The sequence below is a fragment of the uncultured Porphyromonas sp. genome (assembly GCF_905372525.1).
GTDB lineage: Bacteria > Bacteroidota > Bacteroidia > Bacteroidales > Porphyromonadaceae > Porphyromonas.
Window position 1 is genome coordinate 1 of sequence record NZ_CAJPPN010000003.1, and the last position, 106,676, is coordinate 106,676.

The following is a 106,676-nucleotide window of genomic DNA, read 5'->3' on the forward strand; positions in this document are numbered from 1 at the left end:
TACACGCGTGTACACAAGTGCGCTCTAAGTATCTTCTCTGTAGGGCTCGCTTGTATGTCTATTCCTTAGGGATAACGCCTAAGATCTTTAGTAATGGGCTAAGGCTCCCTGGGACATGAAATGATATCCCCGAAGATCTAAGGGCAGGAGTGTGCGAGCGAGATCATGCGTCGGCTCTGAGCATCCCCTTGGCGTTCACCCCTTTTCTTCGCTCTTAGCTCACCCACTGTCCCTCTCCCCAATACCCTCCCCTCTTATCCCTCGTAGTATTCTCTACCTCATAGTCTACCTATATAATTATGGTATATACTCCCTCCCACGACTAGGCTACGACTATGCTAGATCAGGGAAGATCTACCGAAGAAATCTCTCCTCGTAATATCCTCTGTATCGGTCTCTTCGGAGGGGCTAAAACGAACATACTGAGAGCGTGTGTGCGCTCACGGTATGCACGTCCTCATCACCTTACATAGGTGACGGATGCGCTCTTACCTAGAGCGCACACACGCTCACGGTATGAACGTTCCCATCACCTTACATAGGTGATAAGTATGCTCTCACAGAGGCTGCTCCAGAGCAAGCATTGCACCCGCAGAGGAGTACTCAGGAGGGGAGGCCTGCCTCTCTCGCTATTCACTCTATGGTAGACCTCCTTAGGAGCCAGACTTCAGCCCGATGTGTATACACTTTTTTGTTTATTAAGTTGCTGTGGTTTAGTTCGTTGTTTCTTCTTTTTGTGGCTGGTAGAGCTTGATGGGTATGGTTTCAATTTTTATTTGTAGGTTTGTGGTAGTATTGTCAAACTCACGTTAGCGATGCGGTACCGAAGCACCCACCTAAGCCCATCTAGTAGCTCATGGCCCCTATGGAGTCTGCTAGCCTCCCTCTGCAGAGGGGGAGCGGGGTTGTTTGGTCTTGTCTATCTTAGCCTTAACCTCGGGGCACAGAGCCCCACCAAGCTCCGAGGGGTCGTCCACTCAGGCAAGGAGCCACTCCCCAGAGTCTCTATCACCCTCCTGTCCGTGACAGATAGTACCATCCTCAGCTACGCCCATACGGATGCTGGAGGACGGTTTGAGCTCACGGCAAGCGGCCAGCTCACTCAGGCTATTGTGTCGGCTCGCTGCCTCGGCTACAAGACCTATACCCAGCGTCTCACACTCCCCACAGCGCACGAGCTAGATATTGATCTCAAGGAGGATACCTACCTCCTCAAGGAAGTCTCCGTGCAAGCTCCACGGGTCTGGGGAAACCAAGATACGATCAACTATAATGTCGCTCGTCTAGCGAAGGCCACTGACCGCAGTATCGGGGATGTCATCCGCCGTATCCCAGGGATGCGTATGGAGGGAGGCCTGCTCAAGTACCAAGGCAAGCCCCTAAAGCAAATCAATATCGAGGGGATCGATCTGACCCAGGGGGACTATGGGCAGATCACGAGCAATATAGACGCGAGCGACATCTCCACCATACAGGTGCTGGATAACTACCAGGGCATCAAGGCGCTGGTAGGCAAACGCTCCTCGGATGATGTCATCCTCAACCTCAAGCTCTCGCCCAAGAAGCGTGGGATCTGGGGTGTTTCGCTTGACTTGGGTCTTGGCTATGGTGATGGGCTTGAGACCAATAGCCGTATTAGGAGTAACTACCTTGCCCGGAGAGCTCAGTTCCTCGGCGTGGCGTATGTCGATAACTCAGGCAGGCAGTACTACGAGAGCTCCTTTGGCATACAGAGGGGTGGCGCGAGGGAGGAGCGCATCTTTGCCCGCATAGATAAGCCTGCTACTCCCAACCTTCCCCCATCATACTATACAGACAATGTGTCGCTGATGGCCAGTGGCAATAGTGCCTTTGTCCTCTCGGATAGTAGCCAGCTCAAGCTGCAGGGGAGCTATCGGTATGATAAGATTCGCTCCGAGGGCTCTTCGCAGGCTCGGTATGGACGCTCCTCCTCCCCGCTCCTCCTAGATGAGCGCATCGAGCATCTACTACGGCAGGGGAGCGCCTCGACCAGCCTTAGCTATGAGAAGAACTTGCAGAGCTACTACCTCAAGGATCAGCTTCGTGCAAGCGCCTCGCAGAGTAGGGCCTCGGGGACAATCGCCCTCAATGGACTAGCGACCCCTCAGCGTCAAGGGCTAGATGCTCTGCACCTGAACAATCAGATGCACTTCATCAATGGCCGTACACGTCTCCCGATAGAGCTTATCCTCACCCAGCGGCTGACGACCTCAGACGAAGACTTTGAGACAGCCAATAACCAGCAACTGCAGCAGGTACTCCCCACACTACACAGTATGATCGGGCAGCGGGGATGGTTCACGAGTCTCTATACGGACAATCGCCTTCGGATCCTCAATCTCCCCCTTGTGCGTTACTGGACGTATAGCCCTCAGGTCTTCGCCTCGTACCAGTGGCAGAGCCTATCGAGTAGCCTACTGGAGCGCACAGGCAGTAGCTATGATCGTATCCTGCGTGTAGGTGTGGAGCAGACCCTAAGCTATCTACGTCAGAAGTATTCCATAGATCTAGCTCTCCCCGTCATCTACCAGCTCCGACGGACAAGCTCGGATCGTCTAGCAGGCCTCCTCATCGAGCCTCATCTCAAGGTCAAGCTAAGCTTAGGACAGCACTGGGGTCTCCAGTTGGCAGGTAGCTATGCACATACGGAGCCGAGGATCCGTGATTGGTATCCCTACCCCGTCCTAGAGAGCTATCGCAGTCTGACGGTCGGGACACCTAGGCTATTCAGGGAGCAAACAGCTACTCTAGAGGGGCGGGTAGACTACCGAGACATCTTTTCGTTCCTGTCGTCCTCTCTGAGGGCGAGGCAGAGCATGCACTACAAGCCCTTTATCCAGATGCTGCTCCTCGGTGAGGACGGAGGACGCTATGAGCTCCTCGAGCACAAGCACCATACACAGACCTTCTCGGGGGTGTGGTCGCTGAGCAAGGGATTTACCTGGGCAGGCCTAGGGATCGACCTCGACCTAGGCTATACACACCATCTAGGGCAGGTAGCCTATCAGGGGACGATCACGCCCTATAAAGTACATACCCAGAGCGTGCGACTAGCCCTGAAGGCCAATCCCATCAAGGAAATCCTCCTGGACTACAATGTCTACTATGGACGTAACTATACCTCCCGATTCGCCTCTCGCACCGAGATCGATAACCTCCTCTCCGAGACCGCACAGATAGGAGTAGCCTTTGGGAAAAACATATTCTGGGATATCATCCTAGAGCATAATCATGTCAGCTCCTCCAGCGAAAAGACCGATGTCCTACTCCTGGACAGCCAGCTCAAGTGGAGCGGCTCTCGAGTAGAGGTGGGCTGCGAACTGAATAATCTGCTGGGCATGCAGGCCTATCACAGCATCCAGCGCCTATCCTATGCTACCATCCAGCACAGCTATCGTCTACGTCCTCGTGCGGTGCTCGTGAAGGTCTCATTCAAGCTCTAACTACTAACTATAGATATAATATGAAAGCCATTAAACTCATACTCCTAGGAGTATCCCTATTCAGCATCCTCCCCCTCGGGGCACAGGTCTTCGACACACCACGCTCGCTCGCTGAGGCTGATAGTCTAGATCGGGTGCAGTATCGTATACTCTACCAGCTAGACTTCATCTCTGATCCTACTGATCGGGAGTATGTCACTCAGGATCAGGTGCGCCTAGACATAGGGACACAGATCAGTAAGGTGTATAGTCTGAAACACTACCAAGCAGACTCTGCCGCCACACCCTTGCTCGAGGCTGGGCAGCTTCCTCGGAAGATCGTGACAGATGTTGTCCCGCCGATGATCCTCTACCGGGGCTACCCAAAGGCTCAGGATATTACCACAGATTATCGTCTGCCCAGCGCTCATGTGGTGAGCTATGTAGAGCCTAAGCCTACCCTACAATGGCAGGTGAAGCCCGAGAAGCGGGAAATCCTCGGACATAGCTGTCAGAGGGCAGAGGTCGCCTTTGGGGGGAGGCAGTGGATCGCTTGGTTCACACCAGAGATCCCACTCTCTGAGGGGCCGTACAAGTTCGAGGGACTACCCGGGCTGATCCTAGAGGTCGCTGACAGCGAGGGTGACTATCGGTATACCTGCATAGGGATCACCAACCTCTCCGCTGGGGAGAATATCGTCCGCTGGAAGTGGAACCAGCGCCCCACAACGAGGAAGGAACTGGAGAAGATCATCGTCCAGCTCTATGCCAATCCCGAACAAGCTATCAAGGCGCTCGGAGGACGAACATCCTTCAAGGGTGATCCTATGCTCAACCTCCCATACAACCCCATAGAGAAGTAGAGCCATGAGCGCTCGGCAGGTCTTGTGTATCGCACTCCTCGGTCTAGGCCTCTGGGGCTGCAGGACGTCCCGAGGGATGCTTCAGGCGAAGGAAGGGCAAGCCCCGATCACTCCTCGCCCGCTGTCTGAGATCCAAGTGATAGATCATATCGCAGTTAGGGATCGAGATGGGAGGACTAGTTGGGAAGAGAATGGGCATACCTATGAAGCTGATATGGGGTGGGTAACACGACTCAGCATCACCGATCACCTTCCAACACTATCGGGAGTAGAGACCCTTCGGTATCTGGATGGAGCATGGGCTAGTTACCTCAATGAGCGACTAAGCCGAATAGGCATACGGATCGAGAAGGTTATCCTCAGCGTCTCGAATCACCTCATCGTCTTTCGTAGCTATGAGGCTCCGAGCCGTAGACGTATCGTGGACTGTCTGATAGCCCCTCATTCCAGAATCAGTCGTATAGGAGTCCAATATACGCAGCCAGGCATCTTTACCTCTGAGAATATGGCGGTCAGGGAGTTCTATGAGTTTCCCGCAGAGGATCAGATCTTGATCGTGGATCATCTACGAGACCGCAATGATGTAGGTGACCTCTGTATCGCCTATATCCTGCAGGATACCTCCCAATTCTCGGAGGACGAACTAGAGCGCTACAGCTTCCTAGGCTATACATGGTATCGTCGCCTCTTCACCAATCGGAGTACGACCTACCAGCATATAGCTGAGTTCATCAGTCCGATCACAGTGAGCCTCCTGCCCTCGTGTCGCTACAAGGAGTTTGTCCCACGGAACTCCTCCGAGGTGATCCCTAAGACCTACCTTACCGAAGAGGTAGGAGTGAAATAGCCAGCAGACTCCACACCCGGGGCACAGGGCGAGGAGTCCGCAGAGTTCTGCCCACACGATACTCATACTCCATAGAGAGCAGTAAAGGCTTATGAATACTAAATACCTCCTACCCCTACTCCTCATCCTGAGCCTCTGGGGCTGTAGGACGACTCAGTGGACCCTGAAGGGCAAGGAAGGACAACCCCCGATCACCCCCCGTCCTCTATCTGAGATCCGAGCTGTAGATCATCTGGTCGTCAGTGAGCCGGGCAAGTTCACCAGTTGGGACGAAGAGGGGCATACCTATATGGCAGTGCTAGGGTTCCTCACACGACGCTATCCCTCTCGCAGGATCTCCCTCCTATCTGGGACAGAGACGCTTCGCTATAAGAGAGGGACATGGGCACGGTACCTCAATGAGCTACTGGGTCGGGTCGGTATACGGACAGAGGGGATTATCCTCAGCATCCCCAATCATCTCGTTATCTTCCGTAGCTATGAGCCCCTCAGTCGCAAGCGAGGCATAGATTGTCTGATGAGCCCTTTCAGCTATGAGAGTCGTATAAGGGTGAGCTATGCTGAAGTACCCCTTTTTATCAGTGAAAATATGGCTATCAGGGAGCTCTATGAGAGCCCTGCGGATAATCAGATCTTGATCGTAGATCATCTGAGGGATCGCAATGGTGTGGGAGACCTCTGCGTCGCCTATATCCTACAGGATACCTCTGGCTTCTCGTACTGTGATCGGAGGCGATATAGCTTCCTCGGAGACCCGATACTTCAGCGTCTCATGAGTAGCCGGACGATGACCTACCAGTATATCGAGCAGACGATCAGTCCCATCACAGTGAGCCTATTACCCTCGTGTCGCTACAAGGAGTTTGTCCCAAGGGATTCCACGGAGATTATCCCAACGAACTTCCTCCACGAAGAGGAGCCTATAGATACGTCTCGCCCCCTGAGAGAACTATTTGAGGGTAATCAGAGCAAGTAGAGCCCAAGGAGACTCCCTCGCCACAGAGAGGTGCCCCGCTGGCTGAGGGGTAGGGTGGGGGAGGTAGACCGAGGGACTATGTGTCGTTATATCCATGTCCGAGATCGTGTCTTTTTAGGCTTTTTGTATTCGATTAGGTAGATTTCGTACCTTTAGTCACCAAATAGCTCGTCATAAGAAACCAAAGAGTATGTTTAGCGAAGACGAAAAGAGACAGATCTACCAGTGTAGTCGCTACCTCATCCGGACACTACAGCCCGTAGCGGGAGAGGCGAAGGTACGCTCTGCCTACACTTGGCTGACGAGGGCTGTGGTGGCAGGATGCTTCGAGACCAGTGATGAGGGGCTACACCGTATCCATGGTCTCATCCTACACCTGGAGGTCGCCTGTCTCGTAGCTCGGGAGCTCGGACTAGATGCCCCCTCTATCCTCGCCGTCCTACTCTATCGTCCCTTCGCCAAGGGTAGCCTCAGCAGTGAGGAGATAGTGGCTGAGTATGGGACAGAGGTACTGCGTCTGCTACAGCTACTCGTCCGTACCTCGGAGCTCTACATGCGTCGGGAGGCCATCAGCTCGGAGAACTTCCACAACCTCCTGATCTCTATGGCCGAGGATATGCGTGTCGTGCTGATCATCATCGCCGACCGCCTCTATCTGCTCCGCCATGCCAAGAGCTTCTATACCGAGGAGGCTCGTACACAGCTAGCCTCAGAGGTCTCCTTCCTCTATGCCCCGATCGCCCATCGTCTCGGGCTCTACACCATCAAGGGGGAGATGGAGGATCTCTGCCTACGCTACCTCCAGCCCAAGACCTACGGCTTCATCACCCGCAAGCTCGGCGAGACCAAGGCTGCCCGAGACGCCTATATCGCCGCCTTCATCGCCCCGGTGCGTGACCGGCTACGAGCGGAGCTCTCGGTACCCTTTGAGATGAAGGGGCGGGTCAAGAGCATTAGCTCCATCAGCAACAAGCTCAAGAAGCTCCCCTTCGAGGACATCTACGACCTATTCGCCATCCGAGTGATCCTAGATGTCCCCCTAGAGCGAGAGCGACAGGTCTGCTGGCAGGTCTACTCCATCATCACCGATATGTATCGCCCGAACCCCGAGCGACTCAAGGACTGGATCTCTATCCCTAAGAGCAACGGCTACGAGAGCCTCCACACGACGGTCCTCGGGCCTGAGAACCGCTGGGTAGAGGTGCAGATACGTACCAAGCGTATGGATGTCGTAGCCGAGCGTGGTGTGGCTGCCCACTGGCGCTACAAGGGGATCCGTAGCGAGCATGGGCTGGATGATTTCCTAGCCTCGGTTCGAGAGGCTCTGGAGGCTGTGCGTGACACCTCGCAGGAGGATGAGAAGCGACAGACGCTGGAGTCCTCGCTCCTGACCCTCAAGGCTCGGGAGATCTATGTCTTCACCCCCAAGGGGGAGATACTCAAGCTCCCTCAGGGGGCGACCCTACTGGACTTCGCCTTCATGATCCATAGCCGTGTCGGTGCCAAGGCTATATCAGGTAAGGTCAATGGGAAGAACGTCTCCCTGAGGCATCAGCTCTGCAACGGGGACAGCGTGGAGGTCATCACCTCGCCCCAGCAGAGCCCGAAGCCCGGGTGGCTCTCCATCGTCGTCAGTCCTAAGGCTAAGGCTAAGATCCGCCAGCTCCTCCGAGCAGAGGAGGAGGCTGGGATCAGTGTGGCCAAGGAACTCATCCGCCGAAGGATGAAGAATAGGAAGCTCCCCTTCGAGGAGGCGGCCTTTATCCGAGTGACCCAACGCAAGGGCTACAAGACCCTCTCCGACTTCTATCGAGACCTCACCCGAGATCGGCTGGATGTCCACGACTTCCTCAACCTCTATGAGCAGGAGCTCCATGCCAGCTCTGCCCAAGAGGTACAGCCGGCCGTAGGGGCCTCACGCTCGGCAGAGAGCCTTGTCTACAACGAGCCCGAGGGGGAGAGCCCCGTGGTCTCCTCCTCGACCTCCGAGGTCTTGATCCTAGATCGTGGCCTCTCAGGGGTGGCCTATAGCCTTGCCCAGTGCTGTCAGCCCGTCTATGGGGATGAGGTCTTCGGTCTCGTGACCTCCCGAGGCATCAAGGTACATCGCACGAATTGTCCTAATGCCCCCGATATGTTCGCCCACTCTCCGCACAAGATCATCGGCACACGATGGAATGGTGATGAGGGACACGCTCAGGTCATGAGCCTAGAGGTCGTGGGGCGTGACGAGCTAGCTATCGCCACCAACATCACCTCACTCATCCGCAAGGAGGAGGGGATCAAGCTCCGTAGCTATGCCATCCACTCAGAGGATGGCCTCTTTCATGGAGCCTTCGTCCTCTATGTGGAGCGCAGAGAGGCACTAACCCTTTTACTTAAGAAGATACGAGGAGCCTCTGGGGTCAAGTACGCAGAGCTCCTCAATCACTAAAAAGAACACTATGCATACAGCAAGCACATTAACAGATACGACTATGGACATCACAGAAAGAGAACTCAAGTATCTCGGGTTGCTCTCCAAGCAGTTCCCCAATGCGGCCTCGGCAGCCTCCGAGATCATGAACCTACAGGCTATCCTCAACCTCCCTAAGGGTACAGAGCACTTCCTAGCCGATATCCACGGCGAGTACGAGGCCTTCATCCATGTGCTGAAGAATGCCTCAGGGACGATACGTACCAAGGTAGAGAGCCTCTTCGCCGGGCAGATACGTGAGCAGGAGCTCCGTCAGCTCTGCACACTCATCTACTACCCCAAGGAGAGCCTAGAGCGACTAGCTCAGAAGCATGCCATCTCTACCGACTGGTACAAGGTCACGCTCAATCAGCTCATCAAGGTACTGCAGCGTGTGAGTGAGAAATACACCCGCTCCAAGGTACGCAAGGCCCTACCCCCACAGTACAGCTACATCACTCAGGAGCTCACCCATGAGGATAGTATGAACCCCAAGAAGTCCGCCTACGTAGGCGCTATCCTCGATTCGATCATCGAGACAGGACAGGCTGATGACTTCATCACGGCTATCTGTGAGACCATACAGAGGCTGGCTATCGACCACCTACATATCGTAGGCGACGTCTTCGACCGTGGCCCAGGGGCACATGTCATCATGGACAAGCTCCTTACCTACCACAACGTAGATATCCAGTGGGGGAACCACGATATGCTCTGGATGGGTGCAGCTGCAGGGAATGCCGCTAGTATGGCTAATGCGATACGTATCGCCCTACGCTATGCCAACTCCTCTACGCTGGAGAATGGCTATGGGATCAATATGCTCCCTCTAGCCCGCCTAGCGATGGAGGTCTATGGCAAGGATCCCTGTAAGGCCTTCGCTCCGAAGCTCGGGGATACGGATGAGAAGTATGATGACAAGAGCCTAGTGCTGATGGGACAGATGCACAAGGCGATCGCAATCATCCAGTTCAAGCTCGAGCACCAGATCATCGCCCGTCGTCCAGAGTACAAGATGGAGGATAGAGACCTCCTACATCGCCTAGACCTAGGGGCGGGGACGATCACCCTGCCCGATGGCAAGACGTACCCACTCAAGGATACGCACTTCCCCACAGTCGACCCTGCTGATCCCTATCGCCTCACGGAGATGGAGGCCGAGGTCGTGGAGAAGCTCTTACACTCCTTCACGCACAGCGAGAAGCTACGTAGCCACATCAACTTCCTCTACAAGAAGGGAGGAATGTATCTGACCTACAACCATAACCTCCTCTTCCATGCCTCCGTCCCCCTCAATGAGGATAGGAGCTTCAAGAAGATCCGTATCGGTAAGAAGCTCTATGCAGGACGTGCGATGATGGATCGTGTCGATGAGCTCGTACGTCGTGCACACTGGTCGTCGTCAGATCATATCGAGCATGCCGAGGCGGTGGACTTCCTCTGGTACCTATGGTGTGGCCCAGACTCTCCTCTCTTTGACAAGTCGGCGATGACGACCTTCGAGCGGTACTTCATCGCAGACAAGGAGACGCACCACGAGGAGAAGGGATACTACTATGTCTATAGGGTCGAGCAGGAGGTGTGTGAGCACATCCTAGAGGAGTTTGGCCTGACGGGCAACGATACACATATCATCAATGGTCATGTCCCCGTGAAGGCAGTCAAGGGAGAGCACCCCCTACAGGCCGGTGGTAAGCTCATGCTCATCGACGGGGGCTTCAGTCGTGCCTACCAGTCTAGCACTGGGATAGCAGGCTATACGCTGATCTTCAATTCGCAGGGGCTACATCTGGTGAAGCATGAGCCCTTCAGCTCTACGAAGGAGGCCATCGAGCATATGGAGGACATCTCTAGTACCTCGGTAGTCAGGGAGTATGCGACGGATCGTGTCCTCGTACGTGCCACAGACCAAGGGATCATCCTCAAGGATCAGGTCGACGAGCTCAAGAAGCTCCTCTATGCCTACCGTCACGGACTCATCAAGGAGAAGGAATAGCCCCCGAGGTGCGTCCTACCGTCCCTCTATGGGAGGGGACTGTGCGAAATCCTGACAAGGGATAGCCCTCTGTGGCTGAACTAAGAGGTAGACTCATTGTTAACAATACTAAAGATCGTAGGGAGATCCAGTTCGTCATATGGCTGGATGCTCCCTACGTTATACCTATAACTTATTTATTAGTATTAAGGACAATGAACAAGAATCAGAAGGCCTCCCTCCTCGGCCTATTTACTCTCAGCCTAGCCCTCGTCGCATGCTCAGGACAGAAGGGCCAGAATGCCGTCTCCGCTAGCGACTCTGTCGCAGCCAATACCCTCACCGTAGGGCAGACCGTATCGGTCGATAGCTCTGTCTCTTACCTGAGCTGGAAGGGCTTCAAGCCCGGTGGACAGCACTATGGTAAGCTCCCCGTAAGTGCAGGTGAGCTAGACCTCAAGGACGGTGTCCTCAGAGCGGGCTCTGTCTCCATCCAGATGAATGGTATCATCGTGGAAGACCTCAAGGCAGAGGATGGAGCAGATAAGCTCAAGCAGCACCTAGAGAGCGAAGACTTCTTCGACGTAGCGAAGTACCCAGAGGCTCGCTTTGAGCTCACCAACCTCCCTGCAGAGGGTGTCAAGGTAGCCGAGCTCACAGAGCTACAGGGCAACCTCACGCTCAAGGACGTAACGAAGAACATCACGATCCCCGTTGCCTCCGTTGTAGCTGACCCCGCCACGGGTGCTTACACGATCACGAGTAAGACCTTCACCATCAATCGTGCAGACTGGAACGTCAAGTACGGCTCCAAGAGCTTCTTCACGGGGCTCGGCGACAAGTTCATCAATGATGATATCGAGCTCAGCTTCGTCCTAAAGACGAAGTAAGATCCCTCCCCAGAGATACTGCGCCATAGCGTATGAAGCGAGGCCCCCTAGCTCCACGGAGCTAGGGGGCCTCATGCCTATAGGTTGGATAGGGTCTCAGTAGCCCTTACTTATCACGGCGCTTGAGCTCGTCACGGATCTCACGTAGGAGCTGGATATCCTCAGGTGTAGGAGCTGGAGCAGCGGGCTGCTCGGCCTCCTTCTTGCGGAAGCTATTCATTGCCTTGATCAGGACGAAGATACAGAAGGCGATGATGAAGAAGTCTACAGTCGTCTGTACGAAGCTCCCCCAGTTGAGCGTGATGGCTTCCTTGAGCACTTCCCCGCTCGCAGCATCTGTCTGGGCTTCGCGTAGGACGATCTTGGCATCCTCGAAGCTACTCCCCGTGATGAGCCCGATAGGAGGCATGATGATGTCGTTCACGAGCGAGGTGACAATCTTACCAAAGGCGCCACCGATGATGATACCGATCGCCATGTCCATGACATTCCCCTTGAGGGCAAACTCCTTAAACTCTTGGATGAACTTTCCCATTATTACTTGTGATTAGGTGAAATTAACTATTGTTGGAATTGTTACAAAGATAATATAAAAGCACTAGAATGATAAAAGGGGCGAAGGCTGGGTGCTATCCCAGGCCTTCGCCCCATTAGGTATTTGTCGGTGAGAGGTACTCTCTGATAGGGGGCTCCTCATCCTTGGCTATGCCCTCCTAGCGTACCTCTAGCTGCTGATAGGCACTCCCTAGCTGCTCGATGAGCTGAGTGGCTGTGAGACTCCGCTCAGAGTGACGTCCCGCATAGAGCTCTGCAGCCAGACCACAGAGATGGACGCCGAGGGCGCAGGCTACGATGGCATCGTACCCTTGGCCAAGTAGCCCTGCGATGACCCCAGAGAGGACGTTGCGACAGCCCATAGAGTGGAGCCCCCTATTGCCAGAGGTGTCGAAGAAGACAGTACCCCCTGGGAGGCAAATCGCAGTATGTATATCGCGGAGGATAACGTAGCCATCTAGTCGCTCGGCGAGCTCTATGGCTCGAGAGAGACGATCAGCATCGGTTCGATGCTTCGTGGTCATGCGGTCAAACTCCGCATGGGTGGGGATGAGGATGCTCCCCTTCGGGATGATGTCTAGTAGCGAACGCTTATTGGCGATGAGCTCTAGGGCATCACTGTCGAGGAGGAAGGGACGATTAGTCGACGTGAGTAACCCCTCTAGGAGTGAGCACGCAGCCTCTCCTCGTCCGAAGCCTTCGCTGATGACTAGTGCCTTGTAGTAATTAGACTTGGACAAGAGCTCTGTGCGAGGGGTGTGGGGCAGGACGACGAGCTCAGGGAGGGCTAGCTGTAGGGCTAGCTGCTCCTCCTCTGGTACGAGGGCACATACCTCATGGCAACCTGAGTAGAGAGCAGCCTTGGCGGAGAGGAGTGTCCGACCTGTGTGCCCATACTCTGTCGTGAGGAAGAGGATCTTCTCCTCCCCCAGTGTCGGCGGGATCCTGAGAGCGCTCGTCAGGGAGGCGTCCTCGGTGAGATAGTAGCTAGCATCGAGCTCATCCTGCGCCTGAGGACTGATCCCTAGGGGGAGGTAAGACCACTGGCCGATGTAGGGCTTATTTTCCTTGAAGAAGAAGGCTAGGTAGGGACAGTCAAAGGAGATGGTATACTTGGCCTTGATGATATGCTCCAGATCGTTCCCCGAGTTGTCCTCAGCGAAGAGTCCACTGGGGAGCTCAAGGCTCACGATGGAGGCCTTCGAAGCGTTGAGGAAGTCAACGAGACCGACATACCCCCCGAAGAGTGGGGTAGTCAGCTCTGTGCCGAATAGCCCATCGATGATGACATCCTGCTCCTTGATCCTCGGTGGGGTGAAGTTGCGATAGACTTCCTCGAGTCGGAGATCTCCATCTGCGATAGATCTACGTATGGCCTCACACTCCTCCGATAGCTTCCCCTCTCGATAGAATAGGTAGGCCATGACTGTATAGCTTCGTTGAGCTAGGTAGGAGGCGATGCGCAGAGCATAGGCCCCACAGCGACCAGCTCCAGCGAAGACATAGATCGTGTGCCCTGTCTGGGTGTAGAGACGACGAAACTCTTGCTCGAAGGAGCGTGCAGCACGCTCTATATGATCCTCGGCGGAGAGATGGTCATATACTTCTGCCTGACGATACAGAGCCCGTAGCTGCTTACCTGTATAGATCTTTTGCATTGGATACGAATGAGAGGGGGAGAGGAGGTTATCGGGTGATACTCGTGCACAGGCTCCGCAGGGGCATCCACTTCGTTGTGCTCTAGCGATGAGGCACCTAGGGATGAGGCTCTACTAGGAGCTTCACCTATGTGTATAGGCCTCGTCCCTAGGTACGGATGATGTGCGGGAGCTAGACTTCAGTACTGAGCGGAGTGACTAGTCCATAGTCCCTCGGACGATACCCCGCTCGGAGGAGCGGATGAAGTCCAGGATTAGCTGACGCTCATAGCTATCTGGGATCTCTTCCTCGATAGCCTTGAAGGCCTCAGTATTATTTAGTCCACGCTGGTAGAGGGTACGATATATGTCGTTGATGCGGAAGATCTGCTCGTTGGTGAAGCCCCGACGACGGAGTCCGACGATGTTGATCCCGCAGTAGACGATAGGGTCACGCCCGATGAGTGTATAGGGTGGGATGTCCTTGTTCACACGAGATCCACCCTGGAGCATGACGTGCTGGGAGATACGTACGAACTGGTGGATCAGAGAGCCACCACTAAGGATCGCGTAGTCATCGATCTCTACCTCGCCTGCTACCTGAGTAGCGTTGCCTAGGATCACGTGATCGCCGAGGACACAGTCGTGGGCGACGTGGGAGTAGGCCATCAGCAGGCAGTGGCTCCCGACGACGGTACGGCCACGGGAGGCTGTCCCCCTATTGATCGTCGCACACTCCCGTACCGTGGTGTGATCACCGACGATAGCTAGGCTGTCCTCTCCTGCGAACTTGAGGTCCTGAGGGATCCCCCCCACGACAGCACCTGGATGGATGTGGCAGTGCTTCCCTAGACGGGCTCCACTCTTGATGACTGCATGACTCTCGATGATGCAGCCCTCGCCGATCTCGGTGTTCTCCTCGATGAGTGCAAAGGGGTGTACGATGACCCCTGGGGAGAGTTTGGCCTCTGGATGTATGGAGGCCAGTGGACTTATATTATTACTGGACATAATCTACAGCTATTCTGTATAGAGACTTCGGACTACTTATTCTTGACGACCTGAGCCATGAACTCTGCCTCACAGACGAGCTTCTCCCCGACGAAGGCTAGACCACGCATATTGGCTACTCCACGGCGCACCTCTGTCAGTAGACGAAGCTTGAAGATGAGGGTATCTCCGGGGACGACCTTCTGACGGAACTTCACGTTGTCTATCTTCATGAAGTAGGTCGAGTATTCCTCTGGCTTGTCGATGGTGTTGAGGACGAGGAGCCCGCCGACCTGAGCCATAGCCTCGATCTGCAGCACACCTGGCATCACGGGCTCGGTGGGGAAGTGCCCCTGGAAGAAGGGCTCATTGCCCGAGACGCTCTTTACCCCGACGATGTAGTCCGTCCCGATCTCGATGATCTTATCGACCATGAGGAAGGGGTAGCGGTGGGGGAGTAGCTCTCGGATACGATTGACGTCTAGGAGCGGAGCCTGGTTAGGGTCGTAGACGGGTGCCTGAGCCTCGTTTAGCTTGATGTCCTTGCGGATCTTAGCTCCCATCTCGTTATTGATCTTGTGCCCCGGGCAGAAGGCGATGATACGCCCACGGATAGGGCGCCCGATGAGGGCTAGATCCCCGAGGACGTCGAGGAGCTTGTGGCGTGCAGGTTCATTGGGAAAGAGGATAGGAGCATTATTGATGTAGCCTAGGGATAGGTCCTTCTTGTGGGGTACGCCCACTAGGTCACAGATCTTGTCTAGCTGCTCCTGCTCCATCGGGGTGTCGTAGATGACGAGGGCATTGTCTAGGTCTCCCCCCTTGATGAGGTTGTGCTCCAGCAGCGTCTCTACCTCGCGGACGAAGACAAAGGTACGAGAGGTGGCGATCTCCGTATCGAAGTCCGCTAAGTTCTCCAGCGAGGCAAACTGGTTATCCAGCACGGGAGAGTCAAAGGAGACATGGACGTCGATCCCGAACCTATTATCTGGCAGGAGGATGATACGAGAGCGTCCATCCTCGGAGATGACCTCGTGGCGTTGCTTGACGATATAGGGCTCAGCAGGCTGAGACTGCTCCTCGATGCCGACTCGGTTTATCGCCTCGACATAGGCTCTGGCGCTACCATCTAGGATGGGGAACTCAGGGGCATTGACCTCGATGATGCAGTTGGTGATGCCCTTGGCATATAGAGCGGCCATGGCATGCTCGATCGTGCTGACAGAGGCGGCACCCTTGATGAGGACAGTCCCTCGCTCAGTCCCCTTGACGTACTCTGAGAGTGCTGGGATCTCGGGGGCTCCCTCTAGGTCTATACGACGAATGGTACGTCCTGTGCCTGCGGGGGCAGGGAGGAAGGTAATCTGTATATCTAGTCCCGTATGAAGGCCCTTGCCTGTGAGGGTAAAGCTATCCTTCAGTGTCTTCTGCTTGTCCATATCTACTTTATCTACTTTGATTGCTGTTGCTTGAGTTCTCCTAATTCTTTCTCTAGTGCCTGTAGGCGACGATACATGTCGGGGAGCTTGGGCTGGATGACGAAGCTCCGCATGGCCTCCCTCAGAGGCATGGCTGGGGAGCCCATCAGAGTGCTGCCCTCGGGGATATTGCTGAGGACACCTGTCTGTCCGCCCATCTCCACACGGTCTCCTATCGTTATATGTCCGCTGATCCCGACTTGTCCCCCGAGCTTGCACCACTTACCTATGTGCGAGGATCCTGCCAGACCCACCTGCGAAGCCATCACTGTATGCTCATCTACGCTACAGTTGTGTGCGATCTGGATCAGGTTATCTAGCTTGACCCCACGGCGGACGAGGGTACTCCCCATCACAGCACGGTCGATGCAGGTATTTGCCCCTACCTCGACGTCGTCCTCTAGGATAACGTTGCCTAGCTGGGGTATCTTGTGATAGCCATCGGCCTCGGGCGCGAAGCCAAAGCCATCAGCACCGATCACGGCTCCTGCATGGATGATACACCGAGCACCTACCTGCACCCCCTGGTATAGGGTGGTATGAGGGTAGAGGATGGTATTGGGGCCGACGGTCACCCCCCTACCGATGTAGGCATGAGGATAGATGAGGGCGCCCTCACCGATCTTGCATCCCTCCTCGATGACGGCGAAGGCTCCGATATATACCTCTGCCCCGAGCTCCACACCCTCTGCGATGCATGCCTGGGGGGATATACCCGAGAGGCGAGGGGTCTGCTGTGCCTCGACGAGCTGCATGAGCTGGGCGAGGGCGGCATAGGGATCCTTGACTCGGATCAAGGTGGGGGTGACGGACTCTCGGGGGACGAAGTCCTCCCCGACGAGTAGGATAGAGGCCTGTGTACTGTAGGCAAATGCCTCGTACTTGGGGTTGGCTAGGAAGGCTAGATCGCCAGGCTTAGCCTCCTCGATCTTTCCGAAGCCTGAGACGAGGGCTGTGGCATCCCCCTCGATCTTTCCTCCGATGAGAGGTGCTATCTGTGCGGCGCTATACGGCATGAATATACGATGTATCTGTATGTATGTGTGTACAGGACGGCGTCTAGGCCTCTACGAGCTTGTTCTTGATCAGTATCTCGGCCATCTGGTGGCGTAGCTTCTCGGCCTCGGCGGCTGCTCCGCTAGCGAAGGCCTCCGTGCTATCGGCATAGATGATACTACGTGAGGCATTGACGAGGAGGCCACACATGCTATTGAGCCCGTGGAGAGCTACCTCCTCCAGACTTCCGTTCTGAGAGCCGACCCCAGGGACGAGGAGGAAGGAGTCGGGGACGATAGCTCTCACTTGACGAAGCATAGCAGCCTTGGTGGCTCCTACTACGTACATGATCTGGTCGCTATTGCCCCACTCTAGGCTCTTGTGAAGGACGTGCTCGAAGAGGGCTCCGCCGTCCTTCATCTCGGAGAGCTGGAAGTCTGCTGCCCCTTCGTTGGAGGTGAGGGCGAGCAGGATGACCCAGTGTCCGCTATGCTTGAGGAAGGGGAGGACGCTATCGCTCCCCATGTAGGGAGCTACGGTGAGAGCATCTACCTTGAGATGCTCAAAGAAGCTACGAGCATACATATCACTCGTATTGCCTATATCCCCCCGCTTGGCGTCGGCGATGATGAACTGATCGGGGTAGTGTGTCCTCAGATACTCCACCGTCTTCTCGAAGGCGAGAATACCGAAGGAGCCCATACTCTCGTAGAAAGCTAGGTTAGGCTTATAGGCTACGCAGAGGTGTGCTGTGGCATCGATGATCCGGCGGTTGAAGGCGAAGATGGGATCATCCTCCTCTAGGAGGAACTGAGGTATCTTGCGCACATCGGTGTCCAGTCCTATGCATAGGAAGGAGCGCTTCCGCTGGATGTTCTTAAATAGTTCTTCTCTTGTCATGGTCTACATTATATATGGTGCCACGTCTCTAGGGCAAGAGGTGCTAGCATCCCGCTCCCTAGGGAGGGAGAGGCTAGCAGCTCTAGGATATCCTCAGAGTGCAGCTTCCTTCATTCGTTCAATATTCTCTGCGATGATTAGCTCATCGATGATGGGTTGGATCTCTCCAGACATGATCGCAGCTAGGTTATACAATGTGAGGTTGATGCGGTGATCGGTGACACGTCCCTGTGGATAGTTGTAGGTACGTATCTTGGCGGATCGGTCCCCCGTGGAGACCATCGTCTTGCGTCGTGCTGCTATCTCCTCGTTGTGCTTGGTGAGCTCTATGTCATAGAGCTTGGTACGCAGCATCTGCATGGCCAGCTCACGGTTGGCCAGCTGGGTACGAGCCTGCTGGCAGACGACGACGATCCCCGTAGGCTTGTGGGTGAGCTGTACCTTGGTCTCCACCTTGTTCACGTTCTGCCCTCCAGCACCACCGGAGCGAGCAGTCTGCATCTCTATATCAGCAGGGTTGAGGACGACATCCACCTCCTCCGCCTCGGGGAGGACTGCGACCGAGGCAGCAGAGGTGTGTACACGACCCTGCGTCTCGGTCTCTGGGACACGCTGTACCCGGTGTACACCGCTCTCGTACTTGAGTACCCCGTAGACACCATCACCTGTGACGGTGAAGACGATCTCCTTGTACCCGCCTGCAGTCCCCTCGCTCATGCTGGTGACCTCTGTCGTCCAGCCACGTCCCTCGCAGTAGCGTACGTACATGCGATAGAGGTCGCCGGCGAAGAGGGCGGCCTCGTCACCACCTGTCCCACCTCGTATCTCCATCACTACATTCTTGGCATCCTCGGGATCTGCGGGGATGAGTAGGAGCTTGATCTCATCCTCTAGGGCGGGGATGCGTTCCTCTGCCTCCTGCATCATCTCCCGAGCCATCGTGCGTAGCTCAGGGTCGCTCTCAGCCTCCAGAGTCTCGCGCCCCTCCTGGATATTGCCCAGTAGGTTCCGGTACTCCTTCCCCTTCTCTAGGATACGCTCCAGATCTCGGTACTCTTTACTGAGCTTCATGAAGCGCTTCTGGTCAGCGATGATATCTGGGGCGGTAATCAGGGAGGTGATCTCCTGGAAGCGGACCTCTAGGCTCTCGATGCGCTGGAGCAGGTCGTTCTCTATTGCCATGAATGTCGTCTCGGGATAAGGTAAATACTAAAAGTATATAGGTGAAGATATGACTCGTGTCGGGGGGATATTACTCGTAGCTCAGGATGCCGTGGGGGGAATGGATGGTGAGTCTATTGTGCTGCGCCTCCTCGACACGGCCTATGATACGAGCCTCGACGCCGAAGCTCTCTGAGATCTCGATGATGCGAGGGGCATCCTCTGGAGCGACATAGAGCTCCATACGATGACCCATGTTGAAGACCTTGTACATCTCCTGCCAAGGGGTGCCACTCTCCTGCTGGATGAGGGCGAAGAGGGGAGGAATGGGGAACATGTTGTCCTTGATGACGTGCTTCCCCTCGACGAAGTGGAGCACCTTTGTCTGGGCTCCCCCCGAGCAGTGTACTATCCCATGGATCCGTGGACGGAGCTCCTGGAGCACCTGGCGTATGATCGGGGCATAGGTGCGGGTAGGGGAGAGGATGAGTCGCCCTGCATCTAGTGGCGTCCCCTCTACGGGCGAGGTGAGCCCTCGGCTCCCACTATAGACGAGCTCGTCTGGGGTCTGTGCATCGTAGCTCTCTGGATAGCGCTTGGCTAGGCTATGCTCTAGTACATCATGACGGGCGGAGGTGAGCCCATTGCTCCCCATACCTCCGTTGTACTGTCGCTCGTAGGTCGCCTGCCCCGAGGAGGCTAGCCCTACGATCACATCCCCTGCCTGTATGCGAGCGTTGTCGATGACCTCGCTACGCTTCATACGGCAGGTGACGGTGCTATCCACGATGATCGTGCGTACGAGGTCTCCCACGTCAGCTGTCTCGCCCCCCGTAGCGTATACACCGATGCCTTGGTCACGGAGCTCAGCTAGGAGCTCCTCGGTCCCATTGATTATCGCTGCGATGACCTCGCCGGGGATGAGGTGCTTATTGCGGCCGATCGTGGAGGAGACTAGGATGCCGTCGATAGCGCCTACGCAGAGCAGGTCGTCTATATTCATGATCAGGGCATCCTGGGCGATCCCCTTCCAGACGGAGAGGTCACCGGTCTCACGCCAATATAGGTAGGCGAGGGAGGACTTAGTCCCTGCACCGTCGGCATGCATGATATTGCAGTAGGCCTCATCTCCGCCGAGGATGTCGGGGATGATCTTACAGAAGGCCTTTGGGTATAGCCCCTTGTCTACATTACGGATAGCGTTGTGTACGTCTTCCTTGGAGGCTGATACACCTCGCTGCATATAGCGTTCGTTCATTGCTTTGTCTCTCTTTGTCGTCTGGGCGGTGTGAGCTATCTCAGGCGTAGTATATCTCCCTCCTCGGGTACATACTCGTCGTCCTTATCATTGAGCTTGTAGAGCCTATCTAGTCGGATGCCGAAGCGCTGGGAGATCTCATGCATGGAGTCTCCGATACGCACCGTGTAGGTCGGGTAGCGTGGGGAGGCCTCCTTGTTCTTTGCCTCTAGGTAGACCACGTCCCCTTCGTTCAGAGGGAAGTCGAGGGGAGCATCATTGTACTTGGCAATCTTCTTGGCCGACATACCCATGTCCTCGGCGATGCGCTCATAGGAGTCATTCTGGTCGGCTAGGACGTAGAGTAGCCCGTAGCTGATATAGGTAGGACGCATGGGACGGTCGTACTTCGCATGGGATGCTGTACGGCGTCCTTGGTCTCGGGTACTGCCCGCATGGCCTCGGTACCAGGTGGGGTACTCGCCGTGGTCAAAGGTGTATAGCTCGTAGTCCTCGATGACCTTGATGAGCATATTGGCATAGCCCTTGTTCGTGGCATAGCCACAGAGCTGTAGCCCCTTGGCCCACCCTCGGTAGTCATCGTAGCGTAGGGCGAAGAGTCGCTGATAACGTTTGCCCTTGAGGAAGAGGGAGTGATCCTCATAGGACTCCCGGGCAGAGGGGTAGCTACGGAAGCAGTCGTTGGGGTTGTCGTCACTCTTGTAGGTACGCTTTCCATTCCACGTCGTATGGCACTTGATGCCGAAGTGGTTATTATGCACTTGTGCTAGGGTGCTCGCCCCAGCTCCTGTCTCCACGAGTCCCTGAGCTAGAGTGATACTAGCGGGGATAGCATAGCGATCCATCTGCCGACGAGCCTCTGCGTTGTAGGTGCGGATATAGTCCATATAGCCGACCTTGCGTACTGCCTGGGCATACGCTGAGCCCAGAGCGAGTAGCCACATGAGGAGGCAGAGGAGCGACCGCCTATAGCCTATCTTATATTGATGAAGTACTCCCATTAAAATCTATACGCGATGTATATGAGTATGTAGCTCACCTAGCTACGTACGGACGCAAAGATACGAATTATATAAGGAATGCGTCTGACACAGAGCTGTGTGCTCAGGACGGATGTATGATCCCCCCTTCATATTCTCCTCTCTGGCTCTCTGGGGTGTTCCTTCTTGTCCAGAGGGGGCTTAGCCATACCTCTTAGTTTGCTCAGAGGATAGCCCGAGAAGGGTACCAGCGAGACCCCTATGGGGGATATACCGAGAGCGAAGTAGTGTACACGTGAGTACACAAGAGTATACACGCAGGTATACAACAGTGTACACACGTGTATACTTCCCCCCTTCTAAATAGCAGAGGAATGCTTGGCTAGTCTACGGCTAGGGAGCCGGTATACCTATCTGAGGGTGAGCTCCTTGACCACTTTTCCCCTGATGCCTCGTGGTCTCATACATCGCTCTCACGATGTGACGGACTAAGCGTACAAGCCTAGATTAATGCCTAGGGAAGTCCCTCCTCGGGGGGAGGCCGCAAGCCCGACCTCCAGCCCTACCGGTTAGGTAGGCTCTAGTGGGGTGAAGTATGGGGATCTATGGCATCGGCTCTTTGTGCGCCTAGGACAAATGTCTGTTATTTGACTAGGTTCCTTATCTTTGTGAAGGATATTATCACCATAAGCATGTTTATGCCTGTATCAGCTCAACCAATGAAGACAAAGCAAGAGCTAATCAAGGAGCGACGTAGTCAAGACTGGAGAACAGACCTACGAAAGGCTCACCCCAACAAGGAGCGTGTACAGCTGGACAAGACTCCCATGCCTGAGCTCCCTATCTCGGAGCGCATAACATCATTCCACGAGGAGGTCGCCCTCGGCTACTCCAGAGAGGAGGCTATGGCCGAGGCTCGTCGTTGTCTGGACTGCCCTACACCTGGCTGCGTCGATGGCTGCCCTGTGGGAATACACATCCCCTCGTTCATCAAGCTCATCGAGCGAGGTGAGATGATAGATGCCCTAAATGTAATCCGTGAGACCAGCTCCCTGCCTGCCGTCTGTGGGCGTGTATGCCCCCAGGAGAAGCAGTGTGAGAGCCAGTGTATCTATACCCTTAGTCTCAAGAAGCAGGCCGTCTCTATCGGCAACCTCGAACGCTATGTAGCCGACTATGAGCGACTCCATAGAGACCGCTCCATCAAACCTAAGCCTACCACCTCCCCCCGTCGTGGCAAGATAGCTGTCGTAGGGAGTGGCCCAGCTGGGCTCTCCTTCGCTACCGATATGGCTAAGTGGGGCTATGACGTGACCGTCTATGAGGCTCAGAGCGAGCTCGGGGGGGTCATGCGCTATGGGATCCCAGAGTTCTGCCTACCCAATAGCATCATCGAGGATGAGATCGAGAAGATGCGGGACCTAGGGGTACACTTCGAGACAAACACCATCGTGGGGGAGACAATCACCTATGAGGATCTAAAGGCTGCTGGTATGGAAGGGATCTTCGTCGCCACTGGGGTAGGCGTAGCCAACCACATGGGGATCCCTGGCGAAGACCTCAAGGGGGTATATACCGCCAGCGAGTATCTAGCCAAGTACAATATGATGAGCCCTGAGGAGCTGGCAGCGGAGCTCCCCCAGCTTAGGGGCAAGCGTGTCGCCGTGATCGGTGGTGGCAATACGGCTATCGATGCCGTACGTACCGCTATCCGTCTGGATGCAGAGCAGGCTATGATCGTCTACCGGAGGAGTGAGGAGGAGATGCCTGCTCGTGCCGAGGAGATTAAGCATGCCTGCGAGGAGGGGACTCAGCTCCTGACCCTACATAACCCAGTGGAGTACATCGGAGACTCGTCTGGTCGGGTCATCTCTATGCGCCTACAGCGTATGGAGCTAGGAGCGCCAGATGAGAGCGGGCGTCGCCGTCCAGTGGCTATCCCAGGTGACATAGTGGAGATGCCCGTAGATGAGGTAGTCGTCTGTATCGGCTACTCTGCTCATCCTCTGGTGGCCTCGTCTATGCCTGATCTCAAGGTCGATAAGTGGGGGAATATCCTCGTCAACGACGACAAGCAAACCTCGATGCCTGATGTCTATGCAGGGGGAGATATAGTTCGTGGGGCGGCTACAGTCATCCTCGCTATGGGGGATGGGCGCAAGGCTGCTACGGCAATGCACCAGCGTCTCACTGGACGTATCGAAGAGGGAGCACTCATATAGCTCTCTCCGAAGGGAGACTTTAGCCCAGAGCACTGCTCCTTGGTCTATCCTTATACCCCCTATATAATAAGCCCAAAGTACAGAGGCGACACATCCACTTCGGTGGATGTGTCGCCTCTCTGCTTGTATCGGGGGATGCTAATGGACGGTGATGTAGATGGTCTGATCAGCCTTGAGGACGACAGCGGCGTCCTTGAAGGAAGGGAAGCCCATCTCACCCCGAGCGTTGTTGCTGAAGCCGTACTTCTCTGTGGGGATACCATACTCGCCCGTATCGAGCCGATTATTGCCATTGACATCATGGAAGAGAGAGACGACGTACCGTCCTTCTGGTAGCGTGATCTCTGTGTGCTTGACTAGGCTATCTACAGGTACGGCTCTATAGGTATAGGCCTTCGCTGGATAGCTCTCTTCCTTGTCGTAGATGGCGATGAGTAGGTTACCCTTGGTCTCAGTCATCCCATCCACCTCTAGGCGGAGCTGACGGTCTTTCTTGGGCTCTTCTGTAGAGGCGAGTAGTAGGCTAGATCCACCGAGTAGGAGGAGCAGGGTGGTGATGAGGATCTGTTTCATTGTAGTATCTGTTTGATTGATTTATATGTTCAGGGGCTTTCGACCTAGAGCGAAGAATATGCCTAGGTAGATCATGCGGGAGGAAGGGGTACGTCTCAGACCGCTTGGGTCATCGTGCCCATAGCTAGGATCGAAGCCCCAGTAGTTGGTCGTTCCGAGTATGTTCTGACAGCCCATATAGATGACCATACGAGGGGAGATCACATACGTCCAGCTTAGGTCGAGGCGCTGTCTGTAGGGGATGGAGACCGGCTCCAGTGAGGCATCATAGCCCGTAGCTCCACTATCTATGTAGTAGCTCACTCCGATCAGCGAGGAGAGGCTACGAGCCCAGTAGCGGAGGTTGGCCTTGAGCGTGTGGGGGCTTAGGTAGTCAGGGGAGAGGCGATGATGATAGCGGTCATAGCTTAGTCTAGCATGTGTGTAGCCGTAGGCTAGACTATAGTTGAGATCACTAATCTTGCCCGTGTAGATGAGGTTAGCTCCATAGCTCTCTCCTCCGCCCTGCTGGTCAAAGGTCAGCGGATAGCTACTGCCGAAGCTCCGTACGAGCCGGCTATACCACTTGTGATAGAGTGCGAGCTGGAGCGAATGCCCTCCACTGACTAGGCCGTAGGTGAGCTGGGTAGAGGAGACAGCTGGGCGTGTGAGCGAGGAAGTGAAGCGTAGGATATCCGCCGAAGGCATCTGCTGGTAGTATCCCCAGCTAGCAGATAGGAGGTGTATGCCCCAGCGATAGCCTGCGTAGAGTCGAGGAGAGAGCCCGAGGTCTCGTAGGTAGGTGCTGTAGCTACCCCGTAGGCCTAAGCTCACCGTGAAGCCTTGGCTAAGCCAACTAAGCTCAGAGAAGAGTGTCTCCAGGTGATCCCGAAAGCCTAGCCGATACTCAGCACCTCTCCTGTAGGTCTGTCGATAGTCTCTATAGCTATAGTCGAGCCCCGTGAGCCAAGTGAGGGCATCCGAGATACGCCAGCGGAGGGCACTACGTAGCTCTGCATAGAGCTCCTGCTCCTGTACTCTGTCCCCTGTATGCTCTAGTTCTCTACCGGTCAAGTCTCTTAGCTGTGTGTGCCCACCTAGCTCCCATTCCAGCTGGCTGGCGAGTGCTCTGCGTAGCGTCACTCGTCCATACCACTGATCCTCTCCGAGCGAGGTGTGTAGTAGGGTAGATAGGCGGCTTGGTAGGCGATCATAGGCAAACCCCATGTGGCGATAGCTGAGCTGTGCTTTGATCTTGCTCCCTTTCACATCGCTCGCAAAGGTTGCAGTGAGCGAGGGGGAGTGGAAGCTCCTACGCCAGGGGTAGTAGCTCGGGATGAGCTTGTTCATCAGGGTTAGATCGGTATAGTCGGCTTGTAGTCGTAGCTTGGCTCGTGTCGAGCCTAGGGTAGAGGCTACAGATCCGCCTAGTAGGCTTAGGCTTAGTTCGGTATTAGTGGGTATGGAGGAGAGCTCCAGTGTCTCCAGTGCGACTATCCCCGAGAGGGCCTCTCCGTAGGCTGCGGAGTAGCCGCCCGAGTAGAGGCGCATACTCTGACAAGCACTTGGGGAGATGGTGGTACGCCGACCGCCATTGTGTGAGGAGAGGGTATAGGGATTGGGTAAGAGGAGGCCATCCACATAGATCTGGGTCTCCCCAGGTGCACCTCCCTGCACTGCTAGGCGACCGTCGGTGTCTGATACCTGTACCTCGGGGGACTCGCTGAGTGCTCCTAGTATGTCGGCTAGTGCTCGGGGAGAGGAGAGTACCTGTAGGGTAGACAGCTGTGTGCTTAGTGGCGCGAAGGAGCTCACCTGCTGGAGCCGGTGGGCACGTACCACGACATCACTCAGCTGGCGGTCACTAGGTAGGAGTAGGATGCGGTAGGCTTGCTCCTGGGGGACGAGCTGCATCACTTTAGTGCGGTATCCTTCGCAGATGAAGCTTAGGGTGATGGTCTCTACACTATCGGGGAGGATGAGGGTGAACTCTCCTCGAGCATCACTGCTCGAGACCTGCACGCCTCGTCCGACCTCCATGATTTGCACCGAGGGGATGGGCTGACCCTTTAGGTCAAGGATCTGCCCTCGTAGAGGTTCTCTCGCCCAGGCTACCTCGAGGAGTAAGAAGGGTAGGAGCGAGTAGATAAGATAGCGTAGGTTCGTCTTCATACCAAGCAAACCTGAGGTCTATATTGTTTTTCTTCGTCCTTCGTCCTATCCTAGGAGTAAACGAAGGATATTACATCTAGGACAAAGGTAGATAAAAGGTAAGTAACAAGTGCACCTAGCTCCATCTCTCCCTGTGTGGGACTATATAGAGCTAGAGGAGAGCCCTCAAGTGCTAGAGTCTTATGACTTCTGCACCTGAGGGCTCTCCTCTATAGAATGATCGATGTGTCGGAGGTGAGCTCTTAGAGCTTGCCTTCGGTCTTGCTTAGGATCTCGTTTAGCTTGTTGTCAATGGCTTTGCCACGGAGGTCACGAGCTACGATCTTACCCTCGGGATCGAAGAGGATGATCTGAGGAATACCCTGGATACCATAGAGCTCAGTAGCTTCATTCTTATTGACGATCTGAGGCCAAGTGATCTCTAGGTCCTTCATCGCCTTGAGGTGATCCTCCATCTCATCCCATACTGCTGCCCCGAGGATGACGAGCCCCTTGTCGCTATAGGCATCACGTACCTGCTTGAGGTGGCTGATCTCACGACGGCAGGGACCACACCAGGAGGCCCAGAAGTCCACGAGGACATAATGTCCCTTGCCCACATAGTCGCTAAGGCTAACTGCCTGATTGGCATCATCGACACCCGTAAAGTCGATGAACTGTGCTCCGGGCTTCGTAGCTTCCTGACGACGCAGGGCACTGAGCTGCTTGGCGATGGGCTCACTATTGCGGATCTCTTCGGTAGCGATAGCAGCATAGGCCTCGGCACGAGCAGCCTCGACATCCCCTAGGGCGAGGAGGTTCTGTAGGGCATGATAGCCGATAGCATCACTGGGGTGCTCCGTCAGACGGGCTAGCAGACGGGGGCGCTGTATCCCGTTGAGCTCTGATACGATCTTGTCATAGGCCTCTTCCTTAGCTTCATCAGAGAGGGAGGCATCGGTACGCAGTGCCTTGAGCTTATCACGGTAAGGGGCTACGAGGGCTTCGTCCTCTGCCTTGAGCTTGGCATAGAGGTCATTGAGGGGCGTCCCCGTAGCAGCTTCCTTGTCCATAGGGGCATTGATCGTGCCAGCCTCAGGGATGATCAGCAGATAGTAGCTCTGGGGGATGAGGATACGAGCTACGATGAGTGCCTTGTCTACAGGGCGCTCGAAGTGGAATTTGCCCTCCTTGACCACGGTGCTATCTAGCGGAGACTGTCCCTCCCCGTAGAGATAGACCTGCTTCCCATTGGCTTCCTCGGGAGCGGTACCGAGTACGAGGAAGTTGCCAGCCTTGGGCTTCCGAGGGGTTGCCTTCCGGGCAGAGGCCTGCTTGGAGCCTTTCTTACGCTGTGCTACGGCAGGTAGAGCGAGACAGAGCGATAGGGTCAATAGGCCGACCCTAAGCCATGAGTTTGTCTTCATAGATGTACGTATTATATGGATGTTACTTAATCTATAGATGCTTACTTAATTCTGTGTGGGGACTTCGAGATCTCGATCCCGATGATCTTGGGGCTACGTATGCCCGGCTTGAGCTCCCCTTGTAGGAGATATACCCGTCGCTGGTCGTATGCGATCGGGCTTGCTCCTGCTCTACCCAATAGGTCGGGCCGCATAGAGCCGATACTCCGCCAGCCTCCCATCTCAGGAGCATAGTAGTAGAGGTCGCTCGTGAACTGATACCAGGCTATGGGCTGTCTCATATAGGCAGACTGCGTCTGGGTGAGTTGGGCTACTTCCTCCCCAGATAACGTTTCTTTGTCGTGCTTTAGTCTACGTATACGTTCGATGGCAGGCTCGAAGATCTCTGTATGGACACCTCCAGTGGCGATGATCCCTCCGGCTACGGGGACGAAGTTGCCACCAGCCCAGTAGTCCCGACGCTTGGGTGAGGTCAGGGTGAGGTAATATGTGTGCCATCCTCCTCGTGGATCAGTGAGGGATAGGCTATGGATACCCTGGTGGACACGAGCTGGGTGCTCAGCATCACCTAGTGTGAAGCCTCCACTGACATAGAGACTATCTCCTACCACTGAGGCGACGGGCTGGAGGTATCCGCCAGCCTCGGGGAGCTCTGCTAGGCACTTCCACCCACCCTCACTATGGCCTAGATCATAGACCCAGATCGTACCACTAGCGACTCCGTCCTGTATCCCACCGACAAGGTATAGACGCTGTCCGAAGACGGCTCCAGCAGCATTGTTAATCGTGAAGGGCAGGGGAGAGAGGGTGTCGGTTCGTAGTGCTCCATGTGTGTCTAGGGTGAGGCGATAGAAGCCCCGTTCGCTGCCGTCCGATGATTCTCCTCCAGCGATATAGAGGGTGTCTTGGGCTTGTAGACTGACCCCATAGGCCAGAGCCTTGGGGAGATGTCCTGCGCTTGCCCAGTCGATATGCCTGCCTCCTTGACGGGGTGTGCCCACGAAAGCTAGATCATAGTAAGCCTTCTTACCTCCTTCGGCAGCAGGCTTGTCGGGGAAGTTTGCTCCGCCTGCTAGCAGGAGCTTACCTCCCACTCGGCCAGCAAAGGCAGCTGACACTCCATGCTTGTCATAGGCTGGATGCCCTACGCTCCCCCCTACCTCATAGACCTCTATGTAGTCACTTGGACTGCAGGAACTCTTCTCTAGCTCATCTAGCTCGTCTAGCTCATGCTTCTCTCCCTCTTTGTGGGGGCGCATGTGCCCACTCCCTGTGCTGTGTACACCACAGGAGCTGCCTATGAACCCTAGGAGCAGTAGTGCTAGTCCCGCTATCTGATGCTTCATCCTTCGTGTAGGGTATAGATCCTAGAGGGGGAGGAGGGGATTGTACTACTTCACTCGTATCTTGATGATGAGCTTGCGGATCTTCTCACCCTGACCGATCATCGGGGCATGGGCATCCTCGGGATATACGATGGCGAACTGGCCGGGAAGTAGATCCACGTAGCTGGTAGGGGTATCGTCGTAGAGGATGAAGTCCTTCTCGTGGTCAAAGGTGCCACGAGCCTTACGGCACTCGCTGGCCGGGAGCCATCCGATGCGCTCTCTCCCCTCGAGGAGCACGTGCACATCCAGATAGGTCTCGTGTACCTCTAGGGGTTGATCACTGGCTAGGGAGGTCGTAGGGTCGATATTGTTGATGAAGATGTCGTCCCCACGGAGCTCGATGCGCCCGAGCTCTGTGTGTAGTAGGTCGTGCTGCTTGATGTAGTCGAAGACTTCCTTGAAGTCGGGGTGTAGTGCCTCGTAGCGAGCACTGTCCTTTAGGGTGCCTAGTATCATCTCGTTGTCTATTACTATTAGTGTTGGGGCAGAGTATTGCGTTATTGCATGTTGTCGGCTGTGGGGCGTAGAACGAGTAGCTGGATGGCGAGTGCTACGAGGACAATCAGTCCGAGGAAGACAAAGCCTGAGTCAAGGTGACCTGCATCCTTCAGCTTCCCCAGAAGCTGGGTGACCATTGCCCCCGCGAAGACCCCGATCATATTCATGAAGCCGTAGGCTGTGGCACGTAGACGTGCGGGGACGAACTGACAGAGGATAGGCATATTATTCGCATCAAACATCCCATATCCTACCCCGAAGAGTACCCCTGCTAGGACGATAAATACGATGCTATGCCCATAGCCCAGGAGGATCAGCGAGGGGATAGTCAGTGCCAGACCGATAGCCCCAGTGTAGATGCGTCCCCGGAGGTTCGTCCGTACCCATCGGTCGGAGAGTGTGCCACCGATGAGTACCCCTACGAAGCTAGAGGCTGCGATGGTAATCGTGGAGAGTGGCCCAGCCTCGCTCATCTCGCGCCCCAAGCTCTCGGAGAAGAGGGTCGGGAGCCAGTTCTTCGTCGCCCAGCCAGGTAGGCTCGGTACGGCGAAGTAGATGAGGATAGCCCAAAAGGAGATATTACTGAAGAGCCACCCGAAGCCCTGGAGAAAGCTCCTAAGGGTGAAGCTCTGCACTCCACCCTTTGCTCCTTCGCTCCTATCCCCTCTCGGGAGTTCGTGCAGTAGTAGGATGAGGACTAGGGCATAGGCCATCCCCACCATACCGAAGATATAGAAGGTCGTATGCCAGCTGAAGGCCGAGGCAAGGGTAGCACCGAAGCCCCCGATAGCCTGCCCCATATAGAGACCCGTCATGTGTATCCCTACGGCGAGTGAGCGGCTCTTCCCCTCGTGGTAGTCGGCGATCAAGGAGAGCCCAGCAGGGATATAAAGTGCCTCGCTGATACCCATCAGAGCCCGTAGGACACGTAGCTGCTCCAGAGTCTCAGCCACACCCATGAGGAAGGTCACTAGTGACCAGACGAAGATACTCCCTACGATGAGCCACTTGCGGTTCACCCTATCAGAGATAGCCCCAGCGAAGGGACTGACACATCCATAGATCCAGAGGAAGATGGCCATGAGGATACCGAACTCCTCGGCACTCTGTAGCTCGGTGATGTCGATCGACATAGCATCCTTCATGGTGCTGAGCATCTGCCGATCCATATAGTTCAGTAGAGCCACGACCCAGAGTAGGGCGACGACGAGCCAAGGGTAGGCCGGTCTATTCCGTAGAGAGCTAAGCATACGTCTGTGTAGCGTAATATTAGGGCATTATATATGTACTGCGTAGTATATACGTCGGGTGTATGTATCCGCAAAGATAGAAACTTTGCTTCATCCTGCCTAGCTGACGACGGGGCTAATGCCTGAAACTTCGGGAGACCGAGCCAGAGAGTCCCGTACGCTCCTCCGTGCGAGACTTGTCGGGGCGATTAGGTCGCCCCACCCATGTGGGGATGTGGGGAGATACCCCTCAACAGCCTTGGCTATTGAGGGTATCCCATACGCCCCAAGATGAGTATACCGAGAGCGCACCTGCGCTCCTATAATGAACGCTTCCGTCACCTATGTAAGGTGATGAGGACGCTCTTACCGAGAGCGCATAGGCGCTCTCGGTAAGAGCGTTTCAGACCTCTCGGCGTGCCTGATACAGAGCTGGTTATCTAGGGGTTGTTTGGTCGGCTTATCCCACTGGGGCGGAGAGCGGTATGCCTCCCCTGGTTATCCTCCTATACCATAATAATAGGTACGCGTGTGCGGGGAAGACTATGAAGAGGAGGGAGCGAAGCCCATGCCCAAGCTCCGAGGTATAGGAGGAATGATATGCCTCGGGGGACTCGGGTAGTGCTATCGTGATGTCCTATGAGGTGGTCTACCCGAGGAGACTAGGAGGCGAGGAATAGCTAATGTGGGGATGTACCGAGTCCGGTGGCTGACTATAGAGCCCTCTAGTAGCCTTGGGAGGAGGGGACTGAGTGCAAAGGACTTTGGGTGATTGTTCGTATCTTCGGGCGACAATTCGTATGTATCACTGTACATTATTGATAGAGTAATGATAACGACAGACCAGTTAGGAGACCTACTGGAGCGCAAGTCTGCGCTGGGGAGGTACCTTTGACATCGATAGCCGACGTATCCAATTAGAGGAGGAGGAGCTCCGTACGGCAGACCCCTCCTTCTGGGAAGATAGAGCACGTGCCGAGGCACAGATGCGCAAGGTCAAGGATCTACGTAAATGGATCAACTACTATGACGAGATCGATCGGCTGACCGAGGAGGTGAGCCTTGCTCTGGAGTACTTCAGGGAAGGGATCACCAGCGAGGAAGAGGTTGATGAGGCCTATGCCCGAGCCCGTGCCCTACTAGAGGAGGTGGAGCTGAAGAATATGCTCCGTGCCGAGGAGGATAGCCTAGGTGCCGTCCTCAAGATCAATGCAGGCGCAGGCGGTACCGAGAGCCAAGACTGGGCCTCCATGCTCGCTCGTATGTATGCCCGCTGGTGCGATAGGCAGGGCTACAAGACCACCATCACCAACTGGCAGGACGGCGAAGAGGCGGGGATCAAGACGATGACCATGCAGGTCGAGGGGGATCAGGCCTATGGCTTCCTCAAGAGCGAGACCGGGGTACACCGCCTCGTCCGTATCTCACCCTACAATGCCCAGGGCAAGCGCATGACCAGCTTTGCCTCCGTCTTTGTCGTCCCCCTCGTAGATGATACGATCGAGGTAGAGGTCAATCCTGCCGACATCAGCTGGGATACCTTCCGCTCTAGTGGCGCTGGCGGGCAGAACGTCAATAAGGTCGAGACCGGTGTGCGTCTGCGCTACCGCTACCGAGACCCCGAGACGGGGGCTGAGGAGGAGATCATTATCGAGAATACCGAGACTCGCTCCCAGACCGATAACCGTGAGAACGCGATGCGCCTCCTTCGTTCCCAGCTCTACGACAAGGAGCTCGAGCGTCGCCGTCGAGCTCAGGCCGAGGTCGAGGCAGGAAAGAAGAAGATTGAGTGGGGAGCCCAGATCCGTAGCTACGTCTTCGATGACCGCCGAGTGAAGGATCATCGTACCGGCTACCAGACCTCCAACGTCGGGGCTGTGATGGATGGCGAGATCGATGAGTTCATCAAGGCCTACCTGATGGGGAATGCTGAGGCGGAAGACCCCTCCTAGAGATTCCCGTATTCCCAGCGCTATGCACAGCGAGCCCACGGCACACCCCCGAGGATACGAGGACGTGCTGTGGAGCTCCTCCCCTCGGGTATAGTTATTGTGTGGAGCTCTCTATAGAGTGTGAGGGAGAGGCTATCGTGTGATCTGGTACCGCCTTGGTGTAGAGGAGCTAATTCACTACATTTGTGTAGAACAATCTACTAGACTCCAAGTAACAACGAACATGAGTAAGAAGAAAGAGATAGGAGATAAGATGCGCACGATCCCCGAGCCTACGCTACGTCGCTTGCCCTGGTATCTCTCCTTCGTCCAGCTCCTGAAGACAGAGGGCCATGAGTATGTCTCCTCGACCCGCATAGCCCAGGGGGTAGGGGTGGATGCCGCCCTCGTGGCTAAGGATCTATCCTACGTCCAGCTCCAGGGGCGTACTCGTGTAGGCTATGAGACAGCCGCACTGATAGAGTATCTGGAGGAGTTCCTCGGCTTCACAAAGCAGCATCGTGCCTTCCTAATCGGAGTCGGGAGTCTAGGTTCGGGGCTCCTTGCAGATAAGGGGCTTCGGCAGTTTGGTCTCGAGGTATTGGCCGGCTTCGATGTCGCCGAGGAGATCATAGGCACCGAGGTAGCCGGGGTACCCGTGTATCATATCGATGAGCTTGCCTCTCGTATCCAGGCCGAGGAGGTACAGATCGCTATCCTCACTGTCCCCGTCCTACAGGCACAGCTGATGACGGATCGTCTGGTGCGGGCTGGGATACGTGCACTATGGAACTTCACCCCCTTCCGTATCCAGACCCCACCCAATGTCGTCGTACAGAATACCTCTATGTACGCTCACCTCGCTCTGATGTTTACCCGCATGAAGGCTACGCAGGAGCGACTACAAGAGGGGAGGAAGGTATGAAGATCCTAGGTGTCTGCTTCAACTATCCTACACACCGAGACGAGGCTCAGAGCCTAGGCCTAGGTGTACAGAGCCCGCCTCATGCCGAGCCGGTATTCTTCCACAAGGGGGATTCGCTTCTCCGTCCCAATACTCCTTTCTTCCTCCCCGATATGGGTTCGTCGGTGGAGTATGAGGCTGAGCTAGTCGTACAGATCAGTCGTGTAGGAAAGCGGATCGCTGAGCGGTTTGCACACCGCTACTACAACTATATTACGCTGGGGATAGACTTCACCGCCCGAGATCTACAACGGAGGGCTATAGCAGAGGGGCACCCTTGGCTCTCGGCGAAGGTCTTCGACGGCTCTGCGGTGGTCGGTACCTGGCTCTCCAAGGAAGAGCTAGGCTATCCTGAGTGTCCGATACCCTTTCGCCTGGATGTCGATGGAGTGACGAGACAGAGTGCCACCTCCTCAGAAATGATCCATGGGATAGATAGCCTGATCTCCCATATCAGCCGACACCAGACCCTTCGTATGGGAGACCTTATCTTCACGGGGACACCCGCGGGGGTGGGTGCGGTGGAGATAGGACAGCTCCTGGAAGGCTATATCGGAGAGCGAAGAGTCCTACACCTACCCATCAAGTGAGCTCATATACCTACCTCAAGGATACAACGATAGGATACAACGAAACCCAATACATTCACTAACTCATACTCAAGACACATGAAACGAAGCACTTTACTTCTGCTCCTACTCACCCTCACCACGAGCAGCCTTATGGCACAACGCAAGGTAACCTTCGCTGTCGATGCTGGGGTGGACTACTCTTCTTTCTTGATGAATACTCCTGGTAAGGAGAAGGCACGTACACCATTATGCCTCTCCCCTTCTCTGACGGGACGTATTGATCTGAAGCTAGGGAACAGTGGCTACTATCTGTCGTCAGGTCTATCCTACTATGCCCCTAGATCAAGTCAAGACCTAAGTATTGATCAGGCCGCAACACTAAAGAAGGCTGGTCTAAACATCGACCTAAGTCGTCTAGCGGCAATCGAGGAAAGGATGACGACTCACTATCTATCCATCCCCCTGCTATTCGGCAATAGGGCAGCACTATCAGAGGACGGTAAGTTCAGCCTTGCATGTGAGCTTGGCTGCCGCTTCTCCATAGGTCTGGGAGGATCACTGAGCTACACTCTGTATGAAGGCAATCGGAATAAGTTCGGAGAAGCAAGTGTCCCCATCTTCTCCTCTGGGACGAATGGATCGTCTGGATCTGGTCGAGGCAATGGCTCCACTCTCTTCCTCCCCGTAAATATTGCAGCTCATGGTGGTCTTAGGGCGGAGTATAGTCGCTACTACCTACGCATAGGCGTGGATCATGGACTAACAAGGGTCAATAGTTACCCTGAAGGAAGTCGAGTAACTATCCTCAGCCTATCCACGACTCTAGGTGTTCGCTTCTAAGCCACCTGAGGTAGTCCAGACGATATCTATCCCCTAGCACCTAAGTATACGAAGCACCGTATATCTAGCGTTATCTCCCGTAGAGCCCGCACCATGACACCTATGTAGCGTCATGGTGTGGGCTCTCCTATTTACTTTACTTAGTGATCAGCCCAAGAATAATGTATAAGCTACCCCTACGCCTCCTCCTCATCGCTCTATTAGCCTCGTCCCCAGCTATCGCACAGTCCTATCCACTACGTATCGGAGCAGAGGTCGGGGGGACATCCTCCAACCTACGGGTCTCCTCGGGAAGGAGTACCGGGGGGCTCCAGCCAAGCTATGGAATACGCCTAGGGGTGGGAGCAGAGCTCTCTCTCGGACTCCTTAGCTATCTGTCCGCTGGTATTTACTACCAAGGGCAGGGCGCACAAAACGACCTGACACTAGCCAATGCCCGCCCCATGGGCTACCCCTCGGACGCTGGTGTAGGCAGGGAACAGCTCGATCTACGCTACGTCAATATCCCCGTTGCCTATGGCCTTCGTCTAGCTGTCCCCGGCCTAGGCGTTGCCCTAAGTGGGGAGGCTGGGCTCTCGTACTCTATCGGGATGACCTCACGCTATCACTACCTAGCGGGGGGAGCTAAGGGGCAGGAGGTCGAGTATCGGGTCTTCGAGGACGAGGAGTACCAGACGGGCAACAATACTCCCAGCGGGGAGCGACTCCAGTTTAAGAAGAATGACCTAGCTCTCCATCTAGCAGCTAAGCTGGAGCTCCAGAATATATACCTGCGCATCGGGGTAGAGCAAGGCCTGCGGAGTGCCACAAGGCAGGCTCCCTATGGGATGAAGAATACCACTAGTTGGTTCACTCTAGGCATACGCCTCCTCTAGCTACCGCCTTAGCAAGGGCAAGCACTAGCCCGAGAGGATAGGAGATGAAATAAAGAAAGGACGTGGCTCCCTCGGTGTGACCGAGTGGAGCTACGTCCTTTCTTGTGCTGGGGTAGGTAGATGTCTATCCCAGGATAATACCTATAGCTTACAGCTCATGCCAGCTGAGAGCCAGAAGCCTGGCTGTACAACACCTACGATGTCGGAGTAGCGGGTATCGGTGATGTTGTTGGCCTGTATCCCTATACGTAGATGTTCGCTGATGAGGTAATCGAGCTTGCCGTCTAGTGTAGCGAAGGGGGAGGACTGGCCTACACGATCCTGATAGCGAAGGTCCCAGCTACCCTCTAGGTGGCGACCAATGCGGTAGGAGAGGTGAGCCGTGAACTTGTGACGGAGGTAATTGAGTGTATATAGGGAGATGAGCTGCCGGGCTTGGTGCTCCTGATGTATGTGTAGGTAGTCCAGCTGTAGCTTGCTCTCTGTGCCTAGGAAGGGGAGGTAGGCTCCATAGCGTAGGGTGACCCCCGCCTCTAGGCCGTAGTTGTCGATCCTAGAGTGGTTCCACGAGCTCCACTTCGTGTCGCTGGGGGACTGCTTGACCCAGTCGATGAGGTCTCGCCCCTCTGTCTTGAAGCCAGAGATATAGGCCTGGAGTACACTGCTGTGGTAGCGTGCTGATAGCTCGAAGGACTGAGAGTACTCGGGCTGAAGGACTCCACTGGCGTTGTGGGTCTCTGTGGTGTACCAGAGATTGACAAAGGTAGGTGTGCGCATAGACTTGCTCCACCCTGCTGAGAAGGTCCATCGCTGCGTGGGGTGGTAGCTGAGGCTCACCGAGGGGAGTAGCTTGTAGACATCCCTTAGGAGGCTGGTGTGGTTGAGTAAGGCGCCTGCCGAGAGGGTGAAGTCGTGTATGCTCAGTGTGTGCTCTAGGCTGAGTCCGAGGTTGGTGCGGTCGTCTGCATGCGTGTACACCCCACTAGGCTTAGAGCGTAGTCGTCCGAGCTTGCTACTGATCACCTCCTCACGTCTCAGGTCTGCAGCTAGGGTCGTCATCCCGATGGAGGAGAGGTAGCTGGTGGCGAGGTGGGCTCCATAGCTGTCGGTGCGGTGGTAGTTGCGTCCCTTGTCTGAGCCCTTCGTTAGATCAAACTGATCGTAGGCACGATCCCAATATATAGCTGGTACGAAGCGTAGCTGTCCTGTACCCAGCTCCCCACGTAGGGAGGAGATGTAGCGACGTGTGTACTCGTACTGCATGGGGAACTTTGCAGAGTAGAAGCTGTTCGCCCCGAACTGCTTCTCATTGTAGCCTACCTGTAGGTCGATCTTGTTCGTACCCTCTAGCTGGAGACGGGTCTGCCAGAGGGCATTATTGATCTGATAGTCGGTGTTGGTCTGGTATCCTGCACTACTGCGGCTACTGGCCGAGAGTGAGTTCGTCGTCTTGCCCCAGCGGCTAGAGCCTCTGAGCTCTATACTGCGTAGACGGTGCATGCCGGCCGTGATGCTGGCATAGAGTCGGTCGTGTGTATCGTGTCGGGTGATGATATTGATCCCTCCGGAGAAGGCACCTACGCCGTAGATGAGGGCTGAGGGGCCACGCAGGACCTCTATGCGCTCGATGTCGGAGAGATTGATCGGGATGTCCAGGCTAAGGTGTCCTGTCTCTGCATTACTGAGGTTGATACCATTCAGTAGGATCATGGTCTGGTCTTGGGAACCTCCACGGATGGAGATGTCGGCTTGTACGCCGTGTGCGCCTCTCTGGGCTACGTCTATACCTGCTACATAGACGAGTAGGTCCTGTAGCGATCGTACCGGCGCCTTAGCGATCTCCTTGGCAGAGATGACGGTGATGAGTTTGGCTGTCTGATTGAGTGGCGTGGCGATCTTGGAGGCGGTGACGGTCACCTGCTCGATCTCGTGCTCCTTGTCTGAGTCGGGAGAGGTACGTGGGTCGGTGCCCCCGATGTTCTGTGCGCTAGCTGTGCTGGAATAGGCGCAGGCTAGGGCTAGACTGGTTAGTGTCCCGATCGTCACGACTCGATGCATCGTGTTGAAGGCACCATAGCCCTTCCTCGTCATACGACGGAAGCGTAGGGCGGTCGTCTGCTGGTGCAGCTGGGATTGCTTCATTGAGTTGAGTTGGATATATAGTTAAACATGCACCTTCTTCCCCCTCCGATCATGGGTGATCCAGAGCGAGACGAAGGTAAAGAGTCCATTGAAGAGGAGTATCTCATAGCCCACTCGGTAGCCGATGGTATGCTCTAGACTATAGGCGAGGGCATAGCTCACGAGGGGCGAGAGCACGGCGATGTAGGGGGCGAGGTGATCGCGAATAGGTAGCTTCGTCAGTAGCCCAAAGGCGAAGAACCCCAGCAGTGGGCCATACGTATAGGAGACGGCGGTGAAGATGGTCTTCAGGAGCGAGGTCTGCTGCATGCTCCCGATGAAGAGCACCATGAGGGCAAAGGCTACACATACCCCTAGGTGGATCCATCTACGACGCTGCTCGCCCCCCTTAATGTCCATGCCGAGGAGGTCGGTGCATACCGACGTCGTCAGGCTCGTCAGTGCAGAGTCAGCATTGGAGAAGGAGGCGGCTGTGATCCCGAGCGTGAAGCAGATCAGCACCACCGATCCTAGCTGGGTCGTAGCTAGATAGGGCAGTATGCTGTCTGTCTTCTCCGGTAGACTAAGCCCCATCGTGCTCGCATAGTGCACGAGCAAGACCCCTAGGGTGAGGAAGAGGAGGTTCAGCGGGATGAACCCGAAGCCGTAGGTGAGCATATTGGTCTGTGCCTCCCTAAGACTACGGCAGGTGAGGTTCTTCTGCATCATGTTCTGATCAAGTCCCGTCATCACGATCACGATGAAGGCTCCGCTGATGAGTTGCTTCCAGAAGTATAGAGGGCTCGCCCAGTCGTCGAAGACGAAGATCCGGCTATGCTCCGAGCTCCGCACCACCTCCACGATCCCCGATAGGCTGAGACCTAGCTGGGAGGAGACCTGGTAGAGCATGAGGATGAGGGTCGTGACTAGACAAAGGGTCTGTAGCACATCCGTCCAGATGATCGTCCCCATCCCTCCACGCTGGGTATAGAGCCAGATGATAGCTACCACACCGACTACTGTCACGGGGTAGGGGACGCCTAGGGGCGTAAAGACGAGACTCTGCAGGATCAAGGTGATGACGTAGAGCTTGGCTGCGGCCCCAAAGAGCTTGGAGATGATGAAGAACATCGCCCCCGTGCGGTAGCTATGCCTGCCGAAGCGTCGCTCGAGATAGCTATAGATAGATACCAGCTGTAGTCGGTAGTATAGTGGGAGCAGGACATAGGTCACCACTATATAGCCCACGAAGAAGCCCAGTACGAGCTGCATATAGGTCATGCCCGAGTGGACGACATCGCCGGGTACAGACACGAAGGTCACACCCGAAATGGAGTCCCCGAGCATCCCGATCGCTACCACCCACCAGGGGGTCGCTCGGCGGGCGAGGAAGAAGCTAGCGTTGTCATCCCTACGACCTGTTAGCCGAGCTAGCAGGAAGAGGAAGAGGATATAGGCGACGAAGGTCAGCAGGACACCTTGGACTACGGGCATTACCTTGAGATTACTTGTTTCTGTTAGCGTCACAAAAGTACAAATATTCAGCCTTGCCCCTAGTACCCTTCTTGTGTTTTAGGGCTGAAGCATGATCGCTTTTGAGTATACCCCGCTCAATGCCTCCGCTTGGGTTCTCCTAGAATACTACTTCATATCCAAGAGTACCCTTAGTTAATCTCTCCTGTGCCTAGGCATTAGCTCCGAGAATTCTTCCTCTGAGAGAGCCCTCCAGCAGACATACCTAGAGCGTTGTTGTGTACACACGTGTACACAAGAGTGTACACGCTTGTATACTGTTGTATACACACGTGTATACTTTTGCCCTCGTAGGTAGGAGGTGTATGCTCGGTAAGTTTACTCTTCGGACAGATGCCTCTACCTTGAATCTATATCCCTTGAGTACAATGCTATCGACCTCTAGTGATGTCATGTGTTCCCCCTCGTCTTCGCATCCACCCTGATGGCTTGGGTATCTCCTCTATGGGCTCTCTTTCCCATCTCTCCTAGTAGAGGAGAGGGGGACTGTGGGGGCAGAGGTATAGCTTACGGAATGGGTTGGTTGGAAAGGGGATATGCGAGGGTGCAGAGGGTGGGTAGGAGCTTGGGCAAAAGCGACACACGCCCTCAGCTACTAGAGCTGAGGGCGTGTATCCATCCCGCTGTGTAATGAGCGGAGTAGGTGTGGTTGCTTTACCTCCCAGCGGAGGGAGGACTACTTGGTCTCACTACTTGATCACACTACTTGATCTCAAAGGAGGCACTCTCCAGAGCCTTAGGGAAGAGAGGTGCGAGGGAGTTCAGCTGCTCTAGGTGGATACGCACGGCGTACTTTCCCTTGTTCCTGATCTGCCAGAGGCCGTTGCCGTAGTCAGGATCTTCGCCTAGGTAGAGGCGGGCATTGCTGGTATTGGCCTCTTGCCCTGCCAAGGAGGGGAATTTCTTGGATTCAATGATGAAGATGCCGATGAAATCACCTGAGCCACTGAGCCCGAACGGGCTGTCTGGGGAGATGAGTACCTTGTGAATACCCGTGAGGTCTACGGTACCATCCTTGCGTACGGTGACGGCATAGGGAGCTTGACCCTCGAAGGTGTCCTTGGTGAGGGTGATCTTCTTGCTTTTACCCCGCCCTACGACGAGATAGGTCTTGACATGAGCCTCGGGGGAGAGGGAGTTGTGGTCGATCTCTAGGCTCTCCAGCACAGGATATTCGTAGCCGAGCTCAAAGATGGAGCTAAGACGGTTATTGGGTACACGCAGCATCTGGAGCTTCGCTAGGCCGTTGATGTTGATGACGGCGAGACTCCCTCGTTGGTTGTGGTCTTGGGCCGTCTTACCCTTCTTGAGACCGAAGCATACGAAGGCCTCGAGGTCACGATAGGGAGCGAGGTTGGCCTCGGTAATAGCCTCATTGCCACTGATCGCTAGGCTCGTGATCGTATTCGGGAGCTTCATGTCGGCGATGGAGGCGAAGAGGTTGTGCGAGAGGTCTACCGTCCGTAGCGTAGAGAGGGTACTGAGGTCAAGACTCTTGAGCTCGTTGTCCGCTAGTCGTAGGGTCTGTAGCTTGGGGAGCTCTGTGAGGCTAAGGGTGGAGAGCTTCCCGCCCCCGATGTCTAGCTTGGTGAGCTCGGGCGAAGAGCTGACAGTGGCTGTGGTCACTCCGCCTAGGGACTGGATGAGTACTTCGTGGAGCTTGGGGAGGGCGGAGAGGGTGAGCGCAGTAGCTGATCCTGCCTGGGGCTTCTTGATCGTGAGGGTCTCTAGGCGAGGGTAGTCCTTACCATCGAAGGTCATGGAGCTCAGCTTAGCTCCTGAGATGAGGAGGTAGCTGAGGCTAGAGAGCTTCGACAGACTAAGCCCCTTAGAGACTGTAGCGTATAGAGGATCGACATAGAGCTCGGTCACGGCAGGGAGATCGGTGAGCTCGATATAGCCGATCTTAGGCAGGAGGTCTATGCCACCCTTGTCGGGGTCATAGCCTTGGGCAGGGAGCTTGAGAGCCTTGTCGTCATTGGCTGTCTTGAGTGAGGGGAAGCTCTGGAGAATCACGCTGTCTAGTAGAGGGAGTGCCTCGTAGGTGAGCTTGGTGAGGGGAGCCTTCTTGTCGCTCTGTGTACCCTTCAGACTCAGGAAGGCGAGCTTGGGGAGGTTGCGTAGCTGTACCTCCTCAAGGAGTGGGGCGGTGAGCTCGATGCGCTGGAGCTCGGGGAGGCTCTCTGTGGCGAGTAGGCTTAGCTTCTTGACACTGGTGTAGCCCGAGGAACCATTGAGGATCTTCGTGATGTGGTACTTGCTGTCCGAGCCCTTGACGAAGTCGAAGGCTAGGGCAGAGAGATTCCATTCGCTGGGCTTCTTAGCCTTGAATTGAGCCTCTAGTCCATTACGTGTAGCGAAGTCCATGAGGATGGCATATTCGCTGGGGGCGATCTCGTCTGTCGAGGCAGGGAGAGTCAACTGGAGCTTGGGGGGCTGAGGAGCGGGAGGGGTAGGAGGAAGTGGGTTGTCGGTGCTCTTGCAGGATGATGCCACAGCGAGCAGTGCTACCACAGGGAAGATCAGGCGAGTAAGGTGTCTCATACCTATCAAAAAAACTTATGGGTTGTCTAGAATAAATGTTACTACTAGCCCTATCTCATGATCGGGCACACAAAGGTACCATAAGAAACTAGCCAATAGGAGGTAGTAATAGAAAATACCTAACTATGGGGACTCCCCTTGAGAGCAGCATTGGATGACCTTATGCCTCTGGTGGCTTACATACGAATAGAGAGCGAACAGCCCCCATAGGATCATACCTATGGGGGCTGTTCGCTCTCTGTATATGGTGTGCTAGCTAGGAGCTAGAGGTCAAGTGCCTCTCGTAGCTCCTCGCCGGTGATGCCAATTAGCTTGGCCTCCCTACGTATCTGCGGGATGGTCTCATCGAGGAAGAGTGCCCTACGCTGTGAGCGTACACGCTCCAGTGCCCCTGTCGAGACGAAGAAGCCTAACCCACGTTGGGTATAGATGAGCTCACGTGCCGAGAGCTTGTCATAGGCATGTACGACCGTGTTTGGGGCCACTTGCATCAGCACGGCTAGGTCTCGTACGGAGGGGATACGTCCCTCTTCCTGATACTTACCCGAGAGGATGCCCTCGGTAATATAGTCGATGATGTGGGTGAAGCCCACGTTGAGATAAGCCATGTCATCTTACTTAATTTGGATTGTCTTGAGCCTATAGTAGATGCCGTAGGCTATAGCAGCATTAACGATAAGCATGACGCTACTATAGACGTTACGTATGAACGCCAGCTCCCTCTCTAGCTGTTCTATTTCACTATCGTTATAGAAGCTTGCGTTACTGAATATCCTGACTGTCTGGGAGGTGCTTATCCCAATAACAAGGATTATGATGAGCCCAATGGCGCAGAATCCGAAGAGTGGGCGTCGGAAGTAGAGCATGCAGAGGACAGGCATCACAATAGCAAAGATAGTCGATGAGAGTAGTGCGATCTGATTGGCTGTGCTTAGATTATCGATATCTTTCATGAGCTCCCTTCCTATCTCCCGTAAGAAGAACTCATTCTTAACTACGTCATCGGGCGCTATCCAGCTGAAGATTAGTGCGATGATCGTTATGGACATCAGGGTGATGAATAGGTATCCAAGCGTCGCTAGAGCCATCGTAGCTATCTTCTCCCCGACAGAGGCCGGTATCTGCGTGAAGGCTGAGGGATTAGAGGTATGCACGAGCTGGCAGATCCAGATCAGGCAGTATATCCAGGTGGCGAGTGCATAGGAGAGGAGGAGAGTCCCATCGAGGAAGGACTCGGCGAGCTTTCTATAGGCGAACTCTAGGTTGAACCCCGAGCCGATCAAGTTGATGAGGAGGGGGGCTGCGATGAAGACAATAGCCATGACGAGCTGAAAGATCAGGAAGGATCTGAGTGAGCCCGTCAGGCTAGCCTTGGTGAGTAGGAGGATACGACCAAGGGATGATGTATGGAGACTAGAGGTATTCATTGTCGTTGTATTGTTGTTTGGGTGTGAGATAGGGCGGAGTCAGTGATTAGTGCTTCTCAGAGAGAGCCTGTAGGATGCGATCACGCTCAGAGATAACGGCATTGAAGAAGAGCTCCATGCTGTAGTTGCTCTCAGACTCTTCGCTCCCATCACTTGGTAGGATACCTACTGTACCTACTGCTGAGGGCTCACTATAGAGAGCCTTGTCTGCTAGCTCGGGAGTGATTAGTCTGAAGCTTAGTCGCTCTGTGATATCTGCTACTGTAGCATTGCAGAAGATAGATCCTCGCTCCATGATGAGTATACGGTCTATTAGCTGCTCTAGGTCTCTCACTTGGTGCGTGCTGATGATGATCGTCTGCTCGTCGGTGGTGTAGCGGGCTACGGTACGGCGGAACTCACCCTTAGATGGGATGTCTAGGCCGTTGGTGGGCTCGTCGAGTAGGAGCAGGGGCACACGCAGGGATAAGGCAAAGGCTATGAGAGCCTTCTTCTTCTGCCCTTGAGAGATCTTCTTGAGGTTCATATCCCACTGCAGCCCGAAGGTGTCTATCAGCTCCTTGGCTACCGCTTCATCGTAGTTTGGGTAGAAAGGGGCAGATATGTCGAAGAAGCTTCGGATCGAGATCGGGGGTACCTGAAACTCCTCTGGTAGCAGATATACCTGCTGGAGGAAAGAGACAGCTCGGTGCTTAGGGTCTAAGTCTAGTACCTTGAGCTCTCCCTGACGGCGTAGGAGCTGCCCATAGAGGAGCTTGAGTAGGGTAGTCTTCCCCTCGCCATTGCGCCCTAGTAGGCCGACGATGCTCCCTTTGGGGAGCTCCAGGCTTAGGCTGTCGAAGATGTTACGACGACGGGTATAGCCGAATGATAGTTGCTTTACAGTGATCATAGCTTGTAATGTGGATGATGTATTGATGTGTACCATTATTGTGGTACACTGCAAAGGTAACAAACTTTTCTTAACTACTACCATCGTGCTCAAATTCTTCTTTATCCAGCCCTCTTAGTAGCAGAGCTGTCCACTCCTTGCTCTCCATCCTCTCCACTTAAGCTGAGACGATCTACCCTTGGCTACCTGTACTGATGTTCACGGATCTCGTAGTGGAGTATATATGGCTAGCCCCCTAGAGAGAACCTCTCTAGGGGGCTAGCCATGTATGGGATATCTAGGGTGGAGGTGCCTATCGACGCTCGCTCCAGGAGGAGGTGAGGCATAGGATAGGTAGGCTTAGTCGTAGGGCTACTCGGGCACGCGAACTCTGATGGTCGTAGCCAGCGAAGAGACCTAGACGTGCGAGGTCACCCCAGCCGATCGAGTACCCCGCCTCGGTGTAGGCGCGACCATCCTGCCCGATGAAGTTCTTGAGGTGCAGGGCATCGTCCATCTTGAGAAATTCGCCGAAGGCTCTCGTGCGTGAGAGGAGGAAGTGACCACTCAGGTAGTTCACCTCCTGAGTCGTCCAAGCTTCTCCCCCAATATAGTCTATGGGGAGAGTCGTCCAGGCCCTATGTAGAGGTGTGCGACCTACAGCTGGGAGGTGTGCGAAGTACTTCTCGTCACTCTGGCTACGTAGTCCGTGGGAGAGGTAGCCCCCTACTGAGACCTTGAAGTCCAGCCTACTGCCTACCCTCAGCGGGATGCATCCTCGTACGAAGCCCTCGACCATGCTGTACTCGCTATAGGGGATCGTGCTCCGATCAATACCCTGTGGGCGAAGAGCCTGACGATAGATTAGCCCGAGTTCCTTACGGAATCCTATGGGTATCGGGGTCGTGGTGACGGAGGGATTGAGGAAGGAGGGGGCCCAGAGGAGCTGTCCCTCTGCCACGAGTGCTCTGTGGTGGGCAAGGGCTGGTGTGACCTGGCTCTTTCTGTCCTCAAAGGTGAGGCTCGTCGAGAGATCTATCCCTCGCCCGAGACCGATCCTATTGCGTAGGGTGGCGAAGAGCTTCTCATAGTCACGTACTGGGCTATTTGTCCCGGGGAGAGCGCCATAGTAGTCCTGGTAGATCTCCTCTGGTGTGAGGTGCGTCGTCTCTCGTGAGGTACGTCCAGCGGATAGGACGAGCAGACCGCTGAGCCGAGGAGCGTAGTAGAGCAGGAGGTGGTTCTCCGTGAACCACTGGTGGGAGCGTAGGGTGTAGTTATTGGAGGTACGTAGGCGGATGCTCTTACCAGCTCCGAGCCATCGGACGAACTGCAGTTCGTATCCGAGCCACTGCCCATCTACCTGATTGCGGTCTGGGATAAGGTTAGCGATACCGTCTACTCCTATTTGCCACCTCCCGAGATCGATATTGACGCCCGTGCTCCACTGGATCAGGCGCTTCATCGTAGAGGCCTTACCCCCAGAGGCTTCATGGCTACGAGCCTGACTGGCTGCAACGGCTCGGAGGAATTCGTATCCCCGATCCTGGTTATAGGGATAGGGCGGCTCATGCCTGAAGAGGCGGTCGATCTCCTCGATCCCGTAGCTCCGCTGTGTGAGCTGGGACTGAATGAAGGTCTCCTGCTGCCTCTCTAGGCTATCGCGTAGAGCCTCTCCCCGTTCACTAGGGCTCTGTGCTTGAGCCCTAGTGAGGGGGAAGAGGCTCAGCAGTAGGGTAGCTCCGAGGGTACGAACGAGGTGGTGCATGATGGGTTAGGGTTGTAGGATGAATTCCCCAAAGAACTGTGGGCGGTGAAAGGCTGGCTTGACCTCCACGATGGGTGCCCAGCTAAGGAAGTGTGGGTGTGCCGTCTTGTCTCCGCACTTGTAGAGGTTGGCGAAGAAGTGGTCAGGGCGACCAGCCGTGTAGCCCATAGTCCACCAGGAGAGGGATACCGTGAGTGTCCAAGCATGCGCCCCCGTGGTCTCTATGCCCCGCTGCCCTAGGTGACTTCCCCAGCGCTCTATGGCTGCGAACTCTCCCTCGGTGAGTAGCGTGCTCTCGCTAGGACTCGTATGGTGGGCTGCATAGCAGACCCCTGCGGCATTGAACTCGAAGTTGGTGTATGCCTCTCCTCGCTCTCGCTGCATGAAGAGCTCCACACAGCTGTCCTCGTGTACGTAGTGTCCATCTCCGGGGGATAGGGTACGCAGATCCTCTCCCGCCACGACATAGCAGGCATAGAGAGCCTCGTCGTCGTAGCCGAGGTAGGCTGCTACGAGGGGACGATGGGGGAAGTCCTGAGGCCAATTGAGGGTGTCGATATAGATCGCCTGTCCCTGCTCTCGGAGTGTCGTCGTGAGTGCCTCCAATGAGCGCCCCTGACGCTCTATGCGTGGGATGATTGCTTGCTTCATATGCTTGTCTAGAATGGGTGTGAGATGAGCTCTCTGCCAGAGGTGCCTTTACTCAAAGAGTACGGAGTAAATCCCTAGGGCTGCGATGATGATGAGGACGAGGGCCACGAGGCGGTTGATCCACTCTAGGCTCTGCACTCCGAAGCGTAGGGAGAGCTTCTTGACAGCATAGGTCAAGATGATCCACCAGAGTAGACAGCCAATCCCTATACCCGCCATAGCAACAAAGAACTCGACGAACTGTAGCTTCACTACTCGTACGAACTCTAGTCGGGTATAGAGGGGGAGGAAGAGCAGAATGATGAAGGGATTGGAGAGTGTCAGTAGGAATGCACCAGAGACCTTCTTCACGCTATGTACCGACTTCAGGGGATGGATCTGTATGGGCTCGTCATCCTCACGGGGGGCGACACGGCGGGTCAGCAGGATCGCACAGAAGCCCAAGATGAATATGCTCCCCCCCAAGCGGAGGGAGCTACTATACTGATCAAGGAGGTTCAGCACAATACCTACCCCCCAATAGGCGATGAGCCCATAGACGAGGTCGCTAAGTGTAGCACCCAGCCCCACGAGCATCCCTTGCTTCCTCCCTGCCCGCGTCGTCTCACGCAGACAGAGTAGCCCCGTCGGCCCCATAGGGGCAGAGACCAGCATACCGATGAGTATCCCCTTTAGGAATGTAAGTAGTAGCTCAAAGAGTAGCATAACGGCTACAAAGATACGTAAATAATGTACTTTCAAGGGAACGCTTCATCCCGTACCTAGGGCTGATGCATGAAATCACCACAGTGCGAGGGTAAGGTCGTGGGGAGCATACGCCTAGGATAGAAGTATCCGCGTCCTAGGTGTAGAGATCCCCAGCGAATACCTCCTACCTAAGGAGGGATGAGTGTACACGTGTGTACACAACTGTATACCCACGTGTACACAACAGTATACACGCGTGTACACAAGTGCGCTCTAAGTATGTCCTCTGTAGGGCTCGCTTGTATGTCTATTCCTTGGGGATAATGCCTGGGATCTTTAGGGTTGGGCTAAGGCTCCCTGGGATATGAAATAATCCCCCCGAAGATCCAAAGGCAGGAGTGTACGAGCGAGATCATGCGTCGGTCCTGATTCTGTACCCTAGGATCGATGTATGAGATACGAGGAGGAAGCTGACAGACCAAGCCTATCCCTCTCGGGGTGATACTTGGCGGATCGGGACTGGTCTATCTGACTCTTTCGCTCTCTGCGAGGCGGGAGCTGTCTGAACCGCTTGAATAGCGCCCTCCGTCAAGGATACCTCAGATCCCATGAGACGAGTATACTGAGAGCGCATCTGCGCCCCTATAAAGAACGCCTTCGTCACCTTACATAGGTGATGAGTGCGCTCTTACCGAGAGCGTAACAGCCCTCTCGGTATGTTCGTTTTTGTGGTCTTGGGGCATTTGATACATAGGATGTTGTATGGAGATAGATTTATTGGTAACCACCTCTTCGTGGAGCAGGATATAGCTCGCCCTACTACTTTTACAACTGTACAATAGGTCTACACGTACGGACGGGAGGTACACCTACATAGCTAGGAGTACGATGGGGATGATGGTAGGCGATACCTTTATACTGCACAATAGGTCTACACGCACGGACGGGAGGCACACCTACATAGCTGGGGGTGCGATGGGGATGATGGTAGGCGATGTGTGGAGCCTACGAGGAATATGGCTAGAGGAGGTGATAGGATCGAGCTTAGTACCCTCACAACGAGGGCATGCGCAGCTATGCCCGAGGAGGTACTATAGTGCAGAGTGAGTGGTGAGGGAGGGAGGATAGTGCACCAGCCCTAAAGGATGATGTCGTTTACTTGGGTATACAAAGGGAATTAACGTATCTTTGTCTTAGGGTGGTGGGTGTCTTTACCTCCTCCCTTTGTGGGTTTCTTAATTAGTTAGAACTATGGAACTACTCCTCAAGCGAGCCTATCAGCCAGCCTCTCCTACAGATGGCTATCGTGTCCTCGTCGATCGCCTCTGGCCTCGTGGGCTCAGTCGGCAAGAGGCAAAGCTGGACGAATGGAACAAAGACCTTGCTCCCTCTACAGCACTCCGCCAGTGGTTTGGGCATGACCCTGCCCGATGGAAGACCTTCGGAGAGCGTTACCTCGCAGAGCTACGGGCGAGTGATGCCTGCCAGACCTTCCTAGACAAAGTGCAGCAGCAGGAGCGTGTAACCCTCGTCTACGCTGCTCGAGATGAGGAGCACTGTCACCCCCTCGTGCTGAAGGCTTACCTCGAGGAGCTGATGCACCGGGATGCTCCCCACGGCAAATCATAGTTCCCCCCGAGACATAGCCCCCCCTTAAGCGTACTTACTACAACACAACAGATATAGACGATATGGATATCAACGAAGAGCGGCTGCACCACCCCGAGAATGACCCTGCCTACCTAGGGCTCAAGGTCAATGAAGGGGTAGCAGCACAGCCGATGATCAACCCAAACCTGAGGCGTGTGGCACGGCGTACCTATACGGTAGATGAGTTCGTGGCAGGTATACTTGCCTCTGACATCACATGTCTGAGTCAGGCCGTTACCCTTGTGGAGAGCAATCGCCCAGAGCATCAGGCCGTCGCTCAGCAGATCATAGAGCGCTGCCTGCCCTACTCGGGTAGGTCAATGCGCATCGGTATCACTGGCGTGCCTGGGGCGGGGAAGAGCACCTCGATAGATACCTTCGGCATGCACCTCGTCAAGCAGGGGCGCAGGCTCGCCGTCCTAGCTATCGACCCAAGTAGTGAACGCTCGGGTGGATCGATCCTAGGGGACAAGACTCGTATGGAACAGCTCTCCAGAGAGAAGAATGCCTTCATACGTCCTAGCCCTACGGCCGGTTCACTCGGTGGGGTTGCTCGCAAGACGAGAGAGACGATCATCCTCTGTGAGGCTGCAGGCTTCGATACCATCTTCGTGGAGACGGTAGGTGTCGGGCAGAGTGAGACGGCGGTGCACTCGATGGTGGACTTCTTCCTGCTGATACAGCTAGCAGGCACAGGAGACGAACTGCAGGGGATCAAGCGTGGTATCATGGAGATGGCAGATGCTATCGTCATCAACAAGGCCGATGGTGACAACATCGACAAGGCCAACCTCGCCGCCTCCCACTTCCGCAATGCCCTACATCTCTTCCCCCCGACAGAGTCGGGCTGGCGACCCAAGGTGCTCACCTACTCGGGCTTCTATGGCATCGGGATCAAGGAGATCTGGGATATGATCGACGAATACCGACACTTCGCTATGGACTCGGGCTACTTCACGGAAAAGCGTCAGCGTCAGGCTAAGTGGTGGATGTATGAGAGTATCAACGATGCCCTCAAGGCCTCCTTCTACCAGAACGAACGTGTACAACGCCTTCGTAGTGAAGTAGAGCAGCAGGTACTCTCCGATACACTCTCTTCCTTCGTGGGGGCACAGCGTCTGCTGGATACGTACTTCGAGGCTCTAAAGGGTAAGTAGGACTCAGGTCTCTATATATCTTTAGTAGACCCATACCAAAGGCAAAGAAGCCGTGCAAGACGAGTCTTGCACGGCTTCTTTGTATTCTCTAGGGGAGAGGGCTAGTGTTGCTTGCCGCCTCTTAGCCAGTCGAGGCTTACCCGGGTGAAGTAGATATCGAACCCAGGGCGGTCATCCTCCTCACTGATGATCCCGATAGAGCCATCGGGTAGGATCACGATCTCGCTGTAGACAGCCTCGCCTCCACAGAGCTCTCGGGAGTACCGCCACGTCTTGCCCTCGTCCTCGCTTAGGAAGAGGCGCAGGTGGTCTCGTGTAGGGCTCGTGGGGAGTGTATGTAGTAGGAGCTGCTGATCCTTGCCACTACCGACGGGGGCATAGCGAGCGAGTGCTGCGTTGCAGGCATTACCCGTTAGCTCAGGCCATGTGCGAGGGGCGCTCCAGGTCTTGCCCGAGTCGGTAGAGCGTACGAAGGTGCGGGCATTTGCTCCCCCAGCCCTATTACGGCTCGAGACGAGGAGTGTGCCATCGCTGAGCTCTACGACCTTGGCTTCGTCGCCGTTGGCTCGTGCTACGGGAGAGGATTGCCAGGTCTTGCCTTGGTCATCGGAGTAGACAAGTACGTTGTCCATGGTACCTCCCCACTTCTCATCCGTACGCATAGCAGCCACGAACATGATCCTGCCCTGAGATGTGATGAGCCCATTACCCGAACCAAAGAAACCTCCGTAGCGGAAGCGGTCGCCATATACCTCATCTGATATTTCGCGTACAGTGCTCCAGCTCTTGCCTCCATCTTCACTATGTGTATAGTACATCTGTAGGGGCTTCTTTGCCTGTGATGGGTAGTGCCATAGCCCGCTACCGCTGACCATGACCATATGTATGGTACGTCCATCGGTAGCCATAGCTGCATCACCGAAGCCCTGCTGAGGACTACCCTTAGCTACTGTGATCGGTGCACTCCAGGTCTTACCCATATCGTGGCTGAGCTTGACCTCTACATCAATATCCTCGGGCAGGTCATACTCGCTATTCTTGCGCTTATCTATACTCGCAACTAAGGTACCGTCATCGAGACGGACGATCCCAGGTATGCGGTAGTGTGCCGAGTGGTTCTCTCCCGGTGCCCAGAGGAGTGTACGCTGTAGGACGATCTCGTGCTCATAGGCTCTGGAGAGTGTATCGGGGCGGAAGGGGTGGGGTGTGCTCGATAGACGTACCTCCTGCAGGCGGGAGACGACCTTCCCTCCCTCGGGAGCACTGGGGGCGACGTCGGTGACTACCCATAGCTTGCTGTGAGCGTTGAGGGAGGGAGCCTTGGCGACGGGGCGCAGGGTCACTTGATCGCCTTTACCGACTCGACCAGTAGCGACTAGTCGTCCCGGGCTACGAGGATCGAAGCGATCCCCATTGATCGTCTCGTAGAGCTTCACCTGACTCAGCACAGAGGGGGTAGTGCCACTGAGGTCAAGGGTGAGGGAACGTAGCCGTTCTGTCCGAGCTAGGCCAAGCGAGAAGGTGAAGAGGGGCTGCGTAGGCCCTCGGCCCACTAGGGTTGCATTAGTGCCGTGCTCCCGATAGGTACGTACTGACCGATGAGGAAGACGCTGGGGGAAGCCCATGAGGTGAGCTGGGTGCCTGCCCGTGACATCCTGTATGAGTGTATCCCCCGGAGTATAACCGTCGAAGTCATAGGCTGCGACTAGTCCCTTGGTCGAGGGGCTGATGCGCTCGGTGAGGCGATCACGCTCTACCTCTTCGCTGGTGAGCGCACGACTATAGAAGCGTATGTTATCGAGCTTGCCCCCATAGTGAGCTGTCGTCTTGCCCCCCTGCAGTGCCGCGCCGATGAGTACCGGTAGGCCATTGGCCGTGGACCACTGTCGGATATCCTTATCTAAGCCCTGCGTATGGAGCTTGCCATCGATGTAGAGGCGCATACGCTGTGTGGCTCTATCTACGACCCAGGCGACATGATACCATCGGTATAGCTCCCTACGATTGGTCTCCTCTCCTGTCCAGAGGTTGAGTGAGTGATCATAGCCTCCAGCTTGGTCGGGGGTAGAGATGCCGAAGAAGCCTGTGGTGAGGTTGCGTAGGCCGAGGAGCTCATAGCCACTCTGATCGCTACCCTTAGGAGTAGCTAGGTCTCGTCTGGAGATGAGGCGCTGTCCCTGGGCATAGGTGATCGTGCGGTCTCCAGAGAGGTGTAGGCTGATGGTATAGCTCCCCTCAGGTGAGATGTCGAAGTCTCGGTGTGCGGGGATCTGTAGGTACTCCCTCCGTCCATCGAGCTCGAGTACAGAGCTATGTCGCTGTGCCCATGTCGGAGCAGATAGGGTGGTGAGGAGTAGGAGGGGTGGGATATGCTTCATGAGGCTAGTCATCCGCTATCATTAGTTTATTAGTGGGTAGGATATTCATCGAGTTCGAAGCGTAGATCTTCGGCGAACTCCCGCTGTACGGGGCTATTACTTTGCTCCCAGCTCTGTAGTTCATCGCTGGCTAGCACCTCAGCTCTCAGAGCTTCGTCTGCACGTCCCCATCGCTTCAGTAGGAGTAGGGCCGTGCGCTGTAGGGGGGTAGGATAGGGGAGCTCCGTGTCGGATAGTGTCACGAGGAGCTCTCGGAGCAGGAGTTCTCTCCAGCGAGGGGACTGGATAGCAAAGCCCTTAGAGACTTTGCGGGCTAGGGTCGTGAAGGCGATCGGTAGGAGATCATCCCAGCGCTGGGCTCGGTCGGTGAATATCCAGTCGAGTGCCCAGTAAGCAGCGTCGGGGATACGGTCGAAGAGGTTCTTCGCTAGGTAGTCCCTTAGTTCGGGATTGGAGAAGGAGGCAAGGGCCAGCTGTGTCGCTACCTCGTAGCTCACCCGCTCGGCAGGGTATATGAGCTGACCGATGATCTTTAGTTCGCGTACGTCTCGGCTCAAGATATAGCGAGCGAGGTCTTCGCTACGTGGTTGCTTCTCTGCTAAGCGAAGGATGTAGTCCAGCGTGAGCCCAAAGTTGATACCATAGTATAGCCCCTTGGATCGCATCGAGGAGGCGATCTGTCCATCCATCGAATGGCGAAGCTTCCCACGGAGCTCCTTAGCCAGCTCTAGGGTCTCATCTGAGGGCTCTGGGTGGCGGAGCTCCTCTGCAGTCACGGGGTCAGAGGATAGTGTAGCATAGCAGTGGCTATAGCGAAGCATCTGCTCTGCATAGCCCTCGTCATAGTGCGCTACGACATCGGAGATCCCCCCGTCCTCATCATACACGAGCTCCAGCCTAGGATTGACGAAGCCCTTGTAGGGGGCTATGCCGAGGCGTGAATACCGAGCTAGTATCTCGGTGTGCAGCTCTGTATCTACTGCTATGGCATACTGCTCGACGAGTGTGCGTCCAGCCTCGTAGTCTCCCTCGCTCTTGATCCGCTGTACCTCTGCGAGAAGCTCTGCGAAGAGGGGGCGTAGGGCGGCATAGTTATGGATGATGAGCTCGAGCCCACGTAGCTCTAGGATACCTTCCTTCGCTCCACGCTCTAGGACGTAGCGTGCGATGAGAGCACGATTGCGCATGTGAGCCTCCTCCAGCTGATGGCCGGGGCGGATACGTACGAGCTGAGTAACAAGCCCATTCAGGAGGTAGCGATAGTAGCAGGCCTTATAAGCCTCGTGGTCGGGGAGTAGCCCGAGCTCTATCAACCGCTTGTCTGCCATATAATATAGGGCAAAGAGGTCAGCACGAGCCTCCTCGAGCGTGGAGTGGTAAGCCCCAAGGGCATCTGCTGAGACCCCAGGGAGGAGTTGCCCAGAGCCGTGCCCAAGGCACTCGTGTAGGTCTGTGTGGAGGTGCTCTGTGACTCCCTCATATCGGGTAAGTAGGGCACGCACCTCTGGGTCGGGTACGAAGGCTTCGTCCATCCCGCTGTGCTGTGCAGCCCGATGATAGGCCTCATGGATGTTGTCTATCGTCACGGACTTGGATCCGTGGACGGCACGTATCCAGTCGGCATTGGGTAGGTTGATGCCGATCGGCGTCGCAGGGTAAGAGTCTCCTGCGAGCATGGCTACTGAGACTACGGTGGCGGAGACTCCTCGGGGGGAGGCCTTCTTGAAGCGTTCGTCTATGGGAGCGTGCTCCTCGAACCATGCAGCCTCCCGACAGATCTTCTCCGTGCGTCTGCTGGCCTCGTGATCTCGGATATGCACTAGGCTCTCCCACATCCCCTTTGTTCCTAGGGGGTCGGTGTACACTTCGGTAAATCCATTGATGAAGTCTACCTCGGGTGTGGTGTCATTGACCCAAGCGATCGAGTAGCGGTTGTACTCGCTGAGGTCTCCTGTCTTGTAGTATTCCAGTAGGGCTAGGATCGTCTCCCTCTGGGCCTCACTCTCCGTGTAGGCTAGGGCAGCCTTTAGCTCTGTAGAGATACGGCTAAGGGCCTCACCATAGAGCCCACCTATACGGTAGGTCTGCTCATAGAGTCTACCATCCTCGCTTCGTGCTAGACGGCTGTTGAGCCCTAGGGAAGGGGGAGCCTTGCGCTCTCGCTCGGAGAGAACCTCGTAGGCCTCTCGGTAGTAGGCCTCAGCCTCCTGCTGGGTCACTTGGTCGTCGTAGAAGTTGGCCGAGGAGGCACGCACGAGATCCTCTGCCCCCGACTGTACGGTACGGCGGGGAGCTTGGCTCGGGTCGAAGATGAGGGCTAGTAGTCCCTCTAGCTCCTGCCCTCTGAAGCGTAGGAGCTGTCCCGTAGACTGCTGTACCTCCTCTAGGAGCTGTCGTAGGTAGCCCTCCGTGAAGTGTGGCTCGAACTTCTCTGACCCATAGTGGTGGTGAATACCCGAGGAGAACCATAGGCGGAAGAGGTACTCCTCTACGGCACGGAACTCTTCGCAGCTACGCTCCCCTCTACAATATAAGTATATGCCCTCGAAGAGCGCACGTAGGCGTAGCCCATAGCGACCATTCTGGTCAAAGGTGATGTCTCGCCCTAGTAGGGCGGCTCGGCTGAGGTGGTAGATGAAGAGCTTGCGCTCTAGGGGTAGATCCTCGAAGCCCGGGATCTCGTAGCGTAGTATCTCTATATCGGCAAAGCGGGCTACGGAAGTGCCGCTTACGGATGGTCTTCTAGCGTCTGTATACATTGATAGATTGTACTTAGTCTGCTGTCTCCTAGTCCAAAGGGTGAATAGGAGTAAAGGGCATTATGCCACACAAAGATACCGAAAAGCCCAACGCCTGCCCAATCTCCATCCCGTCAGAGCGATGCCTATCCCCTCTCTTCTGCATTCCCCTCTCTTAGCTACTCAGGGGAGATGATCCTTGGGTTTTAATATCTGGAACGCCTAAACGTTATCCGTTGGGATACACGCATATGAGATAGCCCTACAGAGGTGATACTTAGAGCGAGGTTGTGTACCCGTGTGTACACTGTTGTGTACACGCGTGTATACAACAGTGTACACGTGTGTATACCTTTTCGTCCTAGGTAGTGAGTGTGTACTGCTTGATTTTACGCCTAGGATACAGGTCTTTATATCTTCGATCTACGCTTCCCGACCCCTTGACTCCCGACCTCTATATGATCACACGCACGAGCCCTCCCCATCTCCTACCCAGACCCTCTCGCTCTTCCCCCCGTACTTGCCTCTCCATCCCCCCACCTCTCTCCTCCTTCGTCCACCTGAGAGCTGTTCCCTACTTGGGAGAGTTCCCCGTTCCCATTGGAGGGGGGCGAGTATGGGAAGAGCCATACTTGGGGCTTAAGGTCGTCGGAGGGTGATCGTGGGGGAGAGGAAAATGGGGCGATGGGGAAGTTGAAATCACCGATTATTCTATTTATCCTAGAGAGTTAGGCTATGAATACGATTATTCTTACTTTTGTAGCACAATCTTGGTGAGGGAAAGCCCCCCACCATAAACATATCAATTCAAGCAAGAAGAGCTATGAACCTCTCACACATCGAACATCTTGGGATCGCTGTCAAGAGTATCGAAGAGTCCCTGCCCTACTACGAAGGTGTACTTGGGCTAAAGTGCTACAACATCGAGGAAGTCGCAGACCAGAAGGTCAAGACGGCCTTCCTACGTGTCGGGCAGACGAAGATCGAGCTACTCGAGGCTACCTCCCCCGATAGCACCATCGCTAAGTTCATCGAGAAGCGTGGCGAAGGTATTCACCACATCGCTTTCGCTGTACCCAATACGGACGAAGCTCTACAGGAAGTAGCAGAGAAGGGTGTCCAGCTGATCGACAAGCACTCCCGCAAGGGCGCAGAAGGACTTAACATCGGCTTCCTTCATCCCAAGAGTACACTCGGTGTACTCACCGAACTGTGTGATAGCCGCGACGTGAAGTAAGGCCTAGCGCAATGACGAGTATAGGGACCATAGAGGTGTCTGAGACCACTCCCCCAAGGGGGGGAGAGCGGTACGGGGCACCTCTATTGTCCCTTTCTTTTTACCAACGATAGCAACGACTAATAGCTAATAATATGAGTGTTCAACTAGAGAAAATCAAGGAGCTCATCCAGCTCCGCGCCACAGCTCATCTCGGTGGTGGGCAGAAGCGTATCGATAGCCAGCATCAGAAGGGTAAGTTCACGGCACGTGAGCGTATCAACATGCTTCTGGATGAGGGTAGCTTCGACGAGATCGATACGTTCGTGCTACACCGCTCGACCAACTTCGGTATCGACAAGACCAAGTTCCTCGGGGACGGTGTCGTCACGGGCTCGGGTACGATCGATGGCCGTCTGGTCTATGTCTTCGCTCAGGACTTCACTGTCTTCGGTGGAGCACTCTCGGAGATGCTTGCCTCCAAGATCTGCAAGGTCATGAAGCTCGCTATGGAGATGGGAGCGCCTGTGATCGGCCTCAACGACTCGGGTGGTGCTCGTATCCAGGAGGGGATCAATGCCCTCAGTGGTTATGGTGACATCTTCCAGAACAACATCCTTGCCTCCGGTGTCATACCTCAGATCTCTGCTATCTTCGGTCCCTGCGCCGGTGGTGCTGTGTATTCGCCTGCCCTCACGGACTTCAATATCATGAGCAAGGGCACGAGCTACATGTTCCTCACTGGTCCAAAGGTCGTCAAGACCGTAACGGGCGAAGACGTCACGCAGGAGCAGCTCGGCGGTGCTAGCGTACACGCCTCTAAGAGCGGTGTCGCACACTTCGCCGTAGACAACGAAGAGGAAGGTATCCGCCTAATCCGTCACCTGCTCTCCTTCATCCCTCAGAACAATATGGAGGATGCACCATGCGTAGAGCCTACAGATGCTATCGACCGCGTAGATGACGCTCTGAATGAGATCATCCCTGATCAGCCTAACAAGGGCTACAACATGTATGAGGTCATCGGTACGATCGTTGATAATGGCGAGTTCCTCGAGATCCATCGTGACTGGGCTAAGAACATCATCATCGGCTTCGCTCGCTTCAATGGGCAGAGTGTCGGTATCGTAGCTAACCAGCCTATGGTGATGGCCGGTGCACTAGATAGCAATGCCTCTCGTAAGGCTGCTCGCTTCGTGCGCTTCTGTGACGCCTTCAATATTCCTCTAGTTACCCTCGTCGATGTGCCAGGCTTCCTCCCAGGTACCGGCCAGGAGTACAACGGGGTCATCGTCCACGGTGCTAAGCTCCTCTACGCGTACGGGGAAGCTACCGTACCTAAGATCACCGTCACGCTCCGTAAGTCCTACGGTGGTGCCTACATCGTGATGAGCTCTAAGCATCTACGCTCTGACGTAAACCTCGCTTGGCCCTCTGCAGAGATCGCCGTCATGGGGCCTGCTGGTGCCGTAGAGGTTATCTTCGCTAAGGAAGTCGCCGCTGCTGAGAACCCCGCAGAGGCTGCAGCACAGAAGGAAGAAGAATACCGCAAGGCATTCGCTAACCCCTACAACGCAGCTTCCTATGGCTTCATGGATGATGTCATCGAGCCACGTAATACGCGCTTCCGCATCATCCGAGCCCTCGAGCAGCTCCGTACAAAGAAGCAGATCAACCCAGCTAAGAAGCACGACAACCTACCCCTCTAGTATGGGCACTAGCCGTGCATAGTCATCCAACGCTACACTAGCATGAATACCGCTCGTCTTCTCACGCTATCTGTTGGCCTCCTCTCGGGGATGGCCACGGATATCGTGTGGGCTCAGAGTAAGCCGACTGAGCTTCCCGAAAAGGTTCTCCGCCTGCAGGAGCAGGATCCCGCAGGTCTCATCATGACCTTCACGGCCGTACTTGTCGTCTTCGCCGCCTTGGTGATGCTTGTCCTTGTCTTCCGGCTCCTAGGTAGGTTCTTCGAGACCACCAAGGCACCTGCGCAGGCTTCGACAGCACCAGCACGTCCCGCCTCTGTATCGACCGCTTCCTCTCAGCCCTCTGGTGAGGCTCTAGTGGCTATCTCTCTAGCTCTACAGCAGAGCCTAGGGGGAGCACCATCGGAGGTAGCTGCCGCTATCTCACTCGCCCTGCGCAGTGAGCTAGAGCAGCATGACGCTGAGAGCTACGTCCTGACGATCCGTCATAGGCCGACCCAGTGGAACGCCCGTATCCAAGGCACACAACGTCGCTATAAATAATCATCGATAACCCCCAATATGCAACAGGAACCGAACCTCAAGGAAGTATTCGCCGCAATCTCCTATGCTCTACACGAAGAGCTCGGCAAGCACCTCCACGATCAGGAATCCTACGTCCTGACTATCAAGCGTGGCGTAGTCCCCTCCCCATGGAGCACTAAGAGCCAAACGATGCGTCAGCTCCCTTCCCGATAGTTCAATCCCCATAGCAAATCAAACACTCACACATATGAAAGAGTACAAGTATAAGATCAATGGCAACGAGTACAGCGTAGCCATCATCGACCTCGAAGGTAACACGGCTGCAGTCGAAGTAAACGGCGTCTCCTACAAGGTAGACATCCTCACCGAAGGCTTCACCGCAGCGCCTGCACGCCCCGCAGCTAAGCCCGCTGCACCCGCCGCTCCTGCTGCCCCCGCACCCGCAGCTGCTAAGCCCGCAGCACCACAGCCTATCGCCCCCGCAGCTGCCCCCGCAGCAGAGCCTGCACCTGCAGGTAAGGGTACGGCCGTACAGTCACCGCTGCCAGGTGTCATCCTCGACATCAAGGTCGCTGTCGGTGACACCGTCAAGGCTGGTCAGACGGTGGCTATCCTAGAGGCTATGAAGATGGAGAACAGCATCAACGCAGAGTGCGATGGTGTGATCACGGCCATCAAGGTAGCTAAGGGGGATAACATCCTCGAAGGCTCTGATATCGTTATCATAGGTTAGTCTAGCTATGTCCTTCTGGGGCTTTCTGGTCGAGAATATGCAGACGTTCTATTCCTTCACGGGAATAGCGAATGCGACGATGGGACACCTCATCATGATCTTGGTGGGGCTGCTCTTCATCTTCTTGGCTATCAAATATGAGTTTGAGCCTCTCCTCCTCATCCCCATCGGCTTCGGTATGCTCATCGGGAACATACCGATGCTCAATGGGATGCAGGTAGGTATCTACGAAGAAGGATCTGTCCTCAATATCCTCTACCAAGGGGTACGTCAGGGGTGGTATCCTCCCCTGATCTTCCTGGGTATCGGAGCGATGACAGACTTCACGGCTCTTATCTCTAACCCCAAGCTCATGCTCGTAGGAGCAGCAGCGCAGTTCGGTATCTTCGCCGCCTACATGACTGCTCTACAGCTAGGCTTCACGCCCCCCGAGGCTGGAGCTATCGGTATCATCGGAGGTGCAGATGGCCCTACAGCTATCTTCCTCTCCAATAGACTGGCTCCACACCTCCTAGGTGCTATCGCTGTGTCGGCTTACTCCTACATGGCTCTTGTACCTGTGATACAGCCCCCCTTCATGCGTCTACTGACGACGAAGAAGGAGCGTGTCATGCGTATGAAGCGTCCTCGTCAAGTATCCCAGACTGAGAAGATCATCTTCCCGATCGCAGGGCTACTCCTTACGACGATGCTTGTACCACCAGCACTGCCTCTACTGGGGATGCTCTTCTTTGGCAATATCCTTCGTGAGAGTGGTGTGACCAAGAGACTCGCTGATACGGCTAAGGGACCTCTGATCGATACTATCACGATCCTCCTCGGAGTCACGGTCGGTGCCTCTACGCAGGCGACGGAGTTCCTCACGGGAGACTCTGTGCTGATCTTCGGCCTCGGTGCCTTCTCCTTCGTTATCGCTACGTGTAGTGGGGTGCTCTTTGTGAAGTTCTTCAACCTCTTCCTCAAGCCAGAGAACAAGCTCAATCCACTCATCGGTAATGCAGGTGTATCCGCCGTCCCCGACTCTGCCCGTATCTCACAGACTCTCGGTCTCGAGTATGACCCTACGAACTACCTCCTCATGCATGCCATGGGGCCTAATGTCGCAGGGGTGATCGGGTCGGCTGTCGCAGCAGGTATCCTACTTAGCTTCCTAGCGTAGGGACTCTCTGTGTAGACTTGTACCCTCATAGATACCTTACTCTCGTCCCTTCCCCATGCCTGGTCTTCTCGGGCATGGGGAAGGCCTTTTTAGGCTATCGGCTCTGTGGTAATAGGCGCCTCCTATGATAGCTGGTGCCAGTGATGAAGTTATTGAGCCCGACCTATTACTTCCTTAGTTCTCCTGAGTAGGAAACTTCTATGGAGGAATAGCTATATTTGCTCCAAAGAAACTATCCCAAATTCGTATAGTGAACATGAAACCAATCAGAGCAGTACTACTTATGCTTACCCTCCTCCCATGGGTGAGCATAACGACCCTGAGAGCACAGGAGCCCACCCGAGTGATCGCTCAGCAGGGTGTAGAGCAACAGCCTATCCAACGTCGAGGCCTCAAGTGGAAGGTAGCCGTAGGGCGATTCTCCAATGAAACCTATTATGGCAAGGGGATCTTCTACAACCGAGCTAATGATCCAATGGCCAAGCAGGCACTGGATATCTTGGTGGCAAAGTTGAGTGCTTCGGGCAAGTTCATCCTACTAGAACGTAGTGACATGGACAAGATCGCAGCTGAGCTAAGAAACAATCCCCAGCAAAAGGTGGGAGCTGACTACCTCATCCTAGGTTCGATTACCGAATATGGACGTAAGATCGTTGGTAAGGAAGGGGTCTTCACTTCAGAGAAGAAGCAGATCGTAGAGGCAGGTGTCAGTATTCGTATTGTCGATGTCTCGACAGGGCTAGTTATCTACTCCGAGGAAGCTAAGGGGCATGCCGAGACGACGAGCCGTAGCACCCTAGGCCTTGGAGGGAAAGCTGGCTATGACGCTACGCTCAGCGACAAGGCCATCTCTGGAGCTATTGACCAACTCGTAGAGAATATCATCAATAAGTGTACGGATAGGCCTTGGCGTACCTACGTGATCAATGCCGATGAGGATGGAGTAATTCTCGCAGGAGGTGCTACCCAGGGGATCAAGGTCGGGGATACCTTCACCGTATATAAGCGGGGTAAGAAGGTGACGAACCCTCAGACAGGGACTACCTTTGAGCTCGAAGGCAAGCCGGTGGCTCAGGTGCGCGTGCAGAGCCTAGCTGGCGATACTCCAGAGACAGAATACTCCATCGTTGAGTTCGTATCAGGTGCCCTAGACAACACGGCTCTCGACACCTACTACGTACAGCCATAGTCTAACCCTTCTATCAGCTTACTATCATGTGCCATCCCATTAAGCGACTTGCCACACTCTTTACGCTTACCCTTACTCTCCTCCTCGGTGTCGCCTCTTGTGGCTCTACGGTATCACTCTCTGGAGGTCTAAATGATGAGGCATACCTCGTCGTAGCCTCCTCCTCGGTATACCAAGGGCATAAGGTCTATGTCTCAATAGATGAGGAGTCCGTCGTCGGTATCGTTGCGATCCGGCCAGATCAAGTGACACCCAAAGCTAAGAGGATCACGATCACGCCTGGGCGTCATCTCATACGTGTCCACGACGCCGAGAACCGAAAGCTCTTCGAGAAAGAGATCTTCGTCTCCACACGATCGACTAAGACCATCACACTACGCTAGCTAGTACTAAGTCTATCTTCTATACCTGAAGCTGTATCCCTAATATAAGCATTATGAAACATCACCTCTGGAGTATGGTCCTAGCCACTGTATTCTTGTCTAGCTGTGGCTCTACTAGCAAGCTGTACTCTTGGTATAACTATGAGCCTGTCTCGTATGCTGTAGCCAAGAACCCAACTCCCGAGCGTATCGAGACCCTAAAGAAAGTCTACGAGCGCCTTATCAACGAGCCCAAGGGCTCACGTAAGATGCCACCGCCTGGTATCTGTGCTGAGTATGGTTACCTACTCTACAAGCAGGGGCAGCAAGAGAGGGGGCTTCGCCTACTAGAGCGAGAGATAGAGCTCTATCCTGAGAGTACGTTCTTCATCGGTAATCTCATTAAGCAGCTCAAGAAATGACACCAAAGCTACACCAGATCGCTGGGCTTACGCTCCTTGGGCTCTCGTCTCTATTCCTTCACTCCTGCGGGCTAGGTAAGGACTATACTCGTGGAGCACTCTATCCGCACCTCTATAATGATAAGCCTAAGTCTATTCTCATCATGCCTCCGATCAATGAGACGAACCAAGTGGAGGCAAAGGATAGCTTCTTTGCAACTCTGATGGTACCGCTAGCAGAGCAGGGCTATTATGTGTTCTCCCCTTTCCTCGCAAAGGAGTTGATGCAGCAGGAGAGTGCTGCAGATGCTGAGCTCTTCTTCCAAGCGGATCTGTATCCTTTTGCTGAGGTCTTCGGGGCTGATGCGTCGCTCTTTACTATTATCCATCGCTGGGAGAAGAAGGCCCTGGTAGGAGATATTCTTATAGATGTAGAGTACATCCTCCGCTCTACCCATACGGGAGAGACGCTCTTTTCTCGTAGGATAGCAGGGGTACTAGACCTTTCTACGCCTCCGAATGGAGGTGGTGGTCTTGCCGGGATGCTTGCGACTCTGTTTGTCGATATGGTGAGGACGGCTCTGACCGATAAGGCATTGGCTGCAAGCTGTGCTAATAAGGAGTGCGTATCAGATATGCCTGTGGGTATATATCATCCCAATTACGGCAAGGATAAGAAGACACCAGCGAAGGCTAGTACCCTCGAAGGTGTTCGTCTCCAACAGTAGATCATAGGAGATAGCCGTTATCTCTAAGGGCTACCATCTATAATCGGGAAAACGAAATATTACGAAATTAGGAAACGAAAAGACCTGAGCACGGAAAACGAAACGTCCTAAGAAAACACTAGCAACGGCCAACGCTTACGAAGGAGCGCTGGCCGTTGATGGTTTGTCTTGAGTCGTAATATCAGCTTACCTACTAATCACCGACAAATAGATATATCCAGTTGGGAGTGTCTGCATCACTTCTGGAACCTTGATCGTGATCACAGCTGGATCATCTAGTTGAGTCATACTGCATCCCAAAATGAAGCTTGTTTTATCCCCTGCATTATCTTCGGTGGCCTGTATTCGTGCGGCTCCTGTCCGCAGTAGCACATGGCGCTCTGGAGTTATCTCTATTTTGCCTCGAGTTTCGCTGTTACACTTCGCCTCCCTGAGTACACCTGTCGCATGTTCCATCTCGGCATAGAATACTTGATGATTTGCAACAACCTTAATCAAAGCTGACCCTATGACCTGATTTGGGAGACAGTGCCACGTATAAGCGGTTACAGCTTGTAGCTTTTCAGCCTCGTCTGGAGATATGTACACACGTTTATACTTTACCCCATCGGAAGTCTCGAGCTCTTGCATGTAGCTCTTGTTGCACCCCTTGAACAGATAAGTAGTGAGGCATGCTCCATCTATTTCCCTATTACTCATCGGCACTGATCTCACAGGACTATTATCCATAGACTTTTCAGATAGAAATGCTTTGGAATGCTTTGGAACATCATGCCCGAAAAGGAGATAGCTACCCTCCACTGGTATTGTTGTTATCATCTCTTGTAGACTATTGAGCGAGGGGCTATCTGAAGTCATCACCTCTGACGAGCTGATGGCAAGAACCATGCCCAACTCCTGATCTGATGTTGGCGTACCATCATCTGGAGCAAGATAAGCTGTCATATACTTGCGGGCATACTCATATCGATTATCCTCGGTGAGGATGTCCTTATATTCCTCCCTGAGTAGGAGGCGGTATCTATTAGGAGGGACGAGCGAGGTACCTGGGCTCTCTATGGGATAGAGAGCGCCATTGTAGGCGAGTAGTCCCTCGTCCTTCTCTTCTCGCCCTGGGGACTTGATGATCCAGGGGCGGTCTACGCCTACCAAAGAGGAGAGACGCTCCAAGAGGAGAACTTGCTGTTGGATGAACTCTAGGGTCTCGGTGGAGAGGGGATACTGTCCGACCTCTCCAGCCCCGTTGGCTGTGGTGGTGTATTGAGCGGTATGCATAATACTTAATCGGTGATTAAAGGGTAATTACTTACTTATTAAGACGCCTGTATATAGGCTGTTTGGTGGGAAGCTTGTATTGATCGACGAGCCACTTAACCTCGGCTAGGTGCTTGTCATAGACGTCGCTGGGGACAAATACGATGAACTTAGATGTCTCTATGACCTTTAGCTCCTGGGCAGTGATGAGGAGCTTAGGGTCAGTCTCCTCTGGTCGTGCAATGGGGACACCGGCCTTGCGCTCGCTGTGGGTGTAGATGACCTGCCCTGTGTTGCGTACGTCCTCTATACGATAGTGTAATCCGAGGGCGGAGGGATACTGCTCCTCTAGTACACCGAGCAGGTGACATACCTGTCCGTTGTGCTGTAGCTTATACCGATCCCTGAGATAGGCATTAAGGAAGAGCTCATACAACTTTATGAGAGGTGTCAGGGTCGCTAGGAGGAAGGCTATGATGAGTGGCTTGCGTAGGAACGAGGGCAAAGCATCTGAGACGACCTTGTGCCAATTGATGCTATAGGGATGCTGGGGCATAGGGTAGATAGTTAATAGTGAGTGACTGTAGTTGATAGTATCCTGAGCGTGGGCGATGGTAGCCGACAATGGTTGTCCAGCTATCGGTACCCGCAGGGGTAGCAGAGGCAGAGGTGACTAGGGATGCCTCTACGCCTGAGATATGAGAGAGGGCTACCACGATGTCTGAGAGGCGCAGGACTCCGTCAAAGGGTAGCGAGGAGATGTTGCCCTCGATGGTCTTGCGGATGGTCGCCTGATAGTCATCTGAGGGCTTGCCTCCATGAGAGAGGAGAACGGGCTGAATGTAGACGGATAGGGTGAGGCGTAGCTTATCACCTGGGGCGGAGATCACACGCACGGGCACGCCTGCGTCCTTGACCTGATGGATATAGGCCTTAAATGGGGTAATGACGTCATCAGTGAGGACAATGGGCTTACCCTTGTCATCTGCACCTGCAACCTTGAGATAGATAACGTTGCCTACCTCGGAGGCCACGGCATAGTGCACGACGGAGGCGGAGGACATCTGCTCGGGGGTGAGGGCAGAGGTGTCGTACTTGTCGCTGTAGGGGAGGAGGGCATACCCATGGAGGTACGCCTTAGCCTTGCGGGCGTACCAGCGCAAGGTATGGGGCTCCGCCTCGGCGACGAGCTCGGCGACGTCCTTGCGGTGGGTGTCAAACAGCTCCTCGAGGGCGTGGATAGCGGAGGCGAATACCCAGAATAGGATCGCCTCAAGGGAGACCTTACTGAACTGCTCCTCAAAGGTCTTGCCTGGGGTAAGGTGATAGCCCTGCTGTATGGTAGGATCAGCGATGAATGCCTCGCTGATGGATCGGCGGATGTCTTGTGTTGTACGTGCCATAGGGGTTAGTCCTTAAAGGTAATGCCGTAGCCATCTGAGGTGGCTACAATGCGCTCTACGGGTATGAGGCAGTGGCGCATCATCTTGACGGCGAGGGTGGGGAACATTGGGTCGTGAGGGGCACCTAGCTGGCGACGTACAGCGAGCCCAAGGGTGGGGTACTCGCCGAAGGAGCCGGGCACGCCCTCGAGGAGGAATTGGGCGGTCTGCTCTCGTACCTCCCCGAGGGTCATGCGTCCCTCAGGCAGGGCGAGGTCGCCCGTAGTAGTGTCTATCTGTATACCTATCATGATGGCTAATAGTTAGTGCTTAACTTTAGTATCCTCGTAGTCGCTTTGGCGGGTAAGTTGTAGCTGGCGACCTGCCCAGGAGGCGGCTGATGCCTTGAGGGAGGCACCTCCGTCCTGGGGGACTGGTGTCCACGAGGTGAGTATTTGCTTGAGAGTGTTGAGCTCTCGCTCTAGGGTATTGATCTTGCTGGTGAGGTCGGCTATCTTGATTATCCCACCTAGCTTACCCTCGTTGAGGGTGATACCCTCACGGGTGATCGAGATCTGCTGGTCACCTATCTGTACATTGAGCTCCTCGAGCTCATCGGCGAGGAGGACGGCACCGAGAGGCGTGCCCTCCACGAGCCCTACGATAACAAGGGAGCCCACCTTGGGGTAGAGGGTCAAGCCCTGAGTGCCTCCGCTGTCAGCCTGGAGGCTCGCCCCTAAGATAGGGGCGGTCTCATCGAGTGGCTGGCAGTCGATGGTACGGGCTCCTCGGTCAAGGCTCGTCACCTCGCAGACCTTGAGGACGGAGGATGAACGCCCTGCCAAGGAGCGTATGATGGATGCTATCTGGCTCATATTGCTTACTGTGCTACTCTGTAGCCGAGAGTCACCTCTTGGTGGAGGCCCTCAGCACCATACTTAATGACCACTTTTTTCGCTTGGTAGACGCCCATGCGCTTACCCTCGAGGCGGATAGCCACGTGGTCGAGCTTATCGATGAGGCGCGCGCCAAAGGTGGTGACGCTCCCTGTGAGCCCATCCTGCTTGAGACGCTGGAGTTCCTGCTCTGCCCATTGACGTAGCTCGCTCTCCGTCTTGTTGTAGGTGTGTAGGGTGCGAAGTTCCCCATCCTTATCGCCTACCTCCACCTTGATTTTCTTTTTCTTCCCTCGCCCCTCGGGCTGGAGGGAGATAGCCTTAATCTTGAGGCGTAGGGTGTCTGCATGTTGCTGCTTGAGTTGGCTATCACTAATAAGGTTGATGCCTGTCGCAATGACCTGCCTTGTAGCCTTACCCACATCATGATCAAAGAGTACCCCTGAGTAGAGGACAGCTTGTCCGTCCTCGTAGCGAAAGAAGCTACGAATGCCCTGCTCCTTGAGGGTGCCGAGGAGGCTCGCCACGGTGTCGGCTTGCACTCGGTAAGCACCGAGATGTTGCTCGCCCATCACACGGATCGGCGTTGCGATGCCTTGGTCACGGAGGACACCCTCCAGGGTGGCGGACTTATACGCCTTGGGGAGGGTTGGCTGGGTCTTGAGGCGGTACATCTCATCCTCACACTCCAGGACAACGGGTGTCTTAAAGCCGATCTCCCGGATGTAGCCGACGAAGACCAGTTGCAGGTCATCGTCATAGCCGAGGGATACTCGCACCTTGTCCCCACGCCTCAGGGGCACGCCCTCCCGCTGATCCCAGAGCATGCGCTTGGGTAGCGTAATCTTACACGTATCGGTAAGCTCCTCGGTGCTGCGCTCTATCTGTAGGGCAGTGACCTGAGTGATCACCCACTTACGGGTGCTCTCTATCTCTACACGGGCGGTTAGGCGGTACATAGGCTAGTAGTCTGTGCTGTAGACGTTGTACTCATCATCGGAGAGAGCGGAGAGGGTAAGCTCCTGGTAGTTGGTCGCCGTATCCTGGGTGAGTGAGTAGCTCTTGATAACTATACGATTGACCCTAAAGAGATCAAGGAAGGCACTCTGCACCTGTATGGGTTTGTCCACCTCAAGGTACCTCAGGAGCTCTCGCAGACCCTCCTCGGGGTAGCGGTCGGCGATCTTGCCGTCCTCAAGCCCTTGGATGCCGACAGCTATGTTGATGTCGTAGTCGCCAGAGCTGATATACTCCTTAACCGTGCCCGTCATGCCGACTACCTGGGTGGTAATGATTTGCTTGGTGCGGGTCATCGCCACGACGGCATCAGCAAGCTCTAGGGTAGTGCCATCCTCTAGGCGCAGGCGAAGGGGACAGAGCACGTACCTGCCCTCCCACCAGGCGGGGTCGGTGATGGGCGAGGCTACGGGTGAGGGAGCGAACTCCCCTGCCTCCTCGCGCTGGGGGAAACTCCCCTTGCTCTGCTGGGGGAAGCGGTAGAGGAGCACCTTGCCAGCCGTGATGGCTGGGGGTACAATGGTCTGTAGGGGCATAGGGTGATCGTGTTACTAGTCCTCAGCACCACCTAGGCGGTGACGGATGTATAAGTCCTGATAGTAGGTGACTTGCTTGACAAAATCGGGGGTGAGGGAGCTATCAATAGTCATACGGTGCTCCAGCCATTTGCCAAAGGCGATGAAGGTGTCTATCGTATCTACGATGTTTGCCTTTTTGTCGATATTGGCAATAGCATCGCTGAAGGTCTTGAGCTGCTTGACCAGACCTGCATCCACCTCATTGCTGGCGATAGCTCTATCGAGGAGCTTATTGATGGAGAGTAGGATCTTATTAGCTAGCTCAGGACGGGTGATATTCTGGGCTGCACGTAGCTCCTGCCACCCACCCTCCTTGACCCACTTGCTGATGGTCGTCTCAGACACCTCGATGCGCTGCGAGATGCTCTTTTGCTCCTCCCCCTGGAGGTAGAGTAGGCGGGCAAAGTCCTTTTTCTCGGCTCGTTCCTTAGCTGTCATTAGCTTTGAGAGTTAGAGGTGGGTAGTACAGGGCTAGGTCCTGGCCCAGGATCAGTTGTATGCAGCCCATAAAATTCAGGGTGCCACACCTTGTCTAAGGCCTCTGCCTTTGACTCATCAAGCACCTCCCAGTCAGCCTGACTGTCAATGCTCGTGCGTACGATGAGGCCAATAGCCTTTAGCTTACGATTGACTAGCATCTTCCCCTCTGGGGCATCTAGTCTGATTGATCTTTCTTCTCCCATATCTATCTGTTATCTATAGGTTATCGTCCACCCCTTACTCGTTGCGACTTTACCCAACTCCGCCATCTCTGAGGGATACCTATCCACCAAGCTCTGTGGTAGGTACATCACTGTACCAGTAGAGACACTCTTAGCCTCATTGATGAGGTAGCGTACGCTCTCAAGAGAGAGCGCAACAGACTGAAATGCTATGAGCTCGCGCCCAACTCCCTTTAACCGTATCTCGCGGAGGTTTGAACATCTTGTGATGAGACTTGAAATGTTAGTAGCTACTGACAAGTCAATGATGCCCTCTACTTCCTCTAGCATCGCACACCCATCAAAAAGGTACTGCGCATTGCTTACCATGCCAGCTCCAAGAGATAGCTTTACCCTCTGGAGTTTTGTACACGCATAAAACGCCGCGAATACATCTGTCACCTTGGATACATCGCCAATAGTTACAGATCTAAGCGAAGCACATTCTGCGAAGGTGTAGAATAGCGAAGCATTCTGTGGCATTGCTCCAACAACCACAGACTCTAGCGAACTCGCCTTATGTGCAAAACTTCGCATGCTCGTCAAGTTAGGAAGATCTGGTAATGTGAGTTTTTTGACCTTCACACTCTCCTGGATGAAACTCTCCATGCTCACAGCCTTGCCAATTCCTTCTACAGAGGGAACACTGGTGAGGTTAGGACATCGAGCAAAACACCAAGATAAGTCGCCGGAGGTATACCCATCATCGATTTTTGCGGGAGGGAGCGCCTCGTCTTTCCACTGATAGAACTGCTGCGATTTGAATATCTTGATTGGAGTGGGCGTTAGGCCACGTATCTTGTCTGGGTAACTGGATAGCCCATCTTCTTCAGCCACGGATGCTCCTAATTCTACTAGAGCCATCCTTATCTCCTCCTTATCTCGCATAAGAGCTAGCAGTTCATCTGCTACAGCCTTTGGTGTATTCATCTTGTACCTCTTATCGTCTTTATCAATTCCAAGACGACGAGCCATCCGCCCGTCGCCCACTCTTCTTGCGTCATCTTTGGGTCATCTTTTGTGGTTGCCAGATAGCTAGCATAGGCGTCTATCCCATCATTGCCAGGATCGCCCTTAATAAAGGCGGCATACTCCTGCTCCGTGTCCACCCATCCTTGACTCTTGGCGAACTCAAATGCGCTGAGACCAGTCGCTCCTCGCATGGCGGTCGTTATGTCCGCTGTGATTATATAGGCCTCTGGAGTGGTATATCCTCTCTCATGACGGGGGAGCACCTCGCACAGTCCTTGGCGCAGGCGATGTCCTATGTATGTATCACCCCCTGAGATAGAGGGTGTAAAGTAACTCACCTCAATATCCCACTTACCCGGAAGCTGCAATGTAGCGGGAAAGTCTACCTCTAGGATACTCTGACGTATACGCCACTCTGGTCTAACTGGCTGCCATCTCATATAGGGTATGAGTTGTACAGAGACCTCGCGAGCAAGAGATAGATCTATCTGCCTACGCTCAAAATGGCTACTACCTGATGGGTCTGGGAGCAGTAGTGCTTGGGCGTAGAGGATGAGGGATAGAGTGGTGTCGTTACCCAATATTATCTGTTGCATAGCTATTGTATTGCTAGATTTGCATCATTGACGGCGGAGAGGAGTGTCTCGGTGATAAGCGCCTTGATCTCGGAGGTGTCGCTGGAGAGGTTAGTCGTCTGCACGGTGAGACTCTCGACAAGCTTCCCGATATGGATGTTCACATTACGCAAGCCACTGGCATTGCTTGCTCCTCCTGTACCGTGCGCTCCTGGTCCACCAGTGCCACCACCGGAGTTGTCTGTTCTGGGTGGCTTTATCTTTGGAATCCCGAGCCCTCCACCATCAAAATGAGTCATTTGCATTTGGAGCTTAGGAGTGTCAGATTGCTCCTCTTTGGCACTCCGCTCCATCTCCTCATCATACGCCTGCCTGAAGGCACTAGCGGTGTCTTTGCCAAACTTGCCAAAGGGCTCCCGACACACGCTTAAGAGCAGCATCAATACCATCTCCATCAAAACTTAAGGCAGACTTTATGAGGTCAAAGACTCCGCCAAATACATCCTTGGCGAGTGTCCAGATGTTGGTAAATGCCTCTTTAATCGCAGCCCAAAGCCCCTTAACAATCGCACGGAACTTAGCCGATGTCTGCCAAAAGTAGACACCTAGGGCGACGAGCCCCGCTATCCATCCGATGATAGGGATGCTAGTGATGGCTGTTGAGACGGCTGCGCAGGCGGCACGTCCCGCCGTAGCGAAGGTGGCGAATGAGAGCTCAGCACTGAGTGCGAAGCCTACGTGTGCTGCGCCACTAGTGACTAGTGAGGCAATATAAGATCCTAGGGCAGCGATCCCCGAGAGGAGCGCACGTCCAGAGAGGATGGCTATCTTGAGCGCAGCCTGTCCAGCCTTGAGAGCTAGTGATCCCATCCATGTAACAGCCGAGCGCAGTGTGCCTACCCATGTGCGCCATGAGCCTCCTACGATCCATGTATAGATCCCTTTGATGCCACCTCCTGCAAATTGTAGGAGGGGTAATAGCTGGGCGATGGGGATAGCGGCATCTCCTAGAGTAGAGCCCCAAAGGGCAATGTCACCAATACCATTAAAGATGCTAATCTTTAGATCCTCTATCTTCTGACGGATACGTGCTTGACGCTCCGCAAAGCCATCCATAACAGTTGCAGCCTGATCTTGAGCCGAGGTCGTACCTTGAATGGCTGCTGTATAGCCAGCAATATCCTCAGATCCTCCAACCAAAGCCATAGCAGCGTTAGCATTCTCCTTACCGAAGAGCCGAGTAAAGAGAGCACTATCCTGCATCACGGGACGTAGCATATCTAGTCGCTCCTTGAGGGAGAGGTTTTTGTCGGCAAGACGGGCTACGTCTATACCCATCTGGGCGAGCTCCTTGCGTACTTCTCGGGGAAGAAAGCGCCCCTGAGACAGGGTGGAGAGGACGTTGCGCAGGGCGATACCACCCTCACTGCCCTTTTTCCCCGCCTTGTCGAGTACCTGGATAGCGGCATTCGCCTCTTCAAAACTCACACCTGCGCCTTTGGCTGCCATACCTGCCTGCTCCAGTGCCTCCTTGATCTGGGGGAGCTCTGCTGATCCCTCCTTACCTGCAGCAGCCATGACGTTCATCATGCGCGCCATCTCCTCAGAGGCCGCAATAGGGTTGGAGAGATCTACGCCATATTGGTTCATCGCTGTGTTTAGCACCTCAGCGGCGGCGGTGGCATCGCCCCCCATGAGCTTAGAGAGGGTCGCCACATGGTCACCCATAGCCTTGAGGGCTACAGGGCTCTTGGCGAGCTCAGGGGAGAGCTGGCCGAGGATGAGCTTGTAACTCTCGACCGCTCCAGCGGCATCAATACCAAAGGCTTTAGCAGTGTCACGTGCGTAGCCCTCTATCTGGCGTAGTGACTCACCCGTGACACCAGTTATCGCCTGTAGGTCGGTGAGTGAGGTGTTGAGAGCGACACCTGGAGCAATGATACCGCTGAGGCTCTCCGATACCCGTTGAAAGCCCGAGGAAAGTGTCTCAATCTGTAAGGTTAGACCAACAAATGATTGTAGACCCTTCTGAGCAGAGCTTACCTTGGCAGTAAACTCTCCGGTGGCCTTATTCAGGCTCTCCATTTGCACGGTGAAGTCACCTCCAATATTAAAGAGGTAGTTCATTGCTGGACTAGTCATACAGATTTACTATATTTGCTATTGAATTCTAAGATGACAGAGTTATGCTTGAAGAAAATATTTTCTTTCGCATCTTAGTACACATCCTTGCCGCTTGTGTACTGCTACCGTTGATTTACCTAGTCATCAGGATGTTCGTTGAGGCGTTTACAGCTCCTTTCCGCAAGAACTCTAGCTCAGGGGTAATGCCTCCATCTCTATTCTGGATGTGGTTCATCACACACAATAAGGACTAGGTCTCATCCTTCCCCCCCGAGGGCGAGGGCTACAGCACGCTGTAGCTGCTCGCCTTTTCTTTTTTCGATCCAAAGGGACTGGGCAAGGGCTCTTGCCCAGTCCTCCTCATCTAGGATCTCGGGATCGAGACCAAGGTAGGCTCGTATGAGGGCACACCCCTTGAGGTAGTCCTGGCTAGCATCATCATCCTCAAGGAGGTGCGCCTCTATACGTTTTTTAGTGTTGCCTTGGCTGAGGTGATGAGCTCACCGATAGCGGAAGCAGCAGCCACGATGAGCACCCCATCCTGTAGGATAGCCTCGCTACCTGCTACCCGACAGTTGGCAAGGAGTACCCGAGAGCTCTCCAGCTCGTCGGTCTTAGCTACCTTGCTGACGGCCTTGAGGGTATCAAAGTCGGGACGACGGAGGTAGAGGCAGTGGATGGTGTCGCCATCTGTGACCTCAATGAGGTAGATACGGCTGGGGGTCTTCGCCTTGAGGGCATCGAGAGCGTCGGGGGTGAGCTCCCCGATACGCTGGGACTGGGTCTTATCCATGATGATATTACTCGTACTTAATAGGTGATTAAAGGGTGATTAACTAAGCCTTGCCCCCCCATTCAATATGGGAGGGGACGAGCTCGAGGTCTACGGGGATGTCGGTGTCACCCTCTTTGACCTTGCGGGAGTTGTCGCTGAAGTGACAGTTACGTATCTTGTCGTAGGTGATGAGCCCCGTGGTGGGGTGTAGATAGCCCACTAGGACGTCAAACATCCCGAGGTCTTGCAGGCGACCCGTGGGGCTCTTAGCCTGTAGGGCGACGACCTCATCGAGGTAGAGGGTGAGCTTAGCCGAGGGGGTGATGCGCCCGAGCCCACGCCCTACAGGGTGACGCCCTGCGCCGTACTTATTGACAACCTCCTGCTTATCATCGTACTCTACGGCGGTGATACCCGTGAGGGGCACCCCCTGGATCGTTACCAGGACGTTAGCCCAGCCGTAGAGGACGCCATTGATTAGGGGCGTGCCGTTATTGTCTAGTGCCATACTATATCTACTTATATCTTATTCGTGTAGCCGATGCGCAGGATGAACTTGCGAGCTACACCTACAGGGACGTTACGGATGATAACCTCAATGGAGGAGGACCTAAGGATATCCTGGTCTGGATCGATGTACACCTTATAGCCAGATAGTTCACCGGACTTGGTCATATCCTCAAGGGCTCGGTTAGCCTCCGTCTCAAGGTATGCCACTGAGTGACTCTGTAGCTTACCAGTAGTCTCATCGAGGTAGATGTTACCCGAGAGCTTGCCCACGAGATAGCGGCGGATACCACGCTCCGCCTTGTCCATTGTACGCACACGCTCTAGGTAGGCATAGTCACTAAGGCCATCGTCCATCGTGTGGCTGTCGCTGGCGTAGGTACCATTGATGTCGGGATAGGTGACGGCAAAGAGATAGTGCGCCTTGTCGAGGGTGTCGATAACGGCCTCATCGAGGTCCCGTAGGAGGGTGCCATCGCCAAAGGCAGGGAGGCTCAGCCCGAGGGGGAACTGATCCACCCATCCAATAGACTGATGGACACGAGCCCGGGAGAGAATACCGAGGAAAGAGCCGAGAGCCGAGACACTCGTCTTTGCAGTATTATTTGCCTCATCGGCATAGAGCTTAGCTGCGATACCCTCGCCATCTTGAGCAATTATGACCGATACACGGCTCTTACCTGTCCCATGCAGATTTACAGGCAGGCTCGCCACTGGTGACGCCACCTTGGGAGCAAGGAGGACTGACAGAGGCATAGAGGCAGAGGCAAGGCTATCGGCGATCCCACTAAGGGTAGTGATGAGAGCTGTGTCTGCTGCCTTATCTCCAAGCCAAATACCCACCTGCCGAATGCGCCCCTGGGCATAGCGCTGTAACTGCTTGAGCTCAGCAAACGTATATGCACCACCAGAGGGCTTGGCGAACAAGCCTACGTAGAGGAGGACGCCAGGGTTGAGACGGTAGATCTCAGAGAGGTGGTAGTGCAGGACACAAAGCTCCCACTTAGCATTATCGGCAGTGATGCCGAGGGCTTCGGCTCGCTCGATACTGGAGATGGGGAGGATGCGACTCGTAGTGCTGTAGCCGTCCTTGACCCCTGCCTTGGCTGTGGGTAGGTCGGTGACGTAGGCGATGAGCCCCGAGATATGATCCTCTCCAGGGAGAGAGGCAGGGATACCGCCATTTTCCCTCAAGAAAGTTAGCTTATTCATTGTCTAGTGCTGTTGCTTGCGGAGGTGGGCGGGTAGGAGTGTCTCTCGCTCCTCCTCAGTGAGCCCAGGTGCAAAGAAGTAATCCACCTGATCAATCTTTAGACTACGTGCATAGTTACGAGCATCGGAGTAGCTAGGGAAAGCTGTTCCATCGGTGGTGAGCCAGACGATAGGAAGCTGATGCGAGCGAAGGACCTCACGAGCGATGGAGGCAAGTGCCGTAACCTCTTCAGGCTCTCCCTTGGGCGTCTCCTCGGGCTCATGGTTGGGAGCTTCTGGGGCTAGGATGTCCTTAGCTTTCCCCGCCTTGCTCTTAGGCTTCCCCGCCTTACGGTCTCCGTCGTCGGGTGTTGCTATGTCATTGGGCTCCGCTTGGGGAGCATTGGAGGTGTCCTCCTCTGACGCAGGCGTAGTATCAGAGGATCCTATGCCTGGTCCCTCAGGTGTCTGAGGAGAGGTCTGCTGCTCTACCTCGTCTGGGGTAGGCGTCGTTTGATCTTGAGCCATAGTGCTATGATAATTAGGATGATGGGGATAATAATTGGGATGATGTAGAACAAGAGGGATATATAGCTCCCCGTCCTTTGATCTACCTCCTTATGCTCCACAGACTGTAGAGTCTTGTGTTGCTGGCGGTAGAGGTGCTCTACCCGAGGATAGAGGGTTGTGGAGTCTGTAGAGGCGACCAGATGGAGGCTATCCCCCCGACGAGTTGCCTTGAGGTGTATCCGTCCTTGGCGGACGCTATATCCAGCTCCATCAGGGAGCATCGGGAGGGTCTGGATCGGGAGCTGTAGGGTCGTCGTCTCCCCTGGGAGGGTCACGGGGACTGGCTGTACCTCGATGCGCTCTCTGAGGGTATCGGAGGAGCTGGCGTAGGTCTGGCTCGTCTTGCGTACGCTGCAACTCGTGCCTAATAGGACACTGAGACCAAATACGGCAAGTAGTGCCCTTAGTGATTGCCCGCTCGAGGCGTGCGAGCATCTGGCGCATCTCGCTGTTGTCATTCGCTATATCTATTACCTGATTATGCAAGCCCTCGTACATCTCCTTGTAGGTGTCGTGCACCTCCTTGGCTGTACGTGCCTGCCTAAGCCTTGTGCTGGTGATCCACCCGAGGAGCATTCCTACGCCCCCCGTAGGCACCAGCCACTGTAGGAGTTGTAGGATGCTTTCCGTCATTGGTGATGTGCTCTATCGTTTACTGATTGATGCCGATTGTGCTCAGCCACTGCTGCACGTTGAAGCTTGGGCAAGCCTTACGGGCGACCTCATTATGTCCGATGATACGGACTCCTGGGTGCTTGGAGTGGAAGTCGAGGACGTACTTACGCATGGACTCTAGCTGCTGAGGTGTGCGGGTGTCCTTAGGGGTCTTGCCGTCACGGGCACAGCCCCCGACATAGACTACGTGGCGAGCGATCTGGTTATAGCTGACAGCACCATTGGTCACCTCCCACGGGTCTACCTGAGCATCCTCGTTGTTAGCTACCAGTCGCTCGACCCTGCCATCTAGGTGGATCATATCGGTGTAGCCGACCTGCTTCCATCCACGCCCGCCCTGGGCGACAGGTGCGGTATGCCATCGGCGGATCTCGTCACTGCTCACCGCCCGCCCCTCGGGCGTAGCGGTGCAGTGAATAACGAGGTACTTTAGCTGTGCCATAGTTGTATCATTTACTAGGCAGTAGCACTGACGATAGCAGCCGTGCATCCCTTACTACGCAGTGGGCAACAGATAGAGCGCTGACGTAGGTTAAAGAGGTTGCGGTGGTGCAGAGGGTCATTCTTTGCCTCGCTGGAGTAGGTGACTAGAGAGCCCGTGGCGCGCATCATACTCTTATCATGATAAGCGATCGAGGCGGGCTTGTGCTGCGTCTGAGCCAGAGCTCCATAAGCCAGCTTGGTCTTTGCGGTGGTATCGTAGTAGGGGGAGCTACTCATCTCATAGATGTCAAAGCCGTAGAGACGCCCAACCTGACCATTGACATTGTCTAGGTTATACTGACGCTGGAATGTCTCACTTACAGAGAGTAGATCCTGTACATGATCATTACAGAGCACCAGCACACGCTGCCCCTGAGGGACGCGACGGGCATCAAACCACTTTTTTAGGCGCCTCAGATCAGCGAGGGTGAGCTTCTTACGACCTCCTTCCTCGGCGGTGTCACCCGTTGTGAGGTACACGGGGGTATCAGCCTCACTGTGAGACTGTGGAGCAATAGCATGTAGAGCCTTATTGGCAATCTCCTCTGCGACAGCCTCCTTATGTCGCTCCTTGACACTACCTAGTTTATCATAACTGATGGTGTCGAGCTCCTTATCACTAATAGCAGTAGCTTCCGTTTCAAAGTTGGCAAGGGATACCGCTCGGTCACCATCTCTAAGTTCCTGCACATTGAGTGGATAGGTATTGTTGTCGATAAGCACCTTAGGGTCTCCACCTAGCTCCACAAAGTGAATAACATCATTATTTACATGCTCGTCGTAGGCAGGGATACGCTTATACCAGCCGAGATGCTCGAGAGCCTCGCGGAGTGCCTTGATCAGCAAGCCCGTGTAGATCTCCTGGGCCACCCCTGCATTGATGTTGCCAGGTTTGTAGATGACACCGATACAGAGGAGGGCTAGCAGAGTGACAGCCGATCCGATCCAAGCAGGGATGCCGATCAAGAGAGCGATGAGTGCACCGACAGCGGCATCTATAGCCAGCACGCCGAGGCTCACGACAAGAGCTGCTATCCAGCTCGGGATTTTATTCTTCATATTTCCGATTTGATGAGTTAGACTACTTACTTAGGTAGATCGATACCAAACTCAGCCTTGTAGAGGCGGGCATACTCCTGGGGGCTCTCCCTCTTGAGGGTGTCTAGTTCGTCCACGGGGACATCCGAGAGTTTGGCATGCTGCTGAGGCATAGCACTACCCCCCATGGGTGAGGGATGGATGAGCTCTGAAGGGAGACGGGCTGGCTGGAGGTCTGCAAGGGTGATGCGCAGGGTCTCAGCTCCCATCGTGAGCCCAATCTGTGTATAGTGAGCTCGCTGGGCTTCGGTTAGCTTGCCAAGGCGTACAGCCTCGTCCACAAGTCCTCTGACAAGGGCTTGGCTCATCTCTTCCGCCTGCTTGGCTCGGAGCTTGAGCTGCTCAATAGTGCCGATGAGCTCCGCCTCGGTAGCCTGCTGGCTTAGCCCGAGGGCTAGGGCAATCTTTTCATTCATGTTGTCTGTATTTTGGGGTGATACTTTGGGGTTACTTAGGGGGAGTAGAGGGAGGTCGGGGCACTCAGTACCTGAGGCGAGGGTGATGCGCTCGCCCGAGGTGTTGTAGAGTTCAATGGCAAGCGCCTCATCGTTAGCTCCTATATCCACGATGGATACCTCATCAAGCTTACTCTTAGTGATGGTCATACGAGTCTGCCCTGGTAGTAGGTGCTCGGGAGCATCACTGAGCTCAATGATTGTAAGCCCAGCGCTGGACATGCGCAGGAAGCCCTCCTCCCACTTGCGAGCAATCTTGGCGGCGAACTCATCCGACATATCAAAGACAGGCGTGCCGATGATCTTATCGCCATCAATATGGATGTCGTCGATGCGACCAATGGGGATGTCCTCTCGGTCATATCTACGGTGCATCCACAGGAGCACAGGGTTGCGCTTGTACTGCTCGATGTCCACACCTGAGGTGAGCACACGGGTGCCATAGGAGTTCAGGGCAGAGGTGCTTATGATTACTTGTTTCATTGCCTTTGCTATTGATTTCTGGTGCAAAGGTCGCCCCTCAGTAGTAGGGGCGGAAGAAACGTTGCAATCTTGGCATAGATACTTTGTTAAGGGGGTATTTCAGGGGACTTTTGCACTCAAAAAGAGTACCCAATGGCATCAGCAGCAGAGAGAAAAGAAGCTCTTGAACGGTGGAAGAGTAGGTGCGAGCTCGTGCGCTCAGCCACCGCATTCATTCCTCAGGAGACACCTGCCGAAAAGGACAAGCGCATCCGCTCGCTCCTGAAGGACTACAACGCCTTCGTTGAGTACTATTTTCCCCACTTTACCCGTAATGAGACGACGGGTAAAGTCACACGCTGTGCCCCGTTCCATATCGAGGCAGCACAACTCATCAGAGATAATGACAACCTCAAGGCAGTCTTTCAGTGGGCACGTGGACACGCCAAGAGTACCCACATGGACATATTTGTACCGATGTGGCTCATGGCGATGGGCTACCTCGGGCGTCGCTACCTCAATGTAATGGTGCTTGTGGGCAAGAGCTACGACAATGCTACCACCCTTATCAGCGATATACAGGCTGAGTTGGAGAACAACCAGCGCTTCATCGCTGACTTTGGCACCCAAGTGAACCAAGGATCGTGGGAAGAAGGGAAGTTTGTCACCCAGGAGGGGGTAGCCTTCTTCGCCCTCGGACGAGGACAATCCCCCCGAGGACTGCGCTATCGAAACCATCGCCCCGACTACATCGTCATTGACGACTTGGATGATGATGAGCTAGTGCTCAATAAGGATCGTGTCAATCGGCTCACCGAGTGGGTGCGGGAGGCTCTCTTCGGTACCCTCGATGGCGGGCGAGGGCGATTTATCATGGTGGGCAACCTCATTGCCCGCAACTCAGTCCTCTACAACATTAGCCAGATTAAGAGCGTACACGTCTCTCGGGTCAATATCCTCACTGCTAAGGGTGCAGTCACCTGGGCGTCCAAGTGGACACGGGAGGAGGTGCGTGAGATGGAGGAGTTCATGGGCTATCGGGCATTTAACAAGGAGTGCCTCAATAATCCAATCCTTGAGGGTACAGTCTTTCGGCAGGAGTGGATACGCTATAAGCGCATGACCAAGCTCACCGCCTACAGCGACCTTGTGCTCTATATTGACCCCTCATGGCGGGGCACCAAGAAGAATGACTACAAGGCGGCGAAACTTTGGGGCTCCACTCCGATGGGGGAGCTACACTGTATACGCCCGTTCCTCCGCCAGTGCTCCATCGCCGAGATGGTACGCTGGGTCTACGACGTCTACGAGTGGGTAACCAGCCAAGGTGCAACGCTACGCATCTATATGGAAGCAAGCTTCATGCAGGATATCCTCCTTGACGACTTCACAGCAGAAGGTAACCAGCGTGGCTATCAGCTGCCTATCACGGGCGACAAACGCCAAAAGCCAAACAAGTACGCTCGTATCGAGGCGGTATCCCCCCTCTGGGAGCGTGGCAAGGTCTACTACAATGAGGCATACCGTACCGATCCCGACATGGTTGCCTCCATCGAGCAGACCTTGAGCTTTGAGGCAGGCAGCTCCGGTTATGATGATGGACCCGACGCAGATGAGGGTGCTATATGGTTGCTCCAGCGACGTACTCGTACTCAGGGCATCGCACCCATCCTGGGACGACGATCCTCCTCTGGGCGTAATCGCTGGTAACCTCCCCCTAACCACTGCTTAATCATTGCTCAATATGGATATCATCTCACTTAACAAGCGGCTCTTCACCGCCCTCAAGCTCCTCATCTACGATTATCACCTTGCTCATGCTAAGCGCAAGGCTACACGCTACACCCAGCTCACAGGTAAGCGTGCAGTAGTCATCCTGACCGAACATCGGTGGCTCTTGAGGACACGCCTCTTACCCGTAGCTGTACGGCTTGACGCAATACCGGCCCATGTCCGTGGCAAGGTAGTGCGCAAGGCTCTCTACTTCCCCCATCCCACCACCACTCATAGATCTCACTAGTATGTACATCACCGACGAGGACTACCGCACCGCCATCACCCTAGAGGAGCAAGCGGTCATTAGTGAGCATACTAATGAGTGGCAGGCTGCCGAGCGGGTAGCCATAGAGCTTGCCTCTGGCTACCTCCGTGCTCGCTATGATGTAGACAAGGCTTTCGCCGCCCGAGGAGAGGAGCGCAATCCCCTACTCGTACAAGTCATCGTGCACATTGCCCTCTATCAGATGCTCCACCGCCTACCCCAGCAGATGGGCTACGATAGATACAAGGAGCTCTATGACGAGGCTCTGCAGTGGCTCAGCGACGTACAGCGTGGTGTCAATAATCCCAATCTCCCTGCACCTACTGACCTAAGCAATGGGTCTAAGGGTGGACTAGAGACTATCCGCTCTGGAGGCATCAAAAAGAGTACCTATCACTATTAGTATCCTATGGCACAACATAACAGTAATGATAATGACAAGCTCCTGCAACTAGCCAAGAGCATTCAGGCTCGGCGGATCGCAGCTGAAATAACTCGTAAGACCGATGCCCTCACCCAAAAGGATATAGCTAGTTGGCGACGAGCCTGGCAGATGGCGATAAATGTCGAGAGCCCTCGGCGTGCCTACCTCTACGACCTCTATGCTGACAGCCTCGTCGATGGGCACCTCTCTGGATGTATCGAGCAGCGCAAGAGTAAGACCCTAGGGCGACCCTTCCGCCTCCTCGGCGCCGAGGGGGAGGAGGATGCTGAGGCAACTGCCCTCTTGGAGCGCGAGTGGTTCTACGACTTTTTAAGCATAGCCCTAGATAGCATCTTCTGGGGTCACTCGCTCATCGAGATGGGCGCAGTCATACGTGACGACAAGGGGCTACGCTTCGATAGCGCGACACTCATTCCGAGAAAGCATGTTGTGCCCGAGTATGGTGTACTGCTGCGTGATCCCTCCGATGACATCCCTCAGGGCATCCCCTATCGCAGTGGGGATTATGCTCGCTGGATCGTCGAGGTGGGTAAGCCCTACGACCTGGGACTCCTCCTTAGGTGTGCACCCTACTACATCAGTAAGAAGAATATGGGAGCCTTCTGGGATACCTTTGGCGAGATCTTCGGCATGCCCATGCGTATTGCCAACACCTCTGCCACCAACAAGGCGGACATCGCACGCATTGAGGAGGTGATGGACAACATGGGCGCAGCCTTCTGGGGAGTCTTTCCCGAGGATACTAAGATTAGCTTCCAAGAGAGCTCCCGAGGGGATGCCTACAACGTCTATGACAAGCGACTAGAGCGGTGCGACAAGGAGATCAGCAAGATCCTCCTTTCGCAGACAATGACTATTGACAACGGGTCCTCCCTTTCCCAGAGCGAGGTGCACCTGGAGATATTTGAGCATATCTGTGCCGCTGATGCTAAGCGTATCGGCTATATCATCAATGACCGCCTACTACCCCTCATGGTCTCCTCCGGCTTCCCCGTTAAGGGGCTAACCTTCGCTTGGGACTACTCGGATGAGATGACTGAGGCAGAGATGCGTGAGCAGGAGCGTGTGATCCTCCAGTATTATGACGTCGATCCCGAGTACTTTACACGCAAGTACAACGTGCCCATTATTGGCAGACGCTCGGGGGGCATCGAACCCAGCGAGCCAAGCCCTACCAACGACGATAAAGGCGAGGAGGAGAGCAAGGCACTAGCCAAGGATAGCGATTTTTTCGCCTAAGGGGGCAGGGATCAACTCGCTCCCTGCCCCCCACCATACAGCTAACTAACCGATACAATGCCCTCCACGAGAAGCTCGGAGAGCTCTATACCTGCACCTGCCCCCTCTGCCTAAGCGCAAAGGGTAAGGGCAACGAGGCACGCCCCTACGACGAGGACATTTTTGAGCGTGCAGCACGATACATCCACAAGCATAAGGGCTTCAAGGCGTCAATGCTGAGCGATGCACCTATACGTGCAGCCATCCAGGAGAGCTACGACATCATCCGCCCAGCCCTCCAGCACCTCGAGCATCACACCCCAGAGACCGTGCGCCACGCCCTCGATAACAACGCCTTTATCTTCTCGGGCTTCCGCACCTACCACAGCTTACGTGAGCTGGGGCTCTCCCTCATCGATCAGGAGGGGCACATCCGCCCCTATGAGGACTTTAGGGAGGATGTAGTGCGTATGCACAACAAGTACAACGTCAATTACCTAGAGACAGAGTACGAGCACGCCGTAGGGTCGTCTCTCATGGCTGATCGCTGGTACGAGCAACAGCAGGGAGATTATAGATACAACCTGCAGTACCGTACAGCAGGCGATAACCGTGTACGTCCAGACCACGAGGCACTCGAGGGGATCACCCTACCTAAGAGCGATAAGTTCTGGGACGACTATTACCCCCCTAACGGCTGGCGTTGCCGCTGTGATGTCGTAGAGGTCTCCCCATCCGACTATCCCCTCTCCGATAGTACCGAGGCGAGCCAGCGAGGTAGCGATACACTCCGCAAGAGCAAACAGGAGGTCTTCCGAGGCAACCCAGGCAAGGACCTGGTCCTATTCCCAGACCGTCACCCCTACTATGGGCGCAAGGGCATTGCTCACTGCTCCACAGCACAGCACGCCACAGGAGATAGTGAGGGGGATGCCTGCGGTGTCCTCGCTGAGATCATCAAGGCAAGAGAGGGCAAGCGCAAGATAGAGCTCACCCCAGAGCAACGAGAGCGACGCAAGGAGATACAGCGACTAGCAAAGGAGCGGTTTATGGGTGAGATCGTAGAAAATGGGGTACGTGTAGAGATCACAATGACAGGTATCAAGGAGATACTTAACCAGCCCCACGAGCACTATTTCGCAAAGAATGAACTACTACTAGACCTACCCAAACTCATCAGAGAGGCTAAGTACATCGGGGCTTATGAAGATGCAGGGAAAAAGGAATGGGTCGTGCAAATACACCTTTTCGAGGTGGAGATAGAAGGCGATAAAAGCTGGCTTATAGCCCTGGAGAATAAGCAGGGGAGAGTCCTACTGCACAGCATATCCGATAGTCCCCAGGTAGCCACAAAAAAGAGGTGACCCCCAGAAATGACCGTACCCGAACTACAGTCGGGGTTAGGGCATCTCTGAGGATCACCTCACCACAAAAGTACAATGAATAAATCAAATATGCAACAGATACGATCATACCGCAAAGCCCCCCTACCTTTTCAGGGGCAGAAACGCAGGTGGCTGAGTGAGCTCCGACAGCTTGCATTCACCTTCCCCGCTGGGGCGACCGTGGTAGACCTCTTTGGGGGTAGTGGGATCTGCGCCCACACCGTGCAGCAGTTCCGCCCCGACCTCCACGTCATCTGGAACGACTACGACGACTACCAGCATCGCCTTGACCTCATACCCGAGACCAACGCACACCTTGCCGAGCTCAGGCGCATCATCGGCGACCTCCCCCGAGGGCAGGTGATACGCAAGGATACCCCCGCCCATCGTGACATCCTAGCCCACATTAGCGAGGCGGAGCGCACGGGTGCCGACATGCAGACCATCATGGCGTGGCTCACCTACAGCTCCGATGATAAGAGCGTCGCCTCACCCACTGCCCACCTCTACAACCGGCCCCCCAGCCAGCCCTACAATGCCGAGGGCTACCTCGTGGGCGTCGAGCGGGTGAGCCTGGACTATCGGGAGCTCCTCGGTCAAGTCCCTCAGGACGTTATCCTCATCGTCGATCCTCCCTACCTCTCTACCTCTGCCCTGAGGTACGCCCAACGGGAGGAGGGCAAATTCTGGGGGCTCACCGATCACCTGCGTCTGCTCTCCCTCCTCAAAGGCTACGCCTATATCTATTTCTCCAGCTCTAAGAGTGAGGTGCTCGAGCTCGATGCCCTCACCCAAGAGCTCATCGGCACGGGCTACCTCGGCACCTATCAGCATATATGCAAGGGCACCAAGATGTCACACAACTGTACGGGATACACCGACTACCTCGTAACCAACATCAATCTCTAGCCCTATGCGTACAGGTGACGAGGTGAGGCGTGACATCCTCAGCGAGATGCGTGTTAAGCTCTTCGAGGAGTTCCACCGCAACTTTACCCGCAAGGCTTTCTTCGACAAGCCTTGGAAGCCTCGAAGGATAGAGCGCCGTGGCTCACTCCTACTTGTCTCAGGCAAGCTCCGTAGATCCCTCAAAGCCACAGTGACGCATGATGGGCTACGCATTAGCTCCTCGATGCCCTACGCCTCTGCCCACAATGAGGGATATGAGGGCAACGTATCTGTACGAGCTCATACCCGAGGGGCATATAAGGCACGTAGACGGGTCAAGGGTAGGATGAGACGGGTGGACGTCCGAGCTCATACGGTCTCCTCTTATACCTATAAGATGAGCCTCCCTGAGCGTCGCTTTGTTGGCGATCACCCCGAGGTGCGTCGTATGGTGACCGACATTGTCTCCAGGCACCTAGAGCAGTGGGGGCAAGAGCTTGCAGCCAAGATGCAGCGACATGCACGCAGTACCAACAATAGATAAGAGACAATTATGAGACGTATGCTATATGAGCGCATCTGCGCCAAGCTACAAAAAGATCTCCCTGAGGTCAAGCATTACGACCTGTGGAATGAGAATATGGATAACCTCGATCAGGGGGGCATCTTTGACACCCCTGCCGTATTCCTCGAATTTGACCCAATCAGCTTCACCTCCCAGGCGCGGGGCATACCACGCTGTCCCATCACTCTCACCCTGCATGTGATTACCAGGTATACTCCTCAGCGTCCTACTCGCAGTGGCTATGCCCCCGAGGCTCTACAGCACCTCGACCTACTTGAGCGCATCGAGATGGCTCTCATCGGACTATCAGGCGAGGGCTTCTCCGCCCTCCAGCTGGTATCAGCGGAGCTAGACCACAATCACACAGCTCTACAAAATCACCTTGAGCGGTTCACTTGCTCCATATGTTATCCGAGCAACGGGGCTCATGCTATAGAAATACAGTAAGGGCAGTGAGTAATGCACTCACTGCCCTTGCTCCGTATTGTTCTGTCCTAAGTTAGGTATCCCAAGCATTGCGACCGCTATCCCAAGCGTCAAAGAGCGGGTAGAGCCCGCGCTCCTGTTCCTCCTTTGGAGGGGTCTCACCCTCTCTTATCAGCTTGAGGTAGTAGTGCATCGTCCTGAGGCTTATTGGGTAGATCGGATAGACATAAGTGCGATAGATCATGGGCAATGAGCGGCGGTGGTTACCACGTTCGTGATAACGGGCTACTATAGCATGCACCCGCGCTGCCTTCTCCATTGTACTATGTCTATACCTTTTAGTCTCCACTGCCCAAACCTAAGAGAGTTTTCTGTACCTTTGTACTGCCACATACAAGGCTCTCGGCTCTCTTATGGGTCGGGGGCTTTTTCTTTACTATGCTTCGGTCATTCCCAGAGGGACATCTATCCACTTGCCTTGTTCGTTCTTCATCTGTGCTCGTACAAAGTTCTTTGTTCGCTCAGGGCGATAAGCCTCCTTGATGATAGTTACCCCCTTTTTGAGATCATCGGCATCATATTTCATCGCCGTCTGCTCTAGCTTGAGGATATTCTCCAGTTTCAGGTTGCCCTTACCATCACGAGCGAGGAGTTCCATAATGATATCTACAGCTTCCTGTGTCTTTGCATCCTGCACAAGATTACGGACATATTGCTTGACGAGCTCCACACCGTCCTCAGCCGTATCGTCCCATCCATCACGCACATAGTATCCTAGTATAATGCGCTTAGTCCCATCTGTGCTCAGGAAGCTGTGGCTACGTTGCCCTGTAGTCTCCATCCCCATGATACTTGCCTTGGTCTCAAGTAGATCTCTGAAGTCATCATAGACACCACCCTTGGACTCCTTGATCTGTTCGCTTAGGTATAGTAGGACGGGGAACACACGATCGACAGTCTCCCGAGAGAGGGCTCGATAGGCATCCCTATCTGCTTTCTCCTTGGCTTGTTGTACCTCTTCTGCCCATTTTTGCTTGTAAGCTTCATACCGGGCAGCTTCCTCTGTGGTCATTTCGACCTGTACCGTTTCTTCGTTCATCTGATTACTATTTAATTATCGTTTAACTGCTGTTTGATAACGCTTAGGCAAGAGGTGACGGAGGTTATAGACTACCTCCGTATCCACCATGCGCCGATAGCGCATACAGGTAGATCGATGCCTCTTGGTTGCCATCCGCCCACATGGGCAGATGAGGCTGTGACGCTCGGCAAGGAGCTCAACAGGCTTGTGCGCTTCGTCCCACTCTGTCGGATAGTATCGCCTTAGGTAGGCTATCTGCTCTCCGATCAGCATATCACATACTCCCTTGACGCTTGATATGCTCTGCTAGACTGGCACATAGCCTCCTGGTATTGTCACGCGCAGATGAGTTGCTAGCGATAGCCTCCAGGAGCTCGACCTCATCGGTATTCGATAGCCTCTGTAGTAGATAAGCTGGGCTGGATGGGTTACTCGCCACTGCTATCTGCACGAGTATATTGCCTCGATCGCCTAGGGTGAATAGCACACTTTCGGGAGTGTGCTCATTCTCGGCGAGGGCGAGCTGTACATAGGTGTCGCTGCTGTTGGCTAGCTCTCTTAGCACTCTAGGACTGGTGTAGGGGCTACGGGCGAGCTGCTCGAGCTCATCTCTGCTTAGCTCTCCGAGCTGGCGTAGTCCAGTGATTTTACGTTTGATACGCTCTGCTCGAAGGACACATAGCGTCCTAGTACTGTCATGTACAGATGGGTGACTAGCGATAGCCTCTAGGAGCTCTACCTCATCGGTATTCGAGATCCTTTCCAGTAGATAACAGGGGCTGGATGGGTTCCTCGCTAGAGCTATCTTCACGAGTATATTTCCTCGATAGCCTAGGGATAATAGCGCACTTTCGGGAGTCTTCACATTCTCGGCGAGGGCGAGCTGTACATAGGTGTCGCTGCTGTTGGCTAGCTCTCTTAGCACTCTAGGACTGGTGTAGGGGCTACGGGCGAGCTGCTCGAGCTCCGCTCCGCTTACTACTCCGATCTGGTGTAGTCCAGTGATTTTACTTGTGTCCATACTTGCGTGTATAGTCTTTGATTTGTTGTTGTAGCTTGTCGTGTTCATCCCTCCAGTACATGGATAGGGAGATAGAGAAGACAGTAGTCCCTAGGAGATATAGCAGGCTATATCCTATGCTGCCACAGAGTATATCCATCAGCAGGGCCATTAAGCCCATCAGCAGGATGGTGCAGAGCTGTACGTTATTCATTGCTTTGTCTTGTTTGAGAGGTTAATATCCAGCCTTATTCATGAGGTGGTTGGCGAGCCTCACAAGGCGTCCTGCACCACCCAGAGCGAGCGCCATCTTGAGACAGCTCTCTATGAGGTCGGCTTGCTTGCCTGAGGTTATGGCAGTCAGCGTGACCTGGTCATCCTCCTCACCCTCATCTAGGAGGGGGCGAGTAATTAGCAGGAGCATTTCTCCCTGCTGGTAGCCTTCCATGTGCTCAAGCACACGTTCCTTGATGTCTGCACCATTTATCGAGGTCTGCTCTTCAATGGTGACTCCTTCGTTGTTGGTCTTCATTGTCTTATAGTTGTTTGTTGTTACTAGTTTGCCAGTTGGTGATTACCGGGTGTGAGCTCCATGAGGGCCCTTAGCTCTTCCACTCGCGTTGCATCCTTTGTCTTGTTGTTAAAGAGCCCGATGAGATTGCGGAGACGCTCACGAGGGATGCGGTTAAAGCTCCTATATCCCGTAGCTCGACAGGCTATAGCTTTGATAAGAGCGATGCTTCCCTGCTTACCCTCATGTGCCAGCCAGCCTCCGATAGCGGCCATCACCCGCTTACGCAGCTTGTCAATAGCCACCCCCTCAGTGCGCTTGTCTAGCTCTCTGGAGAGGGCTCCGCACACATCCAGCAGGTCACGCGTCTCCATATCCACCGAGCTCGCACATCCATAGGGAGAGAGCAGAGCAAGCCTATCCTCATCGGTGAGGTTGAGTAGGTTGCAGAGGGTGTGATAGCGGTGTATCACTTGTTGGTGGAGCTTATCCATTTGGTTTGTACCCTTAGCCTTCATTGCTGTCGTCTGTTTGTAGTTGCTTTTGTTTCTTCTTGCGCTGGTCTCGGGTCTCAGGGGCGGTGGTCGCTGTGCCCCAATACCCCTCAGCGCCCTTATCCCAGATGATGTAGTCTTGCCCTCCTACCTCTGCCGTGGCATATCGGGAGGTCACCATAGCCCTATAGCCCTCTACCCTGATCTTCACGTCTGCATCGTAGCGGATAGCCTGAGCAAGTGCCCCCTTGGGCTCTCCACCCTTTTCGTGGGCGACGATGATGAAGAGCTTCTTTCTGTATCGTTGGCTGAGGAGCTGGTAGTCGCTGAGGCGCAAGCCTCGGAGGTAGTTTATAGAGTCGATGATGACGATCTCGGGACTCTGTCGTTTGGCGAGGCGCTCAAAGAGCTCATCATACCCCTCTCTATCGAGGAGCTTGACACGACGTCCCGCCTCCTCCATACCACCTGCGATCCAGGCAGACTGCATCGTAGGGCTTAGACCTTGCTCTAGGCTATTGTAGAGCACACGTCCGTACTGAGAGAGGTACTTGGCGAGTTGCAGGCAGAAAGATGTCTTACCCGAGCCACTCCCCCCATAGATGAGCCACGTCCCTCTTAGGACAGGCATACCTATGCTATCCCGCCAAGCCCCACCAAAGTCGGCGACCTTGAAGCGTGCAGAACGGATATTTGCGTTAGAGTATGCACGTGCCATACTTAGTCCTCCTTAGCTAGCTGGTGCTCACGCCATACGGCTCGGCGCACTCTCCTGAGGTCACACTCTGCCTCGTCGGCTATCTTGCGTACCTTGCGCTCTCCTGTGATGCCGTTGGCCACGCAGACTAGAGAGATGTCCTCTGGGCTCAACACTGAGAGCTGGATGCACTGTCTACCGATACGGCTGTAGACTTCTTCGTAGCCTTTGCGACCCGAGCGTAAGCCCCTCACGAGGCGCTTATCGAGGTACTGTGTGGCACAGAGTACTACCCCACAGTGGCCCTCCAGCTCGTTGTACAAGGTCACGAAGAAGTAGAGTACCTGGTCGCTCATCTTATCCGCCTCGTCAAGGATAAGGAGGGGCTTATCTGCCCGCTTGAGCCTACGTACGATCTGCCCGATCTTCTCTGCCACACTCAGACCTCGGGGATCAAGACCCATAGCCTCCATTACGGCTGATAGCCAGCTCGTGCGGTTTTGGTACTCACTGCACACTATGGCGGTGACCTCATCGTGTGTCGAGGCGTACTGCCTGATCGTGGCACTCTTGCCACACCCAGCACTGCCGACGATAGCCATCACCTGGCTATCCTGCTGGGCACACCCGAGGAGCTCCGTGAGCTCATCATACACACTCGTGCCGACTAGGCTCCAGCCCTCGGCGGATGAGCCGATCTGCTTGCTGACATTGTGCCACATACCCTCGGCTATGGTATCCCAATCGCCATTAAGGATCTTGCTGATGGTAGCAGCACTGACCCCCTTAAGCGTGTTGGCAGCCTTATTCTGACCTCCCTGAGTGGCGCAGTACTCTCTCAGGCGAGCGGCGATGAGTTCTTTTTCCTTCTGTTCCATTTGTTTGTTAGTGTTCGAGATTTAACATTGAGCTTAAGAGGGAGAGGCGGTGAAATTCAGCCGCCACCTGTAGATCGTATATATTGTCTTGAGTTTCGATGCACACAGCTGCGAGGTCACCGCCGGAGCCTGAAAGGCAGAAAAACAGCGAGTATTTCCCCTTTTTGCTTTGGACGCCTCTAATTTTGTAGTATACCCTAAGATCGAGGACATACACGAAATTCGCATCAAGATCTGTATGAGACGTCCCTCGGATGACACCCCAAACCAGTGGTCTGAGCGATTGCATTAGTTGTTTCCGTGTCATAGTTATATTTAATCTCTGTTTAATCAGTGTTTACACTCTCTCTAGGATGCTACGACGTCTTTGGGGTGCCTCTTCACTGGTGCTGGAGAGCCCCTCACGCTCTAGTTTGCGGTCGTAGCGGTGGTCTTTGTAGCGCCCCTTGTTGTCGAGTATCATCACTTCCCTTGTTGGGGTGAAGTTGGCGACCTCCTCGGGGGTCTCCTTGGGGGTAAGAGGCTTAGCTACCTTCTTACCCTTTCCTCCCTTGAAGGGTAGGGTCGTGTGCTGGAGGAGTCTCTGTGCCGTGGGGCTTCCCTCTGCCACTTCTAGGGCTACAGGTCTTATCTCTTCATACTTACTCTGTATCCAGCTCTCCACCTCGCCCTCAAAGTCTCGTACCTTCTTGAGCTCTGCAGCATCCTGCTCTGTCTGGTCCTCTAGTGCCATTGGCTGTACATGCTTCTCCGTTAGGAGGTACTTATACTGCCCATCCTCGCTGATGGCAAGTACCGTGCTTAGCTCGCTAGGGTCATAGCACACCTGCCACTTCTGATGCCTTTGCTGTCTCCACCCAAGGTCAAGGCACTCATAGTAGCGTGTCTCTCCATAGATGGTAGGTGTAAGTCCATAGATGCTCTGACCGATGAGGCGGTCTTGTCGCAAACCGAAGTTCTCTAAGTAGACCTCTCTTGATAGCTCTATACCCGTAAGGTCACCATCGTACAGCTCTAGGTACTCCGATTGCCTCTTGGCACGCTCCTCGGCTATCATGAGGTGGATCTGGCTGATGACCTCCTCCTTTGTCGGGGTGCTGTGCTTTAAGGCATTCAGGGCATCGGTGTTGGGATTCTTCCCCTGGGCGGAGACTACCCCGTAGCCAGCCCAATTAGGCTGTAGCTTGCAGTATTGGGTATTGAGGTAGCTGAAGTAGGGCTCCACAATCTTTGCTCGGGCATTCTTTGCCTGTGCTGGTGTCACTTTCCCTGCCATGGAGGCATACAGAGGCATGAGCTCTTTGATGTCGTAGTTGTCCATTTGCAACTGACGGGGGGCAAGTCTCGCCCCAAAGAGATCTTCGGTATGATGTACTGCAGACATGAGAGCCTGTGTGATGAGTGACTTGCTTTCTCGATCTCCTATGGCGTAGCCTATTGGATAGCTACAGCTAGCATCCAGCACCACGACCACCACTAGGCGGCAATCGTATCGGGTACTATTAGCCCCCTTCTTCTCGATAGTCTGCTGGTAGTAGAGCTCTGCCTCCCAGCCGTCCAATACCCAGTAGCTCATCGAGCGGGAGGGCTTACTACGGCGGATCGCTACTCGTGCGTTTGCCCGGAACTTCGTGGCCCCCATTCGCCCTGCCTCTAGTAGTAGGTCGTGCCTCTTGGCTATCTTAGCTACGGCCGAGGTGGTGAGGTGCTCCCACCCCCTCTGACTGGCTACCTCATTGTAGAGCTTAGCGACTTGGCGATTGGTGAGCTGGTTCTGATGCGCTAGGAGCATCAGTAGGTATGCCTCTTGCTCACTCTGCTCTACCTTGCTAGCATTGCGGTTGTTGTAGCCCTTGTGCACGAGGCTCTCCAGCCCCTCCAGCTTGTAGCGAGCATGCTTGCGCTTGAGGTTATCGACACTCTTAGGCAGCTTGTGTGGGTACTCCTCCAGGGGCAAGCCCTCTACCATCTGAGTCATCCAGCCATAGAACTCACTCTTGCCCATTGGTCTACGGGATGCCTTACCCCGCTTGCTCGTGTGCTCCATCCAATAGGCACCGATAGCCTCAAGGATCTGAGCCTCGGCTGTGTACTGAGAGATTTTGTCGCTGGGGAGGCAGCGTCCATCGGGCAGACGGTAGCTGTGGTAGTAGTGCACGGCTTCAGGGTAAGGACGGATAAGCTGCTCAAGGAGACTCTTCACTCTATCCATGGGAGGTATGTCAAAGCGCTTATAGACCTCTGCACGGTACTTCTCGGGGAGCGAGTCCACAGCGTACTGCGCCTGCCGTCCCCGACATCCACGGACCACGATCTGGATGCGTTTTTCTTCAGCTAGCTTGCGAAAGCGAAGAGGCGAGATCAGAGCAGAACTAAGAAGCTCATCCTTAGTGATAGTCAGTAATCCTCCCACTCGTTCCATAGTTCCTAAAGAGTCTTGGCAAACTCTTGAATAGAAGCCAGCGAAGCGATGACTGCGTGGTGCGTGCTACGTAGCTCCTTGCCTTTATATATATTGGCGTCACCTGTGGTCTTGTCGAACTCGATGAGCACGTCATTGCAAAGGCGCTGCACCAGCTTGTCGCCCATTTCAAGTAGGACTTCTTCCTCGGGTGCTGTGATGACGACTACCCCTCCTCGACGGAGGGCTTCATTACGGATATGCTCCAAGAGCTCTGACCTGCCTAGGTAGTTTAAGGCTTGATGCAACGTCTTACGTGTCGTACCAAACTGATTTATCAGTTCGCGACGTACATCCTTTGTGATTTGTATTTCTCGTTTCATCGTTTAACCATCGTTTAATTAGGTGGGGGACGCCTGATAGCTTCCTACCTTAGGTCGCTAACTTCGTTTCCTTGGTTTTACGCATTACACTATCTTTGTCTATGCTGGTGATACGTAACCGCTATCGGTTTACCGTAACTCGACACTGCAAAGACATAAACAAATATTGTAAGCATCCAAATATTGTATATTCGATCCATATGGACAAGTCCGAAATACTAAGCAAACTAATTGATATATATGCAGATGGAAATAAAAGCCGATTTGCCCAAATGATGGGAACTACCCCCCAGAATGTAGGCAATTGGATACGTAGAGGAACGATTCCATACGAAGAGGTTTACAAGATATGTGTATGTGTTAATCCCCATTGGTTGCTCACAGGAGAAGGCGAACCACTCTCGGGAAGCCCTGAGATTGGTACCCCCCAAAAAATAAAAGAAGAACCACACGCAGACGAAAGACTCCTAGATCGCCTAGAGGCTCAGGCTAAGAAGATCGGAATATTAGAGTTCAGGCTTGAAGAAGAGCAGAAAGCACACAATCGTACTAAAGAGCAACTTCGCCAAGCTGAATATGGCATTGATCACGATCGCCTAAAAAGTGCAGGCGATGTAGACGCCAACGAGACTGCCCTTGCTCACTCCTTGACTTCTACTTTATAGAGCCCTCAGATCTAATCAACTAGAAATTAGAAAGATGGGATATGCTCATCACGTGTTTTACGTGGTATTATCCCCCCTCTAGTTTCTGATTATGCCCCCTTTATTCCTCGATACTATACGATATCTATACCCTCGGTTGCTTCAATAAGCAAAGAAAAAGGGGTATCCATTATGTAATAGCATGGGGTATCCAATGGGGTATCCTTTTAGGTATCCAGTGCGATTTAAGGGTATTTTAGGGGGATCTCAGGAGTGGCTAATTAGAGGTATCAGAGGGGTATTTACGGGGTGATTGAAGAGCGCTTCAATAGCTCTTAATCACTCGTAGCAAGGATACAGATCCGTATGGGCTGGGGAGGCTAAAGGATATCCCAGCCTACCACATCGCCAGCACTTGCCAGCGTTTCCCCAAGGAGCGCTAATTCCTTTATCTACGCTACTGCTATCCCTTCTATGGCCCATTGACCCACCGACTACTAAGAAGGGACAGAGAGGGGGCTGGATGATGCTTTTCACACCATCCAGCCCCCATAATTCAAGCTGATTTAACCTCGATCCAACCTATCTATATTGCCCGCCGTTCAATTCCCGGTCAGAGTTTAAGGCTAATTTAAGCTGATTTAACTTTTCAGGCTATTTCGTTTTCCTCTTCCACCCCACGCAACCTCCGCACATTCAACCACATACGATAGGTGGATATAGGCTATTTCGTTTTCTCTCTAATACATCCTTTCCTATTAGCCCCTCTCTAAAGGTCGGATCCTCTTTGGAGAGTGGATATAAAGCCTCGGGGGCTCGTACTACTAGAGTACGAGCCCCCGAGGCTTCTTTATATGATAGATGGGTACTACTTCCTTAGGTAGTTCCCTACTTCGTTTGCCCGTATGGTACGAGAGGACTTGGTACTCCTGCCCGTCGGGGGTGGGGTGGTCGTGGTGCTCTGCGTACTGTTACCCCCTTGGTAGTACTTGAGGGCATTGGGTAGGTAGGCTTGGATCTCCTTGATGCGGTTGGCATCGCTGGGGTGAGTACTTAGGAGCTCGTTCTGCTGTGCTCCACCCTTGGAGGCTGACATCTTCTGCCAGAAGTTCACTGCATAGCGAGGATCGTAGCCAGCCATAGCCATGAGGACAAGCCCCATCTTGTCTGCTTCGTACTCTTGCTTACGTCCGAAGGGGAGCATGACCCCTACCTGAGCTCCTAGCCCATAGGCTTGGTTGATGAGGCCACCGAGTAGCTGGGAGCGTGTATTGACGGCAGCACCTAGGATCTGTCCTCCAGCCTGTAGGAGGAGCTGGTTGCTGATACGCTCGTTGGCATGCTTGGCTAGTGCGTGGCTGAGCTCATGCCCCATGACGGCTGCTAGCTCATCATCAGAATGTGGGCCGTTACCCACAAGGTTGAGTAGTCCCGTGTAGACGACGATCTTCCCTCCAGGCATACAGAAGGCATTGACCTGCTTGCTATCGACGACGTTGAACTCCCAGCTAAGGCTCGAGAGCATGGACTCATAGCCGTTCTGCTTGAGATAAGCATTGGTAGCTGCAGCTAGGCGACGACCTACCTGGGTGACCTTGGCGTTGTAGGTCGTGTTGCTACTGAGCTGAGACTGGCTGATGAACTGCTTGTACTGGGTCGCACTCGCACTGAGGATCTCGCCATCGGATACTAGGTTGAGCTGTCTACGTCCTGTGATGGGCACAGAGCCACAGCTGGAGAGTAGGAGTAGGGCAGAGCAAGTGAGCGCTGTGATACTTCTTGAGATTATCTTCATACAATGAATAAAGTCTTAGAGATGAACAATTATCGAACGAGAGGGATCGACTTATAGTATTGTTGCATTGCCTTCAGGTCGATAGCCTCACTGAGGGCAAGACCAGAGGGGACAGAGTCCAGAGACACGGGGCGTAGACGATATATAGGCTTCCCCTGGGGGGTACGCTTCTCTACGAAGACGTACTGATAGCTGGGCTTTGTCGTCCAAGTGCCCGTAGTACGATCCCTAAGCAGGGTGAGGGTGAGGAGCATTCCCCCTCGGGTAGCAGCGGGGCGCACTTGGTTGCTAATGAAGTTACCCATCGAATATATAACGAACACCTTAGCCTTCTTGTTCGCAGACTCGATGAAGGCACTCTCCTGCACGACATGGGGATGGCTCCCGATGATCGCATCTACCCCTTGCTCGGAGAGCCATAGGGCTAGGTCTCGCTGTGCTCGGCTGGGGTTCTTCTCATATTCATTCCCCCAGTGGATCTGTACGATCTTGTAGTCTGCCCCTAGGCTGTCGGCACGATGTAGGTCGGAGGCTATCTGCTCCCTACGTATCGTATCTACTAGGGCAGGGTGGGGGATCGGGAGACCGTTGGTGCCATAGGTGTAGGCTAGTACGGCGATCTTCACCCCATGTACCTCTCTGATGAGAGGGGTGCGGGAGGGACGTTCCTCGGGGGTACGATAGCTCCCTGTCGTCGCTATCCCTAGACTATCTAGGACGTCTATTGTATGGGTGACACCATAGCCACGGCGGTCGCAGCTATGGTTATTCGCCGTCGTGAGGATATCGAAGCCCACGTCTCGTAGTGCCTCTCCTAGAGCAGTGGGGGAGGAGAACATCGGGTAGCCACTGTAGGGTGTGCCGCCGAAGGTAGTCTCGAGGTTGGCTAGGGCTAGATCTGCTCTCTGGATCTGTTCTTTGACAAGGGCAAAGGAAGGGGCGAAGTCGTAGCGTCCTGCCCCCGTGAGGGCAGCTCGTATCTGAGGCCCGTGGGTCATGATGTCCCCTGCGAAGACGAGCTGTAGAGAGTCTCTCTGCGGTGTGCCCTCTGTGAGGCTGTCGGTCTGCTGAGCCTGCCCCTTGCCCTGACAAGCGGTGTGTAGTGAGCATAGGGTATAGAGGAGCATTATCCCGAGGAGGCGGGTATACTTGGTCATGGTGTAGGAGGTGGTGTGTGGGGTTACTTGTATTCGGGGCGGTACTTCCCGCCCTCTCTGTCCTCAAGGATACCTAGATAGCTGATGTAGCGGGAGGGGGCAATACGACCCTCCTCTACAGCTGTCTGTACGGCGCATCCTGGCTCGTGGGTGTGGGTACAGTTCCCGAAGCGGCAGCTCTTACTCTCCTCGAAGATCTCGGGGAAGTAGTGTGAGACCTCCGCCTCCTGCATCTCCAGCATGCCGAAGCCCTTGATGCCCGGGGTGTCGATGATATAGCCTCCGTCGTCGGAGGGTAAGGGGATCATCTGGGAGAAGGTCGTGGTGTGCATCCCCTTGGCATGTGCTGTGGAGATACTACCCGTACGAAGCTCTACTCCTGGGATGAGGCGGTTGATCAAGGTACTCTTCCCCACGCCCGAGTGCCCACTGAGGAGGTTGATCTTCCCGCACATGCGATCTATGAGGGCATCGACACCCTCACCCGTGGTCGCTGATACTGCATGGCATGGATAGCCGATGCTGGAGTAGAGTTGTATGAGCTCCAGCATATACTCCGTAGCCTCGGTAGGGTAGAGGTCGATCTTGTTGAAGATTAGCTCCGTGGGTACTCGATAAGCCTCTGCCGTAGCGAGGAAACGGTCGATAAAGGTCGTGCTGGTCTCTGGGGCAATGATCGTACAGACGAGGAAGGAGGCATCTAGGTTAGCGGCGAGGATATGGGACTCCTTGGATAGGTTGGCTGCTCGGCGTATGATGTAGTTACGTCGAGGGAGTATATCTCGGATGTAGTGTGCAGCTTCCTGCCCCGTGTCCTCGCTGAGCTCTACCTCCACGTGATCCCCTACGACGATAGGGTTGGTGGAGCGAAAGCCTCTTAGGCGAAGGTTCCCCTTGGCAAGACAAGGGCGCTCTACACCATCCTCACAGAGGACGATGTAGTGGCTCCCAGTGTTCTTGATGACTAGTCCTGTCACGTATGCTGTAGTGATAGAGGCTTGTAGGCTCGCTAGAGGGGGATCCCTTAGACGGTCATGATCTCCTTCTCCTTGGCTGCGAAGATCTCCTCTACCTTCTTGATGTATCGGTCGTGGAGCTTCTGTACCTCAGCCTCGGCATCCTTGGCGACATCCTCGGGGGTATTGTCCGCCTTGATGCTCTTCCTGATGAGGTCGTTGGAGTCACGGCGGGCATTACGGATACTTACCTTGGCATTCTCGGCATCAGCCTTGACCTGCTTGACGAGCTCACGGCGACGATCTTCGGTGAGAGGGGGGATACCGAGGCGGATAAGCTCCCCATTGTTCTCGGGCGTGATGCCGAGAGGGGAGTTGATGATAGCACGCTCGATCTCCTTGATGATGCCCTTCTCCCAGGGGGTGATGACGATGCTCTTGGCATCGGGGACAGAGACTGTGCCTACCTGTGTCAGGGGTACCATGCTACCATAGTACTCGACTAGGATGCCGTCGAGGATCTTGACGTTGGCCTTGCCTGCACGTACACGGGCTAGAGCCTCCTCGAGGTGCTCGACCGTCTTCTCCATTTGTGCGCCAGCCTGCGCTATTAGTTCCTTTAGTTCGCTCATAGGGGGCAGATGATTCTTATCTATATTTATTGTATTCGTTTGTGTATCCCTTGTGGGGTGGCTATTGGGCTAGAAGCCCACGTATGTACCGATCTGCTCACCACGTAGTACCCGTAGGAGGTTGCCTGGGGTGTCCATGTCGAAGACGATGATCGGTAGGTTGTTCTCTCGGCACATCGTCGTGGCTGTCAGATCCATCACCTTGAGTCCACGGTTGTAGATCTCGTCGTAAGTGATCCGGTCAAACTTCGTGGCCGTGGGGTCTTTCTCTGGGTCAGCGGTGTAGATACCATCGACACGTGTTCCCTTGAGCATCACATCGGCTTCGAGCTCGATACCACGGAGCGAAGAGCCCGTGTCTGTCGTGAAGAAGGGATTCCCCGTGCCAGCCGAGAGGATCACTACTTCGCCAGCCTCTAGGGCATCCAGCGCACGACGCTTGGAGTAGAACTCCCCGATAGGCTCCATACGGATGGCCGTGAGCACTCTATTCTTTACCCCGAGGGAGGTAAGGGCAGAGCTGAGGGCAAGGCTATTGATGACCGTAGCGAGCATACCCATCTGGTCACCCTGCACACGATCAAAGCCCTGGGTAGCCCCACTGAGGCCACGGAAGATGTTCCCACCTCCGATGACGATAGCGACCTGTATCCCTAGGTCTACGGCTGCCTGTATGTCCCGAGCATAGTCGCTCAGTCGATCGGTGTCTATGCCATACTGCTGGGCTCCCATGAGGGACTCGCCACTGAGCTTGAGTAGTACGCGTCTGAAGCTATTCATTCGATTGCCTATATATAATTATGGTACAAAGAAACGACTTTTGCCCCAATTCCCCCAAATCTCCAGCCCCCATCATCACCCTAGATTACCCCCTCCCTCCTGCTAAGTTGGGATGAGGGCGATGGTGGATAGGGGCACCTAAGCACTCGTCCTTGGCCAGGGGATAATGTATACCATGACTCGTGCGAAGGGGCTAGAATTCAGGGTCGATGCATGAGTTTACTAGAGTTCTAGGATAATGTAGGCGAGAGGTATGCCCCGAACATAGAAGTATCTGCCTTCTAGGTCTAGATATACCAAGTGTAGACCTACTACCTAGGAAGAAAAAGTGTACACGCGTGTATACCATTGTGTACTCATGTGTACACTGTTGTATACACGCGTGTACACTACATCGCTCTCGGTATGTCTTCTGTAGGGCTCTCATGTACGTGTTTCTCGGGGGGCTAACACTTGGTGTACCAGAGATACAGTTAAGATACCCTTCGACATGAAGAGATGCCCTACAAAGGACACAACGAGGGGTGTATGCGAGAAGAGCTCATGCATCGCCCTTGAGGGGCCATCTTTGTAATGTAAAGGGCTACTTTTCTCTCATTCTGCGCCAAGGTGGACAGAGGTGGCCTCGTCTAGCTATGGGTATGTTAGGTGTCTAAATAAGTGTATACGCTGCTTATTTGGGTAAAATGTCGTATCTTAGAGCCTTGTTAGTGGGTGTCTATCTACATATGCCGTTAGGGCACCGTGGTTAGATACATTATAATATATGGTATAACAAGAATGCTGGATCGAGAAGATAGAATCATAGATATCAATATCGAGGACGAGATGAAGACTGCCTACATAGACTACTCTATGTCAGTCATCGTCTCCCGAGCTCTGCCTGATGTCCGTGATGGATTCAAGCCCGTACATCGCCGTGTGCTCTACGCCATGAACGAGACGGGAAACACCTTTGATAAACCAACCCGAAAGTGCGCTAATGCTGTGGGGGAGGTCTTAGGGAAGTATCACCCCCATGGAGACTCCTCCGTCTATGGTACCCTCGTGCGTCTCGCACAGCCATGGAACCTCCGCTATCCTCTCGTAGAGGGGCAGGGGAACTTCGGGTCTATCGATGGTGACTCACCAGCTGCTATGCGTTATACGGAGGCTCGTCTGGGTAAGCTCGCCGCAGAGATGCTCCGAGACATCGAGAAGGACACGGTGGACTTCCAGTCCAACTTCGACGATACACGCCTCGAGCCTACCGTCCTGCCTACCCGTTTCCCCAACCTCCTAGTCAATGGAGCCGCAGGGATCGCCGTCGGTATGGCTACGAATATGGCTCCACACAACTTGGGTGAGTCTATCGATGCCTGTGTGGCCTATATCGATCACCATGGTGAGATCGATGCCGCAGGGCTGATGAACTATATCAAGGCTCCAGACTTCCCCACGGGGGGGCTGATCTACGGCTACGCTGGTGTCCGTGAGGCCTTCGAGACGGGTCGTGGACGTATCGTGATCCGTAGCCGCTGTGAGATAGAGGAGCACAACAATCATGAGCGTATCATCGTCACCGAGATCCCTTACCAGGTCAATAAGAGCGAGCTCGTCAAGAGCATCGCAGACTTGATCACCGAGAAGAAGATCGAGGGTATATCGGGGATCTCTGATGAGTCAAACCGCAAGGGGATACGCATCGTCATCGAGGTCAAGCGAGATGCCAATTCGGGTGTCGTCCTGAACAAGCTCTACAAGATGACGGCCCTACAGAGCTCCTTCAGCGTAAATAATATAGCGCTCGTCAAGGGGCGTCCCCAGCTACTCAACCTACGTGACCTCATCGAGCTCTTCATCGAGCACCGCCACGATGTCGTCTACCGTCGCACGGTCTTCGAGCTAAACAAGGCTAAGGAACGTGCTCACCTCCTAGAGGGCTTGATCATCGCCGTAGATAATATTGACGAGGTGATACGTATCATCCGTGCTGCTAGTGAGCCCCAGGAGGCTGTCGAGAAGCTCATGGAGCGTTTCTCTCTCTCCCTCATACAGGCACGTGCTATCGTAGATATGCGCCTACGTGCCCTCACCGGTCTAGAGCGTGAGAAGCTAAAGGCTGAGTACGCTGATCTCATGAAGGAGATCGAGCGCCTCCAAGCCCTACTAGCCGACAAGGAGCTACGAGCAGCCCTTATCCGCGAAGAGCTCCTCGAGATCAAGGAACGCTACGGGGATGTCCGTCGTAGCGAGATTATCTATGCTGCAGAGGAATTCAATCCCGAGGACTTCTACGCTGATGATGAGATGGTCATCACCATCTCCCACCTAGGCTATATCAAGCGTACACCGCTTACCGAGTTCCGCTCACAGGCTCGCGGAGGTGTCGGAGCCAAGGGGAGCGATACCCGTGACGAGGACTTCATCGAGCATATCTACTCGGCCTCTATGCATGGGACGATGCTCCTCTTCACCCAGATGGGACGCTGCTATTGGCTCAAGGTCTACGAGATCCCAGAGGGGGCTAAGGGAGCCAAGGGTCGTGCCCTACAGAATCTACTGAACATCGAGACCGGAGACCGGGTGAATACCTTCATCTGCGTCAAGAACCTGACGAAGGATCCCGACTTTGTCAATTCGCACTATCTCCTCTTCTGCACCAAGCGAGGGACGATCAAGAAGACCCTCCTAGAGGCTTACTCTCGTCCACGTGCCAATGGGGTGATTGCTATCGACCTACGTGACGATGACCGTCTCGTGGGGGTAAGCCTCACGGATGGTCGTAGCGAGATCCTGCTAGCCAATCGTCGGGGACGTGCTGTCCGCTTCAACGAGGAGACCGTGCGTGCTACTGGGCGTAATGCCATGGGAGTGCGTGGTATGACACTCGATGACGATAGCTCAGACGAAGTCATCGGTATGATCGCTGTCGCTCAGGATACGCCAGAGAGCATCCTCGTAGTCAGTGAGAATGGCTACGGCAAGCGTTCGCTCGTGGAGGACTACCGTATCACCAATCGTGGTACTAAGGGGGTCAAGACCCTCAATGTGACCGATAAGACGGGTGAACTCGTCGCCTTCGAGGCTGTGACCGATGAACACGACCTCATGATCATCAATCGTAGTGGGATCACCATCCGTGTCCATGCCCGAGACATCAGTGTGCAGGGACGTGCGACGCAGGGAGTCCGTATCATCGACCTCAAGAAGCGAGGTGACGAGATCGCCTCTGTCTGCCGTGTGCTCACCGAGGAGGAGGTCGAGGACTCGGGTGAAGTACCCACAGAGCCACTTCCCTCACTTGACTCAATCCTCCCTCCGATAGATACCCCAGAGGCTAATAGCCAGCTGTCCGAAGACTTCCTAGCTAGAGCTATGGATGAGGAGCTGAATAACTAATATACACAACTAAATAGAAACCACAATGAAGAAACTACTTTGTGCTGTGGCACTAGGTCTAATGGCCACAGCAGGAGCCTTCGCTCAGGTCGCCAATGTCAAGGAAGCAGAGAAGATCGCTGGTGCTGGTGACAAGGCTGACTTCGCCGAAGCACGCCGCCTCATCAAGGAAGCTCTCTCCAATGACGAGACGAAGAACGACCCCTATACCTGGTATGTCGCAGGACTGATCGAGCGTGAACACTTCAATGCCGAACAGAAGAAGACCATCCTCGATGCCTCTGCCGACAAGACTCCTATGTATGTGTCTCTGGCCAATGTGGTCCCCGCTTGGCTACAGGTCTACACCCTCGAGAGCCAGCCAGCCGATGGTAAGGCAAAGCTCAAGTACTCCAAGAAGGTCAAGGAGGCCCTCATGGTAGACTATCAGCAGCTCCTGAATGCCGGCTCCTTCTACTTCGACCAGAAGAAGTATGCCGAGGCAGCTGATGTCTTCGACAAGTTCCTCGACATAAAGCGTTCCCCGCTCTTCGCCGACGAGAAGGCTGTCTCTGAGATCGACTCTCAGGCGATGAATATCGCCTACTATGCGATCGCCTCTGCCTACACTGCGAACGAGTACAACAAGGCAATCGAGCTGAATAAGAAGTTCGGAGACTTCGCTCTCAACCGAAAGGAACTCCTACAGATGGTCGCTGCCTCCTACCTTGCCAATAAGGACTCTGTCGGTGTCCTCCCGATCCTTGTCGAGGGGGATAAGCTCGCTCCTGAGCTCCCCTTCTTCGTAGCGAATATCATCACGATCTACCAGAACCAAGGGAAGGAAGGCGAAGCAATCAAGTATCTGGAAAACAAGCTCGCTGCTAACCCCTCCGATGCTATGGCTCTCCTGATGACCGGTACGCTCTATGAGCGCACAGACCTCAAGAAGGCTCTCGAATGGTACTACAAGGCAGCAAAGGCTAACCCTGCAGACTTCAACGCAAACCTCTACCTGGGACAAGCTCTCTATAACTCCGCTGCTAAGCTCTACGAGAATAGTAGTATCACCGCCGAGCAGGCTGCTGTCGCTGACAACCTCCTGAAGGCTGCTATCCCTGCCCTAGAGATAGCCTACAAGACGAACCCTGAGAACGTGAAGGGTCTCCTAGGGAGCATCTACTACCAGCAGAAGATGGAGGACAAGAAGGCTGCTATCGACAATGGTACTCTGGACGTCGGTACTCCTACCCTCGGTGATCTAACGTCTCTGATCGCATCGATCGACTTCACGGTCGCTCCCAAGCCTCAGGTGACTACCCCAGCTCAGCCTACGAAGAAGGCTCCCGCTAAGCCCAAGGCAAAGGGCCGTAAGTAGACGCTAGTCCCCCTCCTCTCCCTCGAGAGGATTCTTAGACGTCCTTGTCCCGCCTAGGGCTAGGACGAACGAATACGATAAAGATCTCCTCCCCTCCAGTATCCCTAGTGAACATAGGGTGCTGGGGGGGAGGAGCTTTTTGTGACGATCGTACCTCAGAGGTATACTCCTCTCGGTGATGTGCACGGGAGGAGCTGAGTAGGAGGGACGTGGTCTAATCTGGAGACACCCCAGAGATAAGTGACGAGGCGATCCCCCACAGGATGTGGGGGATCGCCTCTATCATAGGATATCGCAGGAGCGATGGGTAGGAGTGAGGGAACTTGACGACTAGAGTCCGAGCGATACCCCTAAGGAATACATATAGGTGGTGGGTAACCCCCTATCTAGGAAGAGGGGGAGGAGGCTGTAGGTAGAATAGATCCCGACAGGAGCACACTTGATCTGTGCTCTCAGGTCTAGGCCGATGGGGTTGATCCCAAGGTCTTTGCCTAGGACACGTGGGGTACGATAGTCTCCGATCCACACCTTGGAGCTAGAGGCTGTCCGTAGCTTGAACTCTGCACCGAATGAGAATTCCCAGTGATCGAAGGGCTTTGCCCAAGGACGGAACCGAAGCGTTAGGGGGAGAGTCAGGTAGGTGATGTGTAGACGGGAGGTACGTACACCCTCAGGGACGGTATAGTGGACGAGCTTGCTCTCTCCATTCTCCTCTCTATAGGCATAGTCCCCACTGAGGTGGAGCGAATTGAGCTGTAGGTGAAGGCCTGCTGAGAGCATGAGCCGAGGAGAGAGAACCTGATGGTACTCTAGGAGCTGAATATCATAGCGTAGGGAGTGTGTTCGCTTCAGCCCCGTAGCTCCGCTACCAGTCAGTGTCGTATAGCCTATGGAGGCTCCGAGAGAGGTGAGGTAGCGCTTGGACTTCGAGCGACTCTGTCCTCTACGAGTGGGGAAGAAGATCTCGGGACGAGGTAGACGGATGTGCTCTCCCGTGCCCTGCTCCTCGATCCGTCCCTCGCCGTAGACGCCACGGAAGAGATAGGCTGAGGCGCGTTTGGCGCCCGTTGAATCTAGTTGATAGACCTTGACCTCGAGCTGACCTTGGTGGTCCTTGAGCTCTAGGATGTGCTTCCGCCACTGTAGGGTCGTGTCCTGCGGAGCCCCTTGCTGAGCTCGTAGGGATAGGGTAGAAGAGCCTACTAGCAGGGCGGAGAGGAGGAGATGCTTGGTGTACATAATCGTAGGATGAGTATTATGGTTGTTATTTGCGCTTAGGGGTGGGGGACTTAGGGGTAAGGATCCGTTGGATAAGCTCCTCCGTCTGGAGTGTTCCCCCGATGCTGACTAGGGTGATCACCCCTCGATTGTCGTAGGAGTAGAGGAGATAGCGGTGGATCTTGGAGTCTTTGCTAGAGAAGCGGTAGTAGGCACCGAGCAGGCGCCCTCGCTCGATCTGCTCCTTGATGATAGAGGCTACCTTTCGGTCTGCGTCTAGGGCTTGCTCTACGTCACTCCACTGAGCCTCTAGCTCCTTGCCTGAGGGTAGGAGCTGTAGGGTGTAGCAGTAGGAGGCATCGTAGCGGGTGAGTAGATCCTTGCCTAGCTCGACATAGACAGCATTCTTGGCACGTCGGTAGCGCTGTATGACCTGCTGTGTCTGTAGCGGGGGCTGTACCTCGGTCTGCGCTCTGAGTGGGAGCGCCGATAGTAGGAGGAGTGAGAGGATAATTTGTCTATACATGATGTGAGGGGAGACTAATCGAGATCGATAGAGAGCTGGGGGAGGGAGGTGGAGAGAGGGAGGGCGACAGCCTGCAGGGCATCCTCGGCACGCTGTGCAGCCTCGGCCTCGTCTTGTATCCTTTCGCCTGCGATGAAGAGGGTAGAGGAGTATTCGACCTTAGGGTGATCGGAGACAAAGAGGTGATATCCGAGGGGGATGGCTAATAGGAGGGCTGCAGCTATTCCCCCCATGAGATAGGGACGAAGGAGTCGGGTGCGGGTAGCTGTCCGTCTCTCGGCCGTGGGTAGGCTCAGCTCAGGGGGAAGAGGCTCCTGCTCATGGCCGATGAGTAGTGGGCGCACCTCAGTAAAGAGCGGGATAAGATCCCGATACTTAGCAGATACCCTATCCGAGGCAAAGTAGTCGCGTAGTAAAGCCTCTTCCTCAGAGGTCGTCTTGCCGAGGAAGTATCCGTCGATCAGTTCCTCGATCTGGTGGGGTGCGAGGGGGAGACGGGGAG

102 protein-coding genes are annotated in these 106,676 nt (G+C 54.5%); 36 read left to right on the forward strand and 66 right to left on the reverse strand.

Annotated features, from left to right (window positions below; translation table 11 throughout):
- Window positions 1-905 precede the first annotated feature (905 nt).
- Both QZ170_RS01090 and QZ170_RS01095 read left to right on the forward strand, forming a co-directional pair.
- On the forward strand, window positions 906-3,464 hold the full coding sequence (locus QZ170_RS01090) for a carboxypeptidase-like regulatory domain-containing protein (RefSeq protein ID WP_297176002.1): 2,559 nt from the start codon (window positions 906-908) through the stop codon (window positions 3,462-3,464).
- A 20-nt stretch (window positions 3,465-3,484) separates the two neighbouring features.
- Window positions 3,485-4,306, forward strand: a complete 822-nt coding sequence (locus QZ170_RS01095; protein ID WP_297176004.1) for a GLPGLI family protein — start codon at window positions 3,485-3,487, stop codon at window positions 4,304-4,306.
- A gap of 43 nt (window positions 4,307-4,349) precedes the next feature.
- Here the strand turns inward: QZ170_RS01095 and QZ170_RS01100 are convergent, their stop codons facing one another.
- Entirely contained in the window at window positions 4,350-4,505 is a 156-nt protein-coding gene (locus QZ170_RS01100) for a hypothetical protein (protein WP_297176006.1), read from the reverse strand.
- A 15-nt stretch (window positions 4,506-4,520) separates the two neighbouring features.
- Between QZ170_RS01100 and QZ170_RS01105 the strand changes: the two genes are divergently transcribed.
- From QZ170_RS01105 to QZ170_RS01125, 5 genes are all read left to right on the forward strand, one after another.
- The gene (locus QZ170_RS01105; RefSeq protein WP_297176008.1) at window positions 4,521-5,153 is read left to right on the forward strand and encodes a hypothetical protein; all 633 of its coding nucleotides are present in this window, start codon (window positions 4,521-4,523) and stop codon (window positions 5,151-5,153) included.
- A 91-nt stretch (window positions 5,154-5,244) separates the two neighbouring features.
- The gene (locus QZ170_RS01110) at window positions 5,245-6,129 is read left to right on the forward strand and encodes a hypothetical protein (RefSeq protein WP_297176010.1); all 885 of its coding nucleotides are present in this window, start codon (window positions 5,245-5,247) and stop codon (window positions 6,127-6,129) included.
- A gap of 190 nt (window positions 6,130-6,319) precedes the next feature.
- Window positions 6,320-8,563 carry an HD domain-containing protein gene (locus QZ170_RS01115; RefSeq protein WP_297176012.1) on the forward strand — a complete coding sequence of 748 codons (2,244 nt, stop codon included), beginning with the start codon at window positions 6,320-6,322 and terminating at the stop codon, window positions 8,561-8,563.
- A 43-nt stretch (window positions 8,564-8,606) separates the two neighbouring features.
- Complete coding sequence (locus QZ170_RS01120; protein ID WP_297176014.1) at window positions 8,607-10,580, forward strand: fructose-1,6-bisphosphatase; 1,974 nt, start codon at window positions 8,607-8,609, stop codon at window positions 10,578-10,580.
- A gap of 194 nt (window positions 10,581-10,774) precedes the next feature.
- On the forward strand, window positions 10,775-11,449 hold the full coding sequence (locus tag QZ170_RS01125) for a YceI family protein (protein ID WP_297176016.1): 675 nt from the start codon (window positions 10,775-10,777) through the stop codon (window positions 11,447-11,449).
- 106 nt (window positions 11,450-11,555) lie between these two features.
- Here QZ170_RS01125 and mscL read toward each other — a convergent pair whose 3' ends face one another.
- The 9 genes from mscL to QZ170_RS01170 form a co-directional block, all read right to left on the reverse strand.
- Entirely contained in the window at window positions 11,556-11,984 is a 429-nt protein-coding gene (gene mscL, locus QZ170_RS01130; RefSeq protein WP_297176018.1) for a large-conductance mechanosensitive channel protein MscL, read from the reverse strand.
- Window positions 11,985-12,162: 178 nt separating this feature from the next.
- The gene (locus QZ170_RS01135; RefSeq protein ID WP_297176020.1) at window positions 12,163-13,662 is read right to left on the reverse strand and encodes a bifunctional ADP-dependent NAD(P)H-hydrate dehydratase/NAD(P)H-hydrate epimerase; all 1,500 of its coding nucleotides are present in this window, start codon (window positions 13,660-13,662) and stop codon (window positions 12,163-12,165) included.
- A gap of 198 nt (window positions 13,663-13,860) precedes the next feature.
- Window positions 13,861-14,652: an acyl-ACP--UDP-N-acetylglucosamine O-acyltransferase gene (gene lpxA, locus QZ170_RS01140; protein WP_297176022.1), complete on the reverse strand. Its 792-nt coding sequence runs from the start codon at window positions 14,650-14,652 to the stop codon at window positions 13,861-13,863.
- A 32-nt stretch (window positions 14,653-14,684) separates the two neighbouring features.
- Entirely contained in the window at window positions 14,685-16,070 is a 1,386-nt protein-coding gene (locus QZ170_RS01145; protein WP_297176024.1) for a bifunctional UDP-3-O-[3-hydroxymyristoyl] N-acetylglucosamine deacetylase/3-hydroxyacyl-ACP dehydratase, read from the reverse strand.
- 11 nt (window positions 16,071-16,081) lie between these two features.
- Window positions 16,082-17,125: a UDP-3-O-(3-hydroxymyristoyl)glucosamine N-acyltransferase gene (lpxD, locus tag QZ170_RS01150; protein WP_297176026.1), complete on the reverse strand. Its 1,044-nt coding sequence runs from the start codon at window positions 17,123-17,125 to the stop codon at window positions 16,082-16,084.
- A 43-nt stretch (window positions 17,126-17,168) separates the two neighbouring features.
- The gene (gene pyrF, locus QZ170_RS01155; protein ID WP_297176028.1) at window positions 17,169-18,005 is read right to left on the reverse strand and encodes an orotidine-5'-phosphate decarboxylase; all 837 of its coding nucleotides are present in this window, start codon (window positions 18,003-18,005) and stop codon (window positions 17,169-17,171) included.
- 93 nt (window positions 18,006-18,098) lie between these two features.
- Window positions 18,099-19,187 (reverse strand): peptide chain release factor 1, encoded by a 1,089-nt coding sequence (prfA, locus tag QZ170_RS01160; RefSeq protein WP_297176030.1) that lies wholly within the window; start codon window positions 19,185-19,187, stop codon window positions 18,099-18,101.
- A gap of 70 nt (window positions 19,188-19,257) precedes the next feature.
- On the reverse strand, window positions 19,258-20,424 hold the full coding sequence (locus tag QZ170_RS01165; protein WP_297176032.1) for an AIR synthase related protein: 1,167 nt from the start codon (window positions 20,422-20,424) through the stop codon (window positions 19,258-19,260).
- Window positions 20,425-20,459: 35 nt separating this feature from the next.
- Window positions 20,460-21,311: a glucosaminidase domain-containing protein gene (locus tag QZ170_RS01170; protein ID WP_297176199.1), complete on the reverse strand. Its 852-nt coding sequence runs from the start codon at window positions 21,309-21,311 to the stop codon at window positions 20,460-20,462.
- A gap of 812 nt (window positions 21,312-22,123) precedes the next feature.
- On the opposite strand from QZ170_RS01170, the gene gltA reads away from it, so the two are divergent.
- The gene (gene gltA / locus QZ170_RS01175; protein WP_297176034.1) at window positions 22,124-23,626 is read left to right on the forward strand and encodes an NADPH-dependent glutamate synthase; all 1,503 of its coding nucleotides are present in this window, start codon (window positions 22,124-22,126) and stop codon (window positions 23,624-23,626) included.
- A 138-nt stretch (window positions 23,627-23,764) separates the two neighbouring features.
- On the opposite strand, the gene QZ170_RS01180 is transcribed toward gltA, so the two are convergent.
- The 6 genes from QZ170_RS01180 to QZ170_RS01205 form a co-directional block, all read right to left on the reverse strand.
- Window positions 23,765-24,199, reverse strand: coding sequence for a DUF2141 domain-containing protein (locus QZ170_RS01180; protein WP_297176035.1), 435 nt, complete (start codon window positions 24,197-24,199; stop codon window positions 23,765-23,767).
- A gap of 21 nt (window positions 24,200-24,220) precedes the next feature.
- The gene (locus QZ170_RS01185) at window positions 24,221-26,350 is read right to left on the reverse strand and encodes a TonB-dependent receptor plug domain-containing protein (protein ID WP_297176037.1); all 2,130 of its coding nucleotides are present in this window, start codon (window positions 26,348-26,350) and stop codon (window positions 24,221-24,223) included.
- A gap of 242 nt (window positions 26,351-26,592) precedes the next feature.
- The gene (locus tag QZ170_RS01190) at window positions 26,593-27,756 is read right to left on the reverse strand and encodes a TlpA disulfide reductase family protein (protein WP_297176039.1); all 1,164 of its coding nucleotides are present in this window, start codon (window positions 27,754-27,756) and stop codon (window positions 26,593-26,595) included.
- 41 nt (window positions 27,757-27,797) lie between these two features.
- Entirely contained in the window at window positions 27,798-29,102 is a 1,305-nt protein-coding gene (locus QZ170_RS01195) for a hypothetical protein (protein ID WP_297176041.1), read from the reverse strand.
- A 45-nt stretch (window positions 29,103-29,147) separates the two neighbouring features.
- Window positions 29,148-29,600 carry a YhcH/YjgK/YiaL family protein gene (locus tag QZ170_RS01200; RefSeq protein WP_297176043.1) on the reverse strand — a complete coding sequence of 151 codons (453 nt, stop codon included), beginning with the start codon at window positions 29,598-29,600 and terminating at the stop codon, window positions 29,148-29,150.
- Between the two features lie 41 nt (window positions 29,601-29,641).
- The gene (locus QZ170_RS01205; RefSeq protein WP_297176045.1) at window positions 29,642-30,892 is read right to left on the reverse strand and encodes an MFS transporter; all 1,251 of its coding nucleotides are present in this window, start codon (window positions 30,890-30,892) and stop codon (window positions 29,642-29,644) included.
- 808 nt (window positions 30,893-31,700) lie between these two features.
- On the opposite strand from QZ170_RS01205, the gene prfB reads away from it, so the two are divergent.
- From prfB to QZ170_RS01230, 5 genes are all read left to right on the forward strand, one after another.
- A protein-coding gene (prfB, locus tag QZ170_RS01210; protein ID WP_297176046.1) for a peptide chain release factor 2 occupies window positions 31,701-32,823 on the forward strand; the annotation gives its coding sequence in 2 pieces (ribosomal slippage) (window positions 31,701-31,763 and window positions 31,765-32,823; 1,122 coding nt in all).
- Window positions 32,824-33,046: 223 nt separating this feature from the next.
- Window positions 33,047-33,727, forward strand: coding sequence for a redox-sensing transcriptional repressor Rex (locus QZ170_RS01215; protein ID WP_297176048.1), 681 nt, complete (start codon window positions 33,047-33,049; stop codon window positions 33,725-33,727).
- On the forward strand, window positions 33,724-34,356 hold the full coding sequence (locus tag QZ170_RS01220) for a fumarylacetoacetate hydrolase family protein (protein WP_297176050.1): 633 nt from the start codon (window positions 33,724-33,726) through the stop codon (window positions 34,354-34,356). The genes QZ170_RS01215 and QZ170_RS01220 overlap by 4 nt, the downstream gene beginning before the upstream one ends.
- 78 nt (window positions 34,357-34,434) lie before the next feature.
- The gene (locus QZ170_RS01225; protein ID WP_297176052.1) at window positions 34,435-35,178 is read left to right on the forward strand and encodes a hypothetical protein; all 744 of its coding nucleotides are present in this window, start codon (window positions 34,435-34,437) and stop codon (window positions 35,176-35,178) included.
- 161 nt (window positions 35,179-35,339) lie between these two features.
- The gene (locus QZ170_RS01230; protein ID WP_297176054.1) at window positions 35,340-36,053 is read left to right on the forward strand and encodes an outer membrane beta-barrel protein; all 714 of its coding nucleotides are present in this window, start codon (window positions 35,340-35,342) and stop codon (window positions 36,051-36,053) included.
- 141 nt (window positions 36,054-36,194) lie between these two features.
- Here QZ170_RS01230 and QZ170_RS01235 read toward each other — a convergent pair whose 3' ends face one another.
- From QZ170_RS01235 to QZ170_RS01275, 9 genes are all read right to left on the reverse strand, one after another.
- Window positions 36,195-38,195, reverse strand: a complete 2,001-nt coding sequence (locus QZ170_RS01235; RefSeq protein WP_297176055.1) for a TonB-dependent receptor — start codon at window positions 38,193-38,195, stop codon at window positions 36,195-36,197.
- A gap of 21 nt (window positions 38,196-38,216) precedes the next feature.
- A complete protein-coding gene (locus QZ170_RS01240) occupies window positions 38,217-39,668 on the reverse strand; it encodes a sodium:solute symporter (RefSeq protein ID WP_297176057.1) in 1,452 nt (483 codons plus the stop codon).
- Window positions 39,669-40,409: 741 nt separating this feature from the next.
- The gene (locus QZ170_RS01245) at window positions 40,410-42,251 is read right to left on the reverse strand and encodes a hypothetical protein (RefSeq protein ID WP_297176059.1); all 1,842 of its coding nucleotides are present in this window, start codon (window positions 42,249-42,251) and stop codon (window positions 40,410-40,412) included.
- A gap of 263 nt (window positions 42,252-42,514) precedes the next feature.
- Window positions 42,515-42,859 carry a GntR family transcriptional regulator gene (locus QZ170_RS01250; protein ID WP_297176061.1) on the reverse strand — a complete coding sequence of 115 codons (345 nt, stop codon included), beginning with the start codon at window positions 42,857-42,859 and terminating at the stop codon, window positions 42,515-42,517.
- A 6-nt stretch (window positions 42,860-42,865) separates the two neighbouring features.
- The gene (locus QZ170_RS01255) at window positions 42,866-43,678 is read right to left on the reverse strand and encodes a hypothetical protein (protein ID WP_297176063.1); all 813 of its coding nucleotides are present in this window, start codon (window positions 43,676-43,678) and stop codon (window positions 42,866-42,868) included.
- Window positions 43,679-43,724: 46 nt separating this feature from the next.
- Entirely contained in the window at window positions 43,725-44,570 is an 846-nt protein-coding gene (locus tag QZ170_RS01260) for an ABC transporter ATP-binding protein (protein WP_297176065.1), read from the reverse strand.
- A gap of 292 nt (window positions 44,571-44,862) precedes the next feature.
- Entirely contained in the window at window positions 44,863-46,317 is a 1,455-nt protein-coding gene (locus tag QZ170_RS01265) for a DUF5686 family protein (protein WP_297176067.1), read from the reverse strand.
- 6 nt (window positions 46,318-46,323) lie between these two features.
- Window positions 46,324-46,968, reverse strand: a complete 645-nt coding sequence (locus tag QZ170_RS01270) for a carbohydrate-binding family 9-like protein (protein ID WP_297176069.1) — start codon at window positions 46,966-46,968, stop codon at window positions 46,324-46,326.
- A gap of 48 nt (window positions 46,969-47,016) precedes the next feature.
- A complete protein-coding gene (locus tag QZ170_RS01275; protein ID WP_297176071.1) occupies window positions 47,017-47,673 on the reverse strand; it encodes a LysE family transporter in 657 nt (218 codons plus the stop codon).
- A 1,233-nt stretch (window positions 47,674-48,906) separates the two neighbouring features.
- On the opposite strand from QZ170_RS01275, the gene QZ170_RS01280 reads away from it, so the two are divergent.
- Window positions 48,907-49,284, forward strand: a complete 378-nt coding sequence (locus QZ170_RS01280) for a DUF488 family protein (protein WP_297176074.1) — start codon at window positions 48,907-48,909, stop codon at window positions 49,282-49,284.
- Between the two features lie 62 nt (window positions 49,285-49,346).
- Window positions 49,347-50,462, forward strand: a complete 1,116-nt coding sequence (gene meaB / locus QZ170_RS01285) for a methylmalonyl Co-A mutase-associated GTPase MeaB (protein WP_297176076.1) — start codon at window positions 49,347-49,349, stop codon at window positions 50,460-50,462.
- A 101-nt stretch (window positions 50,463-50,563) separates the two neighbouring features.
- Here the strand turns inward: meaB and QZ170_RS01290 are convergent, their stop codons facing one another.
- A complete protein-coding gene (locus tag QZ170_RS01290; protein ID WP_297176078.1) occupies window positions 50,564-52,852 on the reverse strand; it encodes an exo-alpha-sialidase in 2,289 nt (762 codons plus the stop codon).
- Window positions 52,853-52,869: 17 nt separating this feature from the next.
- Window positions 52,870-55,599, reverse strand: coding sequence for a peptidase M49 (locus tag QZ170_RS01295; protein WP_297176080.1), 2,730 nt, complete (start codon window positions 55,597-55,599; stop codon window positions 52,870-52,872).
- A gap of 802 nt (window positions 55,600-56,401) precedes the next feature.
- Between QZ170_RS01295 and mce the strand changes: the two genes are divergently transcribed.
- From mce to QZ170_RS01345, 10 genes are all read left to right on the forward strand, one after another.
- On the forward strand, window positions 56,402-56,815 hold the full coding sequence (gene mce / locus QZ170_RS01300) for a methylmalonyl-CoA epimerase (RefSeq protein WP_297176082.1): 414 nt from the start codon (window positions 56,402-56,404) through the stop codon (window positions 56,813-56,815).
- A 134-nt stretch (window positions 56,816-56,949) separates the two neighbouring features.
- Window positions 56,950-58,503, forward strand: coding sequence for an acyl-CoA carboxylase subunit beta (locus QZ170_RS01305; protein WP_005467361.1), 1,554 nt, complete (start codon window positions 56,950-56,952; stop codon window positions 58,501-58,503).
- Between the two features lie 42 nt (window positions 58,504-58,545).
- On the forward strand, window positions 58,546-59,046 hold the full coding sequence (locus QZ170_RS01310; RefSeq protein WP_297176084.1) for an OadG family transporter subunit: 501 nt from the start codon (window positions 58,546-58,548) through the stop codon (window positions 59,044-59,046).
- Between the two features lie 18 nt (window positions 59,047-59,064).
- Complete coding sequence (locus QZ170_RS01315; protein WP_297176086.1) at window positions 59,065-59,241, forward strand: hypothetical protein; 177 nt, start codon at window positions 59,065-59,067, stop codon at window positions 59,239-59,241.
- Window positions 59,242-59,275: 34 nt separating this feature from the next.
- Window positions 59,276-59,761: an acetyl-CoA carboxylase biotin carboxyl carrier protein subunit gene (locus tag QZ170_RS01320; protein WP_297176088.1), complete on the forward strand. Its 486-nt coding sequence runs from the start codon at window positions 59,276-59,278 to the stop codon at window positions 59,759-59,761.
- 7 nt (window positions 59,762-59,768) lie between these two features.
- The gene (locus QZ170_RS01325) at window positions 59,769-60,920 is read left to right on the forward strand and encodes a sodium ion-translocating decarboxylase subunit beta (RefSeq protein WP_297176090.1); all 1,152 of its coding nucleotides are present in this window, start codon (window positions 59,769-59,771) and stop codon (window positions 60,918-60,920) included.
- A 256-nt stretch (window positions 60,921-61,176) separates the two neighbouring features.
- Window positions 61,177-62,109, forward strand: a complete 933-nt coding sequence (locus QZ170_RS01330) for a CsgG/HfaB family protein (protein ID WP_297176092.1) — start codon at window positions 61,177-61,179, stop codon at window positions 62,107-62,109.
- 26 nt (window positions 62,110-62,135) lie between these two features.
- On the forward strand, window positions 62,136-62,492 hold the full coding sequence (locus QZ170_RS01335; protein WP_297176094.1) for a hypothetical protein: 357 nt from the start codon (window positions 62,136-62,138) through the stop codon (window positions 62,490-62,492).
- Window positions 62,493-62,545: 53 nt separating this feature from the next.
- A complete protein-coding gene (locus QZ170_RS01340; protein ID WP_297176095.1) occupies window positions 62,546-62,893 on the forward strand; it encodes a DUF4810 domain-containing protein in 348 nt (115 codons plus the stop codon).
- The gene (locus QZ170_RS01345; protein WP_297176097.1) at window positions 62,890-63,600 is read left to right on the forward strand and encodes a GNA1162 family protein; all 711 of its coding nucleotides are present in this window, start codon (window positions 62,890-62,892) and stop codon (window positions 63,598-63,600) included. Before QZ170_RS01340 ends, QZ170_RS01345 begins: the two co-directional genes overlap by 4 nt.
- 186 nt (window positions 63,601-63,786) lie before the next feature.
- On the opposite strand, the gene QZ170_RS01350 is transcribed toward QZ170_RS01345, so the two are convergent.
- The 20 genes from QZ170_RS01350 to QZ170_RS01445 form a co-directional block, all read right to left on the reverse strand.
- Window positions 63,787-64,875 (reverse strand): hypothetical protein, encoded by a 1,089-nt coding sequence (locus tag QZ170_RS01350; RefSeq protein ID WP_297176100.1) that lies wholly within the window; start codon window positions 64,873-64,875, stop codon window positions 63,787-63,789.
- Window positions 64,876-64,906: 31 nt separating this feature from the next.
- Window positions 64,907-65,410: a hypothetical protein gene (locus QZ170_RS01355; RefSeq protein ID WP_297176103.1), complete on the reverse strand. Its 504-nt coding sequence runs from the start codon at window positions 65,408-65,410 to the stop codon at window positions 64,907-64,909.
- The gene (locus tag QZ170_RS01360; RefSeq protein ID WP_297176105.1) at window positions 65,391-66,257 is read right to left on the reverse strand and encodes a hypothetical protein; all 867 of its coding nucleotides are present in this window, start codon (window positions 66,255-66,257) and stop codon (window positions 65,391-65,393) included. The genes QZ170_RS01355 and QZ170_RS01360 overlap by 20 nt, the downstream gene beginning before the upstream one ends.
- A 5-nt stretch (window positions 66,258-66,262) precedes the next feature.
- Window positions 66,263-66,547, reverse strand: a complete 285-nt coding sequence (locus QZ170_RS01365; RefSeq protein ID WP_297176107.1) for a hypothetical protein — start codon at window positions 66,545-66,547, stop codon at window positions 66,263-66,265.
- Window positions 66,548-66,559: 12 nt separating this feature from the next.
- Complete coding sequence (locus tag QZ170_RS01370) at window positions 66,560-67,111, reverse strand: hypothetical protein (RefSeq protein WP_297176109.1); 552 nt, start codon at window positions 67,109-67,111, stop codon at window positions 66,560-66,562.
- 5 nt (window positions 67,112-67,116) lie between these two features.
- A complete protein-coding gene (locus tag QZ170_RS01375) occupies window positions 67,117-68,091 on the reverse strand; it encodes a hypothetical protein (RefSeq protein WP_297176111.1) in 975 nt (324 codons plus the stop codon).
- Between the two features lie 3 nt (window positions 68,092-68,094).
- Window positions 68,095-68,685, reverse strand: a complete 591-nt coding sequence (locus tag QZ170_RS01380) for a DUF6046 domain-containing protein (protein ID WP_297176112.1) — start codon at window positions 68,683-68,685, stop codon at window positions 68,095-68,097.
- A 15-nt stretch (window positions 68,686-68,700) separates the two neighbouring features.
- Complete coding sequence (locus tag QZ170_RS01385; RefSeq protein WP_297176116.1) at window positions 68,701-69,165, reverse strand: terminase; 465 nt, start codon at window positions 69,163-69,165, stop codon at window positions 68,701-68,703.
- Window positions 69,166-69,419: 254 nt separating this feature from the next.
- Window positions 69,420-70,358: a leucine-rich repeat protein gene (locus QZ170_RS01390; RefSeq protein ID WP_297176118.1), complete on the reverse strand. Its 939-nt coding sequence runs from the start codon at window positions 70,356-70,358 to the stop codon at window positions 69,420-69,422.
- Window positions 70,355-70,996: a hypothetical protein gene (locus QZ170_RS01395; protein WP_297176120.1), complete on the reverse strand. Its 642-nt coding sequence runs from the start codon at window positions 70,994-70,996 to the stop codon at window positions 70,355-70,357. The genes QZ170_RS01390 and QZ170_RS01395 overlap by 4 nt, the downstream gene beginning before the upstream one ends.
- Window positions 70,997-70,998: 2 nt before the next feature.
- Window positions 70,999-71,139, reverse strand: coding sequence for a hypothetical protein (locus QZ170_RS01400; protein WP_297176122.1), 141 nt, complete (start codon window positions 71,137-71,139; stop codon window positions 70,999-71,001).
- Window positions 71,140-71,356: 217 nt separating this feature from the next.
- On the reverse strand, window positions 71,357-73,117 hold the full coding sequence (locus QZ170_RS01405; protein WP_297176124.1) for a phage tail tape measure protein: 1,761 nt from the start codon (window positions 73,115-73,117) through the stop codon (window positions 71,357-71,359).
- A 442-nt stretch (window positions 73,118-73,559) separates the two neighbouring features.
- Window positions 73,560-73,892: a hypothetical protein gene (locus QZ170_RS01410; RefSeq protein ID WP_297176126.1), complete on the reverse strand. Its 333-nt coding sequence runs from the start codon at window positions 73,890-73,892 to the stop codon at window positions 73,560-73,562.
- A gap of 43 nt (window positions 73,893-73,935) precedes the next feature.
- Window positions 73,936-74,382 (reverse strand): hypothetical protein, encoded by a 447-nt coding sequence (locus QZ170_RS01415; RefSeq protein WP_297176128.1) that lies wholly within the window; start codon window positions 74,380-74,382, stop codon window positions 73,936-73,938.
- Between the two features lie 11 nt (window positions 74,383-74,393).
- A complete protein-coding gene (locus QZ170_RS01420; protein ID WP_297176130.1) occupies window positions 74,394-75,593 on the reverse strand; it encodes a DUF2586 family protein in 1,200 nt (399 codons plus the stop codon).
- A gap of 3 nt (window positions 75,594-75,596) precedes the next feature.
- Window positions 75,597-76,100 (reverse strand): hypothetical protein, encoded by a 504-nt coding sequence (locus QZ170_RS01425; RefSeq protein ID WP_297176132.1) that lies wholly within the window; start codon window positions 76,098-76,100, stop codon window positions 75,597-75,599.
- Entirely contained in the window at window positions 76,061-76,600 is a 540-nt protein-coding gene (locus QZ170_RS01430; RefSeq protein WP_297176134.1) for a hypothetical protein, read from the reverse strand. The genes QZ170_RS01425 and QZ170_RS01430 overlap by 40 nt, the downstream gene beginning before the upstream one ends.
- A 194-nt stretch (window positions 76,601-76,794) precedes the next feature.
- Window positions 76,795-77,259 (reverse strand): N-acetylmuramoyl-L-alanine amidase, encoded by a 465-nt coding sequence (locus QZ170_RS01435; RefSeq protein ID WP_297176136.1) that lies wholly within the window; start codon window positions 77,257-77,259, stop codon window positions 76,795-76,797.
- Window positions 77,260-77,273: 14 nt separating this feature from the next.
- On the reverse strand, window positions 77,274-78,359 hold the full coding sequence (locus QZ170_RS01440) for a phage capsid protein (RefSeq protein WP_297176137.1): 1,086 nt from the start codon (window positions 78,357-78,359) through the stop codon (window positions 77,274-77,276).
- A gap of 26 nt (window positions 78,360-78,385) precedes the next feature.
- Entirely contained in the window at window positions 78,386-79,336 is a 951-nt protein-coding gene (locus QZ170_RS01445; RefSeq protein ID WP_297176139.1) for a hypothetical protein, read from the reverse strand.
- 132 nt (window positions 79,337-79,468) lie between these two features.
- Between QZ170_RS01445 and QZ170_RS01450 the strand changes: the two genes are divergently transcribed.
- The 8 genes from QZ170_RS01450 to QZ170_RS01485 all read left to right on the forward strand — a co-directional run bounded on the left by QZ170_RS01450 (window position 79,469) and on the right by QZ170_RS01485 (window position 86,304).
- Window positions 79,469-81,025: a hypothetical protein gene (locus tag QZ170_RS01450; protein ID WP_297176140.1), complete on the forward strand. Its 1,557-nt coding sequence runs from the start codon at window positions 79,469-79,471 to the stop codon at window positions 81,023-81,025.
- Window positions 81,026-81,059: 34 nt separating this feature from the next.
- Entirely contained in the window at window positions 81,060-81,335 is a 276-nt protein-coding gene (locus QZ170_RS01455; protein WP_297176142.1) for a hypothetical protein, read from the forward strand.
- Between the two features lies 1 nt (window position 81,336).
- On the forward strand, window positions 81,337-81,759 hold the full coding sequence (locus tag QZ170_RS01460) for a phage protein Gp36 family protein (protein ID WP_297176144.1): 423 nt from the start codon (window positions 81,337-81,339) through the stop codon (window positions 81,757-81,759).
- Window positions 81,760-81,765: 6 nt separating this feature from the next.
- Window positions 81,766-83,040 (forward strand): DUF935 family protein, encoded by a 1,275-nt coding sequence (locus QZ170_RS01465; protein WP_297176146.1) that lies wholly within the window; start codon window positions 81,766-81,768, stop codon window positions 83,038-83,040.
- A 212-nt stretch (window positions 83,041-83,252) separates the two neighbouring features.
- Complete coding sequence (locus tag QZ170_RS01470; RefSeq protein WP_297176147.1) at window positions 83,253-84,383, forward strand: phage minor head protein; 1,131 nt, start codon at window positions 83,253-83,255, stop codon at window positions 84,381-84,383.
- A gap of 90 nt (window positions 84,384-84,473) precedes the next feature.
- Window positions 84,474-85,313: a DNA adenine methylase gene (locus tag QZ170_RS01475; RefSeq protein ID WP_297176149.1), complete on the forward strand. Its 840-nt coding sequence runs from the start codon at window positions 84,474-84,476 to the stop codon at window positions 85,311-85,313.
- Between the two features lie 4 nt (window positions 85,314-85,317).
- Window positions 85,318-85,836: a phage virion morphogenesis protein gene (locus QZ170_RS01480; protein WP_297176151.1), complete on the forward strand. Its 519-nt coding sequence runs from the start codon at window positions 85,318-85,320 to the stop codon at window positions 85,834-85,836.
- A 9-nt stretch (window positions 85,837-85,845) separates the two neighbouring features.
- Window positions 85,846-86,304: a hypothetical protein gene (locus QZ170_RS01485; RefSeq protein ID WP_297176153.1), complete on the forward strand. Its 459-nt coding sequence runs from the start codon at window positions 85,846-85,848 to the stop codon at window positions 86,302-86,304.
- A gap of 52 nt (window positions 86,305-86,356) precedes the next feature.
- Here the strand turns inward: QZ170_RS01485 and QZ170_RS01490 are convergent, their stop codons facing one another.
- The 11 genes from QZ170_RS01490 to QZ170_RS01540 form a co-directional block, all read right to left on the reverse strand.
- Window positions 86,357-86,602, reverse strand: a complete 246-nt coding sequence (locus QZ170_RS01490; protein WP_297176155.1) for a hypothetical protein — start codon at window positions 86,600-86,602, stop codon at window positions 86,357-86,359.
- A gap of 117 nt (window positions 86,603-86,719) precedes the next feature.
- Window positions 86,720-87,382, reverse strand: a complete 663-nt coding sequence (locus tag QZ170_RS01495) for a DUF3164 family protein (RefSeq protein WP_297176158.1) — start codon at window positions 87,380-87,382, stop codon at window positions 86,720-86,722.
- Window positions 87,383-87,397: 15 nt separating this feature from the next.
- Complete coding sequence (locus QZ170_RS01500; protein ID WP_297176160.1) at window positions 87,398-87,637, reverse strand: hypothetical protein; 240 nt, start codon at window positions 87,635-87,637, stop codon at window positions 87,398-87,400.
- Window position 87,638: 1 nt separating this feature from the next.
- Window positions 87,639-88,385 (reverse strand): hypothetical protein, encoded by a 747-nt coding sequence (locus QZ170_RS01505; protein WP_297176162.1) that lies wholly within the window; start codon window positions 88,383-88,385, stop codon window positions 87,639-87,641.
- Entirely contained in the window at window positions 88,372-88,578 is a 207-nt protein-coding gene (locus tag QZ170_RS01510; RefSeq protein ID WP_297176164.1) for a hypothetical protein, read from the reverse strand. The genes QZ170_RS01505 and QZ170_RS01510 overlap by 14 nt, the downstream gene beginning before the upstream one ends.
- Window positions 88,579-88,599: 21 nt before the next feature.
- Entirely contained in the window at window positions 88,600-88,896 is a 297-nt protein-coding gene (locus QZ170_RS01515; RefSeq protein WP_297176166.1) for a hypothetical protein, read from the reverse strand.
- Window positions 88,897-88,919: 23 nt separating this feature from the next.
- Window positions 88,920-89,393 (reverse strand): hypothetical protein, encoded by a 474-nt coding sequence (locus QZ170_RS01520; protein ID WP_297176168.1) that lies wholly within the window; start codon window positions 89,391-89,393, stop codon window positions 88,920-88,922.
- A complete protein-coding gene (locus QZ170_RS01525) occupies window positions 89,383-90,087 on the reverse strand; it encodes an ATP-binding protein (RefSeq protein ID WP_297176170.1) in 705 nt (234 codons plus the stop codon). The genes QZ170_RS01520 and QZ170_RS01525 overlap by 11 nt, the downstream gene beginning before the upstream one ends.
- Window positions 90,088-90,089: 2 nt before the next feature.
- On the reverse strand, window positions 90,090-90,944 hold the full coding sequence (locus QZ170_RS01530) for an ATP-binding protein (RefSeq protein WP_297176172.1): 855 nt from the start codon (window positions 90,942-90,944) through the stop codon (window positions 90,090-90,092).
- 337 nt (window positions 90,945-91,281) lie between these two features.
- Complete coding sequence (locus QZ170_RS01535; RefSeq protein ID WP_297176174.1) at window positions 91,282-93,366, reverse strand: hypothetical protein; 2,085 nt, start codon at window positions 93,364-93,366, stop codon at window positions 91,282-91,284.
- 5 nt (window positions 93,367-93,371) lie between these two features.
- Window positions 93,372-93,728, reverse strand: coding sequence for a hypothetical protein (locus QZ170_RS01540; protein WP_297176176.1), 357 nt, complete (start codon window positions 93,726-93,728; stop codon window positions 93,372-93,374).
- A gap of 200 nt (window positions 93,729-93,928) precedes the next feature.
- Between QZ170_RS01540 and QZ170_RS01545 the strand changes: the two genes are divergently transcribed.
- Entirely contained in the window at window positions 93,929-94,393 is a 465-nt protein-coding gene (locus QZ170_RS01545; protein WP_297176178.1) for a helix-turn-helix domain-containing protein, read from the forward strand.
- Between the two features lie 847 nt (window positions 94,394-95,240).
- Here QZ170_RS01545 and QZ170_RS01550 read toward each other — a convergent pair.
- The 5 genes from QZ170_RS01550 to pyrH form a co-directional block, all read right to left on the reverse strand.
- Window positions 95,241-96,167 (reverse strand): M48 family metallopeptidase, encoded by a 927-nt coding sequence (locus QZ170_RS01550; RefSeq protein ID WP_297176180.1) that lies wholly within the window; start codon window positions 96,165-96,167, stop codon window positions 95,241-95,243.
- 29 nt (window positions 96,168-96,196) lie between these two features.
- Entirely contained in the window at window positions 96,197-97,324 is a 1,128-nt protein-coding gene (locus QZ170_RS01555) for a CapA family protein (protein ID WP_297176182.1), read from the reverse strand.
- Window positions 97,325-97,347: 23 nt separating this feature from the next.
- A complete protein-coding gene (gene rsgA, locus QZ170_RS01560; protein WP_297176184.1) occupies window positions 97,348-98,301 on the reverse strand; it encodes a ribosome small subunit-dependent GTPase A in 954 nt (317 codons plus the stop codon).
- Window positions 98,302-98,348: 47 nt separating this feature from the next.
- Window positions 98,349-98,912 carry a ribosome recycling factor gene (gene frr / locus QZ170_RS01565; RefSeq protein WP_297176186.1) on the reverse strand — a complete coding sequence of 188 codons (564 nt, stop codon included), beginning with the start codon at window positions 98,910-98,912 and terminating at the stop codon, window positions 98,349-98,351.
- 69 nt (window positions 98,913-98,981) lie between these two features.
- Window positions 98,982-99,692, reverse strand: a complete 711-nt coding sequence (gene pyrH / locus QZ170_RS01570) for a UMP kinase (protein ID WP_297176187.1) — start codon at window positions 99,690-99,692, stop codon at window positions 98,982-98,984.
- Window positions 99,693-100,472: 780 nt separating this feature from the next.
- On the opposite strand from pyrH, the gene gyrA reads away from it, so the two are divergent.
- Together gyrA and QZ170_RS01580 are read left to right on the forward strand one after the other, a co-directional pair.
- Window positions 100,473-103,073: a DNA gyrase subunit A gene (gyrA, locus tag QZ170_RS01575; protein ID WP_297176189.1), complete on the forward strand. Its 2,601-nt coding sequence runs from the start codon at window positions 100,473-100,475 to the stop codon at window positions 103,071-103,073.
- A gap of 25 nt (window positions 103,074-103,098) precedes the next feature.
- Window positions 103,099-104,430 carry a tetratricopeptide repeat protein gene (locus QZ170_RS01580; RefSeq protein WP_297176192.1) on the forward strand — a complete coding sequence of 444 codons (1,332 nt, stop codon included), beginning with the start codon at window positions 103,099-103,101 and terminating at the stop codon, window positions 104,428-104,430.
- Between the two features lie 330 nt (window positions 104,431-104,760).
- Here the strand turns inward: QZ170_RS01580 and QZ170_RS01585 are convergent, their stop codons facing one another.
- From QZ170_RS01585 to QZ170_RS01595, 3 genes are all read right to left on the reverse strand, one after another.
- Window positions 104,761-105,669, reverse strand: coding sequence for a hypothetical protein (locus QZ170_RS01585; RefSeq protein ID WP_297176194.1), 909 nt, complete (start codon window positions 105,667-105,669; stop codon window positions 104,761-104,763).
- A gap of 25 nt (window positions 105,670-105,694) precedes the next feature.
- The gene (locus tag QZ170_RS01590; protein ID WP_297176196.1) at window positions 105,695-106,174 is read right to left on the reverse strand and encodes a hypothetical protein; all 480 of its coding nucleotides are present in this window, start codon (window positions 106,172-106,174) and stop codon (window positions 105,695-105,697) included.
- A gap of 14 nt (window positions 106,175-106,188) precedes the next feature.
- On the reverse strand, window positions 106,189-106,676 hold a 488-nt coding region (locus QZ170_RS01595), incomplete at its 5' end, for a hypothetical protein (protein WP_297176198.1).

Bases quoted from the DNA above. Each gene is read 5' to 3' on its own strand.
- QZ170_RS01200 (WP_297176043.1), bottom strand. From the start codon at position 29,600: ATGATACTAGGCACCCTAAAGGACAGTGCTCGCTACGAGGCACTACAC.
- QZ170_RS01420 (WP_297176130.1), bottom strand. From the start codon at position 75,593: ATGAATAAGCTAACTTTCTTGAGGGAAAATGGCGGTATCCCTGCCTCT.
- QZ170_RS01240 (WP_297176057.1), bottom strand. From the start codon at position 39,668: ATGCCCGTAGTCCAAGGTGTCCTGCTGACCTTCGTCGCCTATATCCTC.
- QZ170_RS01325 (WP_297176090.1), top strand. From the start codon at position 59,769: ATGTCCTTCTGGGGCTTTCTGGTCGAGAATATGCAGACGTTCTATTCC.
- QZ170_RS01120 (WP_297176014.1), top strand. From the start codon at position 8,607: ATGGACATCACAGAAAGAGAACTCAAGTATCTCGGGTTGCTCTCCAAG.
- QZ170_RS01255 (WP_297176063.1), bottom strand. From the start codon at position 43,678: ATGAATACCTCTAGTCTCCATACATCATCCCTTGGTCGTATCCTCCTA.
- QZ170_RS01320 (WP_297176088.1), top strand. From the start codon at position 59,276: ATGAAAGAGTACAAGTATAAGATCAATGGCAACGAGTACAGCGTAGCC.
- QZ170_RS01505 (WP_297176162.1), bottom strand. From the start codon at position 88,385: ATGGACACAAGTAAAATCACTGGACTACACCAGATCGGAGTAGTAAGC.
- QZ170_RS01100 (WP_297176006.1), bottom strand. From the start codon at position 4,505: ATGCCCATTCTCTTCCCAACTAGTCCTCCCATCTCGATCCCTAACTGC.
- frr (WP_297176186.1), bottom strand. From the start codon at position 98,912: ATGAGCGAACTAAAGGAACTAATAGCGCAGGCTGGCGCACAAATGGAG.
- QZ170_RS01515 (WP_297176166.1), bottom strand. From the start codon at position 88,896: ATGAAGACCAACAACGAAGGAGTCACCATTGAAGAGCAGACCTCGATA.
- QZ170_RS01415 (WP_297176128.1), bottom strand. From the start codon at position 74,382: ATGGCACTAGACAATAACGGCACGCCCCTAATCAATGGCGTCCTCTAC.
- QZ170_RS01500 (WP_297176160.1), bottom strand. From the start codon at position 87,637: ATGCTGATCGGAGAGCAGATAGCCTACCTAAGGCGATACTATCCGACA.
- meaB (WP_297176076.1), top strand. From the start codon at position 49,347: ATGGATATCAACGAAGAGCGGCTGCACCACCCCGAGAATGACCCTGCC.
- QZ170_RS01480 (WP_297176151.1), top strand. From the start codon at position 85,318: ATGCGTACAGGTGACGAGGTGAGGCGTGACATCCTCAGCGAGATGCGT.
- QZ170_RS01385 (WP_297176116.1), bottom strand. From the start codon at position 69,165: ATGACAGCTAAGGAACGAGCCGAGAAAAAGGACTTTGCCCGCCTACTC.
- QZ170_RS01265 (WP_297176067.1), bottom strand. From the start codon at position 46,317: ATGCACCACCTCGTTCGTACCCTCGGAGCTACCCTACTGCTGAGCCTC.
- gyrA (WP_297176189.1), top strand. From the start codon at position 100,473: ATGCTGGATCGAGAAGATAGAATCATAGATATCAATATCGAGGACGAG.
- QZ170_RS01305 (WP_005467361.1), top strand. From the start codon at position 56,950: ATGAGTGTTCAACTAGAGAAAATCAAGGAGCTCATCCAGCTCCGCGCC.
- QZ170_RS01555 (WP_297176182.1), bottom strand. From the start codon at position 97,324: ATGACCAAGTATACCCGCCTCCTCGGGATAATGCTCCTCTATACCCTA.
- QZ170_RS01180 (WP_297176035.1), bottom strand. From the start codon at position 24,199: ATGAAACAGATCCTCATCACCACCCTGCTCCTCCTACTCGGTGGATCT.
- QZ170_RS01275 (WP_297176071.1), bottom strand. From the start codon at position 47,673: ATGCTACTCTTTGAGCTACTACTTACATTCCTAAAGGGGATACTCATC.
- QZ170_RS01290 (WP_297176078.1), bottom strand. From the start codon at position 52,852: ATGACTAGCCTCATGAAGCATATCCCACCCCTCCTACTCCTCACCACC.
- QZ170_RS01310 (WP_297176084.1), top strand. From the start codon at position 58,546: ATGAATACCGCTCGTCTTCTCACGCTATCTGTTGGCCTCCTCTCGGGG.
- QZ170_RS01280 (WP_297176074.1), top strand. From the start codon at position 48,907: ATGGAACTACTCCTCAAGCGAGCCTATCAGCCAGCCTCTCCTACAGAT.
- QZ170_RS01580 (WP_297176192.1), top strand. From the start codon at position 103,099: ATGAAGAAACTACTTTGTGCTGTGGCACTAGGTCTAATGGCCACAGCA.
- lpxD (WP_297176026.1), bottom strand. From the start codon at position 17,125: ATGCCGTATAGCGCCGCACAGATAGCACCTCTCATCGGAGGAAAGATC.
- QZ170_RS01535 (WP_297176174.1), bottom strand. From the start codon at position 93,366: ATGGAACGAGTGGGAGGATTACTGACTATCACTAAGGATGAGCTTCTT.
- pyrF (WP_297176028.1), bottom strand. From the start codon at position 18,005: ATGACAAGAGAAGAACTATTTAAGAACATCCAGCGGAAGCGCTCCTTC.
- QZ170_RS01430 (WP_297176134.1), bottom strand. From the start codon at position 76,600: ATGACAACAGCGAGATGCGCCAGATGCTCGCACGCCTCGAGCGGGCAA.
- QZ170_RS01545 (WP_297176178.1), top strand. From the start codon at position 93,929: ATGGACAAGTCCGAAATACTAAGCAAACTAATTGATATATATGCAGAT.
- QZ170_RS01365 (WP_297176107.1), bottom strand. From the start codon at position 66,547: ATGATAGGTATACAGATAGACACTACTACGGGCGACCTCGCCCTGCCT.
- lpxA (WP_297176022.1), bottom strand. From the start codon at position 14,652: ATGTCCAGTAATAATATAAGTCCACTGGCCTCCATACATCCAGAGGCC.
- QZ170_RS01195 (WP_297176041.1), bottom strand. From the start codon at position 29,102: ATGAAGCATCAGATAGCGGGACTAGCACTACTGCTCCTAGGGTTCATA.
- QZ170_RS01490 (WP_297176155.1), bottom strand. From the start codon at position 86,602: ATGGAGAAGGCAGCGCGGGTGCATGCTATAGTAGCCCGTTATCACGAA.
- QZ170_RS01095 (WP_297176004.1), top strand. From the start codon at position 3,485: ATGAAAGCCATTAAACTCATACTCCTAGGAGTATCCCTATTCAGCATC.
- QZ170_RS01375 (WP_297176111.1), bottom strand. From the start codon at position 68,091: ATGTACCGCCTAACCGCCCGTGTAGAGATAGAGAGCACCCGTAAGTGG.
- QZ170_RS01105 (WP_297176008.1), top strand. From the start codon at position 4,521: ATGGGGTGGGTAACACGACTCAGCATCACCGATCACCTTCCAACACTA.
- QZ170_RS01245 (WP_297176059.1), bottom strand. From the start codon at position 42,251: ATGAGACACCTTACTCGCCTGATCTTCCCTGTGGTAGCACTGCTCGCT.
- QZ170_RS01110 (WP_297176010.1), top strand. From the start codon at position 5,245: ATGAATACTAAATACCTCCTACCCCTACTCCTCATCCTGAGCCTCTGG.
- QZ170_RS01525 (WP_297176170.1), bottom strand. From the start codon at position 90,087: ATGGCACGTGCATACTCTAACGCAAATATCCGTTCTGCACGCTTCAAG.
- QZ170_RS01235 (WP_297176055.1), bottom strand. From the start codon at position 38,195: ATGAAGCAATCCCAGCTGCACCAGCAGACGACCGCCCTACGCTTCCGT.
- QZ170_RS01315 (WP_297176086.1), top strand. From the start codon at position 59,065: ATGCAACAGGAACCGAACCTCAAGGAAGTATTCGCCGCAATCTCCTAT.
- QZ170_RS01170 (WP_297176199.1), bottom strand. From the start codon at position 21,311: ATGGACTATATCCGCACCTACAACGCAGAGGCTCGTCGGCAGATGGAT.
- QZ170_RS01530 (WP_297176172.1), bottom strand. From the start codon at position 90,944: ATGGAACAGAAGGAAAAAGAACTCATCGCCGCTCGCCTGAGAGAGTAC.
- QZ170_RS01295 (WP_297176080.1), bottom strand. From the start codon at position 55,599: ATGTATACAGACGCTAGAAGACCATCCGTAAGCGGCACTTCCGTAGCC.
- QZ170_RS01250 (WP_297176061.1), bottom strand. From the start codon at position 42,859: ATGGCTTATCTCAACGTGGGCTTCACCCACATCATCGACTATATTACC.
- QZ170_RS01370 (WP_297176109.1), bottom strand. From the start codon at position 67,111: ATGAGCCAGATAGCATCCATCATACGCTCCTTGGCAGGGCGTTCATCC.
- QZ170_RS01510 (WP_297176164.1), bottom strand. From the start codon at position 88,578: ATGAATAACGTACAGCTCTGCACCATCCTGCTGATGGGCTTAATGGCC.
- QZ170_RS01405 (WP_297176124.1), bottom strand. From the start codon at position 73,117: ATGACTAGTCCAGCAATGAACTACCTCTTTAATATTGGAGGTGACTTC.
- QZ170_RS01485 (WP_297176153.1), top strand. From the start codon at position 85,846: ATGAGACGTATGCTATATGAGCGCATCTGCGCCAAGCTACAAAAAGAT.
- mscL (WP_297176018.1), bottom strand. From the start codon at position 11,984: ATGGGAAAGTTCATCCAAGAGTTTAAGGAGTTTGCCCTCAAGGGGAAT.
- QZ170_RS01260 (WP_297176065.1), bottom strand. From the start codon at position 44,570: ATGATCACTGTAAAGCAACTATCATTCGGCTATACCCGTCGTCGTAAC.
- QZ170_RS01350 (WP_297176100.1), bottom strand. From the start codon at position 64,875: ATGCATACCGCTCAATACACCACCACAGCCAACGGGGCTGGAGAGGTC.
- QZ170_RS01550 (WP_297176180.1), bottom strand. From the start codon at position 96,167: ATGAAGATAATCTCAAGAAGTATCACAGCGCTCACTTGCTCTGCCCTA.
- QZ170_RS01215 (WP_297176048.1), top strand. From the start codon at position 33,047: ATGAGTAAGAAGAAAGAGATAGGAGATAAGATGCGCACGATCCCCGAG.
- QZ170_RS01220 (WP_297176050.1), top strand. From the start codon at position 33,724: ATGAAGATCCTAGGTGTCTGCTTCAACTATCCTACACACCGAGACGAG.
- QZ170_RS01145 (WP_297176024.1), bottom strand. From the start codon at position 16,070: ATGGACAAGCAGAAGACACTGAAGGATAGCTTTACCCTCACAGGCAAG.
- QZ170_RS01585 (WP_297176194.1), bottom strand. From the start codon at position 105,669: ATGTACACCAAGCATCTCCTCCTCTCCGCCCTGCTAGTAGGCTCTTCT.
- QZ170_RS01190 (WP_297176039.1), bottom strand. From the start codon at position 27,756: ATGAAGACAAACTCATGGCTTAGGGTCGGCCTATTGACCCTATCGCTC.
- QZ170_RS01410 (WP_297176126.1), bottom strand. From the start codon at position 73,892: ATGGATAAGACCCAGTCCCAGCGTATCGGGGAGCTCACCCCCGACGCT.
- QZ170_RS01135 (WP_297176020.1), bottom strand. From the start codon at position 13,662: ATGCAAAAGATCTATACAGGTAAGCAGCTACGGGCTCTGTATCGTCAG.
- QZ170_RS01435 (WP_297176136.1), bottom strand. From the start codon at position 77,259: ATGGCACAGCTAAAGTACCTCGTTATTCACTGCACCGCTACGCCCGAG.
- QZ170_RS01205 (WP_297176045.1), bottom strand. From the start codon at position 30,892: ATGCTTAGCTCTCTACGGAATAGACCGGCCTACCCTTGGCTCGTCGTC.
- QZ170_RS01470 (WP_297176147.1), top strand. From the start codon at position 83,253: ATGCTGAGCGATGCACCTATACGTGCAGCCATCCAGGAGAGCTACGAC.
- QZ170_RS01540 (WP_297176176.1), bottom strand. From the start codon at position 93,728: ATGAAACGAGAAATACAAATCACAAAGGATGTACGTCGCGAACTGATA.
- QZ170_RS01380 (WP_297176112.1), bottom strand. From the start codon at position 68,685: ATGCCCCTACAGACCATTGTACCCCCAGCCATCACGGCTGGCAAGGTG.
- QZ170_RS01440 (WP_297176137.1), bottom strand. From the start codon at position 78,359: ATGAAGAATAAAATCCCGAGCTGGATAGCAGCTCTTGTCGTGAGCCTC.
- QZ170_RS01115 (WP_297176012.1), top strand. From the start codon at position 6,320: ATGTTTAGCGAAGACGAAAAGAGACAGATCTACCAGTGTAGTCGCTAC.
- QZ170_RS01165 (WP_297176032.1), bottom strand. From the start codon at position 20,424: ATGAACGAACGCTATATGCAGCGAGGTGTATCAGCCTCCAAGGAAGAC.
- QZ170_RS01345 (WP_297176097.1), top strand. From the start codon at position 62,890: ATGACACCAAAGCTACACCAGATCGCTGGGCTTACGCTCCTTGGGCTC.
- QZ170_RS01445 (WP_297176139.1), bottom strand. From the start codon at position 79,336: ATGAAACAAGTAATCATAAGCACCTCTGCCCTGAACTCCTATGGCACC.
- QZ170_RS01230 (WP_297176054.1), top strand. From the start codon at position 35,340: ATGTATAAGCTACCCCTACGCCTCCTCCTCATCGCTCTATTAGCCTCG.
- mce (WP_297176082.1), top strand. From the start codon at position 56,402: ATGAACCTCTCACACATCGAACATCTTGGGATCGCTGTCAAGAGTATC.
- QZ170_RS01460 (WP_297176144.1), top strand. From the start codon at position 81,337: ATGTACATCACCGACGAGGACTACCGCACCGCCATCACCCTAGAGGAG.
- QZ170_RS01225 (WP_297176052.1), top strand. From the start codon at position 34,435: ATGAAACGAAGCACTTTACTTCTGCTCCTACTCACCCTCACCACGAGC.
- QZ170_RS01465 (WP_297176146.1), top strand. From the start codon at position 81,766: ATGGCACAACATAACAGTAATGATAATGACAAGCTCCTGCAACTAGCC.
- pyrH (WP_297176187.1), bottom strand. From the start codon at position 99,692: ATGAATAGCTTCAGACGCGTACTACTCAAGCTCAGTGGCGAGTCCCTC.
- QZ170_RS01360 (WP_297176105.1), bottom strand. From the start codon at position 66,257: ATGGCACGTACAACACAAGACATCCGCCGATCCATCAGCGAGGCATTC.
- QZ170_RS01270 (WP_297176069.1), bottom strand. From the start codon at position 46,968: ATGAAGCAAGCAATCATCCCACGCATAGAGCGTCAGGGGCGCTCATTG.
- prfA (WP_297176030.1), bottom strand. From the start codon at position 19,187: ATGGCAATAGAGAACGACCTGCTCCAGCGCATCGAGAGCCTAGAGGTC.
- QZ170_RS01125 (WP_297176016.1), top strand. From the start codon at position 10,775: ATGAACAAGAATCAGAAGGCCTCCCTCCTCGGCCTATTTACTCTCAGC.
- QZ170_RS01395 (WP_297176120.1), bottom strand. From the start codon at position 70,996: ATGCAACAGATAATATTGGGTAACGACACCACTCTATCCCTCATCCTC.
- QZ170_RS01390 (WP_297176118.1), bottom strand. From the start codon at position 70,358: ATGAATACACCAAAGGCTGTAGCAGATGAACTGCTAGCTCTTATGCGA.
- QZ170_RS01475 (WP_297176149.1), top strand. From the start codon at position 84,474: ATGCAACAGATACGATCATACCGCAAAGCCCCCCTACCTTTTCAGGGG.
- QZ170_RS01355 (WP_297176103.1), bottom strand. From the start codon at position 65,410: ATGCCCCAGCATCCCTATAGCATCAATTGGCACAAGGTCGTCTCAGAT.
- QZ170_RS01450 (WP_297176140.1), top strand. From the start codon at position 79,469: ATGGCATCAGCAGCAGAGAGAAAAGAAGCTCTTGAACGGTGGAAGAGT.
- QZ170_RS01495 (WP_297176158.1), bottom strand. From the start codon at position 87,382: ATGAACGAAGAAACGGTACAGGTCGAAATGACCACAGAGGAAGCTGCC.
- QZ170_RS01330 (WP_297176092.1), top strand. From the start codon at position 61,177: ATGAAACCAATCAGAGCAGTACTACTTATGCTTACCCTCCTCCCATGG.
- QZ170_RS01520 (WP_297176168.1), bottom strand. From the start codon at position 89,393: ATGAAGGCTAAGGGTACAAACCAAATGGATAAGCTCCACCAACAAGTG.
- QZ170_RS01185 (WP_297176037.1), bottom strand. From the start codon at position 26,350: ATGAAGACGAACCTACGCTATCTTATCTACTCGCTCCTACCCTTCTTA.
- gltA (WP_297176034.1), top strand. From the start codon at position 22,124: ATGAAGACAAAGCAAGAGCTAATCAAGGAGCGACGTAGTCAAGACTGG.
- QZ170_RS01455 (WP_297176142.1), top strand. From the start codon at position 81,060: ATGGATATCATCTCACTTAACAAGCGGCTCTTCACCGCCCTCAAGCTC.
- QZ170_RS01425 (WP_297176132.1), bottom strand. From the start codon at position 76,100: ATGGCTCAAGATCAAACGACGCCTACCCCAGACGAGGTAGAGCAGCAG.
- QZ170_RS01590 (WP_297176196.1), bottom strand. From the start codon at position 106,174: ATGTATAGACAAATTATCCTCTCACTCCTCCTACTATCGGCGCTCCCA.
- QZ170_RS01340 (WP_297176095.1), top strand. From the start codon at position 62,546: ATGAAACATCACCTCTGGAGTATGGTCCTAGCCACTGTATTCTTGTCT.
- QZ170_RS01335 (WP_297176094.1), top strand. From the start codon at position 62,136: ATGTGCCATCCCATTAAGCGACTTGCCACACTCTTTACGCTTACCCTT.